The organism is Vibrio parahaemolyticus (genome assembly GCF_900460535.1).
Classification (GTDB): domain Bacteria; phylum Pseudomonadota; class Gammaproteobacteria; order Enterobacterales; family Vibrionaceae; genus Vibrio; species Vibrio parahaemolyticus.
On the sequence record NZ_UHIL01000001.1, the window covers coordinates 173,015 to 288,357 of the forward strand.

Below are 115,343 nucleotides of genomic sequence, written 5' to 3' on the forward strand. Positions count from 1 at the left end.
GGAATTGATGATATTGCGAGGCGTATCTTTGGCGAGCAGCTTATTCATTTTGACCCCACCGATGCCTGGCAAGCAACTCAGCTTAAGCCAGGCAGCAAGGTCACTGTCGTTATTGCGTGGTTTCATTGGTGGTCGACTCTTGCGTCAGAGGCGAAACCACAGAGACCTCTTTATTGATGGGTTTAGTGCTGGTTGTGATCAACGCCAAGCTAAAGTACTCATAAGGACGAATGACCAGCAACTCGCCAACTTTGCTTTGAGGTAAGGTTATTTTCTTATCGAGGACACCAAACTCTTTCTTGAATTCATCGCCATCTTTGTAAACCGGATGCGCGTCTTCTTTTAAATCAAACACACTGCCTTGTTTCAGACTGTCAGACGTCCCTTTATCAATCACCACGACTTGGTTGGTTGAGCTAAAGCGAATACCTTCGATATTGCCTAGCAACTTTGCAGAACTGCCTTGTGGAGACGGCATAGGGTAGAACGTAGTTGTGAAGTCAGTGTTCTCAACCGATTGATTTGGCAAAGCGATATCGTTGCGCAGGATTTCTTGCAATTGAGACGTGATCTTCAAACCAGAATAATCGCTCGAAGCCTCAACGAGTTCGCCTTTGGCAATCAAACGCAGCGCAGTGATCTCTTTAGACACATCGTCACGCGAAAAGGTTTCTACCGGTCGGTAAATAGCCCAGCCTGTAGCGGTCTGCTTGCCATCGATGTACAGCACATCTTCTGCCGTCAGATACTTACTGCCTTTGCTGCTGCCCATCACTTTTGCAGCATTGTTCAACGCATCTTGATCCAGCAACCGATCCGATTTGAGATACGGCATCACCAAACCTTCCGCTACCGTTGGTACGGCTTTCTTTTCTGTGATGCGTGCTTTCGGGCTCAGCTTCTTAACCGGTTTTAGGCTCAACACGGGCTGACCGTTAATCCACACCAAAGACAGCTTATCTCCGGGATAAATTAAATGAGGGTTATCGATGTCTGGATTGACTTGCCATAAACGAGGCCACAACCACGGGCTATCTAAGTACATGGCCGAAATATCCCATAGCGTATCGCCCTTCACGACTACATAAGTTTGTGGCGCATCATCTTTAACAGTCAGTGGTTTAGCATCCACATTTGCTACAGCGTTGAAAGAGAAAAGTAACGGCAACGTAACACTGGCAACGTTGCGGAAAATTCGATTCATGACCCTCGTCCTTGGTCTGTTAAGCAGGAACCAGAATGGAAATTGGTGCAAGGATGCTGTCATTTAGGCTATAAAATGTCTAGAATTGAGCCAACAAGGTTTGTGCTGTTTCGGCACAGTTCAATATTTCGAGTGAATATGTCTGTATTACAAGTATTAACATTCCCAGATGATCGCCTGCGCACGGTCGCGAAGCCTGTTGACGCGGTGACTCCTGAGATTCAAAAAATCGTCGATGACATGATTGAAACCATGTACGACGAAGAAGGTATTGGCCTTGCTGCAACGCAGGTTGATATCCACAAACGTATCGTAGTGATTGATATTTCAGAAACTCGCGATGAGCCGATGGTGCTAATCAACCCTGAGATTCTGGAAAAGCGTGGCGAAGATGGCATCGAAGAAGGCTGTCTGTCGGTACCAGGTGCACGCGCACTTGTGCCTCGCGCTGCAGAAGTTACCGTTAAAGCACTGGATCGTGATGGCAAAGAGTTCACCTTTGAAGCCGACGACCTGCTAGCGATTTGTGTTCAACACGAGCTTGATCACCTACAAGGTAAGCTATTCGTGGATTACCTATCACCCCTGAAACGCAAACGCATTCAGGACAAGCTAGCAAAAATCAAACGCTTTAACGAGAAGCAGCAAAACGCTTAATCTCGAACCATACCAATTAGAAGGAAGTCTACCTTGAGTCAGTCTTTACGTATTGTCTTTGCAGGTACTCCGGATTTCGCCGCCCGTCACTTGGCGGCGTTGTTGTCTTCGGAGCATGAAGTAATCGCGGTTTACACAAACCCAGATCGTCCAGCGGGTCGTGGCAAGAAATTGGCTGCGCCACCGGTAAAACAACTGGCGCTGGAACACAACATCCCGGTTTACCAACCTGAAAGCTTTAAGTCCGACGAAGCGAAACAAGAACTTGCCGACCTGAACGCCGATCTCATGGTTGTCGTGGCGTACGGTATGCTCCTGCCACAAGCGGTTCTTGATACCCCTAAACTGGGTTGTATCAACGTACATGGTTCTATCCTACCTCGTTGGCGTGGTGCGGCTCCAATCCAACGCTCTATTTGGGCGGGCGATGCAGAAACTGGCGTGACCATCATGCAGATGGACATCGGTCTCGACACTGGTGATATGCTGAAGATTGCAACTCTACCAATCGAAGCGACAGATACCAGCGCTTCAATGTACGAAAAATTGGCGGAGCTTGGTCCAGAAGCCCTGATTGACTGCCTAGCAGACATTGCTGCGGGTAAAGCAGTGCCAGTGCAGCAAGACGATGAGCTAGCGAACTATGCGAAAAAACTCAGCAAAGAAGAAGCACGCATCAACTGGAACGACGATGCGGCGCACATTGAGCGCTGCGTTCGTGCATTTAACCCATGGCCAATGAGCCACTTTGAGGCGGCAGAAAACAGCATCAAAGTATGGCAAAGCCGTGTGGCAGAGCAAACCAGTGACAAGCCAGCCGGCACCATCGTGCAAGCAGATAAAACCGGTATCTATGTTGTGACAGGCAACGGTGTACTGGTGCTAGAGCAACTGCAAGTCCCTGGCAAAAAAGCCATGTCAGTTCAGGATATTCTGAACTCACGTGCAGCTTGGTTTGAAGTCGGCACTCTGCTGGTTTAAGCCATACTAGGGGTTATTATCCCCAATAATACGAACTTTTAGAGGGCAGAGATGCCCTCCTTTACTTTAAGGTACTCATCATGAATGTTCGCGCTGCGGCTGCTAACGTCCTGTATCTTGTCGTCGACAAGGGCCACTCACTTTCAAGCGCTCTTCCAGCGGCTCAACAAACGGTACGACCTCGTGACCACGCTCTGCTACAAGAGATCTGTTACGGTGCGCTACGTTACCTACCTCGCCTAGAAATGATCGCAAACCAGTTGATGGATAAGCCGCTCAAAGGCAAACAACGTGTATTCCATCACCTAATTCTGGTTGGTATTTACCAACTGAGCTTCATGCGTATTCCTGCGCACGCAGCAGTCGGTGAAACGGTTGAAGGCACTAAAGAGCTGAAAGGTCCTCGTCTACGTGGTTTGATTAACGCTGTATTGCGTAACTACCAACGCAACCAAGAAGAACTCGACCAAATGGCCGTCAGCAACAACGCTGGCAAGTACGGTCACCCAAGCTGGTTACTAAAACTGCTGCAAGAGGCCTACCCACAGCAATGGGAAAGCATTGTTGAAGCGAACAACCAAAAAGCACCAATGTGGCTGCGTGTGAACCATCAACACCACACTCGTGATGAATACCTTGCGCTGCTCAAAAATGAAAACATTGATAGCACGCCACACACAGAAGCAATGGACGCCATAAAATTGGCCGCACCATGTGACGTGATAAAGCTACCTGGCTTTGATAAAGGTTGGGTTTCGGTCCAAGATGCGGCGGCGCAGCTCTCGATCAACTACCTAAAACCACAAGACGGCGAACTGATTTTAGATTGCTGTGCAGCGCCAGGTGGCAAAACTGCGCACATTCTAGAGCGCACGTCGGGCAGTGAAGTGGTCGCGATTGACTGCGACGACACACGCTTGAAACGTGTGCATGAAAACCTGAAGCGTCTCAACCTTCAGGCAAAAGTGGTTTGCGGTGATGCGCGTAATCCACAAGAATGGTGGCAAGGCGAGCAATTTGATCGCATTTTGCTGGATGCCCCATGTTCTGCGACTGGCGTGATTCGTCGTCACCCAGACATCAAATGGCTACGTCGTGCAGACGACATCGCCGCATTAGCAGAGCTACAAAGTGAAATTTTTGATGCCATGTGGACGCAACTGAAACCCGGCGGCACAATGGTTTACGCGACTTGTTCAATCACACCGCAAGAAAACGTGGAGCAAGTAAAAGCGTTTTTAGCACGTACCGCGGATGCGCAACTGGTGGATTCTGATCCCGACCAGCCTGGTCGTCAAATTCTACCAGGCGAAGAAGATATGGATGGTTTCTACTACGCAGTGCTAACTAAAACACACGCGTAACAGCATGCTAAATAGGGCGATTGGAGTGATTTCAATCGCCTTTTTCAGATAACGAGAAAAGAGTATGAAGATCATTATTCTTGGTGCAGGTCAGGTTGGCGGCACACTGGCAGAAAACCTAGTGGGTGAAAACAACGACATCACCATCGTCGACAACAATGCCGACCGACTGCGTGAATTGCAGGACAAATACGACCTGCGTGTGGTCAATGGCCATGCGAGCCACCCCGACGTGCTGCACGAAGCTGGTGCGCAAGACGCCGATATGCTCGTCGCAGTAACCAACACTGATGAAACCAACATGGCCGCCTGTCAGGTCGCGTTCACTCTATTCAACACCCCAAACCGCGTTGCACGTATTCGCTCTCCAGAATACTTGGCAGAAAAAGAAGCCCTGTTTAAATCTGGCGCCATTCCTGTCGATCACCTTATCGCCCCAGAAGAACTCGTTACGAGCTACATCGAACGTCTGATCCAATACCCGGGCGCGCTGCAAGTGGTGAGCTTTGCTGAACAGAAAGTTAGCCTAGTGGCGGTAAAAGCCTACTACGGTGGCCCGTTGGTGGGTAACGCGCTGTCTGCTTTGCGTGAGCACATGCCGCACATCGATACCCGTGTGGCAGCGATTTTCCGTCAAGGCCGTCCGATTCGCCCGCAAGGCACCACCATTATTGAAGCCGATGATGAAGTGTTCTTCGTCGCCGCAAGCAACCACATTCGCTCTGTAATGAGTGAGCTACAGCGCCTAGAAAAACCTTACCGCCGCATCATGATTGTTGGCGGGGGTAACATCGGCGCAAGCTTGGCAAAACGCCTAGAGCAAACTTACAGCGTGAAGCTGATTGAGCGCGACTATCAGCGTGCAGAAAAGCTGTCTGAGCAATTAGAGAACACCATCGTGTTCTGTGGCGATGCCGCAGACCAAGAACTGCTGACTGAAGAAAACATCGACCAAGTTGACGTATTCATCGCTCTCACCAACGAAGATGAAACCAACATCATGTCCGCTATGCTGGCAAAACGCATGGGCGCGAAGAAGGTAATGGTACTGATCCAACGCGGCGCGTACGTTGACTTAGTCCAAGGCGGCGTGATTGATGTGGCCATCTCACCACAGCAAGCGACCATTTCCGCCTTGCTGACGCACGTTCGCCGTGCAGACATCGTAAACGTATCGTCTCTGCGTCGCGGTGCGGCGGAAGCTATCGAAGCCGTAGCGCACGGTGACGAAACCACATCCAAAGTGGTTGGCCGAGCGATTGGTGACATTAAACTGCCACCGGGAACCACCATTGGTGCTGTCGTTCGTGGCGAAGAAGTTCTTATCGCACACGATCGTACCGTCATCGAGCAAGATGACCACGTCGTGATGTTCTTGGTCGACAAAAAGTACGTACCAGACGTCGAAGCGCTGTTCCAGCCGAGCCCATTCTTCCTCTAGGATTTTCCTATGGTCAACTTACGTCCCGTACTGTTTGTTATCGGGCTGGTTTTATCCAAACTGGCCCTTTTTATGTACGTGCCGACTTTGGTCGCTTTCTTCACAGGTACGGGCGGTTTCCTCGATTTCGCCCAAGCCGTTGTGATCACGCACCTTGCCGCCTTCATCTGTTTGACGATTGGCCGAACCGCCAAGTTCAAACTCAGTGTGCGCGACATGTTCCTCATCACCAGTTTGGTCTGGACCATCGCCAGCGCGTTCGCCGCGTTGCCATTTGTGTTCATTAACCACATCAGCTTCACCGATGCCTACTTCGAAACCATGTCGGGCATCACCACCACGGGCTCCACAGTGCTCAGTGGCTTGGACAACATGGCGCCGAGCATTTTGTTATGGCGCTCCATCTTGCAATGGCTGGGTGGCATTGGCTTTATCGTAATGGCGGTGGCAATCCTACCCATGTTGAACGTCGGTGGTATGAAGCTATTCCAAACGGAATCGTCCGACTGGTCAGATAAAAGCAGCCCAAGAGCCAAAACCGTAGCGAAGAACATCGTGTTGGTGTATCTGATCTTAACAGGCATGTGCATTGGTGGTTATGTTCTGACGGGCATGAACCTGTTTGAAGCAATCAACCACGCCTTTACCACCCTATCTACCGGCGGTTACTCGACCTCCGATAGCTCGATGAACAACTTCTCCAACGGCGCGCACTGGGTCGCGACCACTTTCATGTTCTTGGGCGGTCTGCCATTTCTATTGTTTGTTGCCGCTTTACGCAAACGCAGCATCGATATTCTGGTCAAAGATGCACAGGTACGGGGCTTTGCATACTTGTTCTTGTTCTCAAGCTTAGTGGTTGCCGCTTGGCTAGTGATTCGCGATGGTTACACCATTTTGGATGCCCTGCGAGTGTCAATGTTCAACATCGTTTCTGTGGTGACAACCACCGGGTTCGGCTTGGAAGATTTCACCGCTTGGGGCGCTCTGCCAACCACGCTCTTTGCCTTCTTAATGATGGCAGGGGCATGTTCTGGCTCAACCGCAGGCGGGATTAAAATCTTCCGTTTCCAAATTGCTATGACGCTGTTGAACAAACAGATCATGAAACTGATTCATCCATCCGGCGTTTTCGTGCAACGTTACAACCAACGTCCTGTGAACGACGACATCGTGCGCTCTGTGGTGGCGTTTGGGTTGATGTTCTTTATCACCATAATCTTTATCGCTGGCTGTTTAAGTGCCCTTGGTCTTGATCCCGTGACCAGCATTTCTGGCTCAATCACCGCCGTTGCCAACGTGGGTCCTGGCATGGGTAGCGTGATCGGCCCAACCGGTAACTTCGCGCCACTACCAGATGCCGCTAAATGGCTTCTAAGCTTTGGTATGTTGATGGGCCGCTTGGAGATTCTGACTATTCTTGTACTGTTCTTCCCTGCGTTTTGGCGCCGTTAAGCAGACACAAATAAAAGGTATGACAATGAAAACATGGATCACTCTGGCGACCCTACTCGCCACCTCATCCGCCTACGCCGCTGAAGTCGTCACTTTAGCCGACGGTCGAGAAGTGAAGTTGAACGATGACTTTACTTGGGAATACGTGATGACAAGTTCTGCGCCAAAAGAGGCCGTAGCCCAAACCACAACAAGCGCGGTTGAAACTGTCGCAGCTCCTGCGATTGCGACAATTCCGGTCGTAACAAAAACCGTCGGTACAACCGTGGTTGTGAACGCGAAAAAGCCAACCATGCAGCTGTCAGACTCAGGGGTTGACTTACTGATTGGCTCTGCGAGCTACGAAGGTGGAGAACTGGTACTGCCAACGTCTATCACCAACCAAAGCTCTCAATCTGTCATTCAGGTGGAAGTTGAGGTACAAGTGTTTGATATGTCTGGCAAGCAACTGGCGAAAGAAAAGGTCACGGTTTGGCAATCCATCAAACGAATGGCGGATACCTACCTGCGACCACAGCAAGCAGAACAAGGTAAGAGCATTAAACTGGCCGTGCCGCAATCTCAGCAATACCAGTTTTCTGCCAAAGTGTTAGAAGTGAAAACTCGCTAATACGGGTCTGATATTCTTTGTCGAGCGTATCTTGCCACGCTGACGCGTGAGGCTTAGGTCGCTAAGTTTAGATAGGCTCGACAAAGTAATAAATCGCGAAGAAGTGACACACACAACCCGCTAAAACGAAGCCGTGCCAAATCGCATGGTTAAAGGGGATACGCTTCGCTACGTAGAAAATCACCCCTAGCGAGTACACCAAACCGCCCACCGCAAGCAGCGTAAGTCCACCGATATCCAGATTGATCGCCAACTGATAAATCACAATCAACGACAGCCATCCCATCACCAAATAAGTCATCAGCGACAACTTCTTAAAGCGATAAACAAATGCGACCTTCATGATGATGCCGAGCAGAGCAATGCTCCAGATAACTATCATCAAGCCAAACGCAAGTGGCGTGCGTAAACTCACCAACAAAAATGGCGTGTAACTGCCAGCAATAAGCAGATAAATAGCGCAATGGTCGAAGGTTTTCAGCCAGCGTTTCGCTTTAGGATGAGGGATCGCGTGGTACAGCGTTGAGGCTAAAAACAGCACAATAATACTGGAGCCGTAGATCGCCATGCTTGTCACGGTCAATGTGTCAGCTTGGTGGTTTGTCGCTTTGATTAACAACAGGATTAACCCGACAATGCCGAAAATCATCCCAATACCGTGCGTGATGGTGTTGGCAAGCTCTTCACTTTGACTGTATTGAGGTTTCTGCGGTGAGGACATCAATGCGCCTATACTAGAGTTTGGAATATTCGCTCTAGTATGGCACATTAAGCGTACACGTGTAAGCTAAAATTAAGACTCGTGAATCGCGGTCGTTTGGTCGAGGTAATTGAGGACAAGCTCACCCACTTCTTCCAAGTTTGTTGTCACCGGAATACACAGTTCGCGCTTGAGTTTTCCACTGCCGAGCAAGCTGGCAAGCATACCGCGAGAGCCACTGCGAGTGCGGTCAATCTCAAACCAAAGCTTGAGATTTTGCTCATCGCGATGCGCGACAAACTCTAACTCGCGCCATACGCCATGATACGGGCCATCAGTGGGCACCATTTCAAACTCTTGTACAAATGGCAGTTCGAAACCTTTTACCTCTTCACATTCGACTTGGCGAATACGCAAGCCTTGGGCTTCAAACGCTGACAATATGGCATCCATAAGTGGGTCGGGTCTAACGGTGAGAATGTCTTTGTCGGTAGGGTCAAGCGCCATCGCAACATCTAAGCCGGTTTCTAGCCAGACTTTTGCATCGCCGATGGTCACTGGCGTGTTCCAAGGCACGTCGAGTTTGACGTCGAAGGTGCGCTCTTCACCAGGATGAATCGTAAAGGCGTACGGGAGATTCCATTTCGCCAAGACATGCGTTTGCGGTACTCGACGCATGCTGTGCCCTTCTCGCGCACCACGGTCGTCCGGAGCCTCTGCGATGTAGCGGCAACAAAGCTTCATATCGATATTATCGATCGCTTGTTCTGTCGCGCCACCATAAACGTGAATAGAAACATCCACACTTTGACCGGGATAAAGCACATCCTGATTTAGAATCGAATCTACCTTAGCGCTGCCGATCCCAAAGCTCGCAAGTGTCTTCTTCAAAAATGACATATGCACCTCCTTTGTCGAGATCTCATACTACTACTGCTGATCATGGGATCAAAACAAATTTTTGCGTCGATCCGAGCGACAAAATAACAAAATCGAGAGAATTCAATTGCTCAACTATCGACCAATTATAACAAGGGTGCTAACCTATACATGATATGCATGCATATCGGTATTCCTGACTCATTTATTGGACTGGCGAAAGCCAAAAGAGCCACCCTTCAAGCAGTTGAAGCTCAACTCATAATGAGTCAGGCCATTACATCGGCAATGGATATGCCTGGCAGTTAGGTAATCGAATGCGCCCAACTACAGTCAGGTTCGCACACACCAATACAAGTGCAATGCGCCGCCGCAGTGGCTTCACTACTGCATCTAAGGCAAAACAAGTTGCGCCAGCTATGACACTGGTTGAGAAGACAGCAATAGTGTCGAGTGTTACAACCAAAGTTATCAAAGCAGCTTAACCAAAAGCGCGGCGCCAGCTGCGCTTTTTCTTTTCCTTCCTTTTCTATTTGTCTTCACGATGCAATTTGATACCTTGAGCGCAAATACTTATAAATATTGTGGAGAAAGAAATGAAGTGTCATCGCATAGAAGAGCTACTTGAGCTATTAGAGCCTGAGTGGCAAAAAGACCAAGAAATGAACCTGCTGCAATTCATCGTCAAACTGGCGCAAGAGGCGGGCTACGACGGCAAGTTGGAAGATCTCTCCGACGACGTACTGATCTACCATCTTAAAATGCGCAACAGCAGCAAAGACGAAATGATCCCGGGCCTGAAGAAAGACCAAGAAGATGACTTCAAAACCGCCATCTTACGTGCTCGCGGCATCATCAAATAAACACGTCTCACGACTTTCGAAGCGGCTCCTCAGAGTCGCTTTTTTTATAACTAAATCAAATAGATTTTTAATACAGTTATAACTGTTCAGCCGTTTATTAGGTTAACTGTACTGACTTTTGTTGTTAAACGTAGACTGCGTTAAAGAAAAGGAATTGTTATTGCTTGTATAATCGCCGTTTATCAGTATTAACTAAAATAATTAATAGCAATGTCACAGAGCGACATCACCAGAAATGCCGCCGTACATTATAAAAAAGCCTAAGAAGGATGAGTGCATGAGTCAGGATAAGATCGATATCAAAGATGTGACTCCCAAGACTTTCAACCCGAAAACCCACAAAGGAAACGGGGATCGTTTTAACCCAAGCAATCGCATCTACGTTCGAGAAAGTAAAGGGACTTACCAAAAACTGCGTCGCTACGGTGGTTGGTTCTTACTGCTACTGTTTGCTTTGGTACCGTGGATCCCATACGGCGAGCGACAAGCGATCTTGCTTGATATCGGCAACCAGCAGTTCAACTTTTTCGGCACCACGCTTTATCCGCAAGATCTGACCCTACTCGCTCTGCTCTTTGTGATCGCCGCGTTTGGCCTGTTCTTCATTACCACCTTTTTAGGCCGAGTCTGGTGTGGCTATCTCTGCCCGCAAACCGTGTGGACCTTCATGTACATCTGGTTTGAAGAAAAACTCGAAGGCAGCGCGAATAAACGTCGCAAACAAGACGCCAATAAACTCACCGCCAACTTAGCCATGCGTAAAACACTCAAGCACATCGCTTGGTTTGCTATCGCACTCGCCACAGGCTTCACCTTTGTCGGTTACTTTGTGCCGATGAAACAGCTGGTGATTGATTTCTTCACCTTCAACGCGAACTTCTGGCCAGTATTCTGGGTCATGTTCTTTGCCATCTGTACTTACGGCAACGCAGGTTGGATGCGCTCAATCATGTGTATTCACATGTGTCCTTACGCGCGTTTTCAATCAGCGATGTTCGACAAAGACACGTTCATCGTCGGTTACGATACCAAACGTGGTGAAAAGCGCGGTCCGCGTTCACGTAAAGCCGATCCAAAACAACTGGGCTTAGGTGACTGTATTGACTGTGATCTGTGTGTGCAGGTGTGTCCAACTGGCATCGATATCCGTGACGGCTTGCAGTATGAATGTATCAACTGTGGCGCTTGTATTGATGCGTGTGACAACACTATGGATCGCATGGGCTACGAAAAAGGCTTAATCAGCTACACCACCGAACACCGTCTATCGGGCAAACACACCAAAGTGATGCGACCTAAGCTACTGGGCTATGGCGCGGTACTCTTGGTGATGATTGGTCTGTTCTTCGCTCAAATCGCCGCCGTCGATCCTGCAGGCATGAGCGTGATTCGCGACCGGAACCAACTGTTCCGCGTGAACAGCGCTGGCGAAGTAGAAAACACCTACACCCTAAAAGTGATCAACAAAACTCAACAAGTCCAAGAATACAATCTCGATGTAAAAGGATTGAACGATGTGAGTTGGTACGGCAAACAAACAATTCAAGTTGAGCCAGGGGAAGTGTTGAACTTGCCAATGAGCCTTGGTGCCGATCCTGACAAGCTAAACTCTGCGATCACCACAATTCAGTTTATACTCACCGATAAGAGCAACGAATTCACTATCGAAGTTGAAAGTCGGTTTATCAAAAAGCTGTAACGACAACATCGATAATTAATGGAAAAAGGCTCAGTAATGAGCCTTTTTATTTATATGTCCCAAAGTATGTTTAACTTTGACGCCCTCACCCCTGATTTCATGTGGTACGCGTTAGAAAGCATTGGCATTCGTGCTGAATCGGGCTTTCTGCCTCTCAACAGTTACGAAAACCGTGTGTATCAATTTACCGATGAAGAGCGCCGTCGCTACGTCGTGAAGTTCTATCGTCCGGAACGTTGGAGCAACGAGCAGATTCAAGAAGAGCACGATTTCACGCTTGAGCTGATTGATAACGAAATCCCCGTCGCCCCACCCGTACGCATCAATGGCAACACCCTACACCACTATCAAGGCTATGGGTTCGCTCTCTTCGAAAGCGTAGGCGGTCGTCAGTTTGAAGTCGATAACTTAGAGCAGCTTGAAGGAGTTGGTCGCTTTTTAGGACGCATCCATAAAGTCGGCAGCCGACAAGCTTTTCAACATCGCCCTACCATTGGTTTGCAAGAGTATCTCTACCAACCACGTGAGATTTTGCAAAACGCCAATATGATCCCGATGCATTTAGAAAACAGCTTTTTCAATGACTTGGACATGCTCATCAAAGCCATCGAAAACCACTGGCAAGACAGCTTCACAACGATTCGTCTGCATGGCGATTGCCATCCGGGTAACATCTTGTGGCGCGACGGCCCAATGTTTGTCGATTTAGATGACTCGCGCAACGGCCCTGCCGTACAAGATTTGTGGATGCTACTTAACGGCGAACGCCAAGATAAGCTGATGCAACTGGACATCATTTTAGAGGCGTATCAAGAGTTTTGCGACTTTAACGCCGCGGAATTGAAACTAATCGAGCCGCTTCGCGGTCTACGAATGGTGCACTATATGGCATGGCTAGCAAAACGTTGGCATGACCCGGCATTTCCACTCGCTTTTCCATGGTTTAATGAGCCAAAATACTGGGAAGGTCAGGTCCTTGCATTTAAAGAGCAGATTGCCAGCTTAGAAGAAGCACCACTGTCTTTAATGCCTCAATGGTAAGTCAGGCCGAACAATTCAAAATGGAGATATTTAGATGAAAAAACTGTTCGCACTGTTTTCTATGCTGATGCTAAGCCTGTCGGCACATGCAGCGCAATTCAAAGAAGGTGAACATTACAAAGTATTGGATCTTGAGGTATCAAAGAAGCCTTTAGTGACTGAGTTCTTCTCATTCTACTGCCCACACTGTAATACCTTTGAACCAGTTATCCAGCAGCTTAAAAAGCAGCTACCTGAAGGCACCAAACTGCAAAAGAACCACGTGTCTTTCATGGGTGGCAACATGGGTCCTTCAATGAGCAAAGCATTCGCCACGATGGTCGCAATGAAGGTTGAAGATCAAATGGTGCCTGTGATGTTTAACCGCATCCACAACATGCGCAAACCACCTCGTGACGACGCTGAACTTCGCCAAATCTTCCTAGATGAAGGCATAGACGCGAAGAAATTTGATGCGGCTTACAACGGCTTCGCGGTTGATTCAATGGTTCGTCGTATGGACAAGCAGTTCGAAAACAGCGGTTTGACAGGCGTTCCTGCGGTTATCGTAAATAACAAATACCTAGTTCAAGCACAAAGCATTAAATCAATGGATGAGTACTTTGCACTGGTGAACTACTTGCTAACGCTAAAATAAGCGCAACGCACAGAAAACAGGGGAGCACATGGCTCCCCTTTTTATTTGTGAATCTCTTGTAGCAGTTGGTCTTTCTCTTGCCACACATCCCCTAACCATTGCTGGAATTGGCGCTTGTACGGCTTGTCGTTGAAGTAATCCCCTAACACCTGCTCATCAACTGGCAACACTTTCACATGGACCACGATCTTAGTCATGCGCCCCATCAGCATGTCTTTAAAAGGTTTGTCCGTATTCTCTGGATACGCGAGGGTCACATCAATGATGTTCTCAAACTGCTCGCCCATTGCCGCCAATGTGTAAGCAATACCGCCTGATTTGGGTTGCAACAGGTATTGGTAGCCCGCTTTGCTTTTACGCTGCTTCTCTTCAGTAAAGCGTGTACCTTCCACGTAGTTCACAACCGTGGTTGGAGTATGCTTGAACTTGGCACACGAACGACGTGTGGTTGCCAAATCTTGGCCACGTTTGTGAGGGTTACGAATTAAATACTCACGAGAGTAACGACGCATGAAAGGCATGTCTAACGCCCAACATGCCATACCAATAAACGGCACATACAGCAGTTGTTGTTTGAGGAAAAACTTCGGCATTGGAATGCGATCTTTAAATACGCAGCACAGCACAACAATATCCGTCCAACTGAGGTGATTGCTGATCAGCAAATACCAACCATCTTTTTTCAGATTCTCGATGCCTTGAACGTCCCACTCCACACGGTTAGACAAGGCAAGAATCCCCGCATTGACGGTCGCCCAAATCCACATCACTTTGTTGGCTGCTTCCGTCCCTTTAGCTTTTAACTGCGCGGTCGGAAGTAGGATCTTAAAAATAGCGATAACACAAATTACGAGTGAACAAATCGCAGAATTGAGGATCACAAAAGAAGCGTTAAAAAAAAATAACAAATATGCCAACATGATAACCAAACAACAGTGATAAGGTGTGAGTAATAAAACAGCGTGTAATTATACTGCTCCGTTGCCACATTGGAACATTTGTGAGAATGGTCAGATTTGTTTTATGTAAACCAGACTCATATCAAAATCACAATATTCATTCGACAACAAGGAGATAACGAATGAAACCAAGGCTAACCCTTTTGCCTTTGGCCTTTGTCGTCAGTGCTGCTCAGGCTCAACTCGCTGAAACTGCAGGGTTCAGCGGCGAAATCTCAATCAATGCTGGTGTGATTTCATCGGAGTCGAACTTTAATACCGACAACAGCAAAACCATCGACTCGTTAAACCAAAGCGCTGAAAGCGACACAACCGTCATCGCAGCGCCGCTCGGAAGTATCGCCTACACGTTTGGTCACCAACTCAACCACCAAGTGTATGCTGGTACAACGCGTTCCGATGTGGCAGTCGGTACGCTGGCTTTTCAATTAGGCTATCAGTACGAACTGCCGTCAGGCACAGTATTGGATGTCTCTTACCTTCCGACCGTCCTCAAAGGCGAAACGTGGCGTAATCCTTATCGAGTAGGTACGGCTCGTAAAACAACGGATGAAGGTGGTAACGCCTATCGATTTCAAATCAAAGGTTTGGTCGATAGAAACTTCACCCTCGATTTAGCCTATGCCGATAAAGATGTCGAACAAGATGAAGTCACCGACCGTTCACTCGCGCGTGATGCCAATATTTATTACGTAAAAGGCGAATATCGTATTTCACTAGACCAAACATCGCTACTGCAACCCGCGTTCACCTACATCAACCAAGATGCGGATGGAAAAGCAGAATCGTATGACTCTTATGCCTTTGACGTAAGTTGGTTTAAGTTCATCAACCGTCATCGTTTAGCCTTAACCGCAGGCTATGCACTCAAAGATTATCAATCGGCGAGCCAAACTTTTGCGAAAACGCGCAGTGATGACACCTTGAGCTTGTTTGCCGCTTACGAATACCAAAACGTGTTTGATTGGCAAAACTGGTCGTTCATTTCCTTCGCGGGTTATAGCCAAACCGATTCAAACATCACCTTTTATGACGAAAATGAATACCTTTTGTCGTTAGGCTTTAACTACAGCTTCTAACATGGTTCTCGCGGCGAACATGTAAATACTCGCCGCGAACTCCTCTCAAATGACCACTATACGGCTTGAGCCGTGAGTTGTTTCAGCAATCGGTCCATCGCGCGATACCCGAGCGCTTCCGCCAAATGAGAACGTTCAATCTGCTCAGCTCCTTCTAAATCCGCTATCGTGCGAGCCACTTTAATGATGCGATGATAGGCACGAATCGATAACTCCAGCCGATGTAGTGCAGTTTCGAGAAATTCCGCATCGCTTTTTTGCAACGGGCAAAATGCCTCAATTTCACGGCTGCCGAGTAGTGCGTTTACTTTGCCGTTTCGATTGAGCATGCTCTCGCGAGCAAGACTGACGCGCTTTTTGACGAGTTCCGTGGGCTCACCTCGATCACCACCTTCCGCCAACGTGCCTTTTGGTAAGGATGGAATTTCTAACGACATATCAAAACGGTCGAGAAGCGGTCCCGATAAACGGCCTAAGTAACGCAAAATAGCTTGAGGGTTAGTGCGAGCTTGATTCCCTTCGTAATAGCCAGTTGGGCTTGGATTCAACGCGCCCACCAGCTGAAAACGAGCAGGAAAACGCGTTTTTCCTTGTGCGCGCGAAATGATGATCTCACCCGACTCCAGTGGTTCTCGTAACGAGTCCAACACTTTACGGTCAAACTCCGGCATTTCATCAAGGAACAATAACCCATTGTGAGCCAAAGAAATCTCACCCGGTCTTGGCACCGAGCCACCACCAACTAATGCCGCCATCGAACTGGAATGGTGCGGCGCACGAAACGGACGCGACTTCCAGTTGTGCTCATTAATCTCACTTTGCGTCAGTGATGCGACTGAAGCCGTTTCCATCGCTTCTTCGTCGCTCATCTCCGGCAGTAAGTCGCATAAACGCGACGCCAGCATGGTTTTTCCTGTACCAGGAGGACCAAGGAAAAGTAGGTTGTGGTTTCCAGCCGCCGCAATTTCTAGAGCACGCTTTCCTTGTTGCTGGCCAATGATGTCTTGTAGATCTCGACCATGTTTTTCAACCGTTTTTCGCTTCGGAGTTTGATAAAGATTGAGACGATGCTGACCACATAACTCCGCACACACCTCAAGTAAGGATTGCGCTGACTTATGTTGCTCTTTGCCCACCAACGCTGCTTGATCGCCATTGACATGAGGCACCACCAAATGACGTCCTACTTTGCTTGCAGACAACGCGGCAGGAAGCACACCTTTGACAGGTCTTAATCCTCCAGACAGGGCTAATTCGCCAACAAATTCGTAGTTTTTGAGCCTATCTGTCGCGATTTGCTCTGAAGCCGCCAAAATACCCAATGCAATAGGCAAATCAAAACGACCACCTTCTTTAGGTAAATCCGCTGGGGCCAAATTGACCGTAATGCGCTTGGCTGGAAACTGGAAATTTGAATTGATGATCGCACTGCGTACACGATCTTTGGATTCCTTTACCGTAGTCTCCGGCAACCCAACGAGAGTAAAGCCGGGCATGCCATTACTGATATGCACTTCCACACTAACTGACGGCGCTTGCACCCCGACACTTGCCCGACTATGAATGATTGCCAGCCCCATAAACTCCCCAATCTATTGAACACTATATAAACAAATGTTTTATCTATGTGGTTATGTTATATACCGCGTCCAAATTGAGAGTTAATGTGAAAAAAGAATGACTTTTTGCTTGTCATGCAGCGGATTTGTGTGATACCACTAATGACGCAAACATTTTCGTAGAACATTACACAATACTATTTAACGAAAAAAGAACGACAGACAGATGAACCTATTCGCTCATATCAACACACTGCTAGCCCTGATTATCGTGGTCATTATTGGCACCGCGCGGGGGCTTGTGGGCGAAAGGTAACCACAAATTACAAAAAACCCCCGCGCTGAAAAGTCCGGGGGGTTTTTTACAACTACAAGTTGTCATCTGTCTAACCCTCGGACAGTTTAACGGGAAGAATGGGAGCGCACATGAAGTGCAACACACATGGCAATCGCTACGAGCCACAACGTAGCAAAGGAGGTTTACGATGACTGGTGCACAACTTGTCGTAGCCGCTTTAAGACAGCAAGGCATCAAGACGGTGTTTGGTTATCCCGGTGGAGCCATCATGCCAATCTATGATGCCTTGTATGACGGAGGTGTCGAGCACATCTTATGCCGTCATGAACAAGGGGCCGCCATGGCCGCCATCGGGATGGCTCGATCCACTCAAGATGTTGCCGTGTGCATGGCAACTTCCGGCCCTGGGGCCACCAACCTTGTTACCGGCCTAGCCGATGCTTTCCTTGATTCCGTTCCTTTGGTAGCCATCACAGGTCAGGTTGCCAGCTCTCATATCGGTACCGATGCGTTCCAAGAAATGGATGTTATTGGTATGTCTCTCGCCTCTGTACTAAGCATAGTTATCTCGTTACTGACATTGAAGATCTTGCCCCTACGCTAGCCGAAGCGTTTGAAGTGGCCAAAACAGGTCGTCCGGGCCCGGTCATTGTCGATATTGCGAAAGATGTTCAGCTTGCTCAAGCCCCAACAGAATTACTGCCACCTTACGTTGCACCTGAAATCGAAGACGTCAGCGCTGAAGACATCAAACGCGCGCAAGACGTACTGGCGGCATCCACTCGCCCGGTATTGTATGTCGGCGGCGGTGTGCAGCTAGCGAAAGCAACAGACGCAGTGAGAGAGTTCTTACGTCTGAACCCGATGCCAGCGGTAAGCACTCTGAAAGGCTTAGGTACGATTGAACGCCATGACCCTCACTACTTAGGCATGTTGGGTATGCACGGCACCAAAGCGGCCAACCTTGTGGTTCAAGAAGCGGATCTATTGATTGTCGTAGGTGCGCGTTTTGATGACCGTGTGACGGGCAAACTCGATACCTTTGCGCCACACGCCAAAGTCATTCATATCGACATCGATGCGGCAGAAATCCATAAGCTTCGCCACGCAAACGCACCACTGCGAGGCGACATCAATACCATTCTTCCTCAATTGGAGCTGACTCAAGATATCTCATCGTGGGTTCACCATAGTGAAAGTCTGCGTAGCGGCTTTAAGTGGCGTTACGACCACCCTGGCGATCTTATCTACGCGCCGCTGCTGCTTAAGCAGTTATCTGACATGATGCCAGACAGCGCCATCGTCTCGACTGACGTAGGCCAGCACCAAATGTGGGCAGCTCAGCACATTCAGCCACGCGATCCGCAAAACTTCATTACTTCCGCAGGCTTAGGCACCATGGGTTTTGGTTTGCCAGCAGCAATGGGCGCATCAGTCGCGCGTCCGGATGATCAGTCTATCCTTATTACAGGTGACGGTTCATTCATGATGAACGTGCAGGAGCTAGGCACGCTAAAACGTCGCCAAATTCCTGTGAAGATTGTTCTCCTAAACAACCAACGTCTTGGCATGGTTCGCCAATGGCAATCACTGTTTTTCGACGGTCGCCACAGTGAAACCATTCTTGATGACAACCCAGATTTCGTGATGTTGGCAAAAGCCTTCGACATTCCGGGCAAAACCATCACCAAGAAAGAAGAAGTCGAACCAGCACTTAAAGAGATGCTAGCGAGCGAAACTGCTTACATGCTTCACGTTTTAATTGATGAAGAAGAAAACGTGTGGCCACTTGTACCACCTGGTGCATCAAACAGTGATATGTTGGAAAACACGTAGGAGACATCACATGGACAGATATTTACTCGACATCAAAGCCGACGACAAACCGGTACTGTTAGAGCGCGTTCTACGTGTGATTCGTCACCGAGGCTTTGTGATCAAACAGGTGGCCGCTACTCAAAACCACGAAAGTAAAGTAGCCAGCGTCGAGATCATCGTCGACAGCGATCGACCAATCTCGTTTTTGATCAATCAAATTGAGAAGTTGTGGGACGTTCGTAAAGTTGAGGTGCTGAAAATCCGCAACGATGAACTGCCAAATCACAACTTACAACAACACGTAAGTGCATAAGGAAGGCAACAAATGGCAACGAAAACTGCAGATTTCATTTGGTTTAATGGTGAGATGGTTCCATGGGCAGAGGCGAACGTGCACGTTCTCACTCACGCCATGCATTACGGCACCTCGGTATTTGAAGGGGTACGCTGCTACAACACACCAAAAGGCCCAATTGTCTTCCGTCACCGTGAGCATGCACAGCGTTTAAAAGATTCCGCCAAAATTTACCGCTTCCCTATTCCATACTCTGTTGAAGAAATCATGGAAGCAACGCGTGAAACTCTGCGTCAAAACAAACTCGACAGCGCTTACATTCGTCCATTGGGATTTGTGGGCAATGTCGGTTTAGGTGTGTGTCCTCCAGTAGGCACCGAAATGGAGCTGATCATCGCAGCGTTCCCATGGGGCTCGTACCTTGGTGAAGAAGCACTAGAAAAAGGCGTGGATGCGATGATTTCAAGCTGGAATCGCGCGGCACCTAACACCATCCCTACCGCTGCAAAAGCGGGTGGTAACTACCTTTCTTCACTACTCGTTGGTGGTGAAGCACGTCGTCATGGTTACGACGAAGGTATCGCACTGAGTGTTGACGGTTACTTGTCAGAAGGCGCGGGCGAGAACATCTTTGTCATCAAAGATCGCGTGATCACCACACCACCAGCAACCAGCGCTATCCTACCGGGCATCACTCGTGACTCGATCATGACCATTGCTCGCGATAAAGGTTACGAAGTCCGTGAAGCTAACATTGCTCGCGAAGCGCTATACCTTGCGGATGAAGTATTCATGACCGGTACCGCAGCAGAAGTTGTGCCTGTGGCAACCATCGACAAAATTGAAGTGGGCAGCGGTAAACGCGGTCCTATTACCAAAGAATTGCAAGAAGCCTACTTTGGCCTATTTAACGGCATCACGGAAGATAAGTGGGGCTGGTTAGACTATGTGTACCCAGAGCAGCAGTAAGAAGGATTTAAGAAATGCCAAAATATAGATCAGCAACCACCACACATGGTCGTAACATGGCGGGAGCTCGTGCGCTCTGGCGTGCAACCGGTGTAAAAGACGAAGATTTCGGTAAGCCAATCATCGCCGTGGTGAACTCATTCACTCAGTTTGTACCAGGCCACGTACACCTTAAAGATTTAGGCCAACTTGTTGCTCAAGAGATTGAAGCGGCAGGCGGCATCGCAAAAGAATTCAATACCATCGCCGTCGATGATGGCATCGCAATGGGTCATGGCGGCATGCTTTACTCGCTGCCATCACGTGAATTGATTGCCGACTCAGTAGAATACATGGTTAATGCGCACTGTGCAGATGCCATGGTGTGTATTTCTAACTGTGACAAAATCACTCCAGGGATGCTGATGGCGTCAATGCGTCTCAACATTCCAGTTATTTTCGTATCTGGCGGCCCAATGGAAGCGGGCAAAACCAAGCTTTCAGATCAGATCATCAAGCTAGACCTTGTCGATGCCATGATCCAAGGTGCCGATCCAAAAGTGTCTGACGAACAAAGCGAACAGATCGAACGCAGTGCATGCCCAACGTGTGGATCGTGTTCAGGCATGTTCACCGCCAACTCTATGAACTGTCTAACAGAAGCTCTGGGGCTGTCTCAGCCAGGCAACGGCTCGCTGTTGGCAACGCATGCCGACCGTAAAGAGCTGTTTATCAATGCAGGTAAACGCATCGTTGAACTCACCAAACGCTACTACGAGCAAGATGACGAAACGGCTCTACCACGCAATATCGCGACCAAAGCCGCATTTGAAAACGCGATGGCACTCGACATCGCAATGGGTGGCTCGACCAATACGGTGTTACACCTTTTAGCTGCAGCGCAAGAAGGTGAAGTCGATTTTGATATGACGGACATCGATCGCATGTCTCGCCAAGTACCACACCTTTGTAAAGTGGCTCCTTCAACGCAGAAATACCACATGGAAGATGTACACCGTGCGGGTGGCGTTGTCGGTATCCTTGGTGAACTGAACCGTGCAGGTCTGCTGCACAATCAGTCTAAGACCGTACTAGGTCTGACTTGGGAAGAGCAGCTAGCCAAATACGACATCATGCTGACCGATTCAGAAGAAGTGAAATCATTCTACCGTGCAGGCCCTGCGGGTATCCGCACCACACAAGCATTCTCGCAAGATTGTCGCTGGGATACCCTCGATAATGACCGTGCGGAAGGCTGTATCCGCACCAAAGAAAACGCCTTTAGCCAAGATGGCGGCCTTGCCGTTCTGAAAGGCAACATCGCGCTGGATGGTTGTATTGTGAAGACTGCTGGTGTGGACGAAAGCATCCTGAAATTTACTGGCCCTGCGGTAGTGTTTGAAAGCCAGGAAGATGCGGTAGACGGCATCCTTGGCGGCAAAGTGAAAGCGGGCGATGTAGTTGTGATTCGCTACGAAGGTCCAAAAGGTGGCCCGGGCATGCAAGAAATGCTCTACCCAACCACTTATCTAAAATCGATGGGCTTAGGTAAAGAGTGTGCGTTATTAACTGACGGCCGCTTCTCTGGTGGTACCTCTGGTCTGTCTATCGGCCATGCTTCTCCAGAAGCGGCCAATGGCGGTGCGATCGGCTTGGTTCAAAACGGCGATTTGATTGCGATTGATATTCCAAATCGCAGCATCTCTCTTGAGATCTCTGAACAGGAACTTGCAGAGCGCCGCGTAAAACAAGACGAACTTGGTTGGAAACCAGCAAATCGTCAACGTGAAGTGTCTTTCGCCCTAAAAGCGTACGCCAGCATGGCAACCAGTGCTGACAAAGGTGCAGTACGAGATAAATCGAAGCTAGAGGGCTAGCCATGATGGAATCTCAACCCGAAAAAAAAGCGAATCAATCTGGCGCAGACTATCTGCGCCAAATCCTTCGCGCACCGGTTTATGAAGTCGCAACAGTAACGCCACTGCAAGAAATGCCTCGTTTATCTGCACGTATCGGGAATAACGTGCAGATCAAGCGTGAAGACCGCCAACCCGTACACTCGTTCAAACTGCGCGGTGCCTACAACATGGTGGCAAGCCTAACTGAAGCACAGAAAGCCGCGGGGGTGATTGCAGCATCGGCAGGCAACCATGCTCAAGGCATGGCACTGTCTGGCACCAAACTCGGAATCAAAACCACGATTGTTATGCCAAAAACCACACCAGACATCAAAGTCGATGCGGTACGCAGTTTCGGTGGCGATGTGGTGCTGCACGGCAACAACTTTGATGAAGCCAAAGCCGAAGCCGAACGCTTGTCAGAACAACACGGTTATACGTTCGTGCCTCCTTTCGACCACCCATTGGTGATCGCAGGCCAAGGCACCATCGGCATGGAAATGCTGCAGCAAAATGGTCATCTCGACTACATCTTCGTGCCGGTTGGAGGCGGTGGCTTGGCGGCTGGTGTAGCGGTTCTGGTCAAGCAACTGATGCCAGAAATCAAAGTCATCGCCGTCGAACCTGAAGACTCGTCTTGTCTGAAAGCGGCGCTTGATGCTGGTGAGCCAGTGGTACTCGACCAAGTCAGCATGTTTGCTGATGGTGTCGCGGTAAAACGCATCGGTGAAGAAACGTTCCGCTTGTGTCAGAAATACATTGATGGTCATGTGGCGGTTTCAAGCGATGAAATCTGCGCTGCCGTAAAAGACATTTTTGAGGATACTCGCGCGATTGCTGAACCATCCGGGGCGCTTGCGCTTGCTGGCTTGAAGAAGTTTGTTGAGCAAAACCAACTGGAAAACAAAAACCTTGCCACGGTGCTGTCTGGCGCAAATACCAACTTCCATGGTTTACGTTATGTTTCAGAGCGTTGTGAATTAGGTGAGAAGCGTGAAGGTCTATTGGCCGTGACGATTCCAGAACGCCAAGGCGCTTTCTTTGAATTCTGTAATCTGATTGGCGGCCGTGCTGTCACCGAGTTTAACTACCGTTACAACGATGATGAACTGGCGAATATCTTTGTTGGTGTACGCCTGCAAGGTGGTCAGGAAGAACTGGATAACATCATTCGCGACCTACGCGAAGGTGGCTACCCAGTCGTTGATTTGTCCGACGATGAAATGGCCAAACTGCACATTCGTTACATGATCGGTGGCAAGCCCTCGAAACAGCTGAAAGAGCGTCTCTATAGCTTTGAATTTCCTGAGTATCCAGGCGCACTATTGAAGTTCTTAAGCACGCTTGGCACCCATTGGAACATCAGCCTATTCAACTACCGTAACCACGGCGCCGACTACGGACGCGTTCTATGTGGTTTCGAGTTAGATGAAAGCGATTTAGCCCAATTTTCAGCGCATTTACGAGAACTTGGCTACCAATGTAAGGATGAAACCGATAATCCATCCTACAAGTTTTTCTTGTCTTAATTCGCCTTATCAACACCTCGCTACGGCGAGGTGTTTTGTTTCCAATTCACGGTTTCATGGACCAAGTGATGAGCTAATACTGAGATCGGATGATTCTTTTGACTAACACTGCAACCAATCTTGATGCAACTGATTCGGTGATCCCAAATAATCCACCATCCATTGGATCAACTTATGATCGTCATCTTTACGCCATACCAAACAGCATCGGCTCAATGGCTTGTCATCTTGCAGCAGTTTCTCCACCAGCACACCTTCATGAATAAGTGGCATCGCAATATGACGCGGCATATACCCGACTCCAACGCCATTTTTTAAACATTCAATCGCACTGTACCAATTGGGCAATAATAAACGACGCTGCTTGGCATAGTGACCTGTGTGTCGTTTTGGCAGTACGTTCGATGTGTCATCCAGACAAATCGCGGGGAACTGGCTAACAAACTCTTCGGTGAGAACCTGCTGACGTACGCAAGGATGAGCAGGAGACATGACAAACGCCCAATCCAACACACCCATGTCTTTCACTTCGAAATCCCCGCCGACCGGAACTGCTGAAGTGGCTCCGACTACGATGTCGGCACGACCTTGAGCGATCGCCTCCCAAGAGCCGTTAAAGACTTCCATGTTGATTTGCAGTTCCGCAAATTCAAACTCTCGATAAAAATCTTCCACTAGCGGCTTGAGCTTTTCGAGCTTCACTACGTTATCCAGCGTCAGTTTCAGCGTTGTTTTCCAGCCGTGCGCAGCTCGACGAGTTTGTGCTTTCACCTCTTCCATCTGACGCAGTAACGAGCGAGCTTCAGCCATGAATAGCTCACCCGCTGGTGTTAATTCAACTTTTCTTGGTAAGCGGCGAAATAGCACGACGTCCAAATCCTGCTCTACCTGTCGCACGCCATAGCTGATCGCCGAAGGAACTTTGTGAAGCACTTCAGCAGCGGCCGTGAAACTGCCTAACCGAGCAACCGTATCGAGCATTTCCAATGATGCTTTGGAGAACATGATTTCTGACCTTTCAAAAAATTTGATTGATAACCAACAATTTTAGCGTTTTATTTTCTCAAAATCGAAAAATAGAATAATAAGGTAAATAAATCAGGGTTGGCGCCAACTGATATTGATTAAAAAATGATTAAATAATTTGATTGGTTGAATCATGAAAATATCAAAACTACAGCTCGTTTATCTTGCAGCTTTATCTATGCTTGGCTTTGTTGCCACTGACATGTACTTACCTGCGTTCAAAGCAATGGAAATCGACTTTGCTACAGGTCCCGAACAAATCGCACTTTCTCTGACCGTATTTCTTGTAGGTATGGCTTTTGGTCAATTGATGTGGGGATTGGCATCGGATAAATTTGGTCACCGCAATACGCTGGCCGCAGGTCTGGTACTCTTTACCATTGCCTCATTCGGCTTAGCATTCTGCGATGAAGTTTGGCAGCTACTGACACTGCGCTTTGTGCAAGCAATCGGCGTGTGTGCTCCTGCGGTTATCTGGCAAGCGATGGTAATCAAGCGTTACTCCAGCAGTAGCCAGCAAATTTTTGCAACCATCATGCCGTTGGTGGCACTATCACCAGCACTTGCACCTCAACTGGGTGTGGTTTTAGCGGATAGCTTTGGTTGGCACAGTATTTTTATCGCATTAACGCTTGTTGGCGTGGTGCTGGTTGCTGCCACCATGGCACAAAAGAACGAACAAGCCGAAATCAAACAAACCAGCATGTCTGCGGATATTAAAGCGTTACTAGGTTCAAAAACTTACCTAGGTAACGTGTTTATGTTCGCAACCGCTTCGGCAGCGTTCTTTGCTTACCTTACTGGTATGCCAGAAATCATGGCGCAACTAGGCTATGAAGCCAAAGACATCGGTTTGAGCTTCATCCCTCAAACCATTGCGTTTATGGCTGGTGGCTATTTAGGTAAAGTCGGCGTACGTAAGTTTGGTGATGAGAAAGTATTACGCCAGTTAATCGGCCTGTTCAGCGTTGCTGCATTGCTGATTTTCGTCGCTTCACAGTGGGAGCTCACGTCAATCTGGCCAATTCTTGCGCCATTCTGTTTGATTGCCGTTGCAAATGGTGCGCTTTACCCAATCGTCGTAAACCGTGCCCTAGCTAGTGCACACCAAAGCCCAGCGACAGCAGCAGGTCTACAGAACAGTCTGCAAATCTGTGTGAGCAGCTTATCGAGCGCATTAGTTGCCGCGATGGCAAGCCAAGCTCAAGTGGTTACGGGCGTGGCAATCGTCATTTGTATGGGTGGCTTGTGGATGGGTTACATTCTGTCGAATCGTGAACTCTCTAAGCATTTCACTACACCTGACAACGCTCGCGTCGTCAGCGAAGATGAACTTTAAGTCTGTACTTCAGTCCATCCGATCATAATAAGAGCCGCGTAAAGCGGCTCTTTTCATTTATAAACTTTTCAGTCCCCACTTCTGAGCAGTCTGCTTAAAGAAGCCTTGTGTTTTTTTTAACTCCACCCAGTGATTGATGTAGTTAATCCAGACTTGGTCGTCTTGTGGTAACAACATGGCGATTGGAGTCGGTCTGCGAGGTGCTTTCACAGGCACAATCGCCAACTGTTTGAACTTGTCCACCAGCGTCGCCGCTTCCACATTGGAAGTCACAGACACATCCGCTCTGCGAGCCAACAGCTCTTGGAAGTCTCGCGCGGGGGCTTCAATCACGATATGCTGCGCCGATGGGAAGAACTCTTTCACCATTTTTTCTTGTACCGTACCTAACGTCGCAGCCACTTTCACATCGGGTTTATTAAAATCCGCCCAATCAGAGAATTTGGCGAGGTCTTTTTTCTGCACCACTGGCACAAACGCCAAGTAGAAATAGGGTTGGCTATAACCAGCCACCTTCGCACGCGACATGTTTAAAGACGCACTGCCAGTGATGTCGTACTTGTTGGCCGTAATGCCATTAACCAGCGTTTTCCAATCGGTGGCAACGTACTCCACTTTGACACCCAAATCTTTAGCAAGCTCGGTTGTGACATCAATATCAAAACCACGATAACTGTTCGTGGCTGGATCTTTCATTGTCATCGGATTCCAGTCCCCAGTCGTCCCTACTCTCAACACGCCTTTATCCAGAATTTCTTGAAGACGGCTCTGAGCATGAACAACTTGAGTGACCATAAGCAGACATATTCCTAGCGCAAACAAAATCTTTTTCATTTTTATTCCCTTAAAAATAATGACCTTATACGGTTTAATTATTAACCTTTATAACAACCCCATTGATAACATAGCAGTAACAATGGAAGTTTTTTAGTTAATTCAGGGAGTAAATGTGACCTTTCGAACTCTATGGCTGATTTCGCTGCTGTTGTTAACGGGTTGCTCAGATTACCAATGGGGCTGGTATGTACTCGACCCGTCAACGGAACAAGGGATAACCAACCTAAAGTTTTTAGTCGCGGGGTTTAATGACACCATTCAAGTGTCACTCTTGAGTATGTGTTTTGCCATGACACTTGGGCTGCTGATTGCGTTGCCTGCACTTTCTCGCTCCCCAACGCTCAAATGGATGAATCGCATCTACGTTGAGGTGATCCGCTCAATCCCAGTATTGGTGTTGCTCTTATGGGTTTACTACGGCATGCCAACGCTGCTCGATGTCTCTCTCAATCATTTTTGGGCGGGGGTAATTGCACTGACTATCGCTGAAAGTGCGTTTATGGCAGAAGTATTTCGCGGTGGGATTCAAGCGATCAACCGAGGTCAGCATGAAGCGGCAGAATCACTTGGTTTGAATTATTGGCAGAAGATGCGCTTGGTGATTCTTCCGCAAGCATTTCGACAAATTTTACCGCCGTTAGGGAATCAGTTTGTCTACATTCTCAAAATGAGCTCTCTGGTGAGCGTAATCGGTTTAAGTGACTTAACGAGACGTGCCAACGAGTTAGTGGTGAATGAGTACTTACCGTTAGAAATTTATACCTTCTTGGTTCTGGAGTACTTGTTACTCATTCTATTCGTTTCTCAAGCAGTACGTTGGTTAGAAAAGCGTATCGCGATTCCCAGTTACTGATACTTGCACTAAAAACGACAAAGCCGCTCTCACTGGAGCGGCTTTGAGAATTTAGCTTTTAAGCTCAGGTAACGCTTACTTTTGCTTAACTGGACGTTGCCAACCAGTAATCTTACGCTCTTTAACGCGAGTGATCACTAACTCACCCTCTTCCACGTCTTTAGTCAGTGTGGTACCAGCACCGATAGTGGCACCATCAGCAATAGTGACAGGCGCCACCAGCTGGCTATCAGAGCCAACAAACACGTCGTTACCAATGATGGTCTTGAACTTATTTGCGCCATCGTAGTTACACGTAATCGTGCCCGCACCAATATTAGTGCGTTGACCGATTTCCGCATCACCAAGGTAAGTCAGGTGGTTTGCTTTAGAGCCTTCACCAATGCGTGCATTTTTCACTTCCACGAAGTTACCGACGTGCGCGTCGTTACGTAGCTCAGCACCAGGACGCAGACGAGTGAATGGACCGACGGTGCATTCTTCACCAACGGTTGCGCCTTCAATCACACTGTAAGGACGAACGATAGTGTTGTCGTCGATTTCACAATCTTTCAGCACACAACCAGTGCCGATAATGACGTTATCACCCAGCGATACGTTACCTTCGATGATGACATTTGCATCGATTTCACAATCCATACCGCACTGAAGCTCACCGCGTAAGTCAAAACGCGCAGGGTCACGTAGCATCACACCTTGTTCAAGTAGTTTTTGTGCTTGCATAGATTGGAACGCACGCTCTAGACGAGCAAGTTGAGCGCGATCATTAACACCTTCAACTTCAATGGCATTCACTGGGTGAACCGCTTCAACGGCACGCCCTTCGTCGTGCGCAGCAGCAATAACGTCTGTTAGGTAGTACTCACCTTGAGCATTGTTGTTGTTTAAGCCAGACAACCAACGCTTCAGATCACCACCAGTCGCAACCATTACGCCAGTGTTGATCTCTTTAATTTGCTTTTGTTCTTCGCTTGCGTCTTTTTGCTCAACGATAGCAACCACTGGACCATTTTTACGAATGATACGGCCGTAACCGGTCGGGTTATCGAGCATTACAGTAAGTAACGCGATGCCACCTGTTGGTTGTGCATCAAGTAGGTTTTCAATGGTTTCAGGAGAAATCAGTGGAACATCACCATAAAGAACTAGGATCTTTTCATCGTCTTCGAAACGTGGAGAAGCCTGATCCACCGCGTGGCCAGTACCAAGCTGATCCGCTTGAAGTACCCAGTTGACAGTCTCATCGGCAAGTGTAGTTTGCATTTGATCACCACCGTGACCAAAGACTAGGTGAATGTTTTGTGCGCCAAGGCCAGTACAAGTATCGATAACATGTTTAACCATTGGCTTCCCTGCCAAAGTGTGTAGCACTTTAGGCATATTTGAGTGCATACGGGTACCTTTACCCGCTGCAAGAATCACAGCACTGAATTTCATTGATAACCTATTGACGTTTTCTGTTAATTGGCCGTTATTTTAAACAGCTCTTTTTGAATAGTTAATGGAATTAAGTAAATTTCCAACTAAAAATAATCAAAAAGGCGACCGCTTTGGCCGCCTTTTGTCATGCAACGTTGCTAATTGAGCTTAGCGACGCTTTTTGGTCAGCTCGATAACTCGAAGCTGAGCAATGGCTTTAGCCAGTTCGCTGGCCGCTTGTGCGAAGTCCATGTCACCATGCTGATTCTGGATTTTCTCCTCAGCGCGGCGCTTGGCTTCTTCTGCCTTCGCTGCGTCTAGATCTTCACCACGAATCGCTGTATCAGCCAGTACTGTAGCAGTACCAGGCTGAACTTCGACCATACCACCAGAGACATAAATGAACTCTTCGTGGCCGTGCTGTTTCACAATACGCACCATACCAGGCTTAATAGCGGACAGCAGCGGAGTGTGGCCGTGGAAAATACCCAGCTCACCTTCGCTACCGGTCACCTGAAACGTTTCTACGCGACCAGAGAAAATACGTTTCTCAGCGCTCACTACGTCTAGGTGAAAGGTTATTGGTGCCATATCGCCTCCTAGTTAGCCTTATAGCTTCTTCGCATTCTCGATAGCATCGTCAATCGTACCGCAGTACATGAACGCTTGCTCTGGAATGTCATCGTATTCACCAGCTAGTAGACCTTTGAAGCCACGTAGAGTCTCTTTAAGAGGTACGTAAACACCAGGGTCGCCTGTAAATACTTCTGCTACGTGGTAAGGCTGAGTTAGGAAACGCTCAATCTTACGTGCACGAGATACAACTTGCTTATCTGACTCAGATAGCTCGTCCATACCTAGAATCGCAATGATGTCTTTCAGCTCTTTGTAGCGCTGAAGTGTCTGCTGAACACCACGAGCGATGTCGTAGTGATCTTGACCAACAACTAGAGGGTCTAGCTGACGAGACGTTGAATCTAGTGGGTCGATCGCTGGGTATAGACCCATTGCTGCGATGTTACGGTTAAGTACAACCGTTGCATCCAAGTGCGCGAACGTTGTTGCTGGAGACGGGTCAGTCAAGTCATCCGCAGGTACGTATACCGCCTGTACAGACGTGATAGAACCTTGCTTAGTTGACGTGATACGCTCCTGTAGTACACCCATCTCTTCTGCAAGAGTTGGCTGGTAACCTACCGCTGAAGGCATACGACCTAGAAGTGCTGATACCTCAGTACCTGCAAGCGTGTAACGGTAGATGTTATCAACGAACAGTAGTACGTCACGACCTTCGTCACGGAAACGCTCTGCCATTGTTAGACCAGTCAGAGCAACACGTAGACGGTTGCCCGGTGGCTCGTTCATCTGACCGTAAACCATCGCTACTTTAGATTCTTCAGGATTCTCAACGTTTACAACGCCCGCTTCCTGCATCTCGAAGTAGAAATCGTTACCTTCACGAGTACGTTCACCAACACCAGCAAATACTGATAGACCTGAGTGTTGAAGTGCGATGTTGTTGATAAGTTCCATCATGTTAACGGTCTTACCTACACCTGCACCACCGAATAGACCGATTTTACCACCCTTAGCGAATGGACAAACCAAGTCGATTACTTTAACACCAGTTTCTAGAAGTGCTGTTTCGTTTGATTGCTCTTCGTAGCTTGGTGCTTCACGGTGGATAGAGTAAACCTCTTCTGCACCGATCTCACCACGCTCATCAATCGCGTCACCTAGGACGTTCATGATACGACCTAGAGTTTTAGTACCTACTGGTACTGAAATTGGAGCGCCAGTGTTAACCACTTCAACTCCACGACGTAAACCATCAGAGCTACCCATTACGATACAACGAACTACGCCACCGCCTAGCTGTTGTTGAACTTCAAGAACTAGACGCTCTTTTGAGTCCGTTACGTTTAGAGCGTCATATACACTAGGTACTTCGCTCTGTGGGAACTCTACGTCGACTACCGCACCGATGATCTGTACGATCTTACCTGTAGCCATCGTTAATCCTCTAAACTATTTCGTTTTACCTAAGCTTAAACCGCAGATGCACCACCAACGATTTCCGACAGTTCTTGTGTGATCGCAGCCTGACGGGCTTTGTTGTACACAAGTTCCAGATCTTCAATCAAGTTGGTTGCGTTATCCGTTGCAGCCTTCATCGCAATCATTCGAGCCGCTTGCTCACAAGCAAGGTTCTCAACCACACCTTGGTATACCTGAGACTCTACGTAACGCACTAATAGCGTATCCAGTAGAGGCTTTGGCTCAGGCTCATAGATGTAGTCCCATGAGTGCTCACGCTGCATCTCTTTGCTGTCCGATTTAGGCAAAGGTAGCAATTGATCGATCGTTGGTTGCTGAACCATAGTGTTCACAAACTTGTTGAACACTACGTATAGACGGTCCAGTTCACCTTCATCGTATTTCTTAAGCATTACGCCAACAGAACCGATTAGGTCTTCTAGGCTAGGGCTATCGCCAAGGCCAGAAACCTGTGCCGCAACTTTTGCGCCACCATGTTTAAAGAAAGCCGTTGCTTTCGAGCCAATCACTGCCAGCTCAATTTCAGCGCCTTTCTCTTTCCATGTTTGGATATCTGTAACGGCTTTTTTGAACACGTTGATGTTCAAACCACCACACAGACCACGGTCTGTCGAAACGATGATGTAACCAACACGTTTCGCTTCACGCTCTTCTAGGTACGGATGACGGTACTCTAAATTTGCGTTTGCCACGTGACCGATCACTTTACGCATTGTTTCAGCGTATGGACGAGAAGCTTCCATTGCATCTTGAGAGCGACGCATTTTTGAAGCTGCTACCATTTCCATCGCTTTCGTAATTTTCTGCGTGCTTTTAACACTACCGATTTTATTACGTATCTCTTTTGCGCCGGCCATCGTTACTCTCCGTTAGTTGGTGGCAGAAACTGCCACCGACCTAATTACCAAGTTTGGGTTGCTTTGAAGTCGTCAGTCAGTTTCTTCAACTGAGCTTCGATTTCATCGTTGTAAGCACCAGACTTGTCGATCTCAGCTGCTAATTCAGCGTATTGACCGCGAGCGTACGATAGTAGAGCCGCCTCGAAATCTAGAACTTTGTTCAATTCTACATCGTCAAGGTAACCGCGCTCTGCCGCGAAGATAACTAGTGCTTGGTCAAATACAGACATTGGAGCGTACTGCTTCTGCTTCATTAGTTCTGTAACTTTTTGACCATGGTCTAGCTGTTTCTTCGTTGCTTCATCAAGGTCAGAAGAGAACTGAGCAAATGCTGCTAGTTCGCGGTATGCAGCTAGTGCTGTACGGATACCACCTGATAGTTTCTTGATGATTTTCGTCTGAGCTGAACCACCTACACGAGATACTGAGATACCTGGGTCAACCGCTGGACGTACACCTGCGTTGAATAGCTCAGTTTGTAGGAAGATCTGACCATCGGTAATCGAGATTACGTTAGTCGGTACGAATGCTGAAACGTCACCTGCTTGAGTTTCGATGATAGGAAGAGCAGTCAAAGAACCAGTCTTACCTTTCACTTCACCGTTAGTGAAACGCTCTACGTACTCTTCGTTTACACGAGCTGCACGCTCTAGTAGACGTGAGTGTAAGTAGAATACGTCACCTGGGAATGCCTCACGGCCTGGTGGACGTTTTAGTAGTAGAGAGATCTGACGGTAAGCTACCGCTTGTTTAGATAGATCATCGTAAACAATCAGTGCGTCTTCGCCGCGATCGCGGAAGTATTCGCCCATCGCACAACCTGCATATGGCGCTAGGTATTGTAGCGCTGCAGATTCAGAAGCAGATGCAACAACAACGATAGTGTTTGCTAGCGCGCCGTGCTCTTCTAGTTTGCGAACTACGTTAGCGATAGTCGATGCTTTCTGACCGATTGCTACGTAGATTGAGAAAATACCAGAGTTTTTCTGGTTGATGATCGCATCGATCGCCATTGCTGTTTTACCAGTCTGACGGTCACCGATTACAAGCTCACGCTGACCACGACCGATAGGGATCATTGAGTCAACTGATTTGTAGCCAGTTTGTACAGGTTGGTCTACCGATTTACGGTCGATTACACCTGGTGCGATAACTTCTACAGGTGAAGTCAATTTCGCTTCGATTGGACCTTTACCATCGATAGGCTCACCCAGCGTGTTTACTACGCGGCCTAGTAGTTCTGGACCAACTGGCACTTCAAGAATGCGGCCAGTACCTGTAACTTTCATGCCTTCCTTAAGGTCAGCATATGGGCCCATTACTACCGCACCAACCGAGTCACGCTCAAGGTTAAGTGCCAGTGCATAACGGCCACCCGGTAATTCAATCATTTCACCTTGCATCACGTCCGCTAGGCCGTGGATGCGGATGATACCATCGCTTACCGATACGATAGTACCCTCGTTGCGAGCTTCACTAACAACTTCGAAAGATTCGATACGCTGTTTGATCAGATCGCTAATTTCCGTGGAATTAAGTTGCATGCTCCAATCCCCATTAAGACTGCAATGCATCGCTCAGGCGGTTCAAACGACCACGCGCTGAGTCATCGATGACTAGGTCTCCGGCTCGAATAATAACCCCACCAAGTAGGGTCTCATCTACACTGCAATTCAGCTTCACTTTGCGTTCAAGACGCGCTTCAAGTTTGCTGCCAATATTTGCAAGTTGTTCATCAGAAAGCTCTGATGCTGAAATGACTTCAACATCGATTTCTTTCTCATGCTCTTTCTTCAGAATGAAGAATTGCTCACAAACATCAGGAAGGGCCGCTAAACGACCATTCTCAGCCATAACCTTAAGAAGGTTTTGACCGTGCGCATCAACTTGTTCACCACAAACTGCAACAAAGATTTCTGCCATTTTTTCAGCAGAGAATGAACTGGTTAGAAGCTCATTCATTTGTTCGTTTTTGGCAACTTCAGCAGCAAAAGACAGCATTTGACCCCATTGGTCTAGCTGGCCCTTATCTACCGCAAAGTCGAAGGCTGCTTTAGCATAGGGGCGTGCGATTGTAGTCAAATCAGACATATGCGCCCCCAGACTTAAAGTTTTGCAGTAATGTTGTCGAGAATATCTTTTTGCGCATCTTTATCGATTGTACGCTCAAGGATTTTCTCAGCACCAGCTACAGCCAGAGTAGCAACTTGTTTGCGCAGCTCATCGCGTGCACGATTACGTTCAGCTTCAAGTTCTGCTTCCGCTTGCGCTAGGATTTTCTGGCGTTCTGCCTGAGCTTCCTCGCGAGCTTCATCAATAATTTGAGACTTACGCTTGTTCGCTTGTTCGATGATCTCAGTTGCTGTGCGCTTCGCTTCTTTCAACTGATCAGAAGCGTTGGCTTGTGCTAGATCCAAGTCTTTAGCAGCACGTTCAGCTGCTTGAAGACCATCAGCAATTTTTTTCTGACGTTCTTCAATCGCTTGCATCAATGGTGGCCATACATACTTCATGCAGAACCACACAAATAGTGCGAACGAGATTGCTTGACCTAGCAGAGTTGCGTTTATGTTCACAACAGCTACCCCTCTATTTGGACTTAGTGTTAATCAGTGACAAGCTAAAGCTTGTCCCGAGTTAAAGGTGATTAACCTAGTTGACCAACGAATGGGTTTGCAAATGTGAATAGTAGCGCGATTACGATACCGATCATTGGAACCGCATCAAGTAGACCTGCGATGATGAACATCTTAACTTGTAGCATAGGAGCCATTTCTGGTTGACGTGCTGCACCTTCTAGGAATTTACCACCTAGTAGTGCGAAACCAATCGCTGTACCAAGAGAAGCAAGACCGACGATAATACCTACGGCGATTGCAGAAAAGCTCAGTAAAGTTTCCATTACTATCTCCAATTTATAGTTGTTGGCTTAGTGCCCAAATAAAAAGCTTAAAAAATTAATGATCAGAGTCTTCGTGTGCCATTGACAGGTAAACAATTGTCAACATCATAAATACGAAGGCTTGAATCGTAATAACCAAGATATGGAAGATTGCCCACGGTAGTGAACCCATCCATTGTAAGTACCATGGTAGCATTGCCGCACAAAGAATGAATACAACCTCACCCGCAAACATGTTACCGAATAGACGCATACCAAGTGAAAGAGGTTTCGCAAGTAGCGATACCACTTCGATCAGTAGGTTAAACGGAATCATCAGTGGGTGATTGAATGGATGTAGTGCAAGTTCTTTTGCGAATCCACCTAGACCTTTCACTTTGATGCTGTAGTAGATCATCAATGCGAAAACGCCTAGAGCCATAGCCATGGTGATATTCACATCAGCAGAAGGTACGACCTTAAGGTAAGGAATACCTAGCCAATGCTCTGCTGGGTATGGTAAGAAGTCGATCGGGACTAAGTCCATCACGTTCATCAAAAATACCCAACAAAAGATAGTCAGTGCTAAAGGCGCGATCAGTGGGTTGCGTCCATGGAACGTGTCTTTGACGTTATCGGCGACAAATTCAACGATCATTTCTACAGCACACTGAAGCTTACCCGGTACACCCGCTGTTGTTCTCTTTGCTACTTTGTAAAAAATTCCGAGGAAGATTAAACCAGTAAACCAAGAAAAAAACAGGCTATCGATATGTACGTTCCAGAAACTTGTCTCCGACCCTACTAAGCCTAACTTATACAGCGATAGGTTAGAAAGGTGGTGGGCAATGTATCCGGACGATGTTAGCGCTTCACCTGGCGCAGCCATAACTCATCCTATTTTTTGTTGTTAATGAATAGCACTGGTGCACAGATATTAATACCTAGTACCAGCAAATAGGTTAGTTTGAGGGGAACGAGTTCCACCTGCATATACATGTAGGCAACGTAGAACAGTGCAACCGTGATGAGAATTTTCAGTACTTCGCCCGTGTAGAAGGACGCAGCGATGCGCTTGGCAGCGCGAGCCCCACTAAACATAAAAGCACATAGCGCGAATACTGCATTGGCGGCAACAAAGATGCCACCACCAATCAACGCTGAAATTCCCCATTCAGGATTTACGGCTACCGCCATTCCTGCTGCCACAAAAATAACCGCGCCAGACTGGATCATTAACAATTGCCTTGCGAGCTCTCGTCCTGGTCTAGCTAACGCAGCTACCATGTATTCGTACCTCTAGTAATATCCACTTCGCACTAATTCTCTATGTGCAGGGAAATTGGCGAAAATTATACGTTCAGTCGGAGTTAATGCAATTATATTGCATCAAAAACTTACAGTTTTGTTTACAAAACGACAACTTTCGCACAAAATTCGATTAATTAGATTAATTGACCTAAATCAATTATCTCATCTAGGCCTCTAGCTTGGCAATTAGTTGGTCTAATTTGTGAGGCTCATCAATACTTATCGTCAACTTCGCTTTTCCGTTTGCAGAACGGCTTAAGGAAACCTTCGCATCAAGTAGTTGACTCAATTTATGCGACATTTGCTCGGCTTCGGTATCTTCTTGTTGAGCTTTTTGCTCATTTTGTGGGGCTAAGCACTTTTTTACTAACTGTTCGGTTTGTCGAACCGTCATTTGCTTTTTTGCCACCATTTGAGCCACTTCGACTTGCTGTTCACCTTCCAGTGCCAGCAGCGCACGAGCATGACCCATTTCAAGTTGTTTCTCCGCCACCAAGCGTTTGACGTCGGCATCCAATTGGTTGAGACGCAACAAGTTACTCACGGTAGTTCTTGACTTACCAATCACATCCGCCACTTGCTGATGCGTTAGCGAGAACTCATCTTGCAGGCGCTCCAATGCTTGCGCCTCTTCAATCACATTCAAGTCTTCACGCTGAATGTTTTCGATCAAAGCCATAGCAATAGCTGCGCGGTCTTCAACTTTCTTAACCAAGCAAGGCACGCGTTTCAAGCCTGCTTGTTTAGCGGCACGCCAGCGACGTTCGCCAGCGATGATCTCAAACTGTCCGCCAACAACCTGACGAACCACGATCGGCTGGATAATGCCTTGCGATTGAATAGAAGCCGCTAATTCTTCAAGCGCTTCAGGTGCCATATCTTTACGCGGTTGGTAGATCCCCGGCTGTAATTGGCCAATGGCTAATTCAGTGAGTTCACCGTCTGCTGACAAGGCTTGGCTTTGCGATGCAATTTGCTGTTTTTCACGAGCAAACGAACTGGTCGACAACAACGCATCCAGTCCTTTTCCTAGACCACGCTTAGACATGGATTGAATTCCTTAGGTTAGAGTTAAACTGGGATTTCTTCGCGGCGGAGCATTTCGCCCGCTAGAGCAAGATACGCTTTGGCACCAGCTGAGTACTTGTCGTAGTACATCGCTGGTTTACCGTGACTTGGGGCTTCTGCCAAACGCACATTACGCGGGATGACAGTACGGTAGACTTTATTGCCAAAGTGCTTTTTAAGTTGGTCGGATACTTCATTAGACAGGCGGTTGCGCGGGTCGTACATCGTACGCAGTAAACCTTCAATCTTGAGGTTTTCGTTTACCACAGCCGCTAACTTGCTGATCGTATCCATAAGAGCAGTTAAACCTTCTAACGCAAAGTATTCACATTGCATCGGCACCAGCACAGAGTCGGCTGCAGCCATAGCATTGATTGTAAGAAGGTTTAGAGAAGGAGGACAATCAATAAAGATGAAATCATAGTTATCGCGAACTGTCGACAGTGCGTTTTTCAAACGAACTTCTCGCGCGAACACTTCCATCAATTTGATCTCAGCTGCCGTTACGTCTCCGTTGGCAGCAATTAGATCGTACTTCCCTGTCGTTTGAGTACAGACCACTTGATCAAATGGGGTTTCCTCCACCAAAAGATCGTATGCGGTGGCATCAACCATGTATTTGTCGACACCACTGGCCATCGTAGCATTGCCTTGAGGGTCGAGATCGATCACCAAAACCTTGCGCTTTGTTGCCGCCATCGAAGCCGCTAAGTTAATGCACGTTGTTGTTTTGCCGACCCCACCTTTCTGGTTGGCGATTGCTACAATTTTACCCACGACTACCTCGCTAATTTTCCTTGCGCGATAAGATTACTAGATGACGATCGCCTTCCAACTCAGGAACAGCTAAAGATATGATCTCGGTCACACTACACCATTCAGGAAGCAGATCCATTTCATCTTTAGGGTGCTGTCCTTTCAACGCAAGAAAGACGCCGTCTTGTTCTTTCGGCAAATGGTGGCACCATTCCACCATGTCCGTCATTGAAGCAAAAGCTCGACTCAAAACGCCATCAAATTTTTCTTCCGGTTGGAATTCTTCGACTCGACTTTGAATTGGTGTCACGTTTTTCAAACCTAACGTGTGGACAACTTGCTTGATAAAACGGATGCGCTTACCGAGGCTATCGAGCAGAAAAAACGTTTTCTCCGGATGCATGATCGCCAAAGGAATACCTGGCAATCCTGGGCCAGTGCCCACATCGATAAAACGTTCACCTTGCAGATGCGTGCCGACCACGATGCTATCAAGGATATGTTTCACTAACATCTCTAGAGGATCGCGAACCGAAGTTAGGTTGTACGCTTTGTTCCACTTATCGAGCAGCTCGACGTAACCGACTAACTGCTCTCGTTGTTTTTCTGAAACGTCTAAATCGGTCTGTGCAATCAGTGAATCAAGCTTGGTTCGTAGTGCACTCATTACTCTTCCTCGCCTTTTTTCAGCAAGCCGTGCTTCTTCAGATGCACAAGAAGAATTGAAATCGCTGCAGGCGTAATGCCGGAAATACGCGAAGCAATGCCAATACTTTCCGGTTTGGCTTCGCTCAGTTTCGCAACCACTTCGTTCGACAAACCTTTTACGTCTTTGTAATCCAAATCCGCAGGCAGTTTTGTGTGTTCGTGGCGAAGTGATTTTTCGATCTCTTCTTGCTGACGCTTGATGTAACCGTCGTATTTCACCTGAATTTCTACTTGTTCTGCCGCTTGTTGATCTTCAAGAGCAGGAGCAAAGGCATCAAGTTGAGTCAATTGTGAGTATGAGATCTCTGGACGACGCAGAAGATCCTCACCACTTGCTTCACGCGCCATTGGCGTTTTCAGCAGTTTGTTCAGTTCATCAATGCCCGCCGAGTTCGGGTTTACCCAAGTAGACTTCAGACGCTGACGCTCGGTTTCCATGTTCTCGATTTTTTCGTTGAAACGCGCCCAACGAACATCATCAATCAAGCCAAGTTCACGAGCTTTTTCTGTCAAACGAAGGTCGGCGTTGTCTTCTCGAAGCAATAGGCGGTATTCCGCGCGAGAAGTGAACATGCGGTACGGTTCTTTGGTACCCATGGTCGACAAATCATCAATCAGAACGCCCATGTATGCTTGGTCACGGCGCGGGCTCCAGCCTTCTTTGCCTTGGCTGTACAAGCTTGCGTTCAAGCCCGCCATTAAGCCTTGTGCCGCCGCTTCTTCGTAGCCTGTTGTACCGTTGATTTGGCCAGCAAAGAATAGACCACTGATGAATTTAGTCTCGTAAGTTTGCTTCAAATCACGTGGATCGAAGAAATCGTACTCAATCGCGTAACCAGGACGAACAATGTGTGCGTTCTCGAAGCCTTTCATTGAACGAACGATTTGAACTTGAACATCAAACGGCAAGCTGGTGGAAATACCATTCGGGTATAACTCGTGCGTGGTAAGACCTTCAGGTTCAATGAAAATTTGGTGGCTGTTCTTATCCGCAAAGCGCATCACTTTGTCTTCGATAGACGGACAGTAACGTGGGCCAATTCCTTCGATCACACCTGCGTACATTGGGCTACGATCTAGGTTATTGCGGATCACTTCATGAGTTTGTTCATTGGTATGCGTAATGAAACAAGGAATTTGACGCGGATGGTGTTCGCGCTTACCCATGAATGAGAAAACTGGTGTTGGGTTGTCACCGTGTTGCGCTTCTAGCACTGAGAAATCAACCGTGCGAGCATCAATACGTGGTGGTGTTCCCGTTTTTAGACGATCCACTCGGAATGGCAACTCACGTAAGCGATCCGCCAATGCGATCGATGGTGGATCCCCAGCGCGACCGCCTGAAGAACTTTCCATACCAATGTGGATCTTACCACCAAGGAAAGTACCTACGGTCAGCACAACCGCTTTGGCATGGAATTTAAGACCCATTTGAGTCACAACGCCAACAACGCGATCTTGTTCAACAATCAGATCATCAACCGATTGCTGGAACAGAGTTAGGTTTGGCGCGTTTTCTAATGCGTTGCGTACGTACGCTTTGTACAGAGCGCGATCGGCTTGAGCTCGAGTAGCTCGTACTGCAGGACCTTTCGAAGCATTTAGTGTACGAAATTGAATACCTGCATGGTCGATAGCTTCTGCCATCAAACCGCCCATAGCATCCACTTCTTTTACTAAGTGGCCTTTACCGATACCACCAATCGCCGGATTACAAGACATCTGGCCTAATGTATCGATGTTATGGGTAAGGAGAAGAGTTTTTTGTCCTGTGCGTGCAGATGCGAGCGCGGCTTCCGTTCCTGCGTGTCCGCCACCGACAACAATGACGTCAAAGTTTTCGTGATAAAGCATGAACTGACCTCAGGTATTCAAAGGATTTAATGGACAGATAAAGGAGCAGTATTTTACCTGCTTTATGCCAGAGAGAAAATCGTTTTCTCGTTTTTCCGTTTTAGGCTTCAAGATAAATATATATAAGATCTATATATATGATCTTTTATTGGATCTATTATTAGGATCGACGACTTCTGTGGATAAGTGAAAAATGATCAACAAGATCATGGATCTTCTTTGGATCATATCTTGTGATCATGGTTGGATCTGATCGAGGATTACCTGGGATCAAAAATGGGGTTTATACACAGGGGATAAAATAGATCAAAGTTGTTATTTGGATAACTAAAGGAAAACCACTGGATCTTACCTGACTTATCCACAGATGGTTTGGGTGTTTTTTGTTCAGTTGAAAAGATTTTTTCTACGGAAGGTTATTCACAGAGGGGAAATCAGAGCCGCATCGCGACTCTGTAGGAGATGAGTATGGGGTTAAAAGCGCTCGATATTCTCTTTTAACCATGCTTCTGCAGCATCTTCTGGGACGTCATGAGCCAGTACATCAATCAACAAGCAATCTGCAATCGGCGTTGCGCCAATATCTTCTAACAAGTTGTAAGCGTGCTTACCGGCAGCGCAGAACGTATCGTAGCTCGAATCACCAATCGCAATGACTGCAAACTTCACGTCGGCCATCTTAGGTGGCGTATTTTGCAATGCTGCGATGAAAGGTTGAATATTGTCTGGATATTCCCCCGCACCGTGGGTGGAGGTGATCACAAGCCAAGTCCCTTGGTTATCGATCTCGTCTAATGACGGTTGGTTGTGGATCGTGGTTTCAAATCCTTGTTCAACGAGCAGATCGCTCAGGTGATCACCGACGTATTCCGCACCACCAAGAGTGCTACCTGTAATAATGTGGATCATACTTCTTCCTTTTGAATGCAATGGACACGATGTGAATCGCGAATGGATGTGTCCATATAAAAAGAAACGCGGCACTAAAACAAGGTTTTGTGCCGCGTATTGGATTATTTACCAATACAGAATGAAGAGAAGATACGCCCGAGTAGGTCGTCAGAGCTGAACTCCCCGGTTATCTCATTCAGGTGCTGCTGAGTGATGCGTAGCTCTTCGGCAAGGATTTCACCTGCCATATAGCCTTCAAGTTGCTCTTGGCCGATTTGCAGATGTTGAGCTGCACGTTCTAGTGCGTCCAAGTGACGACGGCGCGCCATAAAGCCACCCTCAGTATTACCTGAGAAACCCATGCACTCTTTTAGGTGGTTACGCAGCGCATCGACACCCGCCCCGGTTTTTGCTGAAAGGCGAATCAGAGTAGGATCATTCACATGACAGATCCCCATATCTTCACCTGTTTGATCCGCTTTGTTGCGGATCACCGTCATGCCAATGCTTTCTGGCAGGCGATCGACAAAATCGGGCCAAATTTCTTTTGGATCGGTGGCATCGGTCGTTGTGCCATCCACCATAAACAGTACGCGGTCGGCTTGCGCGATTTCATCCCAAGCGCGTTCGATACCGATTTTTTCGACTTCATCAGAAGCGTCACGCAAGCCAGCAGTATCGATGATGTGCAAAGGCATACCGTCAATATGGATGTGCTCACGCAGCACGTCACGCGTGGTACCTGCGATGTCTGTTACGATTGCGGACTCTTTGCCCGACAGCGCGTTCAGTAGGCTTGATTTACCCGCATTTGGACGACCAGCAATCACGACTTTCATGCCTTCGCGCATGATCGCGCCTTGGTTCGCTTCTTTGCGTACCGCATCGAGGTTATCGATGATAGCTTGCAGATCTCCTGCAACTTTACCATCGGCAAGAAAATCGATTTCTTCTTCAGGGAAGTCGATGGCCGCTTCCACATAGATGCGAAGATGAATCAGTGATTCCACCAGCGTTTGAATACGCTGCGAGAACTGGCCTTGTAGCGATTGTAGCGCCGATTTCGCTGCTTCTTCAGAGCTAGCATCAATCAGGTCGGCAATCGCTTCTGCCTGAGTCAAGTCCATCTTGTCGTTCAAGAACGCACGTTCCGAGAACTCACCAGGACGGGCTGCTCGTACGCCAGCTATGCCCAGAATACGTTTAATCAGCATATCCATGACCACTGGGCCACCGTGACCTTGCAGTTCTAATACGTCTTCGCCCGTGAACGAGTGCGGGTTAGGGAAGTACAGTGCAATGCCTTGGTCGAGCACCGTGCCGTCTTCGGCTTGAAACGGCAGGTATTCAGCGTAACGCGGTTTTAGAGTCTTCCCTGTGACTTCCAATGCCACTTGGTTGGCCTTAGGGCCTGAAACACGAATAATGCCGACACCACCACGACCGGGTGCAGTAGCTTGAGCGACAATCGTATCTGTAGTCATAATCTTGCCTTTTGAGCTGGGCTCGGTGGAGCCATCACTATTAATTAGCTGAATTGTAATCAGCCAAAAACAAAAAGGCGACCTTTTGGCCGCCTTTCTTATTCTTTTGTTAAAGGTTACTTAGTGTGTAAGCCTTTTTTCTCCAGCGCTTTGTAAATCAAGGTTTGCTGGATCAGAGTAACGATGTTCGACACCAACCAGTACAGAACTAGGCCTGATGGGAAGAACAAGAAGAAGAAGGTAAACATAACCGGCATAAAGGTCATGATCTTCTGCTGCATTGGATCCGTTACGGTTGTTGGGCTCATCTTCTGGATTAGGAACATTGAAGCACCCATCAGTAGTGGCAGGATGTAGTAAGGGTCCTGCGCTGAAAGGTCATGAATCCAACCGAAGAATGGAGAGTGACGAAGCTCAACCGATTCCATTAGCGCCCAGTATAGTGCGATGAAGATAGGCATCTGTAGAACAAGAGGAAGACAGCCACCCAGTGGGTTTACTTTCTCTTTCTTGTACAGTTCCATCATCTCTTGGCTCATGCGTTGACGGTCGTCGCCAATACGCTCACGCATAGCTTGCAGCTTAGGCTGTAGCATGCGCATTTTCGCCATAGACGTGTATTGCGCTTTCGTTAGTGGGTACATTGCACCACGAACGATGAAGGTCAAACAGATGATTGCCACACCCCAGTTACCCACGAAGCTTTGGATGAAAGCAAGCAGTGAGTGAAGTGGTTTAGCGATGAACCATAGCCAGCCGTAGTCCACTACTAGGTCTAGGTTTGGTGCCACTGCTGCCATTTCTTGTTGTAGCTTAGGACCAACCCAAAGTGTTGCTTCAAACTTCGCTTGGTCACCCGTCGCGATCGTTTTGTTCGGCATACGTACGCCGATATCGCCTAGGTTGCCAATTACGCGAGTGTAAAGGTTAGTACCTGGTTCGTTACGAGGGATCCAAGCAGCTGCGAAGTAGTGTTGGATCATTGCTGCCCAACCTTGGCCATCTGCTAGGTTGATAGACAGGTTACGATCCTGCATATCTTCAAAGCTGTATTTTTTGTAACGAGTATCTTCAGTTGAGTAAGCACCGCCACGGTAGGTTGGCATTGTGATGCTACCACCAGCGTCCATTAGGTTTTGACGTAGGTGTGCGTACATACCGAAGGTTGCGTTGTTACCAGAGTTGTTCGCTACATCGTATTCAACGTTCAGCGCGTAGCTGCCGCGTTTTAATACGTAAGTTTTTGTGTATTCGATACCGTTTGCAGTAAATGTCATCGGAACGCGTAGTTCGTCTTGACCGTCAGCTAGAGTGAAGCTGTCTGCGCTCACATTGTAGTGAGGACGGTTAGAGCTGCTTAGATCGATACCTTGAGGACCAACAAGACCGCTTTGTGCGATGAATTGATGACCTTGTGTGTCTTTTAGCAGAACGAATGGGTCTGATGAATCAAGTTCAGCAGAGTATTGGTTTAGGTCGGCATGTACCACATCGCCACCAACGGTGTCGATCGACAGAGTTAAAACATCAGTCGTTACTGTGATAGTTTTTGCAGAAGCTTGCTGTTGACCAGGAACTGGGTCCAGCTCATCAGCAAAAGATGGTGCAGGTAGAGTGCTGCTTGATTGAGCCTGTTCAACCGCTTGAGGTGCTGGATTCTTTGCGACTTGCCATTGTTGAAATAGCAAGAAAGAAACCAGTGCCAGAGCGATGAGCAGGATATTACGTTGAGAATCCATCGTTAGTTATCTCTGTCTTGTTTTTGGACTGGTGGAACGGGGTCATACCCCCCTTCATTCAAAGGGTGGCATTTTAATAGACGTTTGCCTGATAACCAACATCCTTTTACAAAACCGTGAGCTCTCAAAGCTTCTAGCGCGTAAGTGGAACAAGTTGGTGTGAACCGGCAACGAGGACCAATCAGAGGGCTGATAAACCAGCGATAAAGATAAACGAGCCCAATGGCTATCCACGTGAAGGGCGAGACAGGCGTTGCCATAGCTTATCAAACAACTTAAAAATTTCCTCATTGCTTAAATCTTGCGCGCTTTTCTTCGCGATCACAACAAAATCTTTGTTTGGAAGCTGATGTTGAGAGTTACGAAAGCTTTCACGAGCCAAACGCTTAAAGCGGTTACGACCGACAGCAGTTTTGATTTGCTTTTTCGGAACAGCTAAACCTAATCGTGGATGAGAAAGTTTGTTATTGCGAGCAATGATGGTGAAATGAGGCGAGCCAGCTCGGTGAGCTTGCTGGAAGACGTTTTGATAATGCTCGGGAGTTAACAAGCGTAACTCCCGATTAAACGCGTACGTGTTCAAAATAAACTAGCGATTATTTTGATAGGCGCGCACGGCCTTTTGCACGACGTGCGTTGATAACTTTACGACCGTTCTTAGTTGCCATGCGAGCACGGAAGCCGTGAGTACGCTTGCGCTTTAGAACTGTAGGTTGAAAAGTGCGTTTCATGATAATTACCTTTACTGATCAGTAGTTTTAGGTTCTTGTTAAACCCGGCGTGGGCATCTGTTTTCTTTATAAAGAAGCTCTTTATATAGAGAAGAACAACCGACGCCTCTCAACAAAGAGGCGGAATTGTAATCACACTCACATAATGTGTCAATGACTCAATGAGTACGAAATTCCGGCCGGGCGATTATACGTAGTGTGAGTAAAATCTCAAGGATCAATCGATCCTGTTGCTTGATCGTTACTCTATTCCTACTTGGTTAAGGAATTTTTTCAAACGAGGATCTTGTGGATTATCGAAAATATCCTGTGGAGAACCTTGTTCGACGATGTTGCCTTCCGCCATAAAGATCACCCGATCGGCGACTTCTTTAGCAAATTGCATCTCGTGTGTTACCACCAGCATGGTTTGATGCTGATTGGCTAACTTCTTCATTAATGAGAGAACTTCACCGACCCATTCCGGATCCAGTGCGGAAGTTGGCTCATCAAAAAGTAACAGTTCTGGCTGTAACGCCATAGCGCGACCGATGCCGACACGCTGCTGCTGGCCACCAGATAGAGCTGCCGGGTAGCTGTCACCTTTCTCGCCAAGGCCAATATCATCCAGAATCTGCTGTGCACGAGTCAGAGCTTCCTGTTTCTTCCAGCCACGCACGGTAATCAAACCTTCGGCAATATTCTGGCGAGCCGTCATGTGCGCAAAAAGGGCATAATTTTGGAAAACAAACCCAGTACGGCGACGCAGCGCCAAGACTTCGGCTTTCGTGTGCTTTTGTGTATCGACAGAGATGTCGTCGATAGTGATACGACCTTCGTCGGCCTGCTCAAGGAAGTTAACGGTGCGCAACAGGGTCGACTTACCCGTACCGCTAGAGCCGATAATCACGATGATCTCACCCTGTTTGATATCGAGATCAATGCCTTTCAGGACTTCAGTATCGCCAAAGCGCTTGTGGATATTTTCTAATTTGATCATCGTACGTACGCCTTATTCAGTTTCGCTTCAGCCCAAATTTGTACTCGAGTCAGAATCACCACCACGCCCCAGTAAATCAGAGCGACAGCAAGGAAAGCTTCGAAGAAGCGGAAACTAGAAGAGGCTTCCATTTGCGCTTTAGCCATGATTTCTGCCACGCCAAGCGTAAAGGCGAGGGAAGTCGACTTAATCATATCAATGAAGTAGTTCATCAATGAGGGCAGTGCTACTCGTGTTGCTTGTGGCAGAATCACGCGACGCATCGCTTGTGGCGTTGTCATGCCGACCGATAGGCTCGCTTCCATTTGGCTACGATCAATTCCGATGATTGCAGCACGAATACTCTCGGCCATATAAGCGGCAAAGTGCAATGTTAAACCAATCACTGCGGCAGAAAATGCATCGATGCCCACCATCACAGGGAAGATTTGTGGCAAGCCGTAATAAAGCAGGAAAAGTTGTACTAACAGTGGGGTACCACGGAAGAAGCTGATGTACAGTTGACTCAATTGGTCGAGAACTGGCAGCTTAAATACGCGAATGTTCGCCAAAATGACGGCTAAAATCAGTGAAAAGACCAAGCCCCATGTGGCCATTTCCATGGTTGTGCCAAGATATTTGAGCAATATCGGCAGCAGTTCCAACATGTAATTAAAATCAAATCCCATACGGCTTACCTAAAGGCTAGAGAAAAGAAAAGGTGGAAAACAATGTTCCACCTTCACATGAGTTTATTTTAGGTCGAGAGTTGCGATTGTTCGCATTCTCGAAAGCAAAGTAGCATTACTTCGTGATGTCAGCACCAAACCACTTCACTGAAATCTTTTCTACTGTACCATCTGCACGCATCTCTGCTAGTGCTTTATTCACTTCCGCTTGTAGCTTCTGACCTTTTTCATTGTTAACGAAAGGCCATGCGTTTTGAATGGTTTCAAACGGTTCACCTGCCAGTTCCAGTGGCAGACCAGTTTTCTTGATCAGTTCTAGCGCGGATAAACGATCCATCACGAAAGCGTCTGCACGGCCAAGTGCAACATCATGCTCGATACCAGTGTCGTAAGTTTTGATGTTGATTTTGCCATCTTTGTCGTATTGGCGTAGTAACTGCTCAAAGTTAGAACCCAGGTTAACCGCAACGGTTTTGCCTGCTAGATCGTCTACACCTTTGATGCTGTCGTTGCCTTTACGTACCGTGATTTGCGCGCCGTCGATCACATAAGGGTCTGCAAACAGGTATTTCGCTTTGCGCTCATCTGTCATGGTGATTTGGTTTGAGATTGTATCGATGCGGCCAGTTTCTAAAAGACCAAACAAACCTGAGAAGTTCGACGTCACGTATTCGATCTTGTAGTCGTTACGCTTACCGATCTCATCCCACATATCCACCTCAAAGCCTTGTAGCTTGTCTTGCTTCACGAAAGTGAATGGGAAGTAACGGCCAGACATGCCCACCTTGACTTCAGTTGCGGCTTGAACAGTCGCGGCAGATAGTGCGATGGCTGCAACGGCAACCTTAACCCAGTTTTTCATAATACATCTCCATATTTTTATAGTTGGAAATACTACTGTTAGTTAGCTCAATTAAATAAATAACCAAGAGCAATAACCTAGACCAGAGAGTAATAAGTTCTCATTTGGTTTAGATAATAGACAATTTGGCAAGGAGGCGATGGAAAAACGATCGAATCAAAGCGAAAGGATCGAAAAAAGAGGCGCTGGAAAGAAAATAATACACAGAGTTATCACCAATCTGTCGATCTCGCTAAATTTGCCCAAATGTGGATCAATGTGTGGGCAAATTTGGGGCAAGGTGTGTTGATCTCACCAAGTTTGGCGAAATAATTGTGAATAACTTAGATCTTATTCACTTGATCGTCGATCAATTGCTGGCGATCTTGGTTATCAACAGGTAAAATTGCCAGTCTTTTCCGATAATTCAATTACTCAGTGGGGGCACCGTGTCATCTTCGCTTTGGCTGCAATGTTTGCAGCAGCTTCAAGAAGAGCTACCAGCTACAGAATTCAGTATGTGGGTTCGTCCGTTACAAGCGGAGCTCAATGACAATACTCTCACTCTATTCGCGCCAAACCGCTTTGTGTTGGATTGGGTGCGTGATAAGTATCTGAACAGCATTACTCGTTTACTGCAGGAATACTGTGGTAACGACATCCCGAATTTACGCTTTGAAGTGGGCAGTCGCCCAGTTTCTGCGCTTAAGCCAGCACCGACACGTACGCCGGCGGATGTGGCTGCGGAATCTTCAGCGCCTGCGCAGTTGCAAGCACGTAAACCTGTGCACAAAACATGGGATGACGACCCTCAAGCGATTGCAGCGATCAATCACCGCTCAAACATGAACCCAAAACATAAGTTCGACAACTTCGTAGAAGGTAAATCGAACCAACTGGGTTTGGCTGCGGCGCGTCAGGTATCGGATAACCCAGGAGCAGCCTACAACCCACTGTTCCTTTACGGTGGTACTGGTCTAGGTAAAACTCACTTGCTTCACGCTGTGGGTAACGCGATTGTGGATAACAACCCGAACGCGAAAGTGGTGTACATGCACTCTGAGCGTTTCGTGCAAGACATGGTAAAAGCACTGCAAAACAATGCGATTGAAGAATTCAAGCGCTACTACCGCAGTGTGGATGCACTCCTTATCGATGACATCCAATTCTTTGCCAACAAAGAGCGCTCACAAGAAGAATTCTTCCATACCTTCAACGCATTGTTGGAAGGTAACCAACAGATCATCCTAACTTCTGACCGTTATCCAAAAGAGATCAGCGGGGTAGAGGATCGTCTGAAATCGCGCTTTGGTTGGGGTTTAACGGTTGCGATCGAGCCGCCTGAGCTAGAGACGCGTGTGGCGATCTTGATGAAGAAAGCTGAAGACCATCAAATTCATTTGGCTGACGAAGTTGCGTTCTTTATTGCAAAACGTCTGCGTTCCAACGTTCGTGAGTTGGAAGGCGCGTTGAACCGAGTCATTGCCAACGCGAACTTTACTGGCCGCCCAATCACCATCGACTTCGTTCGCGAAGCGCTGCGCGATCTGCTGGCGCTGCAAGAGAAGTTGGTGACCATTGACAACATTCAAAAGACGGTTGCTGAGTACTACAAAATCAAAGTGGCGGATCTGCTGTCTAAACGTCGTTCTCGCTCCGTTGCACGTCCTCGTCAATTGGCGATGGCACTGGCTAAAGAGCTAACTAACCACAGCTTGCCAGAAATCGGTGATGCGTTTGGTGGCCGAGACCATACGACCGTTTTGCATGCATGTCGCAAGATTGAGCAGCTGCGAGAAGAGAGCCACGATATTAAGGAAGATTACTCGAACTTGATTCGCACCCTGTCTTCTTAATCGGTTAGAATAACGGTATTCTAAGCAAATCAATTTTTGAGCTGACAGCGTAAAGAGCCAAGCATGAAATTTACTATTGAACGTAGTCATTTAATCAAACCGCTACAACAGGTTTCGGGCGCTTTGGGTGGCCGACCAACCCTGCCTATTTTGGGCAACCTACTCTTAAAAGTAGAAGAGAACGTGCTATCAATGACCGCGACTGACCTAGAAGTGGAATTGGTGAGCAAAGTGACTCTAGAAGGGGATTTCGAAGCGGGTAGCATTACCGTTCCTTCGCGTAAGTTTCTCGATATTTGCCGTGGCTTACCAGACGATGCGATCATCACTTTTGTGTTAGAAGGCGATCGCGTTCAAGTTCGTTCTGGTCGCAGCCGTTTCTCACTGGCAACGCTACCAGCGAATGACTTCCCGAACATTGAAGATTGGCAAAGTGAAGTTGAAGTATCACTGAGCCAAGCGGATCTGCGTACGCTTATCGACAAAACTCAGTTCTCGATGGCAAACCAAGACGTACGTTACTACCTCAACGGTATGTTGTTTGAAATCGATGGCACGACACTGCGTAGTGTGGCGACCGACGGTCACCGTATGGCAGTATCGCAAACTCAACTAGGTGCTGACTTCGCCCAAAAGCAAATCATCGTGCCACGCAAAGGTGTGCAGGAATTGGTTAAGCTGATGGATGCGCCAGAGCAACCTGTCGTTTTGCAAATTGGCAGCTCAAACGTGCGTGCAGAAGTGAACAACTTTATCTTCACGTCTAAACTGGTTGATGGCCGTTTCCCTGACTATCGCCGCGTATTACCGCAACATACCAACAAAACACTGATCGCAAGTTGTGATGAATTGCGCCAAGCGTTCTCGCGTGCTGCGATTCTTTCTAACGAAAAGTTCCGTGGTGTGCGTGTTAACTTAGCAGGCAGCGAAATGCGCATTACGGCAAACAACCCAGAGCAGGAAGAAGCCGAAGAGATGCTGGATGTGACCTTTGAAGGTGACCCAATCGAAATCGGCTTCAACGTTAGCTATGTGTTGGATGTGCTGAACACGCTACGTTGCGAGAAGGTACAAGTGTCGATGTCGGATGCCAATGCCAGTGCATTGATTGAAAATGCTGACGATGACAGTGCCATGTACGTGGTGATGCCAATTCGTCTATAAGCCAACTGAATGCCTCTTTCTCGTCTCATCATTCAGCAGTTTCGCAACATTAAAGCCTGTGATATTCAGTTATCAGCAGGCTTTAACTTTCTTATTGGACCGAACGGTAGCGGCAAAACCAGTGTCCTAGAAGCGATTTATTTACTCGGGCATGGTCGCTCATTCAAAAGCTCTCTCACTGGTCGTGTGATTCAAAATGAGTGTGATGAACTGTTTGTTCATGGTCGTTTTTTGAACTCGGATCAATTTGAGCTACCTATCGGCATTAATAAGCAGCGCGATGGCTCGACAGAGGTTAAAATAGGCGGTCAATCTGGGCAAAAATTAGCGCAATTGGCGCAAGTGTTACCGCTGCAGTTGATACATCCAGAAGGGTTTGATTTACTGACGGATGGTCCAAAACATCGCCGTGCATTCATCGATTGGGGCGTGTTTCATACCGAGCCAGCATTTTATGATGCATGGGGTCGTTTTAAGCGTCTCAACAAACAGAGAAATGCGTTGTTGAAGACCGCGAGTAGCTATCGTGAGCTCAGTTATTGGGATCAAGAGATGGCGCGTTTGGCGGAAAACATCAGCCAGTGGCGGTCACTGTACATTGAACAGATGAAAACCGTCGCAGAAACGATCTGTCAGACATTTTTGCCAGAATTTGAGATCCAATTGAAGTATTATCGTGGTTGGGATAAAGACACCCCATACCAAGAAATACTAGAAAAGAATTTCGAGCGTGATCAGTCTTTGGGGTACACCTTTAGTGGCCCGAATAAAGCTGATTTGCGCATTAAAGTGAATGGAACGCCCGTTGAGGATGTTCTGTCACGCGGTCAGTTAAAGCTGATGGTGTGTGCGTTGCGTGTGGCGCAAGGGCAACATCTTACAGCGATGACCGGTAAACAATGCATTTACCTAATTGACGACTTTGCGTCGGAATTAGATAGCCAACGTCGCAAGCGTCTTGCAGATTGCTTGAAAGAGACAGGCGCACAAGTATTTGTAAGCTCTATCACTGAAAACCAAATCGCCGACATGCTCGACGATAATGGCAAATTGTTTCATGTGGAACATGGCAGGATAGAGTCAAACTAGAAGAGAGAAACTCATGTCTGAAAATTACGATTCATCGAGTATTAAGGTACTGAAGGGTCTGGATGCGGTACGTAAGCGTCCAGGTATGTACATCGGGGACACGGACGACGGCACCGGCCTTCACCACATGGTTTTCGAGGTGGTGGATAACTCAATTGATGAAGCGTTGGCAGGTCACTGTAAAGACATCGTTGTGACAATTCATGAGGACAACTCGGTTTCCGTTAGCGATGATGGTCGTGGCATTCCAACAGAAATGCACCCAGAAGAAAAAGTATCAGCAGCAGAAGTTATCATGACCGTACTGCACGCTGGTGGTAAGTTCGATGATAACTCGTACAAAGTATCAGGCGGTCTTCACGGCGTGGGTGTTTCGGTAGTAAACGCACTGTCAGAAAAAGTGGTACTAACCATCCATCGTGGCGGTCATATCCACACGCAAACTTACCGTCATGGTGAGCCTGAAGCGCCTCTAGCGGTTGTGGGTGATACGGATAAAACTGGTACACAAATTCGTTTCTGGCCAAGTGCAGAAACTTTCTCTAACACTGAATTCCATTACGACATCCTAGCAAAACGTCTGCGTGAGCTATCGTTCTTGAACTCAGGCGTTTCTATCAAGCTTATTGATGAGCGCGAAGCGGACAAGCAAGATCACTTCATGTATGAAGGTGGTATTCAAGCGTTCGTTCAGCACTTAAACACCAACAAAACACCAATCATCGAGAAAATCTTCCACTTCGACTTAGAACGTGAAGACGGCATTTCGGTAGAAGTGGCAATGCAGTGGAACGATGGTTTCCAAGAGAACATCTTCTGTTTCACCAACAACATTCCACAGCGCGATGGTGGTACTCACCTTGCTGGTTTCCGTGCGGCACTAACACGTACGCTAAACAGCTTTATGGATAAAGAAGGCTTCTCGAAGAAAGCGAAAACGGCAACGTCAGGCGACGATGCGCGTGAAGGTTTGACTGCCGTTGTTTCAGTAAAAGTGCCTGATCCAAAATTCTCGAGCCAAACCAAAGACAAACTGGTTTCTTCTGAAGTGAAATCAGCGGTTGAATCGGCGATGGGTGAGAAGCTATCTGAGTTCTTGGTCGAAAACCCAAGTGAAGCGAAAATGGTTTGTTCGAAAATCATCGATGCAGCACGTGCACGTGAAGCCGCACGTAAAGCGCGTGAAATGACTCGTCGTAAAGGCGCGCTAGACCTAGCAGGCCTACCAGGCAAACTTGCAGACTGTCAGGAAAAAGATCCGGCACTCTCTGAACTATACATTGTGGAGGGTGACTCTGCGGGTGGTTCAGCTAAGCAGGGTCGTAATCGTAAGAATCAGGCAATCCTACCACTGAAAGGTAAGATCCTGAACGTAGAAAAAGCACGTTTCGACAAGATGTTGTCTTCGCAAGAAGTTGCAACGCTTATTACAGCACTTGGCTGTGGTATCGGTCGTGACGAGTACAACCCGGACAAACTGCGTTACCACAACATCATCATCATGACCGATGCTGACGTCGATGGTTCGCACATTCGTACGCTACTGTTGACCTTCTTCTACCGTCAAATGCCAGAGCTTATCGAGCGTGGTTACGTGTACATCGCTCAGCCACCACTATACAAAGTGAAGAAGGGCAAACAAGAGCAGTACATCAAAGATGAAGAAGCGATGAACCAATACCAAGTATCATTGGCATTGGACAACGCATCACTGCACGTAAACGCAGAAGCTCCAGCTCTAGCTGGCGAAGCACTAGAAAAACTGGTTCAACAATACAATGCAGGTATCAAGCTTGCTGACCGTATGAGCCGTCGTTACCCTCGCGCCTTAGTGCATGAGCTTATCTACACTTCTCGTCTAACGGCTGAGCAGTGTCATGATGCAGCAGTAGTAGAAGCTTGGACAAAACAACTTGTTGAGCAACTAAACGCGAAAGAAGTGGGCGCAAGCCAATACAGCTACGAAGTGGAGCTGCACGCAGAGCTTGGTTTGAGCCTGCCGAAGATTATTGTTCGTACACACGGTGTGACTCACGAGCACGCGCTAAGTGTTGATTTCCTAAACTCAAAAGAATACGGCAAGCTGGCGGACCTTTCTGAAGTCCTAGACGGTCTTCTAGAAGAGGGCGCGTACATCAAACGTGGTGAACGTACTCTGCCAGTATCAAGCTTTGCTGAAGCACTTGAGTGGTTGGTTAAAGAATCGATGCGTGGTCTAAGCCGTCAGCGCTACAAAGGTCTAGGTGAGATGAACCCAGATCAGCTTTGGGAAACCACAATGGACCCAGAGACGCGTCGCATGATGCAAGTAACGATTGAAGATGCAGTAGGCGCAGACCAATTGTTCACAACGCTAATGGGTGACCAAGTTGAACCTCGTCGTCACTTCATCGAAGAGAACGCACTGAAGGTTGCAAACCTAGACGTGTAGCGACAAGCGTTTTTAGATAGAAAAAAGCAGCGAGCCATCGCTGCTTTTTTGTTTCTTGGTGGTATGAAAATCACCACTTTATGCCAAGACTTTGGCTTTTCTGCTACTAACTGCCAGAGGCTTGAGTAGCGGCACCATTTTGTTTCCCTTTTCTGTTTTTCTTGCCATTTTGTTCGCTTGAGTGCTTTTGCTTTCTTTTTTCGGCTCGCTATAGTGCTGTAGAGCTTTCCAATTATACGAGGTTAGAAAACATGGTGACGATTTTCCTGAACTAAGCCGGAGGTGACGCACTTCCGGTTCAATGCACTGCAATTATCTGTAAGACAAGGCATTAAGAAGGAAAATATCATGTTTGAACGCTGGTTCACTGCGTACTGCTTGGCGCTGCGAACTTGGTGGTTAACCAGTCGCTTTTTAACCTATCAATCACCACTAAGATTACTGTCGCTGTTTGAAGTCTACGAACAGCAAATCCAGTGTCGCAACTTAGCCCGAATTGCGATTGGCGACACCGTTCGCTTAGTGGATCTTGACCGCTCCTATCAATATCGCATGACGTTAGTTGATTCACGTAAGAGCCAACCTCTTGCGGGGATGCTAGCTGTTGATTCGTACTTAGGTTCCCGATTGTTGGGGCGCTCTCAGGATGAGGTCTTAGAACTAGAGATATTCAACCAGCGCCGCTGCTTTGTGATTACCGAAATCATTCATCAATCACAGCCACCAACACCGCATCTGGTGTGTAGCTGTATGCTATGTCAGTAAAATAGAGGTGAAGTCATGAGTAAAAAAGACAAGAAGCAACCCCAGTTAAGCTTGAAAGAAAAACGTAAGTTGAAGCAAGAGAAAGCGGCCGAGCAAGGGATGGTGAAAGCGCGTAAACCATCTCGCAAATAAAAATTGCGGCTTATAAGCCCGCCGTAAGAGGTGGGCTTTGTATTGTTGTCGGGTAGGAAAAGCGAGCTTAATTTGAGGTCTTTGATAGGCGCGTTGAAATTTTTTTCATTTTGTCCCTTGAAAGCGATTTTTGATGACCTTATATCTAGTTGTGAAGAGGATGACTGGCTTGCTAGAGACTAGAAGACCAGCCCTCTGGAATCGCTAAAACGAGATCGCTCAAAAGAGGATATGGTGTTTTAGCACACAACTTAAACCTTTAGATTCAATATCATGTCTCCGAGCCAAACCAAGGCCTGTGGAATGATAAGAATCTCTTAGTTCGGCGTCGGTTTTTGCATAAACACGCCAGTAGGATGAAGTTCATCCGAACTAAGACTATTGCTTAATTAAGAGGATAGATTTATGCGTAACGTAGATTTCTCACCACTATACCGTAATGCAATTGGCTTTGATCGTCTGCTAAACCTGATGGAAGCGAATACAGCGAAAAATACTTCTGGCGGTTACCCTCCGTACAACATCGAGCAAAAAGATGAGCACAACTACCGTATTACTATGGCAGTTGCTGGTTTCTCTGAAGACCAACTCGATCTAACTCAAAATGAAAACATGTTGATCGTGAAGGGCGAGCGTAAAGCAGAAGAAGGCAAAAACTACGTGTACCAAGGCATTGCAGAGCGCGATTTTGAACGTAAGTTCCAACTAGCGGACTATGTAAAAGTGACTGGCGCTTCAATGGAAAACGGCCTATTACACATTGACTTGGTTCGTGAAATTCCAGAAGCAATGCAACCACGCAAAATTGCTATCGGTGGCAACAACCTGCTAGAAAGCAACTAATCAGCAAGTTATTTGCCCTATAGAGTGAGAAAGAGCGCCAGTTGGCGCTCTTTTTAATTTGTGTCTTTGATGTGGGAGTTTGCTTTACTGACCTTGTTGGTAAGCCTTTTCGACTTCTTCCGCGATAATCGCGATACCTTTCTGCATCATCTCATCGTCTTGAACGTAGTTCATGCGCAAGCACTGATGAGCATGGTCCCACTCGTCTTTCTGACCAATAAAGAAGTACTCACCCGGAACAATCAATACGCCACGCGCTTTCAAGCGTTGGTACAACTCCATTGTCGTAATTGGCAACTCATCAAACCATAACCACAAGAAGATCGCCCCCTCAGGTTTGTGGATACGGAATCTCTCATCGGTAATCGCCTGTTGTAGCAGTTCAACCGCGCGTTGTGATTTCTGCTTGTAGAACGGCTTAATCACCTCTGAACTCAGTTTGAGTAGATCGCCTTTAGCGATGATGTGGTTTGCCAATGCTGGGCCAACACTGCCTGGCGCTAAGCTGATGATGCCATTCATATTGGTGAGTGCTTGGGTGATTTCTTCACTCGCAATCACAATCCCACATCGCACACCCGGTACGCCAAGTTTAGATAAGCTCATGCACAGGATGGTGTTTTCATTCCAGAACGGTTCGACATCTTCAAAAATGATGTTCGGGAACGGCAAGCCGTACGCATTGTCGATGATCAGTGGGATGTTGTTCTCGCGCGCCAATTTGTCCAGTTTACGCACTTCTTCGTCAGTCAGTACGTTACCTGTTGGGTTGGTTGGGCGAGATGCACAAATTGCTGCGACGGAGTCATCGACGGTGAGCTTTTCAAAATCAACGTGATATTTGAATAGGCCGTTGTCGAGTAGCTCTATTTCTGGATGGTACGAAACAAAAATGTCTTCATCGATACCTGCATCACCGTAGCCAATGTATTCCGGTGCGATAGGCAACAGGACTTTTTTGTGCGAACCATCTGGCTGCTGACCAGCAAACAAATTAAATAGGTAGAAGAACCCGCTTTGGCTGCCATTCGTCAGGCTAATATTCTTCTCACTGATGTCCCAGCCGTATGTTTCACGAAACAGCTGAGCGAGCGCTTTGACGAACACGTCTTTACCCTGAGGGCCATCATAATTAGTGAGCGCGGCGACGAGTTCGCCACTGGCGAGCATTTCTTCACTGGCTTGGTGAAAGTAATCGAGCATGGCAGGAATGGCGGCCGGGTTACCCCCACCGAGCATGATGGCACCTGGCGTGCGTAGGCCATCATTCAAATCGTCCATTAACTGCGTAATACCTGAATACAGATTAAATTTTTCACCAAACTTTGAGAACTGCATGCTTACATATACCTAATTCATTGTGATTGCTTTATGTGTCTTGATTGCTGACGAAACATCAGCTTATAGAGTAATACTTGACCTTACCCTAATGTTATTACGACGCAAAGTGTGAATTTACTCGAAGAAGAAAAAAGTTTGTCATCAGACCAGATGGAGAGGATTTGGAATTAAAAAAGGGAAGCGAAATGCTTCCCTTGCTGGTGGAGTGAGTCGGTTATTCGCCAGTGTAAACAATCAGTACTTTGTCGTCTTGGTATTGGCGTTCGAATGCGTAGTAGCCTTCTTGATTACGAGTGATGTGCTTACCTTGAGCAACCGCTGGGTGGCGTTGACGGAATTCGCCCAATTTCTGCCAATGCTGTAGTAAGTCTTCACGCTCGCCATGAATCTTGTCCCATGGCATGTCGGAACGTGTACCTTGGGTCGGATCGGATCCAGTCACGCCAAAGTCACGAGCAATCTCATCGCCGTAGTAGATTTGTACTGCACCCGGTGCCAGCATTAACGCATTGGCGGCTCGAGCTTGGTCATCAAAGCTGCGGCTGCGAGCTGACCAAAACAGCTGTGTATCGTGCGAAGACAGGTAACTCAACACGTTGAATTCAGGATCGGAGTTAATACGCTCTGCATAGCGGCGGTAATCATTATCAAGTTGAGCGAAACACTTTAGCGCTTTTGGAGCCACGTCAGATTGGAACTCGAAGTTGATGATCGAATCGAAGCCGTTATCGAAATACGGGCTCTTCACCACGCTGTGTGCCCACACTTCGCCGGTCATCCAAAATGGCAGATCGTCTAGTGCTTTGTCGGGGTGGTTTTGTTTCCATTCGGCGAGGGCTTGAGTGGTACTTGCTTTGAGCTCTGCCCACGCTTCCATCTCAACGTGTTTGGCGGTATCGACGCGGAAGCCATCAATGCCGTAATCACGTACCCAATCCGATAGCCATGTGATCAGATGTTCTCGTGGGGTTTTCAACTCATCTTGCGCATTGGTGTTTTTATTGCGGAAGAAGTTTGGTAGTCCGGTTTTCTGCGTCGATTCGGTTTTGAGATCCGGTAGGTAGTTCAAAGACATGGTGATGTCGTTGTATCCCGGCGCATCGTAATCGCCAATGTCGGTGCGAATCCAATCTTTGCCCCACCATTTTTCCCATGCTTCACTATCACCGTATTTGATGTAGTCGTTGAAGCTGTGCCAGCTTTGTCCCGATTTTGGTTGCCAGTCGGTCCATTTTTCACCAAGGACTTCTTTGGCTTCTTGGTCATCAAGGTAAAGTTGACCAAAGCCGAATTCCTGCATGTCGGCTAATGTTGCGTAGCCAGTATGGTTCATGACCACATCCCAAATCACGCGGATGCCTTTCTTGTGCGCGGTATCGATGAAGGTTCTCAGCTCATCTTCGGTACCCATGTTGGCATCAAGCTTGGTCCAATCTTGGTGGTAGTAGCCGTGATAGCCGTAGTGTTTAAAGTCGCCTTTATCGCCGCCGCCAACCCAGCCGTGGATTTGTTCCAGTGGTGAGGTTATCCAGATGGCATTCACACCGAGGGATTCGATGTAATCGAGTTTTTTCGTCAGACCCGCTAAGTCACCACCGTGGAAGGTACCAATCTCGTATTTGCCGTCTTTGCTGCGACCATAGCTGTTGTCATTGTCTGGGTTGCCGTTATAGAAGCGGTCGGTCATGACAAAATACACCGTCGCGTTGTCCCAGCTGAAAGGTTTTTCGGCTTGCTGATCAACCTCTTCTAACAGTAATATACCTTGGCTAATCGGGCCTGGTTGCATGGTTACGCTGCCATTGGCGACGGTGGCTTCTTGCCCGGTTAAGGCGTCACGAACAACAGTGCCATCAGTAAAGGTTTGGGCTACGTTGATGGTGTTAGCTGTGTCGGTTGCAACAGGGCAAGAATAGGTGATGTCCTGACTTTGTTTTGGTTTGATTTTAACGGTTAGCTCATTGGTGTCTGGATTGAGCGTGAAGAGGTAGGTATTGGCTTTGAAAATGCGCAGCGGCATAGATGTGTCGGTTGCGCAGTTATCCATTTTTAATGGTGTATTGAATTTGGCTGCAGGCGCTCAGTAGGCCGATAGAGAGTGCGAGAATTGTTTTTTTCATTGTGTTCTTCCCCCGAATAAACAACCCAGTTATAGCAAAACTGTGCCTCTACAATCCGAGCTCTGCACCAACAAGTTCAACGCGTCTCACCCTACAAATTTTTGCCTTGTTCACAAAATGAATAATAAGAACAGGTTATCTCCGTTTGAAGGCAACAAAAAAGGGAAGCTGACGCTTCCCTTTTACTTATCTCTTAATCACTTCGAAGAGTAATGAATTACTTTTGAAGCAAAGAAATGTCTGCGATCTGTAGGAACAGGTTACGCAGGTTGTTTAGCAGTGTCAGACGGTTCTTCTTAAGTGCTTCGTCGTCTGCCATTACCATTACGTTATCGAAGAACGCATCCACTGGTTCACGTAGGTCAGCTAGCTTGCTTAGGGCTTCTTGGTAGTTACCTGTAGCAAATGCTGGCTCTAGCGCTTCTGTCATTACTTCAACGCTTTCTGCTAGTGCTTTCTCTGCGTCTTCTTGTAGAAGTGCTAGGTCAATTTCTTCTGCTAGTTCGCCGTCGAATTTCGCTAGGATGTTACCTACACGTTTGTTCGCTGCTGCTAGAGACTCTGCTGCTTCTAGTTCACGGAAGTGAGAAACCGCTTTTACACGTTGGTCGAAATCTGCTGGTTTCGTTGGGCGACGCGCTAGTACAGCTTGAATGATGTCTACGCTGAAGCCTTCGTCTTGGTACCAAGCACGGAAACGACCAAGCATGAACTCGATAACGTCTTGTTCAACGTTGTCGTTGGTTAGGCGGTCGCCGAACAGTGACTTCGCTTTCGCTACTAGGTCAACAAGATCTAGGTTGTAGCCGTATTCAACGATGATACGTAGTACACCTAGAGATGCGCGACGTAGTGCGAATGGGTCAGAACCTTTAGGCGCTTGACCAATACCGAAGATACCGACGATTGTGTCTAGCTTGTCAGCCATTGCAACTGCGGTTGAAACGCCGTTAGATGGCAGTTCATCACCTGCGAAACGAGGCATGTATTGCTCATTCAGTGCTACTGCAACTTCTTCTGCTTCACCGTCGTGGCGAGCGTAGTGCATGCCCATCACACCTTGAGTATCCGTGAATTCGAATACCATTGAGGTCATTAGGTCACATTTTGCTAGTAGACCAGCACGCTTTGATTTCTCAACGTCAGCACCGATTTGCTCAGCAATGTAGCCTGCAAGTTCAGTGATGCGGTCTGTTTTGTCTTTGATCGTACCCAGTTGCTGTTGGAAGATCGCTTGTTCTAGTTCAGGCAGACGGTCGATAAGCGGACGCTTACGGTCTGTATTGAAGAAAAACTCTGCGTCAGCAAGACGAGGACGAACCACTTTCTCGTTACCTTCAATTACGTAACGAGGCTCTTTTGATTCGATGTTCGATACGAAGATGAAGTTAGGTAGTAGCTTCTTGTTTTCATCGTAAACAGGGAAGTATTTTTGGTCACCTTTCATAGTGTAAACCAACGCTTCAGAAGGCACTTTTAGGAACTCTTCTTCAAACTTCGCTGTTAGAACTACTGGCCATTCAACCAGAGACGTTACTTCTTCTACTAGGTCATCTTCTAGATCAGCGATACCGCCAACCGCTGCTGCCGCTTTTTGTGCGTCAGCTAGGATGATTGCTTTACGCGCTTCGTAATCTGCCATTACTTTACCGCGCTCTTCTAGGATCGCAGGGTATTGCTCAGCAGAATCGATAGTGAACTCTTTTTCACCCATGAAGCGGTGACCACGGATAGTGCGGTCTGAAGCGACACCAAGGATCTCGCCTTCGATTAGATCGCTGCCCATTAGCATGGTTAGCGTCTTAACTGGACGGATAAATTGAGTCGTTTTGTTACCCCAGCGCATTGGTTTTGCGATAGGTAGGTTTGCTAGTGCTTTTGCTGCAAGTTCAACTACGATCTCAGACGTTGGCTGACCTTTCACTTCTTGTTTGAACAGTAGCCATTCGCCTTTGTCGGTTACCATGCGATCAGCTTGGTCAACCGTGATGCCACAACCGCGTGCCCAGCCTTGAGCTGCTTTGGTCGGGTTGCCTTCCGCGTCAAATGCTGCAGAAACCGCAGGACCACGTTTTTCAACAACTTTGTCTGATTGGCTTTCTGCCAATGCTGCGACTTTTAATGCAAGACGACGAGGTGCCGCGAACCATTTTACGCCTTCGTGAGCAAGCTCAGCGCCTTTTAGTTCTGCTTCGAAGTTTGCTGCGAATGCTTCAGCTAGAGTACGAAGTTGCGTTGGTGGTAGCTCTTCTGTACCTAGCTCGATTAGAAATTCTTTTGCCATGTTACTCTACCCCTTACGCTTGTTCTTTCTTACACATTGGGAAGCCAAGAGCTTCACGCGATGCGTAGTATGCTTCTGCTACTGCTTTAGTCAGATTGCGGATGCGCAGGATGTAACGTTGACGCTCTGTAACAGAGATTGCTTTGCGTGCGTCTAACAAGTTGAACGCGTGTGCCGCTTTCAAGATGCGCTCGTAAGCAGGCAGAGGTAGCGGTTTTTCTAGCTCGAGTAGTTCTTTCGATTCTTTTTCACACTGGTCGAAGAAGCTGAATAGGAAATCAACGTCTGCGTGTTCGAAGTTGTAAGTTGATTGCTCAACTTCGTTTTGGTGGAAAATGTCACCGTAAGTTACCTTGCTGCCGTCTGGCGCGATGTTCCAAGTTAGGTCGTAAACAGAGTCTACTTCTTGGATGTACATTGCTAGACGTTCGATACCGTAAGTGATCTCACCCGTTACCGGTTTACACTCAAGGCCGCCAACTTGTTGGAAGTAAGTAAACTGAGTTACTTCCATGCCGTTTAGCCAAACTTCCCAGCCTAGACCCCATGCGCCTAGTGTTGGGTTTTCCCAGTTGTCTTCTACGAAACGGATGTCGTGTACAAGTGGGTCAATACCAAGAACTTCAAGGGAGCCAAGGTACAACTCTTGAATATTGTCAGGCGATGGTTTTAGCGCTACTTGGAATTGGTAGTAGTGCTGAAGACGGTTAGGGTTTTCACCGTAACGGCCATCAGTAGGACGACGTGAAGGTTGTACGTAAGCTGTCGACATTGGCTCTGGGCCAAGCGCTCGTAGACAGGTCATTGGGTGAGAGGTACCCGCACCCACTTCCATATCTAGCGGTTGAACAATGGTACAACCATTTTGAGCCCAATAATCCTGCAGCGCGAGGATCATTCCCTGGAAGGTTTTGATATCGTATTTTTGCATAAGTCAGGTTCGCGCGATTCTCTAGTTACTCATTAATTCGTCTCGTATGCCGAGTTTTTCAACTCAAACAAGGGCGATAAAGAGTAATTACGGTTGAATAAAATAACAATCAAGTATAACCAGATATTGAGCATGGGAGTAGAGCTAATCTTGATTAATTCGTGGGCAATTTTCTCCTTTAATGAATTTTTACCGCGTTATCTGCTGTATTTTTCCTAAAAGGGAGTTTTCACCTGCTTTGACTCTTGTGATGCGCAACAAAGGTGGCTAGAATTGCGCCTGTCTTTGGGGAGTAGCTTACCTGATGAAGTCTCTGTTTCATCCGGTTCGTTCGTCAACATAATTGGTGCAAAATCACCATGGCGTTCGAGACTTGAAGCCTTTCAAGTTTAGCAAGACCTTAGACAAATCATCACGAACCGGGGTGGGGCGTGAGGTTTGTCTATGGTTAAAATAATTATCCCGCCCCAATGAGCATGTCGTGAGCGTTTTAGCTATTTCAATTACTACTGTGGCGTTAGCAGAAATTGGCGATAAGACCCAATTGCTATCCCTATTACTTGCCAGTCGTTACCGCAAACCCATTCCAATTATTGCAGCCATCTTTTTGGCGACCATTGCCAACCACGCTTTAGCTGCATGGTTAGGTGTGGTAGTGGCCGACTATCTATCTCCTGATGTTTTAAAATGGGTGCTGGTGGTCAGTTTTGTTGCCATGGCCGCTTGGGTTCTGATCCCAGACAAACTGGATGACGACGAAGAGATCTCGAATCGTGGACCATTCATTGCCAGCTTTATTGCCTTCTTTGTCGCCGAAATCGGTGATAAAACTCAGATTGCGACTTCCATTCTAGGCGCGCAATACGCGGATGCGCTGAGTTGGGTCATACTTGGCACTACCATTGGTATGCTGTTGGCCAACGTGCCAGTGGTGTTGATTGGTAAGCTTTCAGCAGACAAGATGCCATTGGGTTTGATCCGTAAAGTAACCGCTATTTTATTCGTGTTGTTGGCTATTGGTGCGGCCTTCTTTTAATGGTTTGAAGCAGATAACGTAGCCTGAAAAGGAAAAACGTTATCTGCAAACAATCGTTAAAATGGTGCGAATTATCAATAACTAGCGAATTAGTGGCGCAGCTCAAACTCTGACTTAAAATCGCTCCGTAGCGTGACGGATGACATATTAGTGTCATACTTGTCATGGTAGTTTAATGGTGTGAATGATAGCGAGAGGGCAAGTTTATGCTTACACGTTACATGGGGATGACCCCAAAGAGTCAGAGTTATTTATTCACCTTTGGTTTGGCGCTGTGCTTGTTAGCGATGGTACTGACTGATATGTGGTTGCCGATTGTGGCAGGGACGTTCATTCTTACTGGCTTGACGGTTGAAGCGTGGATTCGGGTGGCGCACATTATTCCAATGCATGAAGAAATACGTGCGATGCAGAAACAACTTAACAAACTCCAATCTGAAGTTCGCACACTAGAATATGACGAATAAACAAACGGCAGCCCACTGGGCTGCCGTTTTTGATCTCACTGAGATTATTCCAAACCTTTCTTAATCAGGTACTGATAAGGCAGTTGTTCTGTTTGCGCTGCAATCAGCTGGTGATCCATAAAGCGGCAGAAACTCGGAATATCTCGAGTTGTCGATGGGTCGTCCGCTTTTACTAGCAAAACCTCACCATCTTGCATGTTGCGAATTGTCTTCCTGACCATCATCACTGGCTCTGGGCAGCGCAGTCCTTCCGCCTCTAACGTTTTTGTTGCCAGTTCAGGATTAAAGCTCATAGTGTGATTCTCGTAACTAACTTAGCGGTGAATTTTACGTTCGTTGAAAAAATATTCAATAACCACTTGGCAAACGGATTTTTTTGTTTTACCTTAAATTAACAATTTGGTAACAACTGGCAGGGAGAGGCGATGTTAACAGCGTTAGACAGACTCACGATTTACTCAGTGCTGTGTTTTATCTCGTTCTGTGCATTGGTACTTAGAACGCCAGCTGAAACCTCATTGATGCCTTTAGCAGGCATGAGTGCAACCATTATTGGGATTTGGATTGAGATGCACAAATGGTCAGGTGCATCAGAGCAAGAGAATTAGCGCCTCTTGCCTCAATCAAACATGAACAATACCGCTCACCTATTTTTACCAACACTTCATTCCGACACTATCCCCATTTTTCTTGGGCTTCCCCGCTGAAAGGCGGGATTTTTTTTGCCTGAAGAGTACAATTTGATAAAACCCTCGCATTGTAAGTGGCAAATCGTGGAACTAGAAGACATCTATCGCCGAGATCTGAATTTATTAGTCGCGTTGCGTGTACTGATTGAAGAAAGCAGCGTCAGTAAGGCGGCAACTCGCCTTAATTTAAGCCAATCGGCGATGAGTCGTGTGTTAGGGCGATTACGCGATCTGCTTGGTGATCCGCTGTTTACGCGCCAAGGTCAGCACTTGATCCCAACCCAAAAAGCGCTAGAAATTGATCGCTCTTTAGGTGAACCGTTGGAATCGCTGCGCCAATTGTTGTCGCCCGTCGAGTTCGATCCTCAGCAGTGCGATCAGACGTTCACCATCGCGACCACGGACTACGCTATGCAAACTATCCTGCCGTTTGCTTTACCGCGCATTTATCAAGAAGCGCCGAATGTGTCGTTTAACTTTTTGCCTTTGCAGCATGACCGTTTATCCGATCAGTTGACTTATGAAGGGGCCGATCTCGCCATTTGTCGCCCAACTGGCCCCGTAGAGCCGCTGCGTAGCGAGATTCTTGGTCGCGTTGGCGTGTTGTGTTTACTGTCCAAACAGCATCCTTTGGCGAATCAAGAGATGAGTTTGGACGACTATTTGAGCCACCCTCACGCGATGATTGCCATCAGTGACGGAGTGAAAGCGTTGATTGAGCAAGCTTTAATCGACAAGCCGCAACGCAAAATGGTGCTGCGTGCGTACCATTTAGAAGCTGCGCTGGCGATTGTGGATACTCTGCCTATCATCATTACCGTTCCGGCAGATTTGGCGTATCTGGTTGCTGAGCGCTATGACCTAGTCGTAAAACCGTTGCCATTCCAATTTACGCCTTTTGATTACTCGATGATTTGGCATGCGCGCTGTGAGCATTCTCCTGCTCAAGAATGGCTGCGCTCCGTTGTGCGTGAAGAGTGCAGCAGGCTGATTGCGAAGCGAATCGAAGACATGGGATTGAACTGATAATAAAAGAGCCAGCAACGCTGGCTCTATTTACGTGAAGTGCTGACTTGTAGCTTGATAACGATAGCTTTATAGCTACAGCTTGATGACTACGCGACCCGTTACTTGGCCGTTGGTAATATCTTCGGCGTATTTGGGCGCTTCAGCGAGCTCTACTTCAGTACACGCTTGCTCGAAGTAGCTGTCTGGTAGTAGCTCAACCAGTTTTTCCCACGCTGCGATGCGTTTTTCGGTTGGACACATCACGGAATCCACACCTTGCAGACGCACATTACGTAGGATGAACGGCATTACTGTGGTTGGCAGGTCAAAACCGCCAGCAAGACCACACGCCGCGACGGCGCTGTTGTAATCCATTTGCGCCAATACTTTCGCTAGCACTTTGCTGCCAACGGTGTCGACTGCGCCAGCCCAAATTTGTTTTTCTAGTGGGCGTGCAGGCTCTTCAAATTCAACACGGTCGATGATGCGACTTGCGCCCAGTTTTTCTAAAAGCGGACCGTTTTGTTCAACACGACCAGTAACGGCTGCCACTTTGTAGCCCAGTTGAGCCAGAAGCGTCACTGCCACCGAACCTACGCCGCCACTGGCGCCAGTGACAAGGATTTCGCCAGCTTCTGGTTTGATGTTAGCATCCAGCAGAGCTTGAACACACAGCATTGCGGTAAAGCCAGCTGTACCGACCATCATTGCTTTTTTGCTGTCTAAGCCTTTTGGTAGAGGAACCAACCAATCCGCTTTTAGACGAGCACGTTGCGCCATACCGCCCCAGTGGTTTTCGCCGACACCCCAGCCAGTAAGAACGACTTTATCGCCTGCTTGGTAGCGTGCATCGTCAGAGCTTACGACCGTACCTGCTAGATCAATGCCTGGTACCATTGGGAAGTTGCGGATGATTTTACCTTTCCCTGTGATCGCAAGGCCGTCCTTGTAGTTTAACGATGAGTAATCAACGTCAATCAGTACGTCGCCTTCCGGCAGTTGTGTTTCATCGATTTGTTCGATGTTTGCGATAGTACGTTTGTCTTCTTGGTTTAGAACTAGAGCATTAAACATAAGGTTCTCCGAGTGTGCGATAGCGCGGCAGGAATGCCACGAGCAGCAAGCCATTAACTGCCTGTAAGTGTATGCCTTCTTTATTTATGAATAAAATGAAACTTCATCATCTAATTTATGCGTTTTGTGCATAAATTATAGGGTGCCTAATAAAAGAAAAGGCGACATAAGATGCCGCCTTAAGTGTAATACCAAATTTTGCTGGTATTGGTTGATTACCTAACTGGTGATGTTAAGGGCTACGGGCGCTCAAAGACAGTAGCGATACCCTGACCAAGACCGATACACATGGTCGCAAGGCCGTATTTGGCGTCCTTGGCTTCCATTAGGTTGATAAGCGTTGTTGAGATACGTGCGCCAGAACAACCCAATGGGTGACCTAGAGCAATCGCGCCGCCATTCAGGTTCACTTTTTCGTCCATCACCTCAAGCAGACCTAGGTCTTTCGCACATGGCAGAGATTGCGCTGCAAACGCTTCGTTTAGCTCGACAACGTCCATATCTTCAATTGCAAGGCCTGCACGTTTGAGCGCTTTTTGCGTTGCAGGTACAGGGCCGTAACCCATGATGGATGGATCGCAACCTGCGATCGCCATGCCTTTGATTCGTGCGCGAATCTTCAAACCAAGTTCATTGGCTTTCTCTTCGCTCATGATCAGCATTGCGGATGCACCATCGGATAGGGCTGAAGATGTACCGGCTGTTACGGTGCCGCTCGCTGGGTCGAATACCGGACGAAGTTGAGACAGACCTTCAACGGTGGTCTCTGGACGAATCACTTCATCGTAATCTAACTGGAACAACGTACCGTCTGCTGCGTGGCCTTCGGTTGGTAGGATTTCGTTTTTAAAGCGACCTTCCAATGTTGCTGCGTGAGCACGAGCGTGAGAGCGCGCCGCAAACTCATCTTGTTGCTCACGGCTGATACCATGAAGCTTACCAAGCATTTCAGCGGTTAAACCCATCATACCAGCGGCTTTGGCGACATTTTTCGACATGCCAGGGTGGAAGTCCACACCGTGGTTCATTGGTACGTGACCCATGTGCTCGACACCGCCGATCAGGCAAATTTCCGCGTCACCTGTCATGATTGCTCGAGTACCATCATGCAGGGCTTGCATAGATGAGCCACACAGACGGTTCACGGTTACTGCGCCAATCTCAATTGGTAGGCCAGCAAGCAGCGCTGCATTACGCGCGATGTTAAAGCCTTGCTCAAGCGTTTGTTGCACACAGCCCCAGTAGATGTCTTCAATCTCACTTGGGTTCACTTGCGGGTTGCGTGCCAGAATGCCTTTCATTAGGTGCGCAGAAAGGTCTTCTGCACGAGTATGACGGAAAGCACCACCTTTAGAGCGACCCATTGGGGTACGTAGACAATCGACTACGACAACGTTTCTGGTTTGATTAGTCATTTTGGGAATCCCTCCTTAGATAGAACCTTGCTGTTGCGCGCCGTAGAAGCTTTCGCCTTTCGCCGCCATATCAATCAACATTTGCGGAACATGGTACATCGCGCCTAGATCAGCGTGCTGTTTTGCCATTTCAACAAATTCAGCAATACCTACGCTGTCTAGGTAGCGGAATACACCGCCGCGGAATGGAGGGAAACCAAGGCCGTAAACCAGCGCCATATCTGCTTCTTGAGGAGTTGCAATAATGCCTTCTTGCAGACACAGCACCACTTCGTTGATCATCGGAATCATCATACGTTGGATGATGGTCTGCTCATCGAACTCTTGTTTATCCGCGCAGACGTCTGCCAGTACTGGCAAGATATCTTCAGTGAAGGTTTTCTTAGGCTTACCTTTTTTATCAATGGTGTAGCTATAGAAACCGTTGCCATTCTTCTGACCGTATTTGTTGGCTTCGAATAGAGCATCAATCGCGTCACGACCTTGTTTACCCATTCGCTCAGGGAAACCTTCTGCCATCACCGCTTGTGCGTGGTGCGCAGTATCGATGCCGACTACATCAAGCAAGTACGCCGGGCCCATCGGCCAGCCAAATTTGCGTTCCATGACTTTGTCGACTTTAGTGAAGTCTGCACCGTCACGAAGCAACATGCTGAAACCGCCAAAGTACGGGAATAATACGCGGTTGACGAAGAATCCCGGACAGTCGTTCACGACGATTGGGGATTTACCCATTTTCGCTGCGTAAGCCACTACGCGGTTGATGGTTTCATCAGAAGTTTTCTCACCACGGATGATTTCAACCAAAGGCATGCGATGCACAGGGTTAAAGAAGTGCATACCACAGAAATTTTCTGGGCGTTTAAGTGATTGTGCCAATAGGTTGATTGGAATCGTCGATGTGTTTGATGTAATGACGGTGTCTTCACCAACGTGCGATTCGACTTCGCTCAGTACCGTTGCTTTTACTTTTGGATTTTCGACAACGGCTTCAACAATCACATCTGAGTTTTCGATGCCTGCGTAATGTAGGCTTGGGGTAATTGATGCCAAAATTCCCGCCATCTTGAAGCCGTCGATACGACCTTGAGCAAGGCGTTTGTTCAGCAGTTTAGACGCTTCGGTCATGCCTAAATCGAGAGATGGTTGGGCGATGTCTTTCATCAATACTGGCACGCCTTTCAGCGCAGATTGGTAAGCGATGCCACCACCCATTATGCCTGCGCCTAATACCGCTGCTCGCTCAGTGTCTTTGCTTGCTGATTTCGCCGCTTTTTTCGCGATGCCTTTGATGTATTGGTCGTTGAGGAACAGACCAACCAGAGCTTTGGCTTCTTCTGATTTCGCGAGTTTAACGAAGTATTTGCGTTCAATGTCGAGCGCTTCGTTACGTGCAAAGCGTGCGCCTTCTTCAATCGTAATAACTGCAGTCATTGGCGCAGGGTAGTGTGGGCCCGCTTTTTGTGCCACTAGGCCTTTTGCCATCGTGAAGCTCATCATTGACTCTAGCTTGCTGAGTGTCAGTGGCGAGGTTTTTTGTTTACGACGTGCTTGCCAATCGAGCTTTTCGTTGATAGCTGAAGTCAGTGTTTGCAATGCGGATTCATACAACGCATCAGTTTCAACCACAGCATCCAATAAACCAATCTTCAAGGCCTCATCTGCACGACATGCTTTGCCTTGCGTGATGATTTCCATCGCGCTATCTGCACCGATAACACGCGGCAAACGCACACAACCACCAAAGCCTGGCATGATGCCCAGTTTGGTTTCTGGTAGGCCAATGCTGGTGGTCTTGTCACCGATACGCATATCGGTAGCCAGCACGCATTCACAGCCGCCGCCAAGTGTGTGACCTTTAAGTACTGAGATTGTCGGAATGGGTAAGTCTTCTAGTTTATTGAAGATGCTATTGGCAAATTGTAGCCATTGAGCGAGCTCGGCGTTTGTTTTAGCGAAGAGGCCCAAGAATTCAGTGATGTCTGCGCCAACGATGAACGCGTCTTTATCTGAAGTGAGCATTAAGCCTTTTAGACCTTGATGTGAAGTCAACGCATCAAGAGCCTTATCGAGAGACTCTAGCGTTGCTAGGTCGAGCTTGTTTACGGATTTAGGGGAGCAGAAGCTCAGTTCTGCTATGCCATCTTGTATTTCCTTTACCTGTAGGGTGTCGGCTTGGTAAATCATTGTCTATCTCCATGACATACAATCGTGGATTGTCTGTATACCTATTGTTAGTGCTGAATTCGTCGGCAAATAAGTATCGAGGAAGTCGTTTATTCTTATTCTGGTTTGACCAGTAAAGTTAGTTTGGATCGCGGATTGTTTAATTTCAATACATTTTTTAAACAAGTGTTTAACATTGTGCGCTATGGCAGATCTTATGCGACTCTGAATTCACTCTCGTGATAGACTTCGAGCAAAGTAAACATTGACCTAATGCTATGAATGACCAGCCTTATCTGATTCCCTCAGCGCCAGCTCTGTTTGAAGAAGAAATCAAAAAAAGTGTCTTTATTACCTACCTCGCACACACGCCAAGCGTTGATGCGGCGAAGGCGTTTGTTGATCAAATTAAAGCCAAACACTCGGATGCAAGACACAATTGCTGGGGATTCGTAGCGGGCAGACCTGAAGATTCAATGAAATGGGGCTTTAGCGATGACGGCGAGCCGTCCGGGACTGCTGGCAAGCCAATTTTGGCACAGCTATCGGGCTCTGGCGTGGGAGAAATCACTGCGGTAGTGACGCGATATTCAGGGGGCATCAAGCTTGGTACTGGCGGTTTAGTCAAAGCTTACGGCGGTGGGGTGCAGCAAGCTCTCAAGCTGCTTCAAACTATTGAGAAAAAAATAACCACAAAACTCAGACTAACGTTAGACTATGGGTTTATGCCTATTGCACAGTCGATCATGCCTCAATTTGGTGCGGTAGAAGTCGCTGCTGAATATAGCGATCAGGTAATATTAGTGGTGGAAATTGAGCTTCGTGAAGTGAGCGCGTTTACCCAAGCTATCATCAATAAAAGTGGGGCAAAGGCAATTGTAACCCCACTCGACGGACAATAATGAAAACCAGGAAGCAACAGGGACAGCTTCGCTAGTCAATCAATCCATGCAATTTCGTTCAATTATTCGAATCGTCGGGCTTTTGCTCGCGCTTTTTAGTGTCACCATGTTGGCACCCGCACTGGTTGCGCTTCTTTATCGAGACGGCGCTGGTGTACCTTTTGTCACGACTTTTTTTGTGCTGCTTTTTTGTGGAGCGATGTGTTGGTTTCCTAACCGTCGGCATAAACATGAGCTCAAATCACGTGATGGCTTTCTTATTGTTGTTCTTTTCTGGACGGTTTTGGGCAGCGCGGGTTCGCTTCCATTTTTAATCGCAGATAATCCCAACATTTCTGTGACTGACGCTTTTTTTGAATCCTTCTCTGCTTTAACTACGACAGGGGCGACCGTTATTGTCGGACTTGACGAGTTACCTAAAGCGATTTTGTTCTACCGCCAATTTCTACAATGGTTTGGTGGGATGGGGATCATCGTACTTGCGGTCGCTATTTTGCCAGTGTTGGGCATCGGTGGGATGCAGTTGTACCGCGCAGAAATTCCGGGTCCAGTGAAAGATACCAAAATGACCCCGCGCATAGCCGAGACAGCAAAAGCGCTGTGGTACATCTATTTAAGCCTGACAATCGCTTGTGCGGTTGCTTTTTGGCTCGCGGGCATGACGCCGTTTGATGCTATCAGCCACAGCTTCTCTACCATTGCGATTGGTGGCTTCTCAACTCACGATGCCAGCATGGGCTACTTCGACAGTTACGCGATTAACCTGATTACCGTAGTGTTCTTGCTGATCTCTGCTTGTAACTTCACTCTGCACTTTGCGGCATTTGCCTCTGGTGGGGTTCATCCTAAGTATTACTGGAAAGACCCGGAGTTCCGCGCATTCATCTTTATTCAGGTGTTACTGTTTTTGGTTTGCTTCTTACTACTATTGAAGCACCACTCTTACACATCACCTTATGATGCGTTTGACCAAGCATTGTTCCAAACTGTCTCAATTTCGACAACCGCAGGTTTCACCACAACCGGTTTTGCAGATTGGCCATTGTTCTTGCCAGTGCTGTTACTGTTCTCCTCTTTTATAGGAGGATGCGCAGGTTCGACCGGTGGTGGTATGAAAGTGATCCGCATTCTGCTCCTTACCTTACAAGGTGCGCGTGAACTTAAACGTTTGGTTCACCCTCGTGCGGTTTACACCATCAAAGTCGGAGGCAGTGCATTACCGCAACGTGTGGTCGATGCTGTATGGGGATTCTTCTCAGCATACGCGTTAGTGTTTGTGGTATGTATGTTGGGTTTGATTGCAACAGGCATGGATGAGTTAAGTGCATTCTCTGCCGTAGCAGCGACACTCAACAACCTTGGCCCTGGATTGGGCGAAGTCGCACTTCACTTTGGTGATGTAAACGACAAAGCGAAATGGGTGCTGATCGTCTCCATGCTATTTGGTCGTCTGGAAATCTTTACCTTACTTATTCTACTCACGCCGACGTTTTGGCGTAGTTAAGGGGAAATCGTGGCAAAAGCATTATTTCTATACTCTTCTCGTGAAGGGCAAACCAAAAAAATCTTCCACTATATAGAAGAGCAATTAACAGACTTTGAATGTGAGCTGGTGGATTTACATAATGTAGAGACGATGGATTTCAACCAATATGAAAAAGTGCTCATTGGTGCCTCTATTCGTTATGGTCACTTAAATAAGAAGCTATACCAATTTATTGAACGCAACCTCACTCAGCTAGAACAGAATAAAGTGGCTTTCTTCTGTGTGAACTTAACCGCCCGCAAAGAAGACCAAGGGAAAGATACCCCAGAAGGAAGTGCCTACATTCGTAAGTTCCTAATCAAATCTCCTTGGAAGCCAACATTAATTGGAGTCTTCGCTGGTGCCCTTTATTATCCGCGCTACGGTTGGTTCGACAAAATGATGATCAAGTTCATTATGTCGATGACTGGTGGTGAAACGGACACGACTAAAGAAGTGGAGTACACCAACTGGGAAAAAGTGGCTCTTTTCGCGGATAAATTCAAAGAACTGTAGAAATAACGTGCTCTTTTAAGTGGTTTTGCTGCAATTTCATCCGAACGATAAAAAAATCAAAAAAAACGTAAAAAAGGGCTTGCCAATGTGATCGCAATCTCTATAATGCCACCTCGCTGACACGGCAACGCTTCGAAAGAAACGAAGTCGAGGTTAGCAAGCCAAATTAGCCAAGCGGAAATGCTAGAAGAAAGTTTGAAAAAAGTGATTGACACTAAACTTTAACTCGCTAAAATGGCCGTCCTGTTTTGAGCAAAGCTCAACAGGAAAAGCTCTTTAACAATATAGACCTATCAATCTGTGTGGGCACTCGTTGATGATAATCCAATTCGATACTTCGGTATCAAATTAGGTTTCAATGAAACGAAGTGACCATTGAATCTTCGGATTCAGCACAGTCAATTCAAACATTACTTTATGTAATGTTCAGTATTCATTGAGCCGAACAAAATCTTAAATTGAAGAGTTTGATCATGGCTCAGATTGAACGCTGGCGGCAGGCCTAACACATGCAAGTCGAGCGGAAACGAGTTATCTGAACCTTCGGGGAACGATAACGGCGTCGAGCGGCGGACGGGTGAGTAATGCCTAGGAAATTGCCCTGATGTGGGGGATAACCATTGGAAACGATGGCTAATACCGCATGATGCCTACGGGCCAAAGAGGGGGACCTTCGGGCCTCTCGCGTCAGGATATGCCTAGGTGGGATTAGCTAGTTGGTGAGGTAAGGGCTCACCAAGGCGACGATCCCTAGCTGGTCTGAGAGGATGATCAGCCACACTGGAACTGAGACACGGTCCAGACTCCTACGGGAGGCAGCAGTGGGGAATATTGCACAATGGGCGCAAGCCTGATGCAGCCATGCCGCGTGTGTGAAGAAGGCCTTCGGGTTGTAAAGCACTTTCAGTCGTGAGGAAGGCGGGTACGTTAATAGCGTATTCGTTTGACGTTAGCGACAGAAGAAGCACCGGCTAACTCCGTGCCAGCAGCCGCGGTAATACGGAGGGTGCGAGCGTTAATCGGAATTACTGGGCGTAAAGCGCATGCAGGTGGTTTGTTAAGTCAGATGTGAAAGCCCGGGGCTCAACCTCGGAATTGCATTTGAAACTGGCAGACTAGAGTACTGTAGAGGGGGGTAGAATTTCAGGTGTAGCGGTGAAATGCGTAGAGATCTGAAGGAATACCGGTGGCGAAGGCGGCCCCCTGGACAGATACTGACACTCAGATGCGAAAGCGTGGGGAGCAAACAGGATTAGATACCCTGGTAGTCCACGCCGTAAACGATGTCTACTTGGAGGTTGTGGCCTTGAGCCGTGGCTTTCGGAGCTAACGCGTTAAGTAGACCGCCTGGGGAGTACGGTCGCAAGATTAAAACTCAAATGAATTGACGGGGGCCCGCACAAGCGGTGGAGCATGTGGTTTAATTCGATGCAACGCGAAGAACCTTACCTACTCTTGACATCCAGAGAACTTTCCAGAGATGGATTGGTGCCTTCGGGAACTCTGAGACAGGTGCTGCATGGCTGTCGTCAGCTCGTGTTGTGAAATGTTGGGTTAAGTCCCGCAACGAGCGCAACCCTTATCCTTGTTTGCCAGCGAGTAATGTCGGGAACTCCAGGGAGACTGCCGGTGATAAACCGGAGGAAGGTGGGGACGACGTCAAGTCATCATGGCCCTTACGAGTAGGGCTACACACGTGCTACAATGGCGCATACAGAGGGCAGCCAACTTGCGAAAGTGAGCGAATCCCAAAAAGTGCGTCGTAGTCCGGATTGGAGTCTGCAACTCGACTCCATGAAGTCGGAATCGCTAGTAATCGTGGATCAGAATGCCACGGTGAATACGTTCCCGGGCCTTGTACACACCGCCCGTCACACCATGGGAGTGGGCTGCAAAAGAAGTAGGTAGTTTAACCTTCGGGGGGACGCTTACCACTTTGTGGTTCATGACTGGGGTGAAGTCGTAACAAGGTAGCGCTAGGGGAACCTGGCGCTGGATCACCTCCTTAAACGATGATTACTCACGATGAGTGTCCACACAGATTGATACGGTTTATGTAAAAGAGACGATACTGGGTCTGTAGCTCAGGTGGTTAGAGCGTTCGCCTGATAAGCGAGAGGTCGGTGGTTCGAGTCCACTCAGACCCACCAATTCCTTTTAGGGAGTTGGCATACAGTATCGACACCTTGATGGGGCTATAGCTCAGCTGGGAGAGCGCCTGCCTTGCACGCAGGAGGTCTGCGGTTCGATCCCGCATAGCTCCACCATCTTTAAGCGCATTCGATGAGTGCTTTTAAAAATGGTTACTTCATTAGAAGTGATTAGCTCTTTAACAATTTGGAAAGCTGACAAAACAACAATTTATTGTTGTTTGTAAAGTTCTCAATGTTTGTCTTTAAGACAAACACCAAAATAACACATTCAAGTGTTCTTGGAATTTGAGTCCGGCAAAATCGAGTCTGCATCATGTATAAAAATTGCAGACAACTTTGGTGACTTGTTCATCAGCTCGAAACTCCTTCGGGTTGTATGGTTAAGTGACTAAGCGTACACGGTGGATGCCTTGGCAGTCAGAGGCGATGAAAGACGTAGTAACTTGCGATAAGCCCAGATTAGGTAGTAACAACCATTTGAGTCTGGGATTTCTGAATGGGGAAACCCACGTGCATAAGCACGTATCCTTACCTGAATACATAGGGTAAGGAGGCGAACCGGGGGAACTGAAACATCTAAGTACCCCGAGGAAAAGAAATCAACCGAGATTCCGAAAGTAGCGGCGAGCGAAATTGGACTAGCCCTTAAGCTTTACACGCGTTAGACGAACGGTCTGGAAAGTCCGACGATACAGGGTGATAGTCCCGTAGTTGACGACGTGTGTTCAGTGAAATCGAGTAGGGCGGGACACGTGATATCCTGTCTGAATATGGGGGGACCATCCTCCAAGGCTAAATACTACTGACTGACCGATAGTGAACCAGTACCGTGAGGGAAAGGCGAAAAGAACCCCTGTGAGGGGAGTGAAATAGAACCTGAAACCGTGTACGTACAAGCAGTAGGAGCAGGCTTTGTCCTGTGACTGCGTACCTTTTGTATAATGGGTCAGCGACTTATATTCAGTGGCAAGGTTAACCATCTAGGGGAGCCGTAGGGAAACCGAGTCTTAACTGGGCGTTCAGTCTCTGGATATAGACCCGAAACCAGGTGATCTAGCCATGGGCAGGTTGAAGGTTGAGTAACATCAACTGGAGGACCGAACCGACTAATGTTGAAAAATTAGCGGATGACTTGTGGCTAGGGGTGAAAGGCCAATCAAACCTGGAGATAGCTGGTTCTCCCCGAAAGCTATTTAGGTAGCGCCTCGGACGAATACTACTGGGGGTAGAGCACTGTTAAGGCTAGGGGGTCATCCCGACTTACCAACCCTTTGCAAACTCCGAATACCAGTAAGTACTATCCGGGAGACACACGGCGGGTGCTAACGTCCGTCGTGGAGAGGGAAACAACCCAGACCGCCAGCTAAGGTCCCAAATTACTACTAAGTGGGAAACGATGTGGGAAGGCTCAGACAGCCAGGATGTTGGCTTAGAAGCAGCCATCATTTAAAGAAAGCGTAATAGCTCACTGGTCGAGTCGGCCTGCGCGGAAGATGTAACGGGGCTAAGTAGTAAACCGAAGCTGCGGCAATATACTTTTGTATATTGGGTAGGGGAGCGTTCTGTAAGCGGTTGAAGGTGTGTGGTAACGCATGCTGGACGTATCAGAAGTGCGAATGCTGACATGAGTAACGATAAAGGGGGTGAAAAACCTCCTCGCCGGAAGACCAAGGGTTCCTGTCCAACGTTAATCGGGGCAGGGTAAGTCGACCCCTAAGGCGAGGCCGAAAGGCGTAGTCGATGGGAAACGGGTTAATATTCCCGTACTTCTTACAATTGCGATGGGGGGACGGAGAAGGCTAGGTGGGCCTGGCGACGGTTGTCCAGGTTCAAGTGCGTAGGCTTAAGAGTTAGGTAAATCCGGCTCTTTTTAAGGCTGAGACACGACGTCGAGCACCTACGGGTGTGAAGTCATTGATGCCATGCTTCCAGGAAAAGCCTCTAAGCTTCAGATTGTAAGGAATCGTACCCCAAACCGACACAGGTGGTCGGGTAGAGAATACCAAGGCGCTTGAGAGAACTCGGGTGAAGGAACTAGGCAAAATGGTACCGTAACTTCGGGAGAAGGTACGCTCTCGACGGTGAAGTCCCTTGCGGATGGAGCTATTGAGAGTCGCAGATACCAGGTGGCTGCAACTGTTTATTAAAAACACAGCACTGTGCAAAATCGTAAGATGACGTATACGGTGTGACGCCTGCCCGGTGCCGGAAGGTTAATTGATGGGGTTAGACTTCGGTCGAAGCTCTTGATCGAAGCCCCGGTAAACGGCGGCCGTAACTATAACGGTCCTAAGGTAGCGAAATTCCTTGTCGGGTAAGTTCCGACCTGCACGAATGGCGTAATGATGGCCACGCTGTCTCCACCCGAGACTCAGTGAAATTGAAATCGCTGTGAAGATGCAGTGTACCCGCGGCTAGACGGAAAGACCCCGTGAACCTTTACTACAGCTTGGCACTGAACATTGACCCTACATGTGTAGGATAGGTGGGAGGCTTTGAAGCACGTACGCCAGTATGTGTGGAGCCGTCCTTGAAATACCACCCTTGTAGTGTTGATGTTCTAACGTCGACCCCTAATCGGGGTTGCGGACAGTGCCTGGTGGGTAGTTTGACTGGGGCGGTCTCCTCCCAAAGAGTAACGGAGGAGCACGAAGGTGGGCTAATCACGGTTGGACATCGTGAGGTTAGTGCAATGGCATAAGCCCGCTTGACTGCGAGAATGACAATTCGAGCAGGTGCGAAAGCAGGTCATAGTGATCCGGTGGTTCTGAATGGAAGGGCCATCGCTCAACGGATAAAAGGTACTCCGGGGATAACAGGCTGATACCGCCCAAGAGTTCATATCGACGGCGGTGTTTGGCACCTCGATGTCGGCTCATCACATCCTGGGGCTGAAGTCGGTCCCAAGGGTATGGCTGTTCGCCATTTAAAGTGGTACGCGAGCTGGGTTTAGAACGTCGTGAGACAGTTCGGTCCCTATCTGCCGTGGGCGTTGGAAGATTGAAGGGGGCTGCTCCTAGTACGAGAGGACCGGAGTGGACGAACCTCTGGTGTTCGGGTTGTGTCGCCAGACGCATTGCCCGGTAGCTAAGTTCGGAATCGATAACCGCTGAAAGCATCTAAGCGGGAAGCGAGCCCTGAGATGAGTCTTCCCTGATACTTTAAGTATCCTAAAGGGTTGTCGGAGACTACGACGTTGATAGGTCAGGTGTGTAAGTGCTGTGAGGCATTGAGCTAACTGATACTAATTGCCCGTGAGGCTTAACCATACAACACCCAAGGGGTTTTGATGGACTCGAAGAAAGAACAGAATTGAATGTGTAGAGAACACAAAAACAGCTTTCCGAATTAAAGAATTTGCTTGGCGACCATAGCGTTTTGGACCCACCTGACTCCATTCCGAACTCAGAAGTGAAACGAAATAGCGCCGATGGTAGTGTGGGGTTTCCCCATGTGAGAGTAGGACATCGCCAGGCTTTAAATTTGAAAAAGCCCACTCGAAAGAGTGGGCTTTTTTGCATTTCAGAGTTCTGAAAATTAGGGTTATAAAAAATAACCCAAGTAATTCGAATCCAAATACCCATTATTAAGGTGCAATGTATTTACTCTCCGCCACCTTCCAAAAAGCTTTCACTAATGGGTTTTCTAACTGATTTTTGGTGCAACAGACACCAAGTTCAAATGGCTTAATTGGCAATACTTTTAAGCGATTAATCTTTTCCCTTACTGGACTGTTGTTGATTACGACATCCGGTGCGATACCCACCCCACATCCCAATGCAACCATGCTTACGATGGCCTCATGTCCTGACGTTTGCGCGTAGATATTCGGCTTTATTTTCATTTTTTTGAGCCAAGTATTAGCCCTGTCCCTTGCTGTGCCTGCTTCCGGAAGAATGAATGGAATGATTGACCAATCTGGCTGCTCCTTTTGCAATTCCTCAGCAAATGAACTGACACCGACAGGAGCGATGACAGACAGAGGGATTTCACTGATCGTTTCAAACGCGATTTTGTTTGGCATCTGCTCCGATTTGGCTGAGATGGCAATATCGGCTTCATCTGCTAGTATTTTGTCGATTGCTTGAGCTGGGTCACCGGTTGATAGCTTAAATTCAATAAAAGGATGCTGAAGACGAAAATCGGAAATTAACTCTGGTAAATGGCTGTAGCTGGCGGTCACCGAACAAAAGAGACGAATTTCCCCCTTTAGCTCGCCTTCGGTTCCTTTTATATGGTTTTGATACTGTTGCCATTCACTAAGAATTTTTAACGCGACAGGCATTAATTTTTTGCCTTGGGTTGTCTGCTCTACACTGCGGTTATCGCGAGCAAACAGCTGTTGATTTGTTTCTTCTTCCAACTTTTGTATTTGTCGACTGAGGGCAGAAGGACTGATGTGCATGGCTGCAGCGGTTTTGGCAAAACTTTTACTCTCACAGAGATGAATGAAAAGTTGCAGGCTTTTGATATTCATTAAATCTTCATTTCCATGTTGCATAAATTGCAATAAGTAATTGTGAATATATCACTTTAAGCAACGTTATGTCTGTTTTAGTATGAAGTTATTCGGTAAGACGGTTACCGACCTTTATGGAAGAATGTTTAAGGAGCACCCTGATGGCTAACTATTTCAATACCCTAAACTTGCGAGAGCAATTGGATCAACTTGGTCGTTGTCGCTTTATGGACCGTGAAGAATTTGTATCTGAAGCGGATTACCTGAAAGGTAAAAAAGTGGTCATTGTGGGCTGTGGTGCTCAAGGTCTAAACCAAGGCCTAAACATGCGCGATTCTGGTCTTGATGTGTCTTACGCACTACGTCAAGCTGCGATCGATGAACAGCGTCAATCGTTTAAAAACGCCAAAAATAATGGCTTTGAAGTTGGTAGCTACGAAACGCTAATTCCTCAAGCAGATCTGGTTGTTAACTTAACGCCAGACAAACAGCACACTAACGTTGTTGAGACGGTGATGCCACTAATGAAAGAAGGCGCTGCACTAGGTTACTCTCACGGTTTCAACGTTGTGGAAGAAGGCATGCAGATTCGTAAAGATCTGACCGTTGTCATGGTTGCTCCTAAGTGTCCTGGTACAGAGGTTCGTGAAGAATACAAACGTGGTTTTGGTGTTCCTACCCTAATCGCGGTTCATCCAGAGAATGATCCGAAAGGTGACGGTTGGGATATCGCGAAAGCTTGGGCTGCAGCTACAGGTGGTCACCGTGCGGGTTGTCTTGAGTCTTCTTTTGTCGCTGAGGTGAAATCAGACCTAATGGGTGAGCAAACCATTCTATGTGGCATGCTACAAGCGGGGTCTATCGTATGTTACGAGAAGATGATTGCTGAAGGCATTGATCCGGGTTATGCAGGTAAGCTACTGCAGTACGGTTGGGAAACCATTACGGAAGCTCTGAAATTCGGTGGTATCACTCACATGATGGACCGTCTATCTAATCCTGCGAAAATCAAGGCGTTCGAGCTTTCTGAAGAATTAAAAGACCTAATGCGTCCACTATATAACAAGCACATGGACGATATTATCTCTGGTCATTTCTCTAGCACCATGATGGCTGACTGGGCAAATGATGATAAAAATCTTCTAGGATGGCGTGCAGAAACTGGTGAAACTGCATTTGAAAATTACCCAGAAACGGACATTGAGATTTCTGAGCAAGAGTACTTCGACAACGGCATTCTAATGATTGCAATGGTCCGTGCTGGGGTTGAACTGGCATTTGAAGCGATGACAGCTTCTGGAATCATCGATGAATCAGCATACTACGAGTCTCTACATGAACTTCCGTTGATTGCTAATACTATCGCACGTAAGCGTCTATATGAGATGAACGTGGTTATCTCTGATACGGCTGAATACGGTAACTACCTATTTGCTAACGTAGCAACGCCTTTATTACGTGAGAAATTCATGCCTTCTGTTGGTACAGATGTTATTGGTAAAGGCCTAGGCGAAACGTCTAACCAAGTGGATAACGCGACTCTTATCGCAGTGAACGAGACTATCCGTAACCACCCAGTGGAATACATTGGCGAAGAACTACGTGGCTACATGACGGATATGAAGCGCATCGCGGTTGGTGGCTAATTCCCTTCGCTGCACAGCATTGAAGATATTAAATGAACTCCAGACAGATTGGAGTCGATAAATACAAAAAACACGACATCTAATTAAAAGGCTTGGTCTCCGTTGACCAAGCCTTTTCGTTTTTAGTCGATTTGTCCATGTGCTGATAAGAAAAACGCTCCTGTCGAAGGAGCGTTTAGGGGCTTATTTATCAGCTAGCTTTTCTTCAAGCTCGGCTAATTTCTTTTCCATTTCCGTCAGCTTTTGACGCGTACGTAGTAAAACTTGAGTTTGAACATCAAATTCTTCGCGGCTTACTACATCTAGCTTATTTAGTTGGCCTTGGATTACTTGGCGAACTTTTTGATCAACGTCTGCGCCTAGCTCTTTTACTGGTGCTGGCATTGAGTCATGAATTTGTTTAGCAATTTGCTCTAATTTCTTTGGGTCAAACATAGTGGCTAAAACTCCTTTTGATTTGCCGACATTCTAAGTAAATGATACGGGAAAGTCGCCATTTAGATGGTAAAAAAGAGAGCGGCAATAAAAAAGGTCACCGAAGTGACCTTTTTCTTAGCTTCTTGAGCTTATTTGTTTTCTGCTAGCTCGCGGTGCGCCGCTTTCGCTTCATCAACTCGAGCTAACTTTTCCAAGTCTTTATCTTCAACAAAAACTGGCAGTGGTTTGTGTTTTTCAGCTAAGTAGCTGTAAATAACAGGTAGTACGAATAGTGTGAACAACGTACCAATTGCCAAACCAGCCACGATTACGATACCGATACTAAAGCGCTGTGCTGCGCCTGCACCCGTTGCGTACATGAGTGGGATAAGACCCGCAATCATTGCCGCAGTAGTCATAAGAATTGGACGCAGACGAACTTTCGCTGCTTCCATTACCGCATCGATTCGAGACAGTTTGTTGTGCAACTGCTCTTCTTTTGCTACTTCACAGATCAAGATACCGTGCTTGGTGATCAGGCCGACCAATGTAATCAGACCTACCTGCGAGTAGATGTTCATCGAGGCTGTGCCCCATGCCAACGCAATCAACGCACCACACACCGCCAGCGGTACCGATACCATGATAACAATCGGGTCACGAAGTGATTCGAATTGAATAGCAAGAACCAAGAAGATGATGGCTAACGCAAGACCAAATGTTGCGTATAGCGCGCTACCTTCCGTCACAAACTGACGTGCTTCACCCATGTAGTCGTGGTTGTAACCGGCAGGCAGTTTGTTCTGCGCTACGTCCTCGAACCAGTTAATTGCATCACCCATTGCGACGCCAGGCGATGGTACAGCACCAACGGTTGCTGAGTTCAGCTGGTTGAAGTGAGGCAGTGATCGAGGCTCGGCGACAACATCAATAGTGATCAGACTACCAAGTGGTACTGCTTTTCCATCCACAGAACGAACGTAGTAGTTCTTCATTGATTCTGGATTTAAACGCCATTTACGTTCAACTTGAGGAATTACCTCGTATGAACGGCCATTTAGGTCGATACGGTTTACGTAGCCATCAGCCATCATGGTGCTTAGCGTGATACCGATGTCTTGCATCGTCACACCGTATGCGCCCGCCTTGTCTTTATCGATTTTGATCTTCATGGTCGCAGAGTCGTAGTTCAGATCTAAGTCCGAGTAGACGAACATTGGACTGCTGGCTACGTCTGTCAGAACGTCACTTGCGATCGTAAACAAGCTTTCGAAGCTGTTTGGTGTCGTGATAACGAACTGAATTGGTAGACCTGAGCCCGCACCAGGCAGTTCTGGCATCTGGAATGCCGTGATTGACATGCCTGGTACGCTTGCAACTAATCCACCAACACGTTTGGTGATCTCAGATTGGCTGGCTTCACGCTCACTCCAAGGTTTAAGTGTCGCTAGACCAAACGCTTGGTTCGAGTTAGGAACACCGTTAAATACCTGCGCGTATTCTACCTCTGGTTGATCCGACAGAATCTTGTTTACATCGTTCATGGTGTTTTGGATGTAATCCAAGTTCGCGTTCGAAGGCGCCGTACCCATTAGTACAACCACACCTTTATCTTCCGAAGGTGCAAGTTCACTAGGAATGAACTTGAACAAGACTGGTAAGCTTGCAAATACAATGATTGCAAACGCAATAACAACCGGACGATGAGCCATTACCGCTTTCAACATGCCTTCGTAGCGAGTGGTCATGCCATCAAGGATATGGTGAACTTTTTGCTCAAACTTGCTTGGCTTCTCGTTCGCTTTCAGCATCTTCGAACACATCATTGGTGATAGTGTCAAAGCGATGATGCCGGATACGAATACTGAACCTGCCAGTGTCAAAGCGAACTCTTTGAACAGTGAACCGGTGATACCACCCATCAATGCGATCGGCGCGTACACTGCACCTAGCGTCAATGTCATCGCGATAACTGGAACCGCAATTTCACGCGTACCAATGATTGCAGCTCGGAATGGCGATTCCCCTTCTTTGATGTGACGGTCAACGTTTTCTAGTACAACGATCGCGTCATCCACCACCAGACCGATGGCAAGAACCATTGCCAGTAGCGTCATCAAGTTCCAAGAGAACCCCATTGCCTGCATCACCATTGCCACACCAATCAATGAAAGAGGAATGGTTACGATAGGAATGATTACCGCACGGAATGAGCCTAGGAACAGAGTGATAACCACAAGTACGATGACCGCTGCTTCCAGGATGGTTTTAACCACTTCGTGAATCGATTCGTTAATCGCAATCGTAGAGTCGTACATCACGTTCATTTTGATGTTGCTTGGTAGGTTGCGTTCAAGTTGAGGCAACAGATCAAGCACGTCTGCCGCGATGTTGATCGGGTTAGCACTTGGCGCTGCGTTGATCGCCGCAACCACAGCTTCTTGACCGTTTGCACTTGCGCGGTAAACGTCGTGACTCTTCTCTAGCGTTACTTTAGCGATATCACCTAGGCGAATCACATCCCCTTCACCAGTTTTCACAACTAAGGCTTCAAGTTCAGCAACGTTTGATACCTGAGTATCTGCGCTACCGTTGTAAAGCACGAACTCACCCGTTGCTTGACCCGTTGCAGATTGGTAGTTGTTGGCGTTAAGAACGTTCATCACATCCGTTGCAGTCAGCTTCAAAGCGCCCATTTTGGCAGGATCTAGCCATACGCGTAGTGCGTATTTCATACCACCATAGAGATCAACTTTGGACACACCGTTTACGGTGAACAACTGCGGGTTGATTACACGCTCAAGGTAGTCAGTGATCTGGCTTGAAGATAACTCGTCACTCGTAAAGCCGATGTACAGTACTGCTGTTGTCGAACCAGTCGACATGGTTACGGTTGGGTCTTCGGCTTCTTTTGGAAGCTGTGAACGTACCGAGTTGGTTTTCGCCAGAATGTCAGACAACGCCGCATTCGGGTCAGTATTCAACTTCATGTTTACAGTAATGGTCGATTTACCCAGTACCGATTGAGAAGTCATGTAATCAATGTTGTCGGCTTGTGCTACTGCTTGCTCCAAAGGCTGAGTAATAAAGCCTTGGATTAAGTTGGCACTTGCACCGTAGTAACTGGTGGTTACGGTAACCACCGTATTTGTCATTTCAGGGTATTCACGAACCTGCATTTTGAACACTGCTTGCAAACCAAGTAGTGCAATCAAAAAGCTGATCGATACCGCTAAAACTGGACGTTTTATAAAAACATCAGTAAAGCGCATGATGCCTCCAATTAAAGCATTGGTGTTTCAGCAGGTGGAGTAATGGCATTGCTTTCAACAATGCTAACTTTCGCGTGGTTACTTAAACGGACTTGGCCCGACGTCACCACAACATCACCTGGTTTCACGCCTTCCAAGATGTGTGCGATGTCTTTAGTACGTTCGCCCACTTTAACTACGTGTTGTTTCACGCGCTTTTCACCCTCTTCTTCTGTCACGATGTAGACGTTATCGCCGTACAAAGTGAAGGTGATTGCTGTTTGAGGTAGCGTCACTTGATTTGCCAATTTAGGCATGATGATGTTTGCACGTGCGAACATACCGCTGCGAAGTTTGCCATCGCTGTTTGGAATGTCTGCTTGTACTTGGATCAGACCACTTTGTACATTTACTGCAGGTTCAATGGCAGAAATTGAGCCTTTGAATGGCTGATCTGGGTAGGCATCTACAAAAATATCCACTTCTTGGTCAAGTTTGATACGCGAGATGTCTGTTTGAGGCACGGTAAAGCGCAGACGCATTACGCTGCTATCTTCTAGGCGAACAATATCGCTACCAGCTTGGATGTATTGACCAAGATAAACGTTACGGATACCAACTACACCTGCAAATGGCGCTTTGATTTCACGACGATCGATGGTTGCTTTTAAACTCTCGATATCTGCTTTAAGCGAGTAGTAGTTTGCTTCAGCTTCATCGTAAGCTTCTTTAGAAATAGAACCTTTCTTAAACAAACCTTGGTAACGTTTGTATTTCGCTTCTGCTGCAGGAAGTTTCGCTTGTGAACTCTTCAAGTTCGCTTTTTCTACTTCAGAATCAAGCAAAACGAGGGGTTGGCCAGCTTCAACTTGAGTACCTGATTCAAAAGCGATCTTGTCGATAACACCGCTCGTTTCGTTCGCTACCGTCACACCTTGGTTTGGTTCGATAAAACCGATAGCTTCGATCACTGGTACCCAATCCACCGCTTTTACTTCCGTAACAGTTACTGGGAACTCAGGTTCAGGACGGTTTGCCATGTATTCAGCGATCTTTTGTTGCTTAAATAAATTGAAACCTATCACGCTGCCGAACAAGAGAACGGCGATAAGTAACATAAAGAAAGTCCACTTTTTCATTCTATTAAGAACTCCAAGTTAGTGTTTGATAATTGCATCCCAACTGGCTTCAATGGCTGCTTCCAGCGCATCGTCGTCCAATTGATAAAATCCCAAAGCATGTTTTCTCGCAAGCGCGACGCTTGCTTCAAAGCTTAATCCAGAGAGCACTTCGTTATCGAGAGGCTTAAAAACCCCTTCTTCTTTGCCCTGGTTGAAAAGGCGATCTACTTGGGCAAACATTTTTCGCTCAAGTTCCCACGTCTTGTTTCTTGTTGTGCAAGGTAACGAATCATATTGAACTCGATTACTGATGGCGTTTAAGTTGGAACCCGCCAAATTCCAGATGTTGAGCCACATGGTTCGATAGCGTTCCTTCAATGGCATGTCGTCATTAACACCCGCTTGCACCGCAGAGGCAATGCGTTTGGCTACGTTAAGACGCACTTCTTCCAATAGATGTTCTTTGTCTGAGAAATAGCGATAAATCGTCCCGGCGGCGACACCAGCTTCGTTGGCCAGCTTTTGCATAGAAAGCCCTTGAAAGCCAGACTCTGCAATTAACTGCTCCGCAGCGGCAAGTATTTGATCGCGTTTATCTACAGCAGGGTTGTCCGTCATAATCCTACTACCAGTGAATGAACGTTCATTCATTATAGCTTAAAGTCTGGTCTACTATGCAACAGAATGTTGCACCAATCGGGGTAAAATTTACGAGAAAATCACCGTAGCATTCAAAGAGCCACCCCTTTATCATAGGCGCCACATTTGTCACCCGCAGAGAATTTGTATGAAGCTGAACCCTAGACAAGATGAAGCCGTAAAATACGTGTCTGGTCCATGCCTAGTGCTTGCCGGCGCAGGCTCAGGTAAAACGCGCGTAATTACTAATAAAATTGCTTACTTGGTTCAGCAATGTGGCTACAAAGCAAGAAACATCGCGGCCGTGACCTTTACCAACAAAGCCGCGCGCGAAATGAAAGAGCGTGTTGGTCAAACCTTGGGTAAAGCCGAGTCGAAAGGTTTGATGGTTTCTACTTTCCATACCTTGGGTTTGAATATCATCAAACGTGAGTACAAGCAGCTTGGGTTAAAAGCGGGCTTTTCGTTGTTTGATGATCAAGACCAGATGGCGCTGTTGAAAGAGTTGACGGAAAAGCAACTCGACGGTGATAAAGACCTACTCAAACAACTATTGAGTACGATCTCCAACTGGAAAAACGACATGTTAACGCCAGAGCAAGCCAAAGCTATGGCGAAAGGCGAGCAACAACAGCTGTTCGCTTTTTGTTTTGAGATGTACCAGAAGCAGATGAAGGCGTACAACGCGCTCGATTTTGACGACCTGATCCTGCTGCCGGTATTGCTGCTGCGTAATAATGAAGACGTGCGTCAGCGTTGGCAAAATCGCATCCGCTATCTATTGGTTGATGAATACCAAGATACCAACACCAGTCAGTATGAACTTGTCAAATTGATTGTGGGTGAGCGCGGTCGCTTGACCGTCGTGGGTGATGATGACCAATCGATTTATTCGTGGCGTGGTGCCAAACCGCAAAACTTGGTGCTGCTCGGGCAAGATTACCCGAATCTGCGTCTGATCAAGTTGGAGCAGAACTATCGCTCGACCAGTCGAATTCTTCGTGCTGCAAACATTTTGATTGCCAATAACCCGCACGTGTATGAAAAATCACTGTTCTCAGAAATTCCTGACGGCGAAAAACTGAAAGTGTTGCTAGCCAAGAACGAAGAGCACGAAGCAGAAAGGGTCACGGGTGAGTTGATTGCGCACAAGTTCTTAAATCGCACGGAATATCGAGATTATGCGATTTTGTATCGCGGTAACCATCAATCGCGTTTGATTGAAAAATCACTGATGCAAAACCGCGTACCCTACAAACTGTCTGGCGGTACGTCGTTTTTCGCGCGTGCCGAAATCAAAGACATCATGGCGTATCTTCGAGTGTTGGTGAACCCTGACGATGACAACGCATTTCTGCGCATTGTGAACACGCCGCGACGCGAAATTGGCCCGGTAACGTTAGAAAAATTGGGCAGTTACGCCAATATGCGCGGCAAAAGCCTATTTGAAGCAAGCTTTGAAATGGGATTAGAACAACACCTATCGGGGCGTGGTCTCGAAAATCTGCGTCGCTTTACACAATGGTTGGTGGCGATTGCCGATCAAGCTGAGCGAGGCAACACAGTAGAAGCTGTTCGTTCCTTGGTTCGTGACATTCATTACGAAGATTGGCTGTACGAAACCTCAGCCAGCCCGAAAGCCGCTGAAATGCGCATGAAGAACGTTTCGGATCTCTACTCTTGGATTGTGGCTGACTTAGAAGGTGACAATTACGACCAAGAAGAGAAAACGCTGAAAGAAGTGGTTCAACGTTTGACCTTGCGTGACATGATGGAACGCGGCGAAGAAGACGAAGACAGCGATGCCGTTCAATTGATGACATTACACGCATCAAAAGGTCTAGAGTTTCCTTACGTTTATTTGATTGGTTCGGAAGAGGGCATATTGCCGCATCAAACCAGTATTGATGAAGATAACGTCGAAGAAGAGCGACGCTTGATGTACGTAGGCATCACCCGCGCACAGCGAGAGCTGACGTTTACCATGTGTAAAGAGCGTCGCCAGTTTGGTGAGTTGATCAAGCCGACTCAAAGTCGTTTTTTGGATGAGCTGCCGTTTGATGATGTCGAATGGGAAGTGAACAAAAAGCCTGTGTCTCAAGAAGAACGAATGGCAAAAGGTCAGGCACACATTGCAAACCTGCGCTCGATGTTTAAGAAGTGATCACTTTGATCTTACGGTAAATCAAGTTCACTCCAAACAAAAAGGCTTGCCGATTGGCAAGCCTTTCTTAATTCAGATGAGTCGCCGCTGGATTACAAGCCATCAATCATGTGGTCGATGGCTGCAATGACTTCATCATCAGAACAGTCCATACATGTACCTTTTGCAGGCATCGCGTTGAAGCCTTCAAGCGCGTGCTTCACTAGCACGTCTTTGCCTTGCGCGATACGCGGAGCCCAATCGTCAGCATTGCCTGATTTTGGCGCGCCGTTTACACCAGATGCGTGACAAGCAATACAAAAAGTACCGTAAACTTTGGCGCCATCACGTGGACCGGTTGGTTCTTCCTTCACAGGCTCTGAACCTGCTAGATAAACATCACCGACAGGTTTGATGCGTTCTGCGATCGCATCGTATTCAGTTTGGCTGATGTCAGAAGCTAAAGCTGCCGTAGAGAAAGTTAAGGCAGCGAACAAAACGCTAATCATTTGTCGAGACATATCCATTAAACCCACTTCACATTCCCGAGGTAAGTGACTTACCTATTTATATAGTTAGAGTATTGATACCGCGTCGAGAAAATCATTCGAAATCTCTCCGATGGCATAAAATGATTAAACAACTTGGTTGCAGCTGTTAAATCAATGTAAATAATGGGTGATTATATCCCGATAACTTGTTGCAATAAACAACAAGTTATCCATGACAGGGCGTGAATCACATCAAAAATACACTTTAAAGGCAGATAACTGTCGAAAAAGAGACCAAACGATAAAAAAAGTAAAAAAAGTACTAGACGGCATAGTGTGATATCCGTATTATTCCACTCCGCCGATAGGGCATGCGCCCGTAGCTCAGTTGGATAGAGCGTTGGCCTCCGGAGCCAAAGGTCGAAGGTTCGAATCCTTTCGGGCGTACCATACCCCGGAGGAAAAGTCGGTAAAACTCAATGGTGGCTATAGCTCAGTTGGTAGAGCCCCGGATTGTGATTCCGGTTGTCGCGAGTTCAAGTCTCGTTAGCCACCCCATTCTTTCCTTTTTGGATAGAATACGGTAGCATTGCTTCCCATCTTGATGTTGAATCAGGATAAAACTTAAGTCGGTGAATAGCGCAGCTTGGTAGCGCATCTGGTTTGGGACCAGAGGGTCGGGGGTTCGAATCCCTCTTCACCGACCACTATCTAGTTTATGGCTACATAAGTAGCGGTGAACATAAAAATTTGATGGTGGCTATAGCTCAGTTGGTAGAGCCCCGGATTGTGATTCCGGTTGTCGCGAGTTCAAGTCTCGTTAGCCACCCCATTCTTTCTATAAAGAATACATGCTCGGTGAATAGCGCAGCTTGGTAGCGCATCTGGTTTGGGACCAGAGGGTCGGGGGTTCGAATCCCTCTTCACCGACCACCATTAGAAAGCCTGCTTTTTAGCAGGCTTTCGTCGTTTTAGAGTTTATTACATAGTTTGGTCGACAATACTTCAAAGGATTTGGACCCAAGTGGGGGTCGCCTGAAGTTAGAATATAGCTCTTCACCAACCGCGATTTAAAGCCTCAGTCGAAAGACTGGGGCTTTTTTGCATTTTAGCCACTCTATTTTCCGTCATATTAACTGATAGTGGCTAGCCAGAAGATTTCTATCAGCAGAACATATCGAGCTTTGCGTACGAACTGAAAGGTTGGTGCAGCTTTTGGTGCTTTAGACCACCCATGATCCCAGAGCTTTTCGCGCAGATAAAATAAACCCCAGCTCAATGTCTGGGGTTGTGGTTTTCTTAATCCGCTGTTGTTATTGGGCGAGTGTTTTCAGGATTTCTTTTAGCTCGACGGTTTCTCGGATTTCAAAGTTCGGCGTTATCTCTGTTGGATTACTTGCGCCAGTCGCATTCACCCACACACTCAAAATACCCATGTTGTTTGCGCCTGCGATGTCTGCCGCTAAAGAGTCACCGATGTGTAAGGCTTCTTCTGGTTTGACGTCGACAAGATTCAAGGCTTTTTGGAATATGCTGGCCGCTGGTTTTTCTTCTGGCTCTTCGCCACCCACAATAATATGGTCCACCCATTCATCCATTTGTGTTGCTTTCAATTTGGGGTGCTGCGAGAAAATTGGACCGTTAGTGATCACAACAAGTTTGTAGTGCTTACGTAGATCCGTCAGCATTTCTTTTACGCCAGGGAAGAAAGTGAACGCGCCCATACGTGCTGAATCAAAATAGTGTTGTGCTTGCTGAGCTTGCTCTGCATCGATGTGGATGCCGTCCTCCGCCAAAATCGTTTGGATCAGACCACAGCGAAAAGCATTTTCGTCTGGAAGAAGAGCAACCAGCTGAGGAAACTCTGCGTTGAGCTTTTTATATACCCCTTGCAAATAGCGTTGTAAGAATGCTTGAGGATCAGAGATTTGTGGATACGTTTGTTGAATCCAGGCAGCAAATTTTTGCCCTGCAGCTTTGTCTGCTTGGGATGTGCCACATAACGTCTCGTCCATATCAAAAAAAATCGCTTTAAGCACAGGGGCTCCTTTCATTCGCTACTTAGTCACTGGCGTCGAAAGCCTATTATCCCACTCTAAATCGCATCGTAAAGAGGCAATCCGTCAGCAAATTGTGCAGTTTCGTTTACGCTTAAGTGATGCTGTTCTTTTGGCTTAATCATTAAACCGCATAACGGGCGCATAATCGCAATTTTGAGGAGGTTTCCTCTGTTTTGTTGTGGTGCTCACGTTTTAGCCTTAGGTGAAGCCGGTTAACTTTGGTTTTTTATGTTTGCCGACTATTTTGTTAGTAACATTTTATGCCGAAAAATCGCTTTTGGTACGATATATTGTTTGGTAAATGTTAATAATCACGCATGAATAGTGTGGTTATAGTGTGAGGTGATGTTGTGCCTATATTTAGAGCATTTTTCTAGTTTTAATGGTGCATGGCGCACAAAAATGGGGTGATATGAAAGTGGTTAAATACTTGTTAATGCATTTTTATTCGCTCATTGTGCGTGTATTCAATGTTTTTACGGCGGAATATACTTTAATTGTTGCTTTTTTGTGTGATTTTTGCCAAATTGTTTCCGCATTAAGATTTCAGAGTATTATTCTGAATTTGAACGGATTCATTCAGGTGATGAATGGCACGGGCTTTCCCAGTGCGATTCGATACCACAGACAAGGCAGTAGAGGTCTGAAATGTCACTATTAGAGGTGAAAAACCTTCGTATTGAGTATCCATCCCGACACGGCGTTCACGCGGCCGTGAAATCACTTTCGTTTAATATTGAACGAGGTGAAATCGTGGGTGTTGTTGGCGAATCCGGTGCGGGTAAGTCCACCGTTGGTAACGCCGTTATCGATTTGCTGAGCCCTCCGGGACGCGTTGCCAGTGGCGATGTCTTTTTGGATGGTGAAAAAATCTCTGGCTTAACACCAGAAGCGATGCGTAAGGTGCGTGGCTCGAAGATTGGTTTTATCTTCCAAGACCCTATGACCTCTCTTAACCCTTTGTTTACGGTTGAGCAGCAGCTAAAAGAAACCATTCATGCCAACATGAAAGTATCTGACGACGAGGCGTATCAACGCGCGTTGTCTCTGATGCAGCAAGTCGGCATCCCTCAGCCTGAAAACCGTCTTAAACAGTATCCTCACCAGTTTTCTGGTGGTATGCGTCAGCGTGTGGTTATCGCGATCGCTTTGGCTGGTGAGCCAGATCTGATCATCGCCGATGAGCCAACCACGGCACTGGACGTATCAATCCAAGACCAAATCCTGAATCTTATCCGAGAGTTGTGTATCCAGAACAATGTTGGTTGTATGTTGGTTACGCACGACATGGGTGTGGTTTCAAACGTTACAGACCGCGTGGCGGTGATGTACCGTGGCGATCTTGTTGAGTTTGGGCCAACGGCAAAAGTGTTGGGTAACCCAGATCACCCATACACGCGCAGCTTGATTTCGGCGGTTCCTCGCTCAGACAGAAAGCTCGATCGTTTCCCTCTGGTGAGTTACATCGAAGAAGCGACAGAAATGAAGTCGCTAGACATTAAGAACCACTGGCTGGGTCAAAGCCAAGATCAGCGTGAGTACACTGGCCCGTTGTTGGATGTGAAAAACGTCAACCTAAGGTTTGTGACTAAGGACTCTTTGTTTGAAAGCCGCCGTGAGTACGTGCAGGCATCGAACAATGTGAGTTTTGAGGTGCACGAAGGTGAGACGTTTGGTCTGGTGGGTGAGTCAGGTTCGGGTAAGTCGACCATCGCGCGCGTGATTGCTGGATTGTATGAGCCAAACTCTGGCCAAGTGAAATTTGAAGGCATCGATCTCACGGCGATGAAGTCGGAAAAAGAGCGTCGTCCGATGCGACGTCAAATGCAGATGGTGTTCCAAAACCCATACACGTCTATGAACCCTCGTATGAAGGTGGCAGACATTATTGCCGAGCCAATTCGTTTCCATAAACTCACCAAGAATGAAGCAGAAACACGTCAAATCGTGAATGATTTGCTTGATCATGTTGGTTTGGGTCGCATGGCTGGCGTGAAATATCCTCATGAATTCTCTGGTGGTCAGCGTCAGCGTATTTCGATTGCGCGTGCCCTGGCAACTCGTCCTCGACTTTTGATTTGTGATGAACCGACATCAGCGTTGGATGTGTCGGTACAGGCACAAATTCTGAACTTGCTAAAAGATCTGCAAAGTGAACTGAACCTAACGATGTTGTTTATCAGTCACGATTTACCGGTGATTCGTCAGATGTGTGACCGAGTAGGTGTAATGCAGATGGGCACGTTATTGGAAGTCGCGCCTACCGAGCAGCTCTTTACTGCTCCACAGCACGAATACAGCAAAAAATTGATCTCTCTGATGCCTGAATTTACGGGCTTGCGAGAAGAAATCAAAACGGCATAAACTAAGTATTTCGCTTGGCTGATCTTTAGTCATTATAAAGACGCAAACACAATAACAAGGGATCCGGATCCCCGCATGAAGGAGTTATGCAAATGAAAACCATGAAAAGCAAATTAGCAGTGGCGCTAATGGCTGCGGGCCTTAGTTTTAATGCGCTAGCAGCAGATATTAAAGTTGGCTACGCTGCTGACCCAGTATCGCTTGACCCGCATGAGCAGTTGTCTGGCGGTACACTGCAAATGTCACACATGGTATTTGACCCTCTAGTTCGTTTCACTCAAACAATGGACTTCGAACCTCGTCTAGCAGAAAGCTGGGAACGTGTTAACGACACAACGGTACGCTTCAAACTGCGTGAAGGCGTGAAGTTCCACTCTGGTAACTCGCTAACAGCGGATGATGTGGTGTGGACATTTGAGCGTCTACAAAGCTCTCCAGACTTTAAAGCGATCTTCGACCCATACGAGAAAATCGTAAAAGTGGATGACTACACGTTCGATTTGGTTACTAAAGGCCCATACCCACTTGTTCTGCAAACGGCGACGTACATCTTCCCTATGGACAGCAAGTTCTACTCAGGTAAGACAGAAGACGGCAAAGACAAGTCTGAACTAGTGAAGCACGGTAACTCATTTGCATCGACTCACGTTTCCGGTACTGGCCCATTCATCGTGACATCACGTGAACAAGGCGTAAAAGTGGAATTTGAACGCTTCAAAGATTACTGGGATAAAGCGTCGAAAGGTAACGTTGATAAGCTAACGCTAGTACCAATCAAAGAAGACGCGACTCGTGTGGCTGCGCTTCTTTCTGGTGGCGTCGATATGATTCACCCAGTAGCGCCAAACGATCACCAACGTGTGAAAGATGCGAAAGGCATCGATCTCGTGACACTACCTGGTACACGAATCATCACGTTCCAAATGAACCAAAACAGCAATGAAGCGTTGAAAGACGTGCGCGTTCGTCAAGCTATCGTGCATGCGATCAACAACGAAGGCATCGTGAAGAAAATCATGAAAGGCTTCGCGACAGCTGCTGGTCAGCAAAGCCCTGCTGGTTACGTTGGTCACAACGAAAAACTGGTTCCTCGCTACGATCTGAAGAAAGCTAAAGAGTTGATGAAAGAAGCGGGCTACGAGAACGGCTTTGCCCTAACTATGATTGCGCCAAACAACCGTTACGTGAACGATGCAAAAGTTGCACAGGCTGCGGCGGCAATGTTGTCTAAGATTGGTATTAAGGTTGATCTGAAAACCATGCCAAAAGCGCAATACTGGCCAGAGTTTGATAAATGTGCGGGTGACATGCTGATGATCGGTTGGCACTCAGACACTGAAGACTCTGCGAACTTCAACGAGTTCCTAACAATGACTCGTAACGAAGAGACAGGTCGTGGCCAGTATAACTGTGGTTACTACTCAAACCCAGAAATGGACAAAATTGTAGAAGCAGCGAACGTGGAAACGGATCCAGCGAAACGTGCAGAAATGCTAAAAGGCGTTGAAGCGACGCTTTACAACGACGCAGCATTTGTACCGCTACACTGGCAAAGTGAAGCGTGGGGCGCGAAGTCTAACGTGAAAGCAGCAGACATTGTGAACCCAATGGTTATGCCTTACTTCGGCGACCTAGTGGTTGAATAATCACATGATGTAGTTAGAAGGAGGGGACGTATTCCCTCCTTCATGAGCTTCTCTCAAGGGATGCTTGATGAGGCTCATCACTCAGCTCAGTTTTGTTTCAGTCGGATTGAGCGAGTTTTACAGACTGAATTTTCTCTCTAAATTTAGAGATCTATGGATAGTTAAGGGGCAAGGAATGTTTTCGTTTCTGGTCAAGCGCCTGTTTCAGGCACTGATAGTGATGTTTGTGATCAGTTTGGTGGCGTTTGCCATTCAGGACAACCTGGGTGACCCGCTGCGTGAGCTTGTAGGTCAGTCGGTTTCAGAGTCGGAGCGTCAAGCGCTGCGTGATGAACTGGGCCTGAACGATCCCTTTATCACAAAGTACACTCGCTTTGTCGGTAATGCACTGCAAGGTGATTTAGGTACGTCTTACTTTTTCAAGCGCCCAGCGGTTGAGGTTATTCTTGATAAGCTGGTGGCGACACTAGAGCTCGTGTTTGGCGCGACGCTCATCATTATTGTTTTATCGATACCACTTGGGGTGTACTCCGCGATTCACCCGAAAAGTATCTTCACCAAATTTGTCATGGCGATGAGTAGCGTCGGTATCTCGATTCCGGTCTTCCTGACGGCGATCATGCTGATGTACGTCTTCTCCATAGAGCTTGGTTGGCTGCCTTCCTACGGGCGGGGTGAGACCGTCAACGTGCTCGGTTGGGAGTCTGGCTTCTTTACCATTGATGGTATCAAGCACCTGATCTTGCCGTGTATTGCGCTGGCATCGATCATGTTGCCGCTGTTTATCCGTCTGGTTCGTTCAGAAATGCTGGAAGTACTGAGTTCGGAATACATCAAGTTCGCTAAGGCTAAAGGCCTGAACTTACAAAAGATTTATTACCAACATGCACTTAAGAACACCATGCTACCGGTACTGACGGTAGGTGGCGTGCAAATTGGTACCATGGTGGCCTACACCATCCTCACAGAAACCGTGTTCCAATGGCCGGGCACTGGCTTCCTTTTCCTAGAGGCGATTAACCGTGTTGATACACCGCTAATCACAGCCTACGTAATCTTTGTTGGTCTGATCTTCGTGGTAACCAATACCATCGTTGACTTGCTGTACGGCATCATCAACCCAACTGTGAACCTAACTGGAAAAGGAGCTTAATCATGAGCCAAACCAATACTCCTGCTGCTCCTTCAGCCGTTCCATCTGCGTGGGAGCGCTTTAAAAACTCGGATTTCTTGTACTACTTCAAGCGCGACAAAGTGGCGATGGCGAGTTTTACGGTGTTTTTGATGTTCTTGGTGCTAGCACTGGCGGCGCCAATTCTGGCACCAACTGACCCGTATGATCTGACATCTATCGATATCATGGATTCAGAATTACCACCATCTTGGATGGACGGCGGTGAAGAACGCTTTGTGCTCGGTACGGATGAGCAAGGCCGTGATATTTTATCGACCATTCTTTACGGCTCTCGTTTGTCGCTGACGATCGGTTTTCTAGCGGTCGGTCTACAGCTTGTACTGGGCATCATCATTGGTCTGTCGGCTGGCTACTTCGGCGGTCGTATCGATAGCTTCTTGATGCGTTTTGCAGATGTGCAGTTGTCGTTTTCAACCATGATGGTAGCGATCATCGTCTCGGCCATTTTCAAAGCCAGTTTTGGCAGCGATTTTTACAGCCAATACGCGGTCGTGATGCTGGTGGTGATCATCGGTGTGGCTGAATGGCCACAGTACGCGCGTACGATTCGTGCATCGGTACTGGCAGAGAAGAAGAAAGAATATGTAGAAGCGGCACGCGTGATGGGCTTTAAAGCTCCACGCATCATGTTCCGCCATATTTTGCCGAACTGTTTGTCACCAATCTTGGTTATCTCAACCGTTCAGGTGGCCAACGCCATCATGTCGGAAGCGGCGCTGTCGTTCCTAGGCTTGGGTCTGCCTGTTGACCAACCATCTTTGGGCGCGTTGATCAGCATCGGCTTCAACTACATCTTCTCTGGTGCTTGGTGGATTACAGCCTTCCCAGGTATTGTGCTAGTTACTTTAGTACTGGTTATTAACCTTCTGGGTGACTGGTTACGTGATGTATTTAACCCGAAACTGTACAAAGGTTAAGAATTTAGACATAGAGCATTGTTAAATCGCTCATTTCCTTCCTAAACTGAGAGCCGGATGCAATTCCGGCTCTTTTTTTGCTTGTTATTCTTTATTCACATTTTTTTGGCGCTTTGCCGCCATAATGACTTTACCCACTAGTTCAGAGTGAAGCGTATGGAAATGAAGAAGGCACACCTCTCATCACGCATTGTCCAATCAGGCCTCAGCTTAGGAGGGCTATTGCTGTGCGCCCAATTTTCAGCCCCGGTATTGGCCGATGACTTTCTTTGTCAGGCGACTCAAGCGAGCGACAAAGAACTGCCGATGCTAGAGAAAAGTTGCCCAATCGGTCAGGGAGTTTGGGGAAAGAAAGTGCCGCAAGGAGGCAATGATTTCTATTGGATTCAATGTGGCTTGCTGCCTAAACCAATGCCACTTGCCAAAGCCAAACCCATTTACAGCAAAATCACCACCGATGTTTGGATGAAGCCCGAAGCAAAGGGCTATCGTTGTCTTATTGGGCCTTATACAGAATTTTCTAAAGCGTCTGCTGATTTGCGAGGAGTCAAAACCTTGTCGAACTATCGCGAGGCATTTATTCGTGTGGTTGGCAAAGGGAGTGACAACACCGTGAAGCAAACGCAGCCGTCATCAAAGCCGACTCCTGTCGCCAAACCAAACGTCGCCCCGAAGCCTGTTGCGCCAGTCGTGACCAGTCGTCCAGATACCGAGGCGTTTAAAGCTTCTGCGACAAAAACGACAGCGCAGCCAGTTACGGCAAAAGAGCCGAAACCGAGCACGACAACAAAACCGGTTGCGAAAGCAAAACCAGCACCGAGCGTAAAAAGCAATGGAGAGGTGGAAGTGCGCTTGCGAGCGTCTCTACATGGCAAAATGTATGTCGTGCCTTACCTGTTAGATAATCAGTTTTATATGGAATATGGTAAGCCGTGGAATCGACTCAACTACGAAAGCTCGCAACAGATTTGTCAGCAGTTGGGCATGTCGCTCGCCACGGCGACTGAATTTAAAGCGTTGCGAGATTCTGGTGTGATGGAGAAGAACAAATGGCCGCTGCAATTGCCGTATTGGGGTAAAGATAAGAAAGGCTTGTTTGCCGATCGAGAACCAAATCAGTTAACCGGCACGTCGTTGTTGAATGTGATGTGTGTGAAGTAGCGGTTGTTCATCCTTAATGCATCCATACATTTTAGGACGAAACGCGCTTTTCAAAACGAAGAAAGCCCCGCGATGCGGGGCTTTTTTGCGGTCTCAAATATTGTTGCTACTTGAGAGGTGTTTCTTTGTGACAGTTTGAGCAAATGTACACTTCTTTGATACCGACAAATCGTTCCCAGAAGGTTCGACGTCTTCTACGTAAATGCACACTGTCGCAACAAGGGTTGACGATGGTTGCTTTAGTCATCGTCACCTGGCTCCAAAATTGGTAGTGAAGCCGCGATGCTTGTCATTACTTCTTTGTTGTGAGAGTACAGGCCATATTCCGGCGCTGATTCATGACCGTTTTGCTCTTTACTCCAATGAATACCGATGTAGAAATCACCAAAATCACGGTTGATGTAACGATGACGAGTTTTGTAATCTGATTGTGAGCCCGTTTCTTCTAGAATCAGCAGTTCACGACCTTCATCATCCTTGATTTCCCAGTTTCCTGGCGTTTGGAAGCCGGTCGGCATGAACGACGAGTAATTGTAAGTGTCAGCGTCGTATTCGTATGTACCTGAAGAGTATTTCAGGATTTTGTCGTCGTCTTTGCCTTTACTTTCTACCATCAAGTCATGCTCTACCGTGCCATGCTTGATGTGTTCTGCAACCGAAAGTGATTCCGCAAACGGTGTGTTGCTTGAATCCATCCAGAACAGTTCATCATCTGAGATTTTAACGATAATCTGAGTGCCGTTATTCCCGGTTTTGTGCTGGTACAGCATTTCATACTCTTCGCCGTAGCTGTTGTATAGCTTGCCGTCTTTTAGCTCGACGTCTTCACAGTCTTTGTTGTTGTATTCCGCGTAACCGGTTTGTTGGTCAAGATCTGCAAGAATGGCGTAGGCATCGTGTTCCCATGTGTTTTCTAGGACGTCGCTGATGTTCGCTTTGTACTCTTGGTTCATCTCATCGTGGTTTGAACCCCAGCAGAATAGTAGGCCCTCAGAGTCTTGCATCAACATGGCATAGCCAATTTCACCATCTTTTTGCGCAAAGCTACCCATTTTCCATTCTTGACCGTTGAAGTGCGCTTGCGTGAAGCCCAAAGTCGGTACTACTGGTGGTGGCGTAACGCCTTCTTTTACTTCTGGCATGCTGAGTGCAATCTGCACCGCAGTATGACCATCTGTTGCGCTAATGGTAAGTGCTGCACCAGATTCACCAGCTTTTGTCGGTGTGCCTTTAATGGTGACAATCGCATTGCCATCTTCAATTGCTGATAGGCCTTCAATGCCTACGTAGTCCGCTGAGTAATCGGTGATCTGACCGTCTTTATCTTGGAACAAACCAGAAATATCGAGCGTTTGTTCAAACAGTTCGCCCTGTTGTAGGTACCAGCCATCAACAATGGATTGCAGGCGAGCTTGCTCTGCTTCAACAACCATTGGTGGTAAGTTTGCAGATTCGATTTCGATTTCGAATACTGCGCTCACAGTTGATAGCACATCCCCGTTAGAGTTTTTGTCCTGCGCCGTTAGAACAATCTCAAAATCACCGGATTTTTCTACGATCGCGGTTGGGTGTAGAACAATTAGGTTGCCAACTTTCTCAACTTCAATGCCTGTGCCCGCTAAATTATGCGTCAGTTTTGTGTTCACAAGGCTTTGGTCTTTGTCTTTGAAAAGACCTTCGATGTTTAGCTCAACGCCATTAAATGAAGCACCTTTTACGATTTTTGGTAGCTTATCCAGTTTATCTTCAGCTGCGTCTTCTATGGTTTCGTTGACGGTTAGCTTGTTGTTGACTACCGTTTCAGGCGCTAAGTTGTCGCTATTCGGCGTGCTATCAGTGATGACTGGACGTAGGCTTGGGTCATTGATGTTTTCGCCAGACGCGACAAGACGATCCACTTCTTGGTTTGCCGCTTGAGCAAACTCAGTCGCTTTCTTCTCGTAATTTGTTGGGTTTTGCGCTTTAGATTCTGTCAGAATCTGAGCGGTTTTATGTAGTTCGGCGTTTTTTGTCGCACCTTCAACAAAGTCACTGTACAGATCAATCGGAGCTTCCTCTGAGCCTCCCAATGCTTTGTTTACGTTTGCTTTCGCGTCTTCTTCAGTAATTGAAGGGTCTTTTGCCATTTCAATCGCCACAAGGTCCGTGATAGGTGAAATCACGTTAGACGATGATGGTGCGCGGAATACGATTTCGTGCGCCATAGCTTGGCTTGGGTGGTCCATATCTACGGTGTAGGTGCCAGCGTATTTCTTGGCATCCAAGGCGATAAGTTGTTTCTGTTTCGTACCGTTTGGAACGAGAGTTTGCAGTGCTAAAGTTTTTTCTGGTTTAGCGGCCAGTGTAAGCTGACCTTTCTCATCGGTCAGACCAAGAATAGATTCTTGAGTGTCCCATTGACCGTTGTTGTTCGTGTCTTCAAAAACAACTGCATTTTTGAAGTAGCCGTCAAAACCTGTGATCACAACACCGTTGCTTGCACTGCTTGAACCGCTATCTGAACCGCCACAGCCTGTAAGAGCGATAGCCACTGACGCTGCTAATAAACTCACCTTATTCATTATTCATTTGTCCTTGTTCGTTTCCGAATGAGAAAGTCGCTTTTTTTATTGTTGTTTTTCTTAAATCTCACTAGTGAGATTTAAGAAAGTTGTGCCTTTTTAATCACTATTGAGTAAGTGTTCAAGACACGAAAAACTGCATAAAACCCGTAAAATTTATTTGAGTTTTTTGTCGATGAGGAAGGAAATGAGACTTTGATCACGGTTACACTTTTTGTTTTTAGTGATTTAATGGTCAAAATAACATTATGTATTTTAAGTGGTTATTTTTTGTTGCTTGAGCGTAACGGCTTTGGGCTGTGATAAATCATATTGATTTTAAATTCTTCAACGCGATCAGCCAGTTCAGGCTTTGGACGTAAAATGTAGCTGTACACCTCGCCATCAAGTAGTTCGTCGTAAGGCGAGTAGCTCAGATCAAATGCTAACGATTGTTGTCTGGTCGTGGGGTTACTAATGTATTCGTAGCAGTCAATTAGGTAAGTCGGATCGTAGGGGTTAGGATCGGAGATGATGTCGACCTGATAGTCTCCTTGACCAGCAATGACATGGCTGCCATACCAGATGGCGACATCAGCACAATACAAGTTTGGATTGTAAGTGCGTAAGTTGAGATCGGAATCGATGCTTTCACCATGAGGCCCAATGACTTGAGTTCCATGGTGATAAATATAATTGCCGATTTCAGCCACGAGATAATCGCCGTTAGGGCGAGGTAGCAAATAGTCAAAAAAGGATATCTGGTATAAATATCGTCCTGTCGGTGCGTTGATGCGTTTTTCCATCGATTGCTTGTTCTTTTGCATGGTATAGCTTTCGAATTGTTTGCCATCAAACACGGTGGTGAAATAGTTCTGAGTCTCTTTATGAACCTGAGATGGGTACACCTTTTTGGTGGTCCAGATTTGACGAGCACCATTTGCGCTAACAATCAACGAGTCATCACTGATTTTGTAATGGCCCACTTTTTTTAGTGCTCCCTTTTCTGGGCATAAGCGCTTGTTGTTGGAGGCGGCAAAGTACACTTCTTCGTTTTCAAACTGAAACGCTTCGCAATACACCACTTCATACGCGTACGCGATACCGCCAAGGTTTTGTGTGGTTTCGAGGCGATACACAATGTCACCGACCAAAGGATGGTCGGTGTTGTTTTGCTCTTCTTTAACGACTGGCAATTCAAAACGGGTCGTGACCCAGGCGTAATCTTCTTCACCATGATGATTGTCACGAGCTGCCACGGCTAAGTAAATGGTTTGGTCGATTTCTTCTGGCGCACCTTGTACCACGATTTGGCCTTGGTTGAGCACCTGAAGACCATTGGCGTTTTCTAACCAGATCCGAGTGGTGAGCAGGTCACCATCGGGGTCTTCAAATAATTGGTTCAGACTTAACGAATTGCTGATCGGCTTGTTCTGCGTCAGCTCCCAACCATAAATGATGGTTTGCAGTTGCTGTTCGACCGATAGGTTGATGATGGGTTTGCTGTTGTTCGCCGCATCAACTTTGGGTTGTGGTGTCACCGCCGTCAGATCGTAAGGGTAGTAACCGTCAAACGTATCGAAAGGGTTCTCGGCGACGTTTTGTTGATCGAATGGGGTGGCATTAAGCACTGCATCTAAATCGAGAGAGCTCGAGCCATCCAACGCCGATGTTGTGAGCGCCTGCTTCACCTCAATTAACGACGTACGTTCACCATAGTGATGTTGGCTTTTTCTTTTATCGACAGGAGAGCTGTTTAAAGAGCTGGCCGCAGACGCCATGCTGCTCTCGTCACTTAACAAGTAAACGCCCAATAAACCGGCGCCGATCGCGCCGATAATCCACAGTTTCTTGGTCATGATTTATGCGTGTGCCATTCTTGATTGCAGCCAGCTGCGTGAGAACTTGAGGTCTTTTTCGATCAGGCTTGCGCTGCACTCTAGCAGTTCGCTGATCTCCTGGTTCTTCATGCCCATCAGGTATTTGAGTTTTAAGGCGCTCGATTGACGTGGGTAGCGTGTGCTAAAGCTATCTAAGGCTTTGTCCATGATGATCAACTGCTCAAAGCGGTCTTCTTCGTCCTTCATCAACGTGATGTGTTGGCGTTTTTGCGCTTGGTGTGAGCGAGCGTTGTCGATCAATATTTGGCGCATGACTTTAGCGGCCATTAAGAAAAAATCACGCTTGGTGGCGATTTCACTCATGTCGCAGTTTGACATCTTTAGGTAAGCATCATGAATCAATGCGGTGGTGCTGTTGACGCTGTCTGCCAATACTATGTTGTCGGTGCCGTATTTTTCGGCGTTGCGCTCACGTTCTTGTTGGGCGATTTTACGCAGTTGCAAATAAGCGAATTGGTACAGCTCGCTTTCGGCTTGTTTATTACCAGACTGCCACTGCTGAATAATGTGGGTTAGGGCTGAAGTCGTTGCCATGGTTATACCTCCTCGCTCACTTTGACAAATTCAGAAATCGTATGCGTTTCAATATGATCAGAACCATCTCGGTTACGACTAACGTTCTGTTGGTAGCGATACAAAATGCCTTGTTCCCAGTTGGCTCCCGCCGGTAAGTATTCCCAAGTGGTGTAGTTGATTTCTGCCGGAGTGGTTGACCAGCGCACCATGATGTTCATTTGCGCCAAATTGGCTTTCGGTTCGTCATTGTTTACCCACCACATATCGGCAAACTCGCGGGTGACATCTTGGGTGTATAGGCTTGCATCGGTTGGGCAGGTCTCGGCGCTGCGTGGCAATCGCATCACTTGTTGGTGGCGCATTAACAGACACGATTGTGTCATGGATTGCTGGTGGTATTGGGTTTGCTGCCACACGCCGAGGTAGTCGATGTCGTGCTCGCTGGTGTTAGGGTAGGAAAACCACAGCATTTCAGTGCGGTTGCTGTGTTGGATGTGTTTGTTGCGCCCGAGACCTTGTACTTTCTCCATAAAGAGCTCAGTGCTTGGGTCAAAATTCATCGCGACTGAGCGATATTTCCAGTCGCCTTCATCGTCAAAGTCTTCGAGAGAGAAGCCGTTCAAGTCGTTGCGGGTGCATCCTGTGATAGAGCAACCAACAAGGTTAAACCAATCCGCAAATTTGCTAATCGGCTCGACAATATCTTCCGTAATTTGGTGATTCGGCGATATGAAGCAACCTTGAAAATGGTCGCCAACACTCGGGTGTTCAATTAACGAATCTTTGGTGATGGTGAATCGGGTCTCACCAAAAGGGGGGCGATATTTGGGGTGATGTTTATAGCGCAGATCGTAGGCACAAGCGCGGCCCTGCCAATCTTTCTTTTTGATCACGATGTTTTTGAACGTGATGCCGCGAGGTTCAAAGATGATCTCATCAGAGGCAAAGTTTTCCTCAATGTACTGCTGGCTTTCGTTCAAGTGATCAATCGCCTCATCGACAGAAACCCAGTCGAGGTTGAGATGTCGTTTAGCGTCATCCAGATAATTGAGATCGAGACTCTTGAGCTGGCTTTGAAAGCGAGGATCAGACAACACACGGTTGGCTAAGACAATTTCCTCACGATTCTCAGGCGTGCTGTCGAGAGAAAGCAGCAGACGCGTCATATTGATGCTGCGACTGGGTTTGGTGGTTGCCATCGTTGGCGTAAGCACTTCTTGGCTCGATAAGGTTGTCAGCAGATAACCTTTGTCATCGTTACCAAGGAAGAAGCTGATCACATCACCTGGTTGGTAGTGAAATGCGCCTTGCTGAGTGACTCCTGTGATATTGGAACTGGTTTTGTAATACAGGCCAGTCACTGGAGAGTCGATAAAGTAGCCTTGCTTCAAGGTTGAAGCTGGCGGGTGTGAAGTGGCTGCAGAAGCATCTGCCGCCAAAGTGGACGTAGCCGTCAATGCAGACAGCCAAAATACCACTGAACGTGTATACATATTGTTTTAAGCCTTATTGGTTGGTGCTGTCCTTAGACGCACAATTTGGCTGACAACTCATTGGTGTAGTTAGGTGCTTCTCTGGCACCGGTGTCATCATCGCCAACAACATTTTTTGTTTTATATGTTTGGGGATATCTGGGTTAGAGAGTATCCGCCTTCGTGTTAGCTCCATCATGGAGTTCACCGAAAGATGTTCGACGTTCTGCCCCTTCGCATGGAAGATGAGGCGAGTCAGTTCGTACATCATATCTTCTGCAATCTTCTTCTCTTGTTGCAGTTGGATATTCTTTTGAATCAATGCATTACCAAATAGCACGCCGGATAAAACCAGAATGGCAGATAATGCTGCAGCCAGCGGACGGCGCTGCACTAAACGCAATGCGCTGTACAACGGCCAATGTTTTTTTTGTTCGATTGGGCGCCGCTCAAGCATGCGCTCAATATCAATTCTTAGTGCTCGAACGTCTGAATAGCGCAGTTTTGCGGCAGAGCGTGTCGCGCGTCTAATGACCCAGTAAACATCAGACCAAACGCGCGGTGACGGAAACATCATCGCGAGAATTTTACCCAGAGAGTACACATCGCTTTGTGCCGTCAGAAACTGACCAGTCTGTTGTTCTGGACTGGCAAAGTTTTGGCTAAACGCAATTAATGCGGGTGGGGATTCGCCACCGCTGTTTTGCACTTTCTGCGTCAGATTGAAATCGAGCAATTTCGGTCGTTTATTTGGGTCAATCAGGATATTTTCAGGCTTGAGATCGGCGTGTAACACGTGGTGGTGATGCGCGTGTTCCATTGCCTGACAAATCTGCTTAAACAGCGTGAACTTCTCACGGTCTGTCAGTGTGACTTCGGCAAGATAATCATCCAATGTTTGGCCAAACACGCGCTCCATGACGATGTAAACCGAGCCGTCATGCAGGCCGCCGTCAAAGACTTTCGCAATATAAGGGTGATTTAAACGTGCTAGTAGCTGCGCTTCATCGAAAAGTGCCCGTTGTCCGAGCACATTACTTAAATTGCTTTGGATGAATTTGATCGCAAGATCTTGCTCGAAGGTCTCATCTGCACGTTGCGCGGCATAAACGACGCCCATACCACCACGCCCCAACTCATGAGTTAGGCGATACTTACTGATCACTTCGCCACTAAGGTCGATCTCGCTGTTGGTCGCTTGATGAGCGCCAAAGTAAAGCAATTGCGTTAATCGCTCTTCTGGGGCTTCATGGGCTAAAAGGGGCGCGAGTTGAATGTATAGCTCAGGTTGACTCTGTTGCAATTCTTGGAGGTATTGCTGCTTTTGAGAGTCGTCCAGATCAAGAAGATGATAATAAACTTGGGTTTCGCTGGAGCCTAACTGCACAGTGCCTGATATCTTATTGTTTTACGTGCGCTATTTTATAAGAAACTCAATATTAATGTCATTTATTTATTCGTTTTGCGAGTGTTTCTTTAAAAACAACTCTGTAACAATAAGTGCATGATTTTATTGTGGATATTATGTTTGGCTTTTGGTGGCTTGTCGGCATCCTGTGTATTCGTCATAATGTTACATGTAACATTATTGATAAATCACATATTTATGGCTCAACAGAATAAAAAAACACGAACGACATTGCAGGATGTCGCAGACCAGGTTGGCGTAACAAAGATGACGGTTTCGCGCTATATGCGCAATCCAGAATCGGTGGCTGAGAAGACCCGCGTGAAAATTGCCGTGGCAATCGAGGAAATGGGGTACATCGAAAATCGCGCCCCCGCGATGTTGTCTAAGTCTTCCAGCAAAGCCATCGGCATCTTACTTCCTTCTCTGTCCAACCAAATTTTTGCTTCCTTTGTTCAGGGTATAGAGACGGTCACTAAGGCCAACGGCTACGAAACACTACTGGCACACTTTAGCTACGATGAGTTGGAGGAAGAGCGCAAAATCGCCTCTTTGCTTTCCTACCAAGTGGATGGGTTGATTTTGACTGAAAGTCACCACACTCCACGTACGTTGCAGATGATCAAAAACGCTGGCGTTCCGGTGGTCGAAACCATGGAGTTGCCGCCACAACCGATTGATATGGCTGTGGGCTTGGATCATGAAGACGCTTCGTACAACGCGGTGAAACGTATGTTGGACGCTGGCAAACGCACCATTGTTTACTTTGGCGCGCGTTTGGACACGCGTACTAAACTGCGTATGCAAGGTTATGATCGCGCGATGAATGAAGCCGGACTCGAACCCAAACATGTGTTAACTGGCGTGCACTCCAGTTTCTCCCTTGCGCATGATTTGCTTGAACGCGCACTGGAAACGTACCCAACGCTCGACGGGGTATTCTGTACCAACGACGACATCGCAATTGGTACTATGCTGAGTGCGCAGCAACGTGGCATTCAAGTCCCGCAGCAATTAGCGGTGGTGGGTTATAACGCCTTGGATATCGGTCAGACCATCAGTCCGAAGCTGACCAGCGTTGATACGCCGCGTTTCCAAATTGGTGTAAAGAGTGCAGAGCTTTTAATTGCGCGTCTGAAAGGTGAAGCGCAAGAAGAAAAAGTGTTTGATATGGGTTATCAGATCACTTCAGGAGAGAGTGTTTAACTCGCAGTTAACCGCTCTTCGTATTCGCTCATCAATGGTATTGGCAGGTTAGGGTATGGCACATCAGCTGGATGCATTGGATCTCAACTTAATGCGTTTATTAAAAGCCGTGGTGGAAAACCGCAGCATCAAGCTGGCCGCAATGCAGCTTGGCATTTCTCAACCGAGCGCCAGCCGCGGCGTAATGAAGCTTAAGCAAGTGTTTGATGACCCGCTATTTGTGCGTAAAGCGCATGGGGTAGAGCCATCTCCCATGGCGATTCGCCTTGCCGCCGAATTCGATAACATGATTGCACCACTGGAAAAAGTGGTGCAAGAGTTTGAAGTATTCGACCCTCAGCAATATCAAGGGCAGATCGCGATTGTAACCGACCCTTATTTGATGGATGAACAAGGGCAGCGATTGCTAACTGGCTGCCATCGAGCGTTCCCTAAAGCGCACTTTGCCTTTTCCAGTTGGAACAGTTACTCGCACGATGAAATGCTCGAAGGTGAGCACGATTACTGCATTCTTGACCAAGAGACCGAACTGTCGAAAGACATTTACATGCGCCCGTTATTTGTTGAAAAACGAGTGATTTTGGCGCGTAAAAACCATCCGACCTTGTCGAAAGTCAGCAATGATTGGGACACGGTCTCTAAACTGCCCCTTGTTTCTTTACCTGCGCCCGCGTCATATAAACCGCTTTGTACCGTGGAGTCCGAGTATCGCCGCATGGGCTATGAGCCCGTGGTGTTATTGAAATCCTATAATTTGCGCGTGGCTTGCCAAATGCTGCAAGAAACCGACGCAATTATGTATGCCAGTCAAAGCTCGGCATTGTTGATGCCGGAACTCGCATCTTACGCAATGCCACTCGTCAACCGTGAGTTCAGTCAGTTTGTGGTCTCTGGCGGTTTCCTTCAAACCAACCGCAACCATCCTTTGCACAGACATCTGCATAAAGTGGTGCGACAAACCCTCAATACGCCGCTGATTTTCACGCAGTGACGTCACTTTATGGCATCGGCTGAATGAGAGAGCAGGTGCTTTAACCTTGCCAATATTGTGTGATTACATAGACAACTTACTTCTTAAGATATTCAAAAATGAATATCTCAATTACCTGTCTCTTTTTCCTACCCAGCGCTAACCTTATCTCAAATAGTCAGGAGAAGTGGCTCATTTTTATCTTTTTAACTTTTTGAATGTCGATACAGGTACGCGACATTCACCATTCTCCGTTATGCATTTTTTTAATTTCTGATGGAGGATTAATCATGCTAGTTGCACGTCTATTTTTATTGCTCGCCATCGTTGCCGAAGTGGCTGGCACCAGCACAATGTCTCTTATCGGCCAAGGGCACGGGTGGTGGGGCTACATCGTAATGTATGTGCTGATCGCAATCTCTTACTACTTTCTCGCGTTTGCCGCGAAGAAAATATCGATCGGTGTTGCATATGCTGTCTGGGAAGGGTTGGGTATCTCGTTGATCACCGTGGTGTCGATCATCGCCTTTGATGCCAACTTAAACCATCAAGAGCTGTTTGGTTTGATGTTAGCCGTTGTCGGCATTGTGTGTGTGACGTTAGGGGAATCACATGATCAACCTAACGCCGAGAAAAACGCCGATAAACCGGCAAAAGAACGTTCATTTTCTGCTAGTACAAGGTGCGAATCATGAGTCAATTTTTTACGATGTCATTTGGATTTGTCGTGATGGCTGCCTTGGTCGATATCATGGCCAATATGGCGCTGACACGCTCAAAAGGTTTTAAATACAAAGGCTGGGGCATTGCGGCGATTGTGTTGGTACTGACAGCATTCACGCTGTTGGCACAAGCGGTTAAAGAGATCGACTTAGCCATTGCTTATGCTTCTTGGGGCGCGATCGGTATCTTGGGTACCGCAGTGGGTGGAGCCTTGCTGTTTAAGCAGAAACTTAAGCCAATCGGCTGGTTTGGTATCTTTGTGGTGATTGCTGCGGTCGTGGTGATGAAAACCGCTTAATCAAGCCAAACAAAAACAACGAAGACAAATACAAAGAGCGGAGTATCAAACTCCGCTCTTTTTGTTTTTCTGGCTTAAACAATGAAGCTTGCGCCTTCTTCTGCACTAGAGACGTTTTGGCGGATCACGCTAAACAAGCCTCGTCCCCATGTTTGTTGGGTAGATTCGGTGTCGAAATGAATCAACTCGCGACCAGTGGTATCGCTTAAGTTGTTCAGTTCACCCGTTTGGCAATCCAGACGAATCAAATCGCCGTTGCGCACCAAACCAATCGTGCCGCCACGAATGGCTTCTGGAGAAACATGAATCGCAGACGGAATTTTACCTGACGCGCCAGATAAGCGACCGTCAGTAACCAGCGCCACTTTAAAGCCCGCTTTTTGCACGTTACCTAAAATTGGCATCAGCTTGTGCAGTTCAGGCATGCCGTTTGCCGCTGGGCCGTTGTGTGTGACCACAACGATGCAATCTTTGTTCAGCTCACCACGTTTGTATGCGGCTTCCACTTCGTGTTGGCATTGGAATACGATCGCTGGTGCCACAATCACGCGTTGCTCTTCTTTCACCGCAGACACTTTCACCACGGCTTTGCCCAAGTTGCCAGTCAGTACGCGAGTGCCGCCGGTGTTTTGGAAAGTGGCGTCTGGTTTGGCGATCACGTCACCGTCTTGGCTGCCTTGGCACGGCGTCCAAGTCAGTTGGCCACCGACAAGGCTCGGCAGCGTCATTTGGTCTTCAAATTCACCAAACACGGGTTTCACATCGCGATGCAAAAGCTCGGATTGGTTCAAGCGGTGCAATAACGCAGGCACGCCCCCCGCGTCTTGGAACGCGTTCATATCGGCTGGGCCGTTCGGGTAAACGCGAGCTAACAAAGGAACCACATCCGACAGATCGCTGATGTCTTGCCACGTGAGCAAGATGCCAGCAGCACGCGCCACGGCGATCATATGAATGGTGTGATTGGTGCTGCCGCCAGATGCAAGTAGAGCGATGATGCCGTTGACCAAGCTCTTTTCTGTGACCACCTCGGCCAGCGGACGGAAGTGTGCAGAACCCGCCGTCATTGAGGCGATTTTCAGAGCCGCGTGATCGGTTAACGCTTTACGCAGTTGGGTATGGGGATGAATGAATGCCGAACCTGGCAGCATCAAGCCCATGGCTTCGAACACCAACTGGTTGGTGTTGGCGGTGCCGTAAAACGTACACGTACCCGCAGAGTGGTAAGCGCGACACTCCATATCCAGCAGAGCGTCTTTGCCGACTTCACCCGCTGCGTATTTTTGGCGTACGTCGACTTTCTCTTCGTTGCTGATGCCTGTTGCCATCAGACCCGCTGGTACAAACGCAGTCGGTAGGTGCGCGTAAGACAGCGCGCCCATCAGTTGTCCCGGGGCAATTTTGTCACAGATACCAAGCAGTAATGTGGCATCAAAGACATTGTGGCTCAAAGACAACGCCGTTGATTGCGCAATTAAGTCTCGCGAAAACAGCGACATATCCATGCCTGCTTGACCTTGAGTCACCCCATCGCACATCGCAGGCACACAACCTGCGACTTGCGCTGTATGGCCGTAGTCCGCCAGCACTTGTTTGATTTGCGCTGGGTAGTCTTGGTACGGCTGGTGGGCGCTCAACATGTCGTTGTAGGCGCTGATCAGCGCGACATTGGCATGAGTAAAATCGAGAATATTTTTCTTTTCAGAAGAGCAAGAAGCGGCGACTGCATGGGCTAAGTTACCACAAGATAAACCAACACGGCCTTTGCCAGCTTCGGCTTGCACTTCGGTGCGAGCAAGAAACGCAGCGCGCGCTTCACGGCTGCGCTCGGTCAAACGTTGTGTGACCTCAAGAACAACAGAGTGAGTCATTACGCCACCCCGATCGCTTGCATTTTGATTAGCTCAGCGGCAGAGCGTTCCACCACGTCGCTGATGTCTCCGTCGATACTGACGATCAGAGTTTGAGGCTCGTTGTCTGGGCGCTCTAGCGTCTCGAATTGGCTCTTCACCATGTTTTCTTTCATGAAGTGGCCTTTGCGCATACGCATGCGATTAAGGATCAACTCCATATCGCCATCAAGGAACAGGAAGGTCACGTTGTCGTTGCCTTCGCGGATCTGATCGCGGTAAATCTTTTTCAGTGCTGAACAGACAATAATGCCGTGTTCGTTTTTGCTTTCTAGGCTGTACGCCGCATCACGAATGCGTTCTAGCCATGGCTTGCGATCATCATCGTTCAGAGGCTGGCCCGATGCCATTTTCTGAATGTTCGCTCGTGGATGAAGATCATCACCATCAATGAATTTACGCCCTAGCTTTTTCGCTAGATGCTCACCAATTGTGCTTTTACCACTAGCACAAACGCCCATAACGATGACACTACTACCAGCCATAACTTATCCTCATAACCAAATTTGCGCGTGATCTCAATTTTTGAATTCACTTTAAAATATGGGTTTATCTTATTCATGTTATCGGTAACATGTTACCGGTAACTGAAATAAATGTGAACCATAACACAAACAATAATTCTTAAAGGTGAACCTATGGAGCAATTAACCCAAGCCCCAGATCCTACGTTCCTACTGACGATTGCAGGCCTTGCCATTGCAGCGTTACTCGTTCTGATCATTAAACTGAAAGTCCATGCTTTTGCTTCCCTTACTATGGTGAGTTTAGGCACAGCAATCGCCACTGGCGTTCCTTCTGAGAAAGTCGTATCGACCATGATGGGCGGCTTCGGCGGCACACTGGCTTCCGTGGCATTGCTGGTTGGTCTTGGTGCGATGATCGGTAAAATTCTTGAAGTGACTGGCGGTGCGAAAGTGCTGGCAGACACTTTGATTGGTCGCTTTGGTAAAGAGCGCGCACCATTTGCTTTGGGCGTCGCTTCATTACTGTTTGGCTTCCCAATCTTCTTCGATGCTGGCCTTGTAGTGATGATGCCAATCATCCTAAGTGTGGCGGCTCGTTTTGGTGGCTCACCAATTAAATACGCGTTGCCTGCAGCTGGTGCTTTTGCGGTTATGCACGCGTTTGTTCCACCACACCCAGGTCCGGTTGCAGCGGCAGAATTCCTTGGCGCAAACATCGGTCTGCTATTGGTGGTGGGTATTTTGGTTGCTATTCCAACTTGGTACCTTGGCGCTTACCTATTTGGTTTGTACGCGGGCAAAAAATTCGATATCCCACTATCTAAAGCCTTCTTTAATGGCGAAGCAATGGTGGATGAGCGCAACGCACCAAAATTTGGCACGGTTATGACCATCCTTGTGCTGCCAGTCCTGCTAATCTGTTTGGATACGGTATTGAACACACTGGCGGTTGCAGGTTTGATTGATGGCAAAACGGCACTGGTTGAGTTCCTACGTATGCTAGGTAAAACTCCAGTCGCGTTGCTGATTACTTTGATTGTCTGTCTGGCTGTGTTTGCCAAAGACTACGGCATGGCAAAACTAGAAAAATTGTGTGGTGAGTCATTGGCTCCAATCTGTGGCGTTATCCTAGTAACGGGTGCTGGTGGCATGTTTGGCGGCGTACTGCGCTCAAGCGGCATCGGTGATGCACTGGCTGACGTTCTTACAGACACAGGTATGCCTGTGATTGTGGCGGCGTTTGTGATTTCAACCTGTCTGCGTGTTGCTCAAGGCTCGGCAACCGTAGCGCTAACCACTACGGCGGCTCTTATCGCGCCAGTTGTGGCTGCATCAACAGGTTTGAGTGAACTAGACCTTTGCTTTATCGTAATCGCGATTGCGGGTGGTGCAACGGTACTGTCTCACTTCAATGACTCTGGTTTCTGGTTGGTATCTCGTCTGCTTGAGATGGATGAGAAAACCACATTAAAAACTTGGACGGTAATGGAAACGTTACTTGGCGGTATCGCGTTTATTATCGTCGCAACATTAAGCTTTATTCTTTAGAGGTTCCCCATGACAACACTTGAACAACGATTAAGAGAAATCAAAATCGTCCCAGTTATCGCAATCAACGACGTAGCACACGCTCTGCCACTGGCAAAAGTGTTGGTAGAAAACGGTTTACCATGTGCGGAAGTGACATTCCGCACCGAAGCTGCGGCGGAGTCGATTCGCATCATGCGTGAAGCGTACCCAGAATTGTTGATTGGTGCGGGCACCGTTCTGACCACAGAACAAGTGGATATCGCAATCGAAGCGGGTGTGGACTTTATCGTTAGCCCAGGCTTCAACCCAACCACAGTGAAATACTGTCAGCAACGTGGTGTGACTATCGTACCGGGTGTAAACAACCCAAGCTTGGTTGAGCAAGCGATGGAAATGGGTCTGCGTACGTTGAAGTTCTTCCCTGCTGAGCCTTCAGGCGGCGTAAGCATGCTGAAAGCACTCACGGCGGTTTACCCAGTTGAATTCATGCCAACAGGTGGCGTAAGCTCATCCAACGTGGAAGATTACCTAGCACTGAAATCGGTTGTAGCTTGTGGCGGTACGTGGATGGTGCCAACCGCAATGATGGACAACGGCGATTGGGAAGGCATTGCTGAATTGGTTCGTGCAGTTAAGTAAAACGCACAAACGGCTCCGAAATACCCCCGAACGTTAGAAAACGTGACACAAAAAAGGGTCATCAAGTTACTTGATGACCCTTTTGCTTTT

Annotated in this window: 95 protein-coding genes, 7 tRNA genes, 3 rRNA genes and 2 pseudogenes (1 of these 107 cut by a window edge); 54 read left to right on the forward strand and 53 right to left on the reverse strand. The window is 47.5% G+C overall.

Annotation, left to right across the window (positions count from 1 at the left end; translation table 11 throughout):
• Together dprA and DYB02_RS00955 are read right to left on the reverse strand one after the other, a co-directional pair.
• A protein-coding gene (dprA, locus tag DYB02_RS00950) for a DNA-processing protein DprA (RefSeq protein WP_029804724.1) crosses the window boundary here: on the reverse strand, positions 1–126 show its start. It extends 987 nt beyond the left edge of the window; the window shows 126 of its 1,113 coding nt (coding positions 1–126); it begins with the start codon at positions 124–126; its stop codon lies off the left edge, out of view.
• Positions 110–1,204 carry a LysM peptidoglycan-binding domain-containing protein gene (locus DYB02_RS00955; RefSeq protein WP_005461388.1) on the reverse strand — a complete coding sequence of 365 codons (1,095 nt, stop codon included), beginning with the start codon at positions 1,202–1,204 and terminating at the stop codon, positions 110–112. The genes dprA and DYB02_RS00955 overlap by 17 nt, the downstream gene beginning before the upstream one ends.
• 138 nt (positions 1,205–1,342) lie before the next feature.
• On the opposite strand from DYB02_RS00955, the gene def reads away from it, so the two are divergent.
• The 6 genes from def (at position 1,343) to DYB02_RS00985 (ending at position 7,712) form a co-directional block, all read left to right on the forward strand.
• Positions 1,343–1,861, forward strand: coding sequence for a peptide deformylase (def, locus tag DYB02_RS00960; protein WP_005461416.1), 519 nt, complete (start codon positions 1,343–1,345; stop codon positions 1,859–1,861).
• Positions 1,862–1,894: 33 nt separating this feature from the next.
• Entirely contained in the window at positions 1,895–2,842 is a 948-nt protein-coding gene (fmt, locus tag DYB02_RS00965; RefSeq protein WP_029804725.1) for a methionyl-tRNA formyltransferase, read from the forward strand.
• Between the two features lie 80 nt (positions 2,843–2,922).
• Entirely contained in the window at positions 2,923–4,206 is a 1,284-nt protein-coding gene (gene rsmB / locus DYB02_RS00970) for a 16S rRNA (cytosine(967)-C(5))-methyltransferase RsmB (RefSeq protein ID WP_029804726.1), read from the forward strand.
• A 64-nt stretch (positions 4,207–4,270) separates the two neighbouring features.
• A complete protein-coding gene (trkA, locus tag DYB02_RS00975) occupies positions 4,271–5,647 on the forward strand; it encodes a Trk system potassium transporter TrkA (RefSeq protein ID WP_005461427.1) in 1,377 nt (458 codons plus the stop codon).
• Between the two features lie 9 nt (positions 5,648–5,656).
• Positions 5,657–7,102, forward strand: coding sequence for a TrkH family potassium uptake protein (locus tag DYB02_RS00980; protein WP_005481183.1), 1,446 nt, complete (start codon positions 5,657–5,659; stop codon positions 7,100–7,102).
• Between the two features lie 25 nt (positions 7,103–7,127).
• Positions 7,128–7,712 (forward strand): DUF3157 family protein, encoded by a 585-nt coding sequence (locus DYB02_RS00985; RefSeq protein WP_029804727.1) that lies wholly within the window; start codon positions 7,128–7,130, stop codon positions 7,710–7,712.
• A 67-nt stretch (positions 7,713–7,779) separates the two neighbouring features.
• Here the strand turns inward: DYB02_RS00985 and trhA are convergent, their stop codons facing one another.
• Together trhA and DYB02_RS00995 are read right to left on the reverse strand one after the other, a co-directional pair.
• Positions 7,780–8,433 (reverse strand): PAQR family membrane homeostasis protein TrhA, encoded by a 654-nt coding sequence (trhA, locus tag DYB02_RS00990; RefSeq protein WP_005461458.1) that lies wholly within the window; start codon positions 8,431–8,433, stop codon positions 7,780–7,782.
• 72 nt (positions 8,434–8,505) lie between these two features.
• Positions 8,506–9,312 carry a sporulation protein gene (locus tag DYB02_RS00995; protein WP_005497426.1) on the reverse strand — a complete coding sequence of 269 codons (807 nt, stop codon included), beginning with the start codon at positions 9,310–9,312 and terminating at the stop codon, positions 8,506–8,508.
• A gap of 575 nt (positions 9,313–9,887) precedes the next feature.
• Here DYB02_RS00995 and DYB02_RS01005 point away from each other — a divergent pair.
• The 4 genes from DYB02_RS01005 to DYB02_RS01020 all read left to right on the forward strand — a co-directional run bounded on the left by DYB02_RS01005 (position 9,888) and on the right by DYB02_RS01020 (position 13,531).
• Positions 9,888–10,154 carry a YihD family protein gene (locus DYB02_RS01005; RefSeq protein ID WP_005461387.1) on the forward strand — a complete coding sequence of 89 codons (267 nt, stop codon included), beginning with the start codon at positions 9,888–9,890 and terminating at the stop codon, positions 10,152–10,154.
• Between the two features lie 277 nt (positions 10,155–10,431).
• Complete coding sequence (gene ccoG / locus DYB02_RS01010; protein ID WP_015297519.1) at positions 10,432–11,853, forward strand: cytochrome c oxidase accessory protein CcoG; 1,422 nt, start codon at positions 10,432–10,434, stop codon at positions 11,851–11,853.
• Positions 11,854–11,907: 54 nt separating this feature from the next.
• Positions 11,908–12,894 (forward strand): serine/threonine protein kinase, encoded by a 987-nt coding sequence (locus DYB02_RS01015; RefSeq protein WP_020904430.1) that lies wholly within the window; start codon positions 11,908–11,910, stop codon positions 12,892–12,894.
• Positions 12,895–12,928: 34 nt separating this feature from the next.
• Positions 12,929–13,531, forward strand: a complete 603-nt coding sequence (locus DYB02_RS01020) for a thiol:disulfide interchange protein DsbA/DsbL (RefSeq protein WP_005454748.1) — start codon at positions 12,929–12,931, stop codon at positions 13,529–13,531.
• Between the two features lie 41 nt (positions 13,532–13,572).
• Here DYB02_RS01020 and yihG read toward each other — a convergent pair whose 3' ends face one another.
• Positions 13,573–14,451: a 1-acylglycerol-3-phosphate O-acyltransferase, YihG family gene (gene yihG, locus DYB02_RS01025; protein ID WP_020904428.1), complete on the reverse strand. Its 879-nt coding sequence runs from the start codon at positions 14,449–14,451 to the stop codon at positions 13,573–13,575.
• A gap of 161 nt (positions 14,452–14,612) precedes the next feature.
• On the opposite strand from yihG, the gene DYB02_RS01030 reads away from it, so the two are divergent.
• Positions 14,613–15,569, forward strand: a complete 957-nt coding sequence (locus tag DYB02_RS01030) for a DUF2860 domain-containing protein (RefSeq protein ID WP_029804728.1) — start codon at positions 14,613–14,615, stop codon at positions 15,567–15,569.
• Between the two features lie 56 nt (positions 15,570–15,625).
• Here the strand turns inward: DYB02_RS01030 and DYB02_RS01035 are convergent, their stop codons facing one another.
• A complete protein-coding gene (locus DYB02_RS01035) occupies positions 15,626–17,149 on the reverse strand; it encodes a YifB family Mg chelatase-like AAA ATPase (protein ID WP_029862028.1) in 1,524 nt (507 codons plus the stop codon).
• Positions 17,150–17,613: 464 nt separating this feature from the next.
• Here DYB02_RS01035 and ilvG point away from each other — a divergent pair.
• The 5 genes and pseudogenes from ilvG (at position 17,614) to ilvA (ending at position 23,914) form a co-directional block, all read left to right on the forward strand.
• Positions 17,614–19,262 (forward strand): annotated as a pseudogene (ilvG, locus tag DYB02_RS01040) (acetolactate synthase 2 catalytic subunit).
• A 10-nt stretch (positions 19,263–19,272) separates the two neighbouring features.
• Positions 19,273–19,557 (forward strand): acetolactate synthase 2 small subunit, encoded by a 285-nt coding sequence (gene ilvM, locus DYB02_RS01045; protein ID WP_005378958.1) that lies wholly within the window; start codon positions 19,273–19,275, stop codon positions 19,555–19,557.
• Between the two features lie 12 nt (positions 19,558–19,569).
• Positions 19,570–20,508, forward strand: coding sequence for a branched-chain-amino-acid transaminase (gene ilvE / locus DYB02_RS01050; RefSeq protein WP_029804260.1), 939 nt, complete (start codon positions 19,570–19,572; stop codon positions 20,506–20,508).
• A 14-nt stretch (positions 20,509–20,522) separates the two neighbouring features.
• Positions 20,523–22,364 (forward strand): dihydroxy-acid dehydratase, encoded by a 1,842-nt coding sequence (ilvD, locus tag DYB02_RS01055; protein ID WP_020904424.1) that lies wholly within the window; start codon positions 20,523–20,525, stop codon positions 22,362–22,364.
• A gap of 2 nt (positions 22,365–22,366) precedes the next feature.
• A complete protein-coding gene (gene ilvA, locus DYB02_RS01060) occupies positions 22,367–23,914 on the forward strand; it encodes a threonine ammonia-lyase, biosynthetic (protein WP_029804261.1) in 1,548 nt (515 codons plus the stop codon).
• Positions 23,915–24,016: 102 nt separating this feature from the next.
• Here the strand turns inward: ilvA and punR are convergent, their stop codons facing one another.
• Positions 24,017–24,919, reverse strand: coding sequence for a DNA-binding transcriptional activator PunR (punR, locus tag DYB02_RS01065; protein ID WP_005465352.1), 903 nt, complete (start codon positions 24,917–24,919; stop codon positions 24,017–24,019).
• Positions 24,920–25,073: 154 nt separating this feature from the next.
• Between punR and punC the strand changes: the two genes are divergently transcribed.
• The gene (gene punC / locus DYB02_RS01070; protein WP_023584688.1) at positions 25,074–26,279 is read left to right on the forward strand and encodes a purine nucleoside transporter PunC; all 1,206 of its coding nucleotides are present in this window, start codon (positions 25,074–25,076) and stop codon (positions 26,277–26,279) included.
• Positions 26,280–26,336: 57 nt separating this feature from the next.
• Here the strand turns inward: punC and DYB02_RS01075 are convergent, their stop codons facing one another.
• A complete protein-coding gene (locus tag DYB02_RS01075) occupies positions 26,337–27,113 on the reverse strand; it encodes a transporter substrate-binding domain-containing protein (RefSeq protein ID WP_024703791.1) in 777 nt (258 codons plus the stop codon).
• 115 nt (positions 27,114–27,228) lie between these two features.
• Between DYB02_RS01075 and DYB02_RS01080 the strand changes: the two genes are divergently transcribed.
• The gene (locus tag DYB02_RS01080) at positions 27,229–27,969 is read left to right on the forward strand and encodes an amino acid ABC transporter permease (RefSeq protein ID WP_017449315.1); all 741 of its coding nucleotides are present in this window, start codon (positions 27,229–27,231) and stop codon (positions 27,967–27,969) included.
• A gap of 75 nt (positions 27,970–28,044) precedes the next feature.
• On the opposite strand, the gene glmU is transcribed toward DYB02_RS01080, so the two are convergent.
• The 23 genes from glmU to DYB02_RS01195 all read right to left on the reverse strand — a co-directional run bounded on the left by glmU (position 28,045) and on the right by DYB02_RS01195 (position 48,277).
• Positions 28,045–29,406 (reverse strand): bifunctional UDP-N-acetylglucosamine diphosphorylase/glucosamine-1-phosphate N-acetyltransferase GlmU, encoded by a 1,362-nt coding sequence (gene glmU / locus DYB02_RS01085; RefSeq protein WP_005497454.1) that lies wholly within the window; start codon positions 29,404–29,406, stop codon positions 28,045–28,047.
• A gap of 150 nt (positions 29,407–29,556) precedes the next feature.
• Positions 29,557–29,979 carry a F0F1 ATP synthase subunit epsilon gene (locus DYB02_RS01090; protein ID WP_005456027.1) on the reverse strand — a complete coding sequence of 141 codons (423 nt, stop codon included), beginning with the start codon at positions 29,977–29,979 and terminating at the stop codon, positions 29,557–29,559.
• An 18-nt stretch (positions 29,980–29,997) separates the two neighbouring features.
• Positions 29,998–31,401, reverse strand: a complete 1,404-nt coding sequence (atpD, locus tag DYB02_RS01095) for a F0F1 ATP synthase subunit beta (RefSeq protein WP_005481178.1) — start codon at positions 31,399–31,401, stop codon at positions 29,998–30,000.
• 35 nt (positions 31,402–31,436) lie between these two features.
• Positions 31,437–32,303, reverse strand: coding sequence for a F0F1 ATP synthase subunit gamma (atpG, locus tag DYB02_RS01100; protein WP_005457304.1), 867 nt, complete (start codon positions 32,301–32,303; stop codon positions 31,437–31,439).
• Between the two features lie 44 nt (positions 32,304–32,347).
• Complete coding sequence (gene atpA, locus DYB02_RS01105) at positions 32,348–33,889, reverse strand: F0F1 ATP synthase subunit alpha (RefSeq protein WP_005457301.1); 1,542 nt, start codon at positions 33,887–33,889, stop codon at positions 32,348–32,350.
• 13 nt (positions 33,890–33,902) lie between these two features.
• Complete coding sequence (atpH, locus tag DYB02_RS01110) at positions 33,903–34,436, reverse strand: F0F1 ATP synthase subunit delta (RefSeq protein WP_005481164.1); 534 nt, start codon at positions 34,434–34,436, stop codon at positions 33,903–33,905.
• Between the two features lie 14 nt (positions 34,437–34,450).
• Positions 34,451–34,921 (reverse strand): F0F1 ATP synthase subunit B, encoded by a 471-nt coding sequence (gene atpF / locus DYB02_RS01115; RefSeq protein WP_005458451.1) that lies wholly within the window; start codon positions 34,919–34,921, stop codon positions 34,451–34,453.
• Positions 34,922–34,992: 71 nt separating this feature from the next.
• A complete protein-coding gene (gene atpE / locus DYB02_RS01120; protein ID WP_002540812.1) occupies positions 34,993–35,247 on the reverse strand; it encodes a F0F1 ATP synthase subunit C in 255 nt (84 codons plus the stop codon).
• 55 nt (positions 35,248–35,302) lie between these two features.
• Positions 35,303–36,115, reverse strand: a complete 813-nt coding sequence (gene atpB / locus DYB02_RS01125; RefSeq protein ID WP_005458499.1) for a F0F1 ATP synthase subunit A — start codon at positions 36,113–36,115, stop codon at positions 35,303–35,305.
• Positions 36,116–36,123: 8 nt separating this feature from the next.
• Complete coding sequence (locus DYB02_RS01130) at positions 36,124–36,513, reverse strand: F0F1 ATP synthase subunit I (protein ID WP_029845612.1); 390 nt, start codon at positions 36,511–36,513, stop codon at positions 36,124–36,126.
• A gap of 190 nt (positions 36,514–36,703) precedes the next feature.
• Entirely contained in the window at positions 36,704–37,585 is an 882-nt protein-coding gene (locus tag DYB02_RS01135; protein ID WP_005458443.1) for a ParB/RepB/Spo0J family partition protein, read from the reverse strand.
• A gap of 23 nt (positions 37,586–37,608) precedes the next feature.
• Entirely contained in the window at positions 37,609–38,382 is a 774-nt protein-coding gene (locus DYB02_RS01140) for a ParA family protein (RefSeq protein ID WP_005458453.1), read from the reverse strand.
• A gap of 10 nt (positions 38,383–38,392) precedes the next feature.
• Entirely contained in the window at positions 38,393–39,028 is a 636-nt protein-coding gene (gene rsmG / locus DYB02_RS01145) for a 16S rRNA (guanine(527)-N(7))-methyltransferase RsmG (protein ID WP_005458456.1), read from the reverse strand.
• Positions 39,028–40,923 carry a tRNA uridine-5-carboxymethylaminomethyl(34) synthesis enzyme MnmG gene (gene mnmG / locus DYB02_RS01150; protein WP_005481156.1) on the reverse strand — a complete coding sequence of 632 codons (1,896 nt, stop codon included), beginning with the start codon at positions 40,921–40,923 and terminating at the stop codon, positions 39,028–39,030. Before mnmG ends, rsmG begins: the two co-directional genes overlap by 1 nt.
• A gap of 474 nt (positions 40,924–41,397) precedes the next feature.
• Positions 41,398–41,832, reverse strand: a complete 435-nt coding sequence (gene mioC / locus DYB02_RS01155; RefSeq protein ID WP_005458506.1) for an FMN-binding protein MioC — start codon at positions 41,830–41,832, stop codon at positions 41,398–41,400.
• Positions 41,833–41,936: 104 nt separating this feature from the next.
• Positions 41,937–43,298 carry a tRNA uridine-5-carboxymethylaminomethyl(34) synthesis GTPase MnmE gene (gene mnmE, locus DYB02_RS01160; RefSeq protein ID WP_005458483.1) on the reverse strand — a complete coding sequence of 454 codons (1,362 nt, stop codon included), beginning with the start codon at positions 43,296–43,298 and terminating at the stop codon, positions 41,937–41,939.
• Between the two features lie 116 nt (positions 43,299–43,414).
• Positions 43,415–45,037, reverse strand: coding sequence for a membrane protein insertase YidC (yidC, locus tag DYB02_RS01165; RefSeq protein ID WP_005497514.1), 1,623 nt, complete (start codon positions 45,035–45,037; stop codon positions 43,415–43,417).
• Between the two features lie 2 nt (positions 45,038–45,039).
• Positions 45,040–45,297, reverse strand: a complete 258-nt coding sequence (gene yidD / locus DYB02_RS01170) for a membrane protein insertion efficiency factor YidD (protein ID WP_005378822.1) — start codon at positions 45,295–45,297, stop codon at positions 45,040–45,042.
• Complete coding sequence (rnpA, locus tag DYB02_RS01175) at positions 45,264–45,587, reverse strand: ribonuclease P protein component (protein ID WP_015296021.1); 324 nt, start codon at positions 45,585–45,587, stop codon at positions 45,264–45,266. The genes yidD and rnpA overlap by 34 nt, the downstream gene beginning before the upstream one ends.
• 46 nt (positions 45,588–45,633) lie before the next feature.
• A complete protein-coding gene (rpmH, locus tag DYB02_RS01180; RefSeq protein ID WP_005378825.1) occupies positions 45,634–45,768 on the reverse strand; it encodes a 50S ribosomal protein L34 in 135 nt (44 codons plus the stop codon).
• 241 nt (positions 45,769–46,009) lie between these two features.
• Positions 46,010–46,747, reverse strand: coding sequence for an amino acid ABC transporter ATP-binding protein (locus tag DYB02_RS01185; RefSeq protein WP_005481188.1), 738 nt, complete (start codon positions 46,745–46,747; stop codon positions 46,010–46,012).
• Positions 46,744–47,415: an amino acid ABC transporter permease gene (locus DYB02_RS01190; RefSeq protein ID WP_005497519.1), complete on the reverse strand. Its 672-nt coding sequence runs from the start codon at positions 47,413–47,415 to the stop codon at positions 46,744–46,746. Before DYB02_RS01190 ends, DYB02_RS01185 begins: the two co-directional genes overlap by 4 nt.
• A gap of 115 nt (positions 47,416–47,530) precedes the next feature.
• Positions 47,531–48,277 (reverse strand): amino acid ABC transporter substrate-binding protein, encoded by a 747-nt coding sequence (locus DYB02_RS01195; protein WP_005497521.1) that lies wholly within the window; start codon positions 48,275–48,277, stop codon positions 47,531–47,533.
• Between the two features lie 428 nt (positions 48,278–48,705).
• On the opposite strand from DYB02_RS01195, the gene dnaA reads away from it, so the two are divergent.
• The 6 genes from dnaA (at position 48,706) to DYB02_RS01245 (ending at position 56,536) form a co-directional block, all read left to right on the forward strand.
• Positions 48,706–50,112, forward strand: coding sequence for a chromosomal replication initiator protein DnaA (gene dnaA / locus DYB02_RS01210; RefSeq protein WP_029804517.1), 1,407 nt, complete (start codon positions 48,706–48,708; stop codon positions 50,110–50,112).
• A 63-nt stretch (positions 50,113–50,175) separates the two neighbouring features.
• Positions 50,176–51,276 carry a DNA polymerase III subunit beta gene (gene dnaN, locus DYB02_RS01215; protein WP_029804515.1) on the forward strand — a complete coding sequence of 367 codons (1,101 nt, stop codon included), beginning with the start codon at positions 50,176–50,178 and terminating at the stop codon, positions 51,274–51,276.
• A gap of 9 nt (positions 51,277–51,285) precedes the next feature.
• Positions 51,286–52,365 (forward strand): DNA replication/repair protein RecF, encoded by a 1,080-nt coding sequence (gene recF / locus DYB02_RS01220; RefSeq protein WP_005458661.1) that lies wholly within the window; start codon positions 51,286–51,288, stop codon positions 52,363–52,365.
• 13 nt (positions 52,366–52,378) lie between these two features.
• Positions 52,379–54,796, forward strand: coding sequence for a DNA topoisomerase (ATP-hydrolyzing) subunit B (gyrB, locus tag DYB02_RS01225; RefSeq protein WP_020904416.1), 2,418 nt, complete (start codon positions 52,379–52,381; stop codon positions 54,794–54,796).
• A 348-nt stretch (positions 54,797–55,144) separates the two neighbouring features.
• The gene (locus DYB02_RS01235; protein WP_024703786.1) at positions 55,145–55,561 is read left to right on the forward strand and encodes a GreA/GreB family elongation factor; all 417 of its coding nucleotides are present in this window, start codon (positions 55,145–55,147) and stop codon (positions 55,559–55,561) included.
• Positions 55,562–56,098: 537 nt separating this feature from the next.
• The gene (locus tag DYB02_RS01245) at positions 56,099–56,536 is read left to right on the forward strand and encodes an Hsp20 family protein (RefSeq protein ID WP_005458680.1); all 438 of its coding nucleotides are present in this window, start codon (positions 56,099–56,101) and stop codon (positions 56,534–56,536) included.
• 84 nt (positions 56,537–56,620) lie between these two features.
• Here DYB02_RS01245 and DYB02_RS01250 read toward each other — a convergent pair whose 3' ends face one another.
• The 4 genes and pseudogenes from DYB02_RS01250 to glyQ form a co-directional block, all read right to left on the reverse strand.
• Entirely contained in the window at positions 56,621–57,874 is a 1,254-nt protein-coding gene (locus DYB02_RS01250) for a valine--pyruvate transaminase (protein ID WP_029804514.1), read from the reverse strand.
• Between the two features lie 217 nt (positions 57,875–58,091).
• Positions 58,092–59,945, reverse strand: a pseudogene (locus tag DYB02_RS01255) (alpha-amylase); the annotation flags it as partial.
• A 269-nt stretch (positions 59,946–60,214) separates the two neighbouring features.
• On the reverse strand, positions 60,215–62,281 hold the full coding sequence (gene glyS / locus DYB02_RS01260; RefSeq protein ID WP_024699587.1) for a glycine--tRNA ligase subunit beta: 2,067 nt from the start codon (positions 62,279–62,281) through the stop codon (positions 60,215–60,217).
• A 13-nt stretch (positions 62,282–62,294) separates the two neighbouring features.
• Positions 62,295–63,212, reverse strand: coding sequence for a glycine--tRNA ligase subunit alpha (glyQ, locus tag DYB02_RS01265; RefSeq protein WP_005458688.1), 918 nt, complete (start codon positions 63,210–63,212; stop codon positions 62,295–62,297).
• Positions 63,213–63,693: 481 nt separating this feature from the next.
• Here glyQ and DYB02_RS01270 point away from each other — a divergent pair, with 481 nt between their 5' ends.
• Positions 63,694–64,248, forward strand: a complete 555-nt coding sequence (locus tag DYB02_RS01270; protein ID WP_005458690.1) for a TMEM165/GDT1 family protein — start codon at positions 63,694–63,696, stop codon at positions 64,246–64,248.
• Positions 64,249–64,454: 206 nt separating this feature from the next.
• Positions 64,455–64,715 (forward strand): hypothetical protein, encoded by a 261-nt coding sequence (locus DYB02_RS01275; RefSeq protein ID WP_005497541.1) that lies wholly within the window; start codon positions 64,455–64,457, stop codon positions 64,713–64,715.
• Between the two features lie 44 nt (positions 64,716–64,759).
• Here DYB02_RS01275 and tusA read toward each other — a convergent pair whose 3' ends face one another.
• Positions 64,760–65,008 (reverse strand): sulfurtransferase TusA, encoded by a 249-nt coding sequence (tusA, locus tag DYB02_RS01280; RefSeq protein WP_005426051.1) that lies wholly within the window; start codon positions 65,006–65,008, stop codon positions 64,760–64,762.
• Positions 65,009–65,140: 132 nt separating this feature from the next.
• Between tusA and DYB02_RS01285 the strand changes: the two genes are divergently transcribed.
• Positions 65,141–65,323 (forward strand): hypothetical protein, encoded by a 183-nt coding sequence (locus DYB02_RS01285; RefSeq protein WP_005458692.1) that lies wholly within the window; start codon positions 65,141–65,143, stop codon positions 65,321–65,323.
• Between the two features lie 165 nt (positions 65,324–65,488).
• Positions 65,489–66,430: a LysR family transcriptional regulator gene (locus tag DYB02_RS01290; RefSeq protein WP_005458693.1), complete on the forward strand. Its 942-nt coding sequence runs from the start codon at positions 65,489–65,491 to the stop codon at positions 66,428–66,430.
• A 75-nt stretch (positions 66,431–66,505) separates the two neighbouring features.
• Here the strand turns inward: DYB02_RS01290 and acuI are convergent, their stop codons facing one another.
• From acuI to fadB, 3 genes are all read right to left on the reverse strand, one after another.
• The gene (gene acuI, locus DYB02_RS01295) at positions 66,506–67,486 is read right to left on the reverse strand and encodes an acrylyl-CoA reductase (NADPH) (protein ID WP_029845702.1); all 981 of its coding nucleotides are present in this window, start codon (positions 67,484–67,486) and stop codon (positions 66,506–66,508) included.
• 239 nt (positions 67,487–67,725) lie between these two features.
• Positions 67,726–68,901, reverse strand: coding sequence for an acetyl-CoA C-acyltransferase FadA (fadA, locus tag DYB02_RS01300; RefSeq protein ID WP_021822830.1), 1,176 nt, complete (start codon positions 68,899–68,901; stop codon positions 67,726–67,728).
• Positions 68,902–68,916: 15 nt separating this feature from the next.
• A complete protein-coding gene (gene fadB / locus DYB02_RS01305; protein ID WP_029806127.1) occupies positions 68,917–71,088 on the reverse strand; it encodes a fatty acid oxidation complex subunit alpha FadB in 2,172 nt (723 codons plus the stop codon).
• A gap of 257 nt (positions 71,089–71,345) precedes the next feature.
• Here fadB and DYB02_RS01310 point away from each other — a divergent pair, with 257 nt between their 5' ends.
• From DYB02_RS01310 to rrf, 8 genes are all read left to right on the forward strand, one after another.
• Positions 71,346–71,969 carry a YigZ family protein gene (locus tag DYB02_RS01310; RefSeq protein WP_017449305.1) on the forward strand — a complete coding sequence of 208 codons (624 nt, stop codon included), beginning with the start codon at positions 71,346–71,348 and terminating at the stop codon, positions 71,967–71,969.
• Between the two features lie 46 nt (positions 71,970–72,015).
• Positions 72,016–73,473 carry a TrkH family potassium uptake protein gene (locus DYB02_RS01315; RefSeq protein ID WP_005465049.1) on the forward strand — a complete coding sequence of 486 codons (1,458 nt, stop codon included), beginning with the start codon at positions 72,016–72,018 and terminating at the stop codon, positions 73,471–73,473.
• A gap of 9 nt (positions 73,474–73,482) precedes the next feature.
• Positions 73,483–74,010 (forward strand): menaquinone-dependent protoporphyrinogen IX dehydrogenase, encoded by a 528-nt coding sequence (gene hemG, locus DYB02_RS01320; protein WP_029806128.1) that lies wholly within the window; start codon positions 73,483–73,485, stop codon positions 74,008–74,010.
• Between the two features lie 455 nt (positions 74,011–74,465).
• A 16S ribosomal RNA gene (locus tag DYB02_RS01330) occupies positions 74,466–76,018 on the forward strand.
• Positions 76,019–76,083: 65 nt separating this feature from the next.
• A tRNA-Ile gene (locus tag DYB02_RS01335) sits at positions 76,084–76,160 on the forward strand.
• Positions 76,161–76,201: 41 nt separating this feature from the next.
• A tRNA-Ala gene (locus tag DYB02_RS01340) sits at positions 76,202–76,277 on the forward strand.
• 264 nt (positions 76,278–76,541) lie between these two features.
• Positions 76,542–79,432: ribosomal RNA gene (locus DYB02_RS01345) — 23S ribosomal RNA — on the forward strand.
• A gap of 91 nt (positions 79,433–79,523) precedes the next feature.
• Positions 79,524–79,639, forward strand: a 5S ribosomal RNA gene (gene rrf, locus DYB02_RS01350).
• The 16S, 23S and 5S rRNA genes sit together here with 2 tRNA genes alongside, the layout of an rRNA operon.
• Positions 79,640–79,749: 110 nt before the next feature.
• Here rrf and ilvY read toward each other — a convergent pair.
• Positions 79,750–80,640 carry an HTH-type transcriptional activator IlvY gene (gene ilvY / locus DYB02_RS01355; RefSeq protein WP_021822358.1) on the reverse strand — a complete coding sequence of 297 codons (891 nt, stop codon included), beginning with the start codon at positions 80,638–80,640 and terminating at the stop codon, positions 79,750–79,752.
• Between the two features lie 143 nt (positions 80,641–80,783).
• Between ilvY and ilvC the strand changes: the two genes are divergently transcribed.
• Entirely contained in the window at positions 80,784–82,268 is a 1,485-nt protein-coding gene (gene ilvC, locus DYB02_RS01360; protein ID WP_029806821.1) for a ketol-acid reductoisomerase, read from the forward strand.
• Positions 82,269–82,451: 183 nt separating this feature from the next.
• Here ilvC and ubiK read toward each other — a convergent pair whose 3' ends face one another.
• The 4 genes from ubiK to DYB02_RS01385 all read right to left on the reverse strand — a co-directional run bounded on the left by ubiK (position 82,452) and on the right by DYB02_RS01385 (position 87,675).
• Positions 82,452–82,703: a ubiquinone biosynthesis accessory factor UbiK gene (gene ubiK, locus DYB02_RS01365; RefSeq protein ID WP_005487540.1), complete on the reverse strand. Its 252-nt coding sequence runs from the start codon at positions 82,701–82,703 to the stop codon at positions 82,452–82,454.
• Between the two features lie 131 nt (positions 82,704–82,834).
• A complete protein-coding gene (vmeD, locus tag DYB02_RS01375; protein WP_029806083.1) occupies positions 82,835–85,957 on the reverse strand; it encodes a multidrug efflux RND transporter permease subunit VmeD in 3,123 nt (1,040 codons plus the stop codon).
• A gap of 11 nt (positions 85,958–85,968) precedes the next feature.
• Entirely contained in the window at positions 85,969–87,075 is a 1,107-nt protein-coding gene (gene vmeC, locus DYB02_RS01380; protein WP_023624200.1) for a multidrug efflux RND transporter periplasmic adaptor subunit VmeC, read from the reverse strand.
• Between the two features lie 18 nt (positions 87,076–87,093).
• Positions 87,094–87,675 carry a TetR/AcrR family transcriptional regulator gene (locus DYB02_RS01385; protein WP_005487525.1) on the reverse strand — a complete coding sequence of 194 codons (582 nt, stop codon included), beginning with the start codon at positions 87,673–87,675 and terminating at the stop codon, positions 87,094–87,096.
• 169 nt (positions 87,676–87,844) lie between these two features.
• On the opposite strand from DYB02_RS01385, the gene rep reads away from it, so the two are divergent.
• Positions 87,845–89,860, forward strand: a complete 2,016-nt coding sequence (gene rep, locus DYB02_RS01390; protein WP_005455214.1) for a DNA helicase Rep — start codon at positions 87,845–87,847, stop codon at positions 89,858–89,860.
• Between the two features lie 92 nt (positions 89,861–89,952).
• Here the strand turns inward: rep and DYB02_RS01395 are convergent, their stop codons facing one another.
• Complete coding sequence (locus DYB02_RS01395; protein WP_025510379.1) at positions 89,953–90,366, reverse strand: c-type cytochrome; 414 nt, start codon at positions 90,364–90,366, stop codon at positions 89,953–89,955.
• A gap of 337 nt (positions 90,367–90,703) precedes the next feature.
• Between DYB02_RS01395 and DYB02_RS01400 the strand changes: the two genes are divergently transcribed.
• The 5 genes from DYB02_RS01400 (at position 90,704) to DYB02_RS01420 (ending at position 91,263) form a co-directional block, all read left to right on the forward strand.
• A tRNA-Arg gene (locus tag DYB02_RS01400) sits at positions 90,704–90,780 on the forward strand.
• A gap of 32 nt (positions 90,781–90,812) precedes the next feature.
• A tRNA-His gene (locus tag DYB02_RS01405) sits at positions 90,813–90,888 on the forward strand.
• A 72-nt stretch (positions 90,889–90,960) separates the two neighbouring features.
• Positions 90,961–91,037 (forward strand) — tRNA-Pro (locus DYB02_RS01410).
• 49 nt (positions 91,038–91,086) lie between these two features.
• A tRNA-His gene (locus DYB02_RS01415) sits at positions 91,087–91,162 on the forward strand.
• Positions 91,163–91,186: 24 nt separating this feature from the next.
• Positions 91,187–91,263 (forward strand) — tRNA-Pro (locus DYB02_RS01420).
• 380 nt (positions 91,264–91,643) lie between these two features.
• On the opposite strand, the gene DYB02_RS01430 is transcribed toward DYB02_RS01420, so the two are convergent.
• A complete protein-coding gene (locus tag DYB02_RS01430) occupies positions 91,644–92,369 on the reverse strand; it encodes an HAD family hydrolase (protein WP_021822329.1) in 726 nt (241 codons plus the stop codon).
• Between the two features lie 669 nt (positions 92,370–93,038).
• Between DYB02_RS01430 and DYB02_RS01445 the strand changes: the two genes are divergently transcribed.
• From DYB02_RS01445 to DYB02_RS01470, 5 genes are all read left to right on the forward strand, one after another.
• Positions 93,039–94,754, forward strand: coding sequence for an ABC transporter ATP-binding protein (locus DYB02_RS01445; protein WP_005455179.1), 1,716 nt, complete (start codon positions 93,039–93,041; stop codon positions 94,752–94,754).
• A 92-nt stretch (positions 94,755–94,846) separates the two neighbouring features.
• Positions 94,847–96,400, forward strand: coding sequence for an ABC transporter substrate-binding protein (locus DYB02_RS01450; protein ID WP_005478744.1), 1,554 nt, complete (start codon positions 94,847–94,849; stop codon positions 96,398–96,400).
• A gap of 175 nt (positions 96,401–96,575) precedes the next feature.
• A complete protein-coding gene (locus DYB02_RS01455; protein ID WP_005455219.1) occupies positions 96,576–97,553 on the forward strand; it encodes an ABC transporter permease in 978 nt (325 codons plus the stop codon).
• A 2-nt stretch (positions 97,554–97,555) separates the two neighbouring features.
• The gene (locus DYB02_RS01460; protein WP_005455202.1) at positions 97,556–98,512 is read left to right on the forward strand and encodes an ABC transporter permease; all 957 of its coding nucleotides are present in this window, start codon (positions 97,556–97,558) and stop codon (positions 98,510–98,512) included.
• Between the two features lie 156 nt (positions 98,513–98,668).
• Positions 98,669–99,673, forward strand: coding sequence for an SPOR domain-containing protein (locus tag DYB02_RS01470; protein WP_025553789.1), 1,005 nt, complete (start codon positions 98,669–98,671; stop codon positions 99,671–99,673).
• A 239-nt stretch (positions 99,674–99,912) separates the two neighbouring features.
• Here the strand turns inward: DYB02_RS01470 and DYB02_RS01475 are convergent, their stop codons facing one another.
• The 5 genes from DYB02_RS01475 to DYB02_RS01495 all read right to left on the reverse strand — a co-directional run bounded on the left by DYB02_RS01475 (position 99,913) and on the right by DYB02_RS01495 (position 107,489).
• Positions 99,913–102,234 (reverse strand): hypothetical protein, encoded by a 2,322-nt coding sequence (locus tag DYB02_RS01475; RefSeq protein ID WP_029804921.1) that lies wholly within the window; start codon positions 102,232–102,234, stop codon positions 99,913–99,915.
• Positions 102,235–102,497: 263 nt separating this feature from the next.
• Positions 102,498–104,072, reverse strand: a complete 1,575-nt coding sequence (locus tag DYB02_RS01480; protein WP_029804918.1) for a hypothetical protein — start codon at positions 104,070–104,072, stop codon at positions 102,498–102,500.
• A 3-nt stretch (positions 104,073–104,075) separates the two neighbouring features.
• On the reverse strand, positions 104,076–104,648 hold the full coding sequence (locus tag DYB02_RS01485) for a sigma-70 family RNA polymerase sigma factor (protein WP_029804916.1): 573 nt from the start codon (positions 104,646–104,648) through the stop codon (positions 104,076–104,078).
• Between the two features lie 2 nt (positions 104,649–104,650).
• Complete coding sequence (locus tag DYB02_RS01490) at positions 104,651–106,123, reverse strand: hypothetical protein (RefSeq protein WP_005487539.1); 1,473 nt, start codon at positions 106,121–106,123, stop codon at positions 104,651–104,653.
• 13 nt (positions 106,124–106,136) lie between these two features.
• Entirely contained in the window at positions 106,137–107,489 is a 1,353-nt protein-coding gene (locus tag DYB02_RS01495) for a serine/threonine-protein kinase (protein ID WP_029804915.1), read from the reverse strand.
• Positions 107,490–107,708: 219 nt separating this feature from the next.
• Here DYB02_RS01495 and DYB02_RS01500 point away from each other — a divergent pair, with 219 nt between their 5' ends.
• The 4 genes from DYB02_RS01500 to DYB02_RS01515 all read left to right on the forward strand — a co-directional run bounded on the left by DYB02_RS01500 (position 107,709) and on the right by DYB02_RS01515 (position 110,707).
• Positions 107,709–108,716: a substrate-binding domain-containing protein gene (locus DYB02_RS01500; protein WP_029804914.1), complete on the forward strand. Its 1,008-nt coding sequence runs from the start codon at positions 107,709–107,711 to the stop codon at positions 108,714–108,716.
• Positions 108,717–108,771: 55 nt separating this feature from the next.
• Positions 108,772–109,707 carry a LysR family transcriptional regulator gene (locus tag DYB02_RS01505; protein ID WP_005455215.1) on the forward strand — a complete coding sequence of 312 codons (936 nt, stop codon included), beginning with the start codon at positions 108,772–108,774 and terminating at the stop codon, positions 109,705–109,707.
• Between the two features lie 269 nt (positions 109,708–109,976).
• A complete protein-coding gene (locus tag DYB02_RS01510; RefSeq protein ID WP_005455212.1) occupies positions 109,977–110,381 on the forward strand; it encodes an SMR family transporter in 405 nt (134 codons plus the stop codon).
• The gene (locus DYB02_RS01515) at positions 110,378–110,707 is read left to right on the forward strand and encodes an SMR family transporter (protein ID WP_005478614.1); all 330 of its coding nucleotides are present in this window, start codon (positions 110,378–110,380) and stop codon (positions 110,705–110,707) included. Before DYB02_RS01510 ends, DYB02_RS01515 begins: the two co-directional genes overlap by 4 nt.
• 74 nt (positions 110,708–110,781) lie before the next feature.
• Here the strand turns inward: DYB02_RS01515 and edd are convergent, their stop codons facing one another.
• Both edd and DYB02_RS01525 read right to left on the reverse strand, forming a co-directional pair.
• Positions 110,782–112,578 (reverse strand): phosphogluconate dehydratase, encoded by a 1,797-nt coding sequence (edd, locus tag DYB02_RS01520; RefSeq protein WP_029804912.1) that lies wholly within the window; start codon positions 112,576–112,578, stop codon positions 110,782–110,784.
• On the reverse strand, positions 112,578–113,102 hold the full coding sequence (locus tag DYB02_RS01525; RefSeq protein WP_029804910.1) for a gluconokinase: 525 nt from the start codon (positions 113,100–113,102) through the stop codon (positions 112,578–112,580). The genes edd and DYB02_RS01525 overlap by 1 nt, the downstream gene beginning before the upstream one ends.
• A gap of 153 nt (positions 113,103–113,255) precedes the next feature.
• On the opposite strand from DYB02_RS01525, the gene DYB02_RS01530 reads away from it, so the two are divergent.
• Both DYB02_RS01530 and DYB02_RS01535 read left to right on the forward strand, forming a co-directional pair.
• Positions 113,256–114,632 (forward strand): GntP family permease, encoded by a 1,377-nt coding sequence (locus tag DYB02_RS01530; protein ID WP_005478622.1) that lies wholly within the window; start codon positions 113,256–113,258, stop codon positions 114,630–114,632.
• A 9-nt stretch (positions 114,633–114,641) separates the two neighbouring features.
• Positions 114,642–115,253: a bifunctional 4-hydroxy-2-oxoglutarate aldolase/2-dehydro-3-deoxy-phosphogluconate aldolase gene (locus DYB02_RS01535; protein ID WP_029804909.1), complete on the forward strand. Its 612-nt coding sequence runs from the start codon at positions 114,642–114,644 to the stop codon at positions 115,251–115,253.
• The last annotated feature ends 90 nt before the right edge of the window (positions 115,254–115,343 follow it).

What these genes read in the sequence shown, in the direction of transcription:
- DYB02_RS01030 (WP_029804728.1), top strand. Translation starts at nt 14,613, where the DNA reads ATGAAACCAAGGCTAACCCTTTTGCCTTTGGCCTTTGTCGTCAGTGCT.
- ilvA (WP_029804261.1), top strand. Translation starts at nt 22,367, where the DNA reads ATGATGGAATCTCAACCCGAAAAAAAAGCGAATCAATCTGGCGCAGAC.
- glyQ (WP_005458688.1), bottom strand. Translation starts at nt 63,212, where the DNA reads ATGCAAAAATACGATATCAAAACCTTCCAGGGAATGATCCTCGCGCTG.
- ilvM (WP_005378958.1), top strand. Translation starts at nt 19,273, where the DNA reads ATGGACAGATATTTACTCGACATCAAAGCCGACGACAAACCGGTACTG.
- yidD (WP_005378822.1), bottom strand. Translation starts at nt 45,297, where the DNA reads ATGGCAACGCCTGTCTCGCCCTTCACGTGGATAGCCATTGGGCTCGTT.
- mioC (WP_005458506.1), bottom strand. Translation starts at nt 41,832, where the DNA reads ATGATCCACATTATTACAGGTAGCACTCTTGGTGGTGCGGAATACGTC.
- DYB02_RS01510 (WP_005455212.1), top strand. Translation starts at nt 109,977, where the DNA reads ATGCTAGTTGCACGTCTATTTTTATTGCTCGCCATCGTTGCCGAAGTG.
- DYB02_RS01285 (WP_005458692.1), top strand. Translation starts at nt 65,141, where the DNA reads ATGTTAACAGCGTTAGACAGACTCACGATTTACTCAGTGCTGTGTTTT.
- DYB02_RS00955 (WP_005461388.1), bottom strand. Translation starts at nt 1,204, where the DNA reads ATGAATCGAATTTTCCGCAACGTTGCCAGTGTTACGTTGCCGTTACTT.
- edd (WP_029804912.1), bottom strand. Translation starts at nt 112,578, where the DNA reads ATGACTCACTCTGTTGTTCTTGAGGTCACACAACGTTTGACCGAGCGC.
- ilvD (WP_020904424.1), top strand. Translation starts at nt 20,523, where the DNA reads ATGCCAAAATATAGATCAGCAACCACCACACATGGTCGTAACATGGCG.
- DYB02_RS01490 (WP_005487539.1), bottom strand. Translation starts at nt 106,123, where the DNA reads ATGTATACACGTTCAGTGGTATTTTGGCTGTCTGCATTGACGGCTACG.
- punC (WP_023584688.1), top strand. Translation starts at nt 25,074, where the DNA reads ATGAAAATATCAAAACTACAGCTCGTTTATCTTGCAGCTTTATCTATG.
- DYB02_RS01195 (WP_005497521.1), bottom strand. Translation starts at nt 48,277, where the DNA reads ATGAAAAACTGGGTTAAGGTTGCCGTTGCAGCCATCGCACTATCTGCC.
- rep (WP_005455214.1), top strand. Translation starts at nt 87,845, where the DNA reads ATGAAGCTGAACCCTAGACAAGATGAAGCCGTAAAATACGTGTCTGGT.
- DYB02_RS01130 (WP_029845612.1), bottom strand. Translation starts at nt 36,513, where the DNA reads ATGGTAGCTGCGTTAGCTAGACCAGGACGAGAGCTCGCAAGGCAATTG.
- vmeC (WP_023624200.1), bottom strand. Translation starts at nt 87,075, where the DNA reads ATGAAAAAGTGGACTTTCTTTATGTTACTTATCGCCGTTCTCTTGTTC.
- ilvE (WP_029804260.1), top strand. Translation starts at nt 19,570, where the DNA reads ATGGCAACGAAAACTGCAGATTTCATTTGGTTTAATGGTGAGATGGTT.
- DYB02_RS01385 (WP_005487525.1), bottom strand. Translation starts at nt 87,675, where the DNA reads ATGACGGACAACCCTGCTGTAGATAAACGCGATCAAATACTTGCCGCT.
- fadB (WP_029806127.1), bottom strand. Translation starts at nt 71,088, where the DNA reads ATGATTTACCAAGCCGACACCCTACAGGTAAAGGAAATACAAGATGGC.
- glmU (WP_005497454.1), bottom strand. Translation starts at nt 29,406, where the DNA reads ATGAAATTCAGTGCTGTGATTCTTGCAGCGGGTAAAGGTACCCGTATG.
- rpmH (WP_005378825.1), bottom strand. Translation starts at nt 45,768, where the DNA reads ATGAAACGCACTTTTCAACCTACAGTTCTAAAGCGCAAGCGTACTCAC.
- def (WP_005461416.1), top strand. Translation starts at nt 1,343, where the DNA reads ATGTCTGTATTACAAGTATTAACATTCCCAGATGATCGCCTGCGCACG.
- trkA (WP_005461427.1), top strand. Translation starts at nt 4,271, where the DNA reads ATGAAGATCATTATTCTTGGTGCAGGTCAGGTTGGCGGCACACTGGCA.
- DYB02_RS01185 (WP_005481188.1), bottom strand. Translation starts at nt 46,747, where the DNA reads ATGATCAAATTAGAAAATATCCACAAGCGCTTTGGCGATACTGAAGTC.
- DYB02_RS01525 (WP_029804910.1), bottom strand. Translation starts at nt 113,102, where the DNA reads ATGGCTGGTAGTAGTGTCATCGTTATGGGCGTTTGTGCTAGTGGTAAA.
- DYB02_RS01235 (WP_024703786.1), top strand. Translation starts at nt 55,145, where the DNA reads ATGTTTGAACGCTGGTTCACTGCGTACTGCTTGGCGCTGCGAACTTGG.
- yihG (WP_020904428.1), bottom strand. Translation starts at nt 14,451, where the DNA reads ATGTTGGCATATTTGTTATTTTTTTTTAACGCTTCTTTTGTGATCCTC.
- DYB02_RS01035 (WP_029862028.1), bottom strand. Translation starts at nt 17,149, where the DNA reads ATGGGGCTGGCAATCATTCATAGTCGGGCAAGTGTCGGGGTGCAAGCG.
- DYB02_RS01075 (WP_024703791.1), bottom strand. Translation starts at nt 27,113, where the DNA reads ATGAAAAAGATTTTGTTTGCGCTAGGAATATGTCTGCTTATGGTCACT.
- DYB02_RS01135 (WP_005458443.1), bottom strand. Translation starts at nt 37,585, where the DNA reads ATGTCTAAGCGTGGTCTAGGAAAAGGACTGGATGCGTTGTTGTCGACC.
- atpH (WP_005481164.1), bottom strand. Translation starts at nt 34,436, where the DNA reads ATGTCTGATTTGACTACAATCGCACGCCCCTATGCTAAAGCAGCCTTC.
- DYB02_RS01480 (WP_029804918.1), bottom strand. Translation starts at nt 104,072, where the DNA reads ATGACCAAGAAACTGTGGATTATCGGCGCGATCGGCGCCGGTTTATTG.
- DYB02_RS01475 (WP_029804921.1), bottom strand. Translation starts at nt 102,234, where the DNA reads ATGAATAAGGTGAGTTTATTAGCAGCGTCAGTGGCTATCGCTCTTACA.
- DYB02_RS00985 (WP_029804727.1), top strand. Translation starts at nt 7,128, where the DNA reads ATGAAAACATGGATCACTCTGGCGACCCTACTCGCCACCTCATCCGCC.
- DYB02_RS01245 (WP_005458680.1), top strand. Translation starts at nt 56,099, where the DNA reads ATGCGTAACGTAGATTTCTCACCACTATACCGTAATGCAATTGGCTTT.
- DYB02_RS01315 (WP_005465049.1), top strand. Translation starts at nt 72,016, where the DNA reads ATGCAATTTCGTTCAATTATTCGAATCGTCGGGCTTTTGCTCGCGCTT.
- DYB02_RS01445 (WP_005455179.1), top strand. Translation starts at nt 93,039, where the DNA reads ATGTCACTATTAGAGGTGAAAAACCTTCGTATTGAGTATCCATCCCGA.
- DYB02_RS01455 (WP_005455219.1), top strand. Translation starts at nt 96,576, where the DNA reads ATGTTTTCGTTTCTGGTCAAGCGCCTGTTTCAGGCACTGATAGTGATG.
- glyS (WP_024699587.1), bottom strand. Translation starts at nt 62,281, where the DNA reads ATGGCAAAAGAATTTCTAATCGAGCTAGGTACAGAAGAGCTACCACCA.
- fadA (WP_021822830.1), bottom strand. Translation starts at nt 68,901, where the DNA reads ATGACTAATCAAACCAGAAACGTTGTCGTAGTCGATTGTCTACGTACC.
- DYB02_RS01250 (WP_029804514.1), bottom strand. Translation starts at nt 57,874, where the DNA reads ATGCAGTTCTCAAAGTTTGGTGAAAAATTTAATCTGTATTCAGGTATT.
- atpG (WP_005457304.1), bottom strand. Translation starts at nt 32,303, where the DNA reads ATGGCCGGCGCAAAAGAGATACGTAATAAAATCGGTAGTGTTAAAAGC.
- mnmG (WP_005481156.1), bottom strand. Translation starts at nt 40,923, where the DNA reads ATGCTTTATCACGAAAACTTTGACGTCATTGTTGTCGGTGGCGGACAC.
- DYB02_RS01090 (WP_005456027.1), bottom strand. Translation starts at nt 29,979, where the DNA reads ATGGCACCAATAACCTTTCACCTAGACGTAGTGAGCGCTGAGAAACGT.
- ilvC (WP_029806821.1), top strand. Translation starts at nt 80,784, where the DNA reads ATGGCTAACTATTTCAATACCCTAAACTTGCGAGAGCAATTGGATCAA.
- DYB02_RS01310 (WP_017449305.1), top strand. Translation starts at nt 71,346, where the DNA reads ATGAATGACCAGCCTTATCTGATTCCCTCAGCGCCAGCTCTGTTTGAA.
- atpA (WP_005457301.1), bottom strand. Translation starts at nt 33,889, where the DNA reads ATGCAACTTAATTCCACGGAAATTAGCGATCTGATCAAACAGCGTATC.
- DYB02_RS01505 (WP_005455215.1), top strand. Translation starts at nt 108,772, where the DNA reads ATGGCACATCAGCTGGATGCATTGGATCTCAACTTAATGCGTTTATTA.
- mnmE (WP_005458483.1), bottom strand. Translation starts at nt 43,298, where the DNA reads ATGACTACAGATACGATTGTCGCTCAAGCTACTGCACCCGGTCGTGGT.
- DYB02_RS00995 (WP_005497426.1), bottom strand. Translation starts at nt 9,312, where the DNA reads ATGTCATTTTTGAAGAAGACACTTGCGAGCTTTGGGATCGGCAGCGCT.
- yidC (WP_005497514.1), bottom strand. Translation starts at nt 45,037, where the DNA reads ATGGATTCTCAACGTAATATCCTGCTCATCGCTCTGGCACTGGTTTCT.
- DYB02_RS01530 (WP_005478622.1), top strand. Translation starts at nt 113,256, where the DNA reads ATGGAGCAATTAACCCAAGCCCCAGATCCTACGTTCCTACTGACGATT.
- trhA (WP_005461458.1), bottom strand. Translation starts at nt 8,433, where the DNA reads ATGTCCTCACCGCAGAAACCTCAATACAGTCAAAGTGAAGAGCTTGCC.
- DYB02_RS01470 (WP_025553789.1), top strand. Translation starts at nt 98,669, where the DNA reads ATGGAAATGAAGAAGGCACACCTCTCATCACGCATTGTCCAATCAGGC.
- ilvY (WP_021822358.1), bottom strand. Translation starts at nt 80,640, where the DNA reads ATGAATATCAAAAGCCTGCAACTTTTCATTCATCTCTGTGAGAGTAAA.
- DYB02_RS01535 (WP_029804909.1), top strand. Translation starts at nt 114,642, where the DNA reads ATGACAACACTTGAACAACGATTAAGAGAAATCAAAATCGTCCCAGTT.
- DYB02_RS01275 (WP_005497541.1), top strand. Translation starts at nt 64,455, where the DNA reads ATGCTTACACGTTACATGGGGATGACCCCAAAGAGTCAGAGTTATTTA.
- DYB02_RS01500 (WP_029804914.1), top strand. Translation starts at nt 107,709, where the DNA reads ATGGCTCAACAGAATAAAAAAACACGAACGACATTGCAGGATGTCGCA.
- ccoG (WP_015297519.1), top strand. Translation starts at nt 10,432, where the DNA reads ATGAGTCAGGATAAGATCGATATCAAAGATGTGACTCCCAAGACTTTC.
- acuI (WP_029845702.1), bottom strand. Translation starts at nt 67,486, where the DNA reads ATGTTTAATGCTCTAGTTCTAAACCAAGAAGACAAACGTACTATCGCA.
- vmeD (WP_029806083.1), bottom strand. Translation starts at nt 85,957, where the DNA reads ATGCGCTTTACTGATGTTTTTATAAAACGTCCAGTTTTAGCGGTATCG.
- dnaN (WP_029804515.1), top strand. Translation starts at nt 50,176, where the DNA reads ATGAAATTTACTATTGAACGTAGTCATTTAATCAAACCGCTACAACAG.
- atpE (WP_002540812.1), bottom strand. Translation starts at nt 35,247, where the DNA reads ATGGAAACTTTACTGAGCTTTTCTGCAATCGCCGTAGGTATTATCGTC.
- atpB (WP_005458499.1), bottom strand. Translation starts at nt 36,115, where the DNA reads ATGGCTGCGCCAGGTGAAGCGCTAACATCGTCCGGATACATTGCCCAC.
- DYB02_RS01395 (WP_025510379.1), bottom strand. Translation starts at nt 90,366, where the DNA reads ATGGATATGTCTCGACAAATGATTAGCGTTTTGTTCGCTGCCTTAACT.
- gyrB (WP_020904416.1), top strand. Translation starts at nt 52,379, where the DNA reads ATGTCTGAAAATTACGATTCATCGAGTATTAAGGTACTGAAGGGTCTG.
- DYB02_RS01485 (WP_029804916.1), bottom strand. Translation starts at nt 104,648, where the DNA reads ATGGCAACGACTTCAGCCCTAACCCACATTATTCAGCAGTGGCAGTCT.
- DYB02_RS01460 (WP_005455202.1), top strand. Translation starts at nt 97,556, where the DNA reads ATGAGCCAAACCAATACTCCTGCTGCTCCTTCAGCCGTTCCATCTGCG.
- DYB02_RS01020 (WP_005454748.1), top strand. Translation starts at nt 12,929, where the DNA reads ATGAAAAAACTGTTCGCACTGTTTTCTATGCTGATGCTAAGCCTGTCG.
- rsmG (WP_005458456.1), bottom strand. Translation starts at nt 39,028, where the DNA reads ATGAGTGCACTACGAACCAAGCTTGATTCACTGATTGCACAGACCGAT.
- DYB02_RS01190 (WP_005497519.1), bottom strand. Translation starts at nt 47,415, where the DNA reads ATGGGATTTGATTTTAATTACATGTTGGAACTGCTGCCGATATTGCTC.
- DYB02_RS01015 (WP_020904430.1), top strand. Translation starts at nt 11,908, where the DNA reads ATGTCCCAAAGTATGTTTAACTTTGACGCCCTCACCCCTGATTTCATG.
- DYB02_RS01515 (WP_005478614.1), top strand. Translation starts at nt 110,378, where the DNA reads ATGAGTCAATTTTTTACGATGTCATTTGGATTTGTCGTGATGGCTGCC.
- DYB02_RS01450 (WP_005478744.1), top strand. Translation starts at nt 94,847, where the DNA reads ATGAAAACCATGAAAAGCAAATTAGCAGTGGCGCTAATGGCTGCGGGC.
- rsmB (WP_029804726.1), top strand. Translation starts at nt 2,923, where the DNA reads ATGAATGTTCGCGCTGCGGCTGCTAACGTCCTGTATCTTGTCGTCGAC.
- atpD (WP_005481178.1), bottom strand. Translation starts at nt 31,401, where the DNA reads ATGGCTACAGGTAAGATCGTACAGATCATCGGTGCGGTAGTCGACGTA.
- recF (WP_005458661.1), top strand. Translation starts at nt 51,286, where the DNA reads ATGCCTCTTTCTCGTCTCATCATTCAGCAGTTTCGCAACATTAAAGCC.
- DYB02_RS01005 (WP_005461387.1), top strand. Translation starts at nt 9,888, where the DNA reads ATGAAGTGTCATCGCATAGAAGAGCTACTTGAGCTATTAGAGCCTGAG.
- DYB02_RS00980 (WP_005481183.1), top strand. Translation starts at nt 5,657, where the DNA reads ATGGTCAACTTACGTCCCGTACTGTTTGTTATCGGGCTGGTTTTATCC.
- ubiK (WP_005487540.1), bottom strand. Translation starts at nt 82,703, where the DNA reads ATGTTTGACCCAAAGAAATTAGAGCAAATTGCTAAACAAATTCATGAC.
- punR (WP_005465352.1), bottom strand. Translation starts at nt 24,919, where the DNA reads ATGTTCTCCAAAGCATCATTGGAAATGCTCGATACGGTTGCTCGGTTA.
- tusA (WP_005426051.1), bottom strand. Translation starts at nt 65,008, where the DNA reads ATGAGCTTTAATCCTGAACTGGCAACAAAAACGTTAGAGGCGGAAGGA.